This window comes from Zhihengliuella halotolerans (assembly GCF_004217565.1).
In the GTDB taxonomy this organism is placed as follows: domain Bacteria; phylum Actinomycetota; class Actinomycetes; order Actinomycetales; family Micrococcaceae; genus Zhihengliuella; species Zhihengliuella halotolerans.
In genome coordinates this window covers 2,683,869-2,794,465 of record NZ_SHLA01000001.1, presented here as the reverse complement: position 1 = coordinate 2,794,465, position 110,597 = coordinate 2,683,869, and the positions used below count along the sequence as shown (strand labels likewise).

Here is a 110,597-nt window from a genome sequence, read left to right as displayed (position 1 = left end):
CGGCTTCTCGGCGTCGAGTGTCTTCTCGATCAGCTCGATGGTGCGTTTGTCTGTCAGGTGGGTGTCCTGCGTGTCGTTGAACTGGACGATCCGCAGCCGGCCGTCGGCACCGAACTTCACCGGCATCGCGGCGTTTGGCTTGGCGCCGGGAGACGCGGCGGCCGGGGCGGCTGCTGCCGCGCCGACGAGGCCGGCGACGGTTGCGACGCCGGCGCCGGCGAGTACGCTGCGGCGTCCGACGCTGGGCGCGGAGGAGTGATTCTGGCGAGTTTCGTCATGTTCCATGCAGGCGACGCTAGGAGCCGAAGGTGAATGACGTGTGGCCTTCGAGGGACAAGCAGGCAACGCTCCGCTCGCTGTTCGCGGGCGAAGAGTTATCCGCGCGGGTTGTCCTTGACGAGGTACCGATTCCGCGTCGTGATGAGCTTCTCGAGGTAACGGGCGAGCACGAGCTTCTCCGCCAGGCGGCCCAGGGCGCCCAAGGGGGCAGCGAACTCGATCCGGTCCACCATGGTGGTGCCGGCGGGACTTTCGGTGAACTCGTGCACGTGCCGGAAGCTCCGGAACGGGCCCCTGACCTGCTCGTCCACGAATGAACGGGGTGCGTCCATGGCGGTGATGCGGCTGGTCATGCGGATCGGGACCCCGAAGTGCCAGGCGCGCCAGGTGACCTCCTCGCCGAGCCCGATGAGACCGGTGGTGGTGCCGGCGACGGCCTGTTCGCGCGATTCCGCCATCGAGTCGGTGTGGGCGTCGATGCTTCGGGAGAGGTCGAAAAGCTGCGCCGCAGGCATGCTCGTCTGCGTGGTGCATTCGAATCGGACCGTCATGCGCCCAGTATGGCAGTTTCGGCAAAATGTTCCGTCGTGACGACGCTCCTGACATTCTTGTCACATGACGACCACACTGGCCGAGCCTGAGCGCACCGTTCAGAGCCACAAACTGATCCCGGCGTCCCTCGTCGCTGCTTCTGCAGTGCTGATCTTCGCCGTCGGAAACGATCTCGTCGGCTACACCCTGCTTGTCGGCGGGGTGGTGGTCGCGGCCGCCGTCGATCGCGCTTTCTTCAGAGATCTGGTGTTGATCGCGGGTGGATTGTTCATCGTCAGTCTCGTCCCGCTGCATGCCGACCTGAGCCTGCAACACATGACGCTCATGGGAGGCGCACTCACGCTGGCCGTTCTGCTGCCGTGGCTCGTCTCGCGGTACGTCTATCGCGAGGACATCATCAAGTTTCCCGTGAACACAGGCCGCAAGTGGCCGCTGTCCGCGAAGCTCTACCTGATCGGCATCGTCGGCCTCGCCTATCTGGTCCTGCCGGTATATCTGCTCAGTACCGGGGTCTACCAGAACTGGCCTGACGCGTCCGATCCCGTAATCTTCTGGCGGCTGTTCCTCGGGGTCAACGCCGTCGGTATCTGGGATGAGCTGTTCTTCGTCTGCACCACCTTTGCCCTGCTACGGCGACACTTTCCCGACTGGACGGCCAACATCCTGCAGGCCGTGATCTTCTCGTCCTTCCTCTGGGAAATCGGCTACCAGGCGTGGGGCCCGCTCATGACGTTCCCGTTCGCTCTGCTGCAGGGATACACCTTCAAACTGACCAAGTCGCTGACCTACGTCGTCTCGGTGCATCTGATCTTCGACTTCGTCCTGTTCCTGGCGCTGGTGCACGCCCACAACCGGGAGTGGCTGCCGATCTTCCTGTACTGACCCGCTGCCTCGTGTTCGGAGCCTTTCCGATACCGTGAGTAAATGACCAACTCAACGGTGGTGGGGGACGCCGCGCCGAAGCGCCAGGGGTGGCGCCGCCTTTGCCCGACGAAGCGCGAGGTCTGGGGTGCGGTGCTGGTGGCCACTGCGCGGTTGGCCCACTGGTGGGCGGTTAGGGGCTGGGATGAGTATCTTGATCGGCGGACCGGCGGGAAAGACGTCCAGTTCTACTTTGCCGGTCTCTCTCAAGAGGTCGTCGGTGGATGGCTTCTCCTGCTCAGCGCGGCTTGTGCTTCTGCAGGGCTGACGTTCCTCGCTTGGTCGCTCATTGGGCGCATCACCAGGCGACCGTGGCGCTGGGTCGCCATCGGCGTCGCGAGCTTGGTCGGACTGGCCGTTGCGCTGTACATATTCCTTGCGGTGGCCGTTCCGGGACTCCTCTACGTCTCCGGGATCGGCGGCTGTACGCGATTCGAAGCGGAAGACGGCCGCTCCGTCCTCGTCACGGTCGCGGGGATGCGCGATCCCGGCGCGACGATCCACACGGAGTATGACGCCTTCCACTACGAGCGGACTCGGCAGGGCTCGGAACTCGGAAGTCCGCCGAATGTCGGGAGTGGAGAGTGTCAGCTGACGGGCGAGGGTGAGCTGCTGATCCTGACCTGTGGGTCGGACGTCGTCGAAATCGAACCACGTTGAATCCGGTCGCACGGCCTAGAGCGTGGCGGGAGATTGTGTCGGCGGCTGCGGTCCGGCCGGCCCGGGAGTAGGTTGGGAACATGATGAAACGAACTCTCGGACGCACTGGATTCGACGTCTCCGTGATCGGGCTCGGCACCTGGCAACTCGGCGCGGACTGGGGCGACGTGAAGGAAGAAGACGCGCTCGCCGTCCTCGACGCCGCGTACGACTCCGGCGTCACCTTCTTCGACACGGCCGACGTGTACGGCGACGGGCGCAGCGAAGCGCTGATCGGCCGCTGGCTGAAGGCCAACCCGGGCGCCTCCGTCACGGTGGCCACCAAGATGGGTCGCCGCGTCGAGCAGCTGCACGAGAACTACACCTTGGACGCCTTCCGCGCCTGGAACGACCGCTCGCGGTCGAACCTCGGCGTTGACACCCTCGACCTCGTTCAGCTGCACTGCCCGCCGACGTCGGTCTACTCCGACGACGCCGTCTACGACGCCCTGGACACGATGGTCGAGGAGGGGCGCATCGCGAACTACGGCGTATCCGTCGAGACCGCCGAGGAGGCGCTGACCGCAATCGCGCGCCCGAACGTCTCGACCGTGCAGATCATCGTGAACGCGTTCCGCCTCAAGCCGGTCGAGGAGGTGCTCCCGGCCGCGGCTGCCGCGGGCGTCGGCATCATCGCGCGCGTCCCCCTGGCCTCGGGCCTTCTGACCGGCCGCTACTCGCTCGACACCGAGTTCGCGGCCAACGACCACCGCAACTACAACCGCGACGGCTCCGCGTTCGACGTCGGAGAGACGTTCTCCGGCGTCGACTACGCCACCGGGGTGCGCGCGGCAGCGCAGTTCACGGAGCTGGCCCGCGGGGCCGCACCGAAGGCGACGGCCGCGCAGGCCGCCCTGGCCTGGCTCGCGTCGCGCCCGGAGATCTCCTCGATCATCCCCGGTGCGCGCAACGCCGAACAGGCGCGCGCCAACGCGGCGGCAGGGGCGCTGGAGCTGCCGGACTCGTTCGACGCCGCCGTGCGCGAGCTTTACGACCGCGAGCTGCGCGCCTCCATCCACCCGCGCTGGTAGAGGCGGCCGGCCCCGCGTCCCGTGGACGTGACAGTTCAATTGGGAAGAACGACATCAGGGGTGTCACCTACGTCACATTTTTCTGATGGTCCCCTCGTATTAAATAGGGCCTTCTCGAAACGGCTCCAACGGCAGGTGCTGAGTACGTGCCGATAGGTTGTATTCGGTAGGCTGTCGGCATGACTCGTGCCTATCCGTGTTGCCCCCTGCGTGGACTGCTTGGAGCCCGCTCAGCTGCGAAGCAACTGACGTGATGCCGGGCATTCCTCTGACGCTCCTGATCCTGTTCGTCGCCGTCGCCGCTACACCCGTACTCACGCGTGTGTTCGGCCGTGCGGCCGGGTGGCCGCTGGCGCTCGCCTACCTTGGCGCGGCGGCCGCTTTCACGCCGACGGCTGTGGCGGTCATGAACGGTGAACGTCCCACGTGGTCGGTCGACTGGGTCCCGAGCTGGGGAGTCGAATTCGGCTTCGCGGCCGACGGCCTGGGCGTCGTCTTCGCCTTCATCGCGTTGATCATCGGTGCCGCGGTCTTCGCCTACTCCACCCGGTACCTCGCCAAAGGCCCGAACCTCAGCTTCTACTGGGTCATGGCCTTCTTCACGCTGGCCATGCTGGGGCTCGTGCTCGCCGACGATTTGCTGCTGCTCTTCGTCTGCTGGGAATTCACGTCCCTGGCCTCCTTCCTGCTGATCGCCCGCTCCGGGCATGGCGGGCAACCGGCGTCGATGCGCACCCTGCTGATGACGTTCATCGGCGGCCTGTTCCTGCTCGCCGCCGTCGCCGCCATCGTCTGGCGCACCGGGACCTTCTCCGTCTCCGAAGCCCTCGGCCACGAGGTCTGGGCCAACGACGCCGGCTTCACCTCGCTGGTGGCGGTCCTCGTCCTGCTGGCGGCCTTCTCCAAGAGCGCGCAGTTCCCGTTCCACGTCTGGCTGCCCGACGCGATGGCCGCGGCGACGCCCGTGTCCGCCTATCTGCACGCCGCCGCCGTCGTCAAGGCCGGTATCTTCCTGCTGATGCGCTTCAGCCCCGCATTCCACGAGACCCCGGTCTGGAACGCGACACTGATCATCGCCGGCCTGTTCACGGCGGCGCTCGGCGGCTGGTTCGCCCTGAAGCAGGACGACCTCAAGAAGCTCATGGCGTACTCGACCGTCAGCCAGCTCGGCTTTATCGTCGCCACCATCGGCGTCGGCACCGAAGCCGCGCTCACGGCCGCCATCCTGCACACGATTGCTCACGCCCTGTTCAAGTCCGGGCTCTTCATGATGGTCGGCGTCGTCGACCACGCCGTGCACACGCGCGACCTGCGCCGCATTCCTCAGCTCTACCGGGCCATGCCCGTTTCTTTCGCCGTCATGGTCCTCGGCTGCGCATCGATGGCGGGCATCCCGCCGATGCTCGGCTTCGTTTCGAAGGAGGGCATCTTCGCGGCCCTGCTCGAGGCCCCGGGCGGAACCACCCTCGGCTATCTCGCGCTCATCGCCGGCGCGGGGGCCGCGGTCCTGACCTTCGCCTACTGCGTCAAGATCACCTTCGGCGGGTTCGTCGACGGCACCAGCGACCGGGAGATCGAGCGCACCGACCCCTGGCTGCTGGGAACCGCGGCGCTGCCGATCCTCGCGTCGATCCCGCTGATCTTCACGCTCTCCAGCTTCGATAATCCGCTGACGATCGCCACCAAGGCGGCGTTGCCGAACAGCGACCCGCACCCGCACATTTCGCTGTGGCACGGGGTGACGCCTGAACTCATCGCGACCGGCGTCGTGTTGGCGATCGGCGTCGTCGTCATTCTGCGCCGGGCCGCACTCGGGCGCTGGATCGGTGCCCGCCCCCACGGCCTCTCCGGAGCCGAGGTGCTCGAGGGCCTCAACCAGGCGGTCGCCAGGGTCGGTCACGCCCTCGCCAGCGTCTTCGTGGTAGCTGACGGCATCAAGCGCCACACCGCGTTCATGCTCGGCCTGTTCGCACTCGTCGTCTTGGCCGGCGTGGGTGCGCTCGTCGGGCGCGGCGAGCTGACGCCCATGGTCAGCGACCTCAGCCGCCCGGTGGACGCGGTCCTGTTGGTGCTGATCACGCTGGCCGTCGTGTTCGTGTGCCGCGCGAAGTCGAGGCTCGGCGCGACGGTCTCGCTCTCCGCCGTCGGCATCCTCGCCACGGTGCAGATCATGGCCCTCGGCGCGCCCGACGTCGGTCTGACCCAGTTGCTGGTCGAAACGCTGACGATCATCGTCATCATGCTCGTCCTGCAGAAGCTACCGCTGAGCTTCGGCCGGCAGTCGGGCCCCCGCCGCACCGGCGCGCTGCTGCTCGCCGGCGTCGTGGGCCTCGCGGCCTTCGCCGCGACCTGGGCGCTCACGGGGCGCCGCGAACGCAGCGCGGTCGCGGACTACTACCTCGAGAACGCGTACGACGTCACCGGCGGCTACAACATCGTCAACGTCATCCTCGTCGAATTCCGTGCCCTCGATACCCTAGGTGAGCTCGCCGTGCTCGGCATGGCCGGCGTCGCCATCATCGCCGTGCTCTCCACCGTCCGCCAGCGCTTCCTCGACCCCGAGACCAAGCGCCGCCAGGAGGACGAGGAAGAGCTGAGCCCCGCGCTCAAGGCCGAAGGCACGACGGCGCACCGCGCGATCACCAACGCGTGGGGCAACGTCGCTCCGCTGCAGCTCATGCTCCGGGTCATCAACCCCGTGCTCGCGATCGTCTCGGCGCTGTTGTTCTGGCGCGGCCACAACGAGCCCGGTGGCGGCTTCATCGCCGCGCTCGTCGGCTCGGCGATCGTCGGTTTCATCTATCTGTCGGCGTCCCGCGACCGGCAGGTGGGCCCGCCCCGGCTGCCCGTGTTCCTGATTGGCGGCGGCGTCTCCGTCGCCGTCGGAACGGGCCTCTTCGGAGTCGTGAAGTACGGTTCGTTCCTGCAGCCGTCGCACTTCGACATCGGCAGTCTGCACATGTCCAGCTCGCTGGTCTTCGACGTCGGCGTGTACATGGCTGTCCTCGGACTCGTCATGGTCGCGTTCAACCTGCTCGGTGTCAGCCCGGAGGACATCCAGCGCCCAGGCGCTGAGCAGCTCCGCGAGCGCACCGACGAAACGGTGGAGGGTGAACTGCCCGGACCGTTGAACACGGTTCGCGGCGAGCGTCCGGAACGGATCGCCGCACGCACCCAGTTCATTTCATCCGGCGAACCGCCACGGGAGGGGGGACGATGATTCTCGCGATGACCGTAGGAGTGCTCGCCGCCGGCGGCACCTACCTGCTCTTGCAGCGGGAGATGGTGCGCATGGTCTTCGGCGTGGGCCTGCTGAGCCACGCCGCCAACTTCCTGCTGCTGGCCTCCGGCGTGCCGGCCTGGCGCGACGAGCCGCTCGTGAACCGCATGGACATGGCCCAGGCCGCTGATCCGCTGCCCCAGGCCTTCGTGCTCACGGCCATTGTCATCACCCTGGCCGTGACGATCTTCATGCTGGCGCTGGCAGTGCTTGGCCACAACGACGACACCCGGCGTCCGCCGGAAACAGGGGAGACGCACGAGAAATGACGTTCAGCTCCCTCCTTCCTCTCTTCGCCGCGATTCCGCTGCTCGCGGCCGGCCTGTCCGTGGTGGTCCGCCGCGCGTGGCTCGATCGTGCGCTGCTCCTGCTGGTGCCCGTGGGAACGCTCATCGGCGCAGTCGCACTGCTGATCCACCACCAGAGCAACGCCGTCGTCGCGCACTCGGTTGGCTCCTTCTCGGGCGTCGTGGCGATCCCCTTCGTGAGTGACACCTTCACGGCCATCATGCTGGCGGTGACCGGCTTCGCGACCCTGTGTGCGAGCGTGTTCCTGCTCAAGACGGGCGAGGACCGGTTCCGTTTCGCGACGGCGCTGATCCTGCTGCTGTCCGGCGGCGTCAACGGCGCCCTGCTGACGGGTGACCTCTTCAACCTCTTCGTGTTCGTCGAAGTCATGCTGCTGCCGTCGTACGCGCTCATCGCGATCACCGGCACGTGGCGCCGGCTCGGCATCGGGCGGTCGTTCGTGATCGTCAACCTGGTCACCTCGACCGTCCTGCTCATCGGCGTCGGGCTTGTCTACGGCGCGGCCGGGACGGTCAACCTCGCGGCGCTGGCCGGCGCGGCGTCGGAAGACCCGATGATCGGGCTCGCCGTGACCGTGGTGCTCGTGGCCTTGGCGATCAAGGGCGGCATGGTTCCGGTGCACGGCTGGCTGCCGAGCACCTACCCCATGACATCCGCCGGGATCATGGCGCTCTTCTCGGCCCTGCACACCAAGGTGGCCCTGTACGCGATCTTCCGGATCTACTCCATCACGTTCGAGGGCGCGGCGCCGTGGATGCCGGTCCTGCTGGTGCTCGTCCTGGCCACAATGCTCGTCGGCTCGTTCAGCACGATGGCGTCCAAAACCCTCCGTGGCGCGCTGGCATTCCAGATGGTCGCCGGCGTCGGGCACATCCTGGTGGCCGTCGTCGTCATGACCGAGGCGTCGCTGGCCGCCGGCATGTTCTACATGGTCCACCACATCATCACGATGGGCGGGCTGATCCTGGCCTCCGGGGCGCTCGAGCACACCTACGGCAACGCCAAACTGGGCGGACTGAGCGGAATGCTGGGACGGGAGAAGCTCCTGGCGGTGCTCTTCGCCCTGGGACTCGGCTCCCTCGTGGGACTTCCGCCCACCTCGGGACTGTGGGGCAAGGCGGGGCTCGTGGTCTCCGCGGCGGCGGCTGAGGACGCGGCCGGGGTGTCCGGAGCGTGGATCGCGGGGCTGACCATCGGCGGCATCATCGTCGCGAGCATCATCTCGCTCATCGCCCTGCAGCGCGTCTGGTCCACGTTGTTCTTCGGGCACGTGCAAGAGACGTACCGGCCGGACGACACCCGCACCGGCCGGGGCGACCCCAAGCCGCTGACCGCCGACGTCAAGTGCAGCGCCCGCCTGCTGGCACCGGCGACCGTGCTGATCGCGGCCAGCCTGGCGCTGTTCTTCTTTGCCGGGCTCGTCCTGCCGCTCTTCGAAACCGCGGCCCACGGGCTCATGGATCCCTCCTCCTACATTAAGGCGGTGCTGGGCTGATGCTGCATCCGTGGAACACCGTGCGCTACGGCGCGTTCCTCGTCCGCGAGATCCTCGCCGGAACGGGGCGCACCGCCCGCTACGCGCTGTCCGGGCGCGCACGCGGCAAACTCGCGATCGTCGAGTACGAGATGCGCTGCGCGACCGACCTCGAGATCACGTGGTTCGCCTCGTCGATCACCATCACGCCCGGCACCCTCGTCGTCGGGATGGCCCCGGGCACGTCCGCTGCGCCGGCGACGCTCTTCGTGCATTCCATGTTCGACAATGACCGCACCTCGGTCGTCGAGGGGCTGCGCGACATGGAGAACCGACTCTTGCGCATGACGCGCGGCTCGGCGGAGAACGCGGCGCCGGGAACCGGAGGTGCAGCATGATCATCGCTCTGTGGACCGCTCTCGGCCTGCTGGCCGTGAGCGTCATCGTCGGTCTCGTGGCGATCGCCCGAGCCGTCGACGGCGCCTCGCGCGCGGTCGTCGGCGACCTGGTGTTCTTCTGCTGCGTCGGATTCCTCGTCCTGATCGGGCTCTTCACGCACTCGGCGGTCTCGATGGACGCCGCGCTGCTGGCCTCGCTCCTGGGCATTCTGGCGACGATCGCTCTGGCCCGCATCCTGACGAGAGGACGGCGCTGACATGGAACTTGTCTTGTCGATTCTAGTGAGCGTGTTCGCGGTGAGCGGCGCGCTGTGCGTGCTGATCAGCGCGGTCTCCATGTTGCACGCGACCGACGCGCTGACCCGCATCAACGCCCTCAGCCCGGCGACGGGTCTCGGCCTGCCGCTCATCGTCACCGCGGCCTACCTGCACCAGATCTACGCCGACGGGTTCGACTGGGTGCATCTCATCCAGTACGCGATCACCGTGATGGCGTTGGTCATCGTCTCGTCCGTCGGCTCCAACGCCCTCGCCCGGGCCGCGTACCTCTCCGGCGCCGAGGCAGATCCAGCCACTGATCCCCAGGACCTGGCCCGCTGATCCCTCGCCCGCCTGCTACGTGGAGGCCAGGACGGCGACGACCAGCAGTGCGCTGAACGCCACGAACGGCAGGCAGAGCACGGCGTGCAGCCACTTATGCTCGACGAGGATCGCGACGAATTCGCGCAGGAAGGCGCTCGGTGCGTAGTACCGGGCGGTCGGCGCGCCGACGACCTCGGCGTCGAGTTTTTGCCGGCGAGCCAGCAGGGCCGCCCGCAACACGTGATAGTTGTTGGTGACGGCGACGAGGGCGCCCTCACGGCCGACGTCGTGCTGGATCCGCTGGGAGAACCGCAGGTTCTCCTCGGTGGTGCGCGCGGCGTTCTCCGGGACGACGTCGGCCGCGTCGGCCCCCGCGGATCGCAGGTAATCGGCCATGCCCTCGCCCTCGGGCCGGGACTCGTCGGGCCCCTGCCCGCCGGACGGGATCAGCAGGGGGTGCGGTGTGGTGGCGTTGTACAGCGCGAGTGCCTTGTCGAGGCGGCTGCGCAGCAGGGGCGGCGGGCTGCCGTCGATGAGGCGGGAGCCGAGAACGACAATCGCCGCGGGCGGCGCGTCGGGCTCCATCCGCCCGTACGCGAACGCGTAGGCGAGTACCACCACGAAGACAACACCCAGGTAGCTGCAGAGGAAGAAGAGCAGTGCGGCGGTGCCGACGGCGAACGCGTTCTCCGTCATGACCAGGAGCACGGCGAAGGGCGGCAGGAGCACGATCGCGCAGCCGAGCGCCAGGGAGAGCAGGTTCGCGAGGCGGCGGCCCTCCCGCCGGAGCATCGTGATCCCGTTTGCGATCAGGAATCCGGCAAGCACGACGACGGCGACCGGGACCAGCAGCAGGACGGCCAGCGAGACGAACCCGAACCCCGGCAACCATTGGGAGAGGATCTCCATGGCGCCGTTGAGGGCGAACCAGGCGGCAGCGACGAGCACGACGCCGTTGCGCAGCATGCGCCGGTCACGGGCGCGCCAGTGCGCGTAGAGGGCGAAGAGTGCGGCGGAGACGATCAAGGAGGACACCGCTTCAGCCTAGTTGAACGGCGTCGCCATCGGGCCGCGCCCACCCCCGACGCAGGGGGACGGGGCGGGGTTCTTAAGCCATACTGACTTCTATCGACTGCACATTCCGAGGAAAGGGTTGGTCCGATGGCAGAGCGCACGGGAGATTACTGGTTCAACGTCAACACCCACGAGGTCGAGGTGGGGCCGCAGTCAGACTGGTCGCAGCTGCTCGGCCCGTACGCGACCCGCGCCGAGGCTGAGGCGGCCCTCGAGAAGGTCCAGAAGCGCAACGAGGCCTGGGACAAGGACGACGAGGACTAGGCCGCCGCCAACTGGAGCGGCCGCCGTCGTACCCGTTTCTCGGTACGACGACGGCCGCTCGACGTGCGCTGGGAGCCTACTTCAGGTGGTCCACCAGGGCCGGGGCGATGCCGTGGTAACTGCCCGGGGTCAGGGCCAGCAGGCGGGCCTCGGCGTCGGCGGAGAGGCCGAGTGAGGAGACGAACTCCTTCATGCGCTCGGCGTCCACGCGGTGGCCGCGGGTGAGGTCCTTGAGGCGCTCGTACGGGTTTTCCATGCCGTCGACGCCGGCGATAGCCTCGGCGCGCATGACCATCTGGATGGCCTCGCCGAGTACCTCCCAGTTGGTGTCGAGGTCGGCGGCGAGCACGTCCTCCGCGACGTCGAGCCGGTCCAGGCCCTTCGCGACGTTGGAGATCGCCAGGAGCGAGTGGCCGAACGCCGTACCGATGTTGCGCTGGCTCGACGAGTCGGTGAGGTCGCGCTGCCAGCGCGACGTCACGAGCGTGGCCGCCAGGGTGTCGAGCAGGCCGTTGGAGATCTCCAGGTTGGCCTCGGCGTTTTCGAAGCGGATCGGGTTGACCTTGTGCGGCATGGTCGAGGAGCCGGTGGCGCCGGCGACCGGGATCTGCGCGAAGTAGCCGATCGAGATGTAGCTCCAGATGTCCGTGCAGACGTTGTGCAGGATCCGGTTGAAGCGCGCGACGTCGGCGTACAGCTCGGCCTGCCAGTCGTGCGATTCGATCTGGGTGGTCAGCGGGTTCCAGGTCAGGCCGAGGCCTTCGACGAAGCCCTTCGCGACCTGCTGCCAGTCCGCACCGGGGACGGAGGCGTAGTGGGCGGCGTAGGTGCCGGTCGCGCCGTTGATCTTGCCGAGGAACTCAGTGCGCCCGATCCGGTCCAGCTGGCGGGCCAGGCGCCACGCGATGACGGCGAGCTCCTTGCCGAGGGTGGTCGGCGTGGCCGGCTGGCCGTGTGTGCGCGAGAGCATCGGGACCTCGCGGGTCTCCTCCGCCATCTTGGTGATCTGTTCGACGAGGGCTCGGGCCGCGGGCAGCCAGACGTCCTCGACGGCGCCCTTGATGCCGACCGCGTAGGAGAGGTTGTTGATGTCCTCCGACGTACAGCCGAAGTGCACGAGCGGCTTGAGCTCCCCGATGCCGATGGCCTCGAGGCGGCGGCCGATGTAATACTCGACGGCCTTGACGTCGTGCACGGTCACGGCCTCGATCTCGGCGAGCTCGGACACGGATTCGCCGTCGAAATCAGTCACGATCTTCCGCAGCGCGGCAACCTGCTCGTCCTCCAGCGGTGCGGTGCCCGGCAGCACGGAGTTGGCGGTCAGGTGGATCAGCCACTCGACCTCGACGTGCACGCGGTCGCGGTTCAGGGCCGCTTCGGAGAGGTAGTCGACCAGGGGCGCGACGGCGGAGCGGTACCGTCCGTCGAGCGCACCGAGTGCCAGAGGTTCGGATGCCAGTGAGAAGCGCGCAGATTCAGCCATGGCTCCTATTCTTCCATGCACGGGCGGCCGTCCCGCCATCCACAGTCCGCGAAACCGGCCACGTTACCCACATGGCACGACGACGACGCCAGCCGCCGTCGTCGCGCTCCTAGCGTGGTGTCTCAGGGCGCGGCCGCCGGCCGCGACGGGCACAAGAAAAGGGGTGGGCGGGGTGTGGGATTCGACGCGGACGTGGGCGGAACTGGCCGATCACACCGCGCTGGCCGCCGAGCGCGTGTACGCGGCGCGCGACGCCTACACCCGACTGCTCACCCAGACCAGCTGGGATTCGCCCGCCGGGGAACGGTTCGCGCAGCGCGTCGAGTCGATGCGACGCACATCGGAGATGCTGGCGCAGCGGATCGACGCGGCGCATTCCGCGGCGGTCGCGGCGTCCGCGCGGGCCGACGCCGAGCGGTCGCAGTGGGCCGGACCGGGCGCGGCCTACGGTTCGAGGGCGGGATGGGGATGAGCGGGTTCATCAGCAGCGGCGGCGCGGGGCAGGCGAGCATCGACTGCCGCAGCGACGATCTCGAAGCGGCCGCCCGACGGCTGGAGGAGGTGTCCGGCATCTTCGCCGAGGCCGCCAGCGCCCTGCGCGTGGCGGAGGGCGCGCAGGGCAGTTTTCCGCCTCGGGAGAGGGGCTTCTTCGCTGATGCGGCGACTGTGGAGGCGGCGCGGGCGCTCGCTGAGGAGATGGACCGCGAATCGGCGACCCTCGCGTTCCGCGTGCGCAACGCGCGGCTGACGTACGAGGCCTGCGAGGCCGAGGTGCTGCGCAGCGCAGAGCAGCTCCGCGGGCGCACCCGGTCGATACTGCTCAACTACGCGCTCGAGTCCCCGGGCTGGTACCCCTCGACGCGGCTGGTCGAGGATCTCATCAATCAATCACCGGCGCTCGCCGGTGAACTTCTGGTGGGATTCCTACTGGGCGGCAGCGGGGTCGGCAGGGCCGCGGGAAGGACGGTGTTCGGCGGGTGGCGTGACCGCGAGCGCGGCGGGCTCGTGGAGCAGTCTGTTTTTGAGCGGGCGGCGCCCGTCCTCGCGGAACTGGTGCGCACCGCCGGTGTCGGCAGGCTGGGGCCGATCGCCGTGGAGGAAGTCGCGGAAGTGCCCGGTGCCCGGCCGGTGACCGGGACGCTCGAGGGGATACTCGAGTTTCAGGCGGGGTTCGCTCGGGACGACGTGCCGGAGGCGAACATCCTGATCAGTTCCACCGAGACGGCCGCGGGCACGGTGCACGTCGTCGCGTTTCCAGGAACCCAGATCGGCGGTGTTGACGACGGAAGGAACTTCGCTGACGCCGGCGGTGCAGTGGAGGCGGCGGGCGCGGAGAGTGAATACGTGATCGAGGCGACCCTGGAAGCTCTCGAGCGGGTGGGTGTCGACGAAGGGGACCGGCTCGTCTTCAGCGGGCACAGCCAGGGCGGAATGCACGCGGCCAACGCGGCGGCCAGCAAGCAGGTCCGGGGCCTGTACCGCGTCGAGTACGTCGTGACCGCAGGATCGCCTGTGGGGGAGACGGCCATCCCGCAGGATGTGCCGTCACTACACCTCGAGCACGTGCATGATCCGGTGCCCGGCCTCGACGGGAGGCCGAACGAGGCTTCCGAATCTCGCGTCACGGTCTATGGTGCGGGTTACGCGCCGGGCGTCGACCCCACGGAACCGGGCGGGGTGTTCGGGCCGGCCCACGCGTTGGAAAACTACCGGTACCTCGCCGCAGGGGCGACGGCCGCGGACGACCCGGCGGTGCGGGAGGCCGAGGCCGGGCTGACGGCGCTGCTGGCGCCGACTGGAGCCACGACGCTGCATCGGGCGCGGCTGCGCCGGCGCGGATCAACGCTACGGCCGGCCGAGACCGTGAATCAGTTCGTCGACAGGCTGGAGAAGAACCGCGGCGACGCGCACCGGCCCCGGCACCTGGCACCGGCTAGTCGCGGCGCTTATCGGGGACGAGCCAGCTGAGCAGCGCGGAGACGACGGCGACGATGATCGCGCCGAGGACGGCGTCCCAGAAGAAGGCGTCGATCGTGAAGGAGACCGGTGTGTACTGCGTGATCCACGCGGTCAGCGCGAGCATCCCAGCGTTGATGACGATCGTGAAAAGGCCCAGCGTGAGGCAGGTGATCGGCAGCGAGAGGAAGCCGATGATGGGTTTGACGATCGCGTTGACGAGGCCGAAGATCAGGCCGATGAACAGGTAGGCAAGGGCGACGCCGGCCGAGTCGCTGCCCGCCGCGGAGGTTGTGGCCTCGGCACCGACGGTGATGCCGGGCAGCAGCCACGCGGCAGCGGCCAGGGCAAGGGCGTTGACAACGACGCGAACGATAAAAGCCATCATGGCCCCAAGTCTGGCATGCGCCCGGGGCGCGGCTGGGCGGAAATGCCGGATTCACAGGGGATTCATTCCAAGTCGTGGTCTACCGTTGCTGCATGAACGAGCGACGCAAAGTGTGGACGGTCATCGCCATCGGCCTGGCCGTGTTTGCCGTGTCAGTCGCCATCATGATGTCCGGCGTTCTCGCGTACTGGCTCGACTCCGGGTAATCACGCCCTGACGAGGCCCTCCGCGTCGCCGCTCGCAGCCGGGGCGGTGGCGAGGATCGCCTCGATCTTGTCGCGGCAGCCACCGCAGCCAGTGCCCGCACGGCACGCGGAGCCGATCGATTCGACGCTCGCGTTGCCGGCGTCCCGTGCCTCGACGACCTGGCCGTGGGTGGCGCCCGAACAGCGGCACAGCACGTCGTCGGGTGACGGCTCGGCCTCGACCGACATCGCCGCGTCGTCCAGCCGGAAGAGCGTGGTGCGGTCCGCGGGCAGTTCCCGGCCGCGCTCGTAGAGCATGACGAGCTCGGCGGCGGTGCGCGGCATACCGATCGCCACGAACCCCGAGAGCACACCGTCCTCGGTGACCATCTTGACGTACTTGCCCTGCCGTGGGTCCGCCCAGACGGAGACCCGCTGCGGCCCCTCGTCCCACAGGCTCACGTCGACCAGGCCGCCGGCGGCCATGTCGATTCCGCGGGCCTTGAGCAGGATGACGCCGGGCAGCTCCTGGGGCACGCCTGCGGAGTACGGGTCTTCGGCCGCACGTCGGGCCTCAGCAACCTCGTCGATGGGGCCGTCGAGGAAGGGGTTGCGGACGCGGTGCGTGGCGAAGTATCCGGCGAGCCAGCTCGCCTGCGACCAGCCCGGCCCGATCAGGCCCGACGGGCGGGCGCCGTCGACGGCGGCGCAGTCACCGATCGCGAAGACCCGGTCCTCGGTGTCGGCGCAGAGGCCCTGGTCCACGTGGATGCCGCCGCCCGTGGTCAGTCCGCACCCGGCCGCAATCTCATCGCGCGGGCGCACGCCGATCGACAGGACCAGCAGGTCGCCGTCGATCACCGTGCCGTCGTCGAGCTCGAGCCCGGAGAAGGAATCCCGCTCCTCGCGCACGCCGACGGCCGTGGCCGACGGGACGAGCTGCACGCCCGCCGCGCACAGCCGCGCGGAGAGCAGCCGGCCGGCGTCGGCGTCGACGGCGCGGGCCATCGGGAAGTCGCCGTTGTGCACGAGCACGGCCTGGCCGCCCTGCTCCTGGACCAGGAGGGCGGCCTCGACGCCGAGCACGCCGCCGCCGAGCACGACGACGCGACCGCGAGCCTCGATCACGCTCCGCAGGGCGGCCGCGTCCTCCAGATCGCGCAGCGCCGCGACGCCGGCGGGCAGCTCGGGTTCGACGTGGGGCGCGAAGTTCAGTCCGCGCAGGGTCGGCAGCACCGGGCGGGCGCCGGTCGCGAACACGACCCGGTCGTAGGCCAGCGCCTCGCCCGTCTCGAGCACGACGTGCCGGCGGGAGCGGTCGACCCGTTTCACGATCGCGCCGACGCGCACGTCGACGCCCTGTCCGCGCAGCTCGTCGACGTCGGCCATCGTGATGGCCTCGACGTCGGCGCGGCCGCCGCCGACCTCGCCGACCATGACGCGGTTGTACGCCGCGTGTGGCTCCGCGCCCAGGACGGTCAGCTCGATCTCGCCGGCGGCCAGCGTGGGCAGCAGGTCTTCGACGAGCCGGGCCGACACCGGACCGAACCCGATCACCACGATGCGTTCCGCGCTCATACCGCTGCTCCTGTTCTCGCGTCGTCCGGGTGTGATTCCCGCTCGGGGGCGGGGACCGCCCGTGCTGTCACCTTGGCGTTCTTGAACGCCGGCATCGAGCTGATGGGGTCCAGAGCGGAGGTCACCAGCCGGTTCACGCTGCCGAGCCCCGGGTAGTGGAAGGGCACGAACACCGCGTCCGTGCGGATCGCCGCGCTGTACTGGCAGCGCACGACGACGACGCCCTGGCTGTTGCGCAGTTCGATCCAGCCGCCGTCCTCGAGCCCGAGCTGGGCCGCGGCGGCCGGATGGATCTCGGCCCGTGCCTCGGGTGCCGCGGCGGCGAGCGCCTCGGTGCGACGGGTCTGCGCGCCGGACTGGTAGTGCTCGAGCAGCCGGCCCGTGATGACCGTCAGCGCGAGCGCCGACGGGTCGCCGTCCGGGCGAGAGCCGCCGTTACCGACTCGGCGCAGCCCGGCGGCGTCTCCCGGCGGGGTCGGCGCGGGGCGGACGGGGACCAGTTTCGCGCGCCCGTCCGGGTGGGCGAAACGGTCGAGGAAGAGCCGCGGGGTGCCGAGCATCGCCCCGGCCGGTGCGGCGCCGCCGTCGTCGTGCTCGCTGGCCCGGAAGGGCCAGTAGACCGCGCGGCCCGCGTCGAGATCGGCGTAGTCGATGCCCGAGTAGTCGGCGAGGCCGCCGGCGGAGGCGGCGCGCAGCTCGTCGAAGACCTCGCGGGCGTCACGCGAGTACGTGCCCGGTGCGCCGAGGCGGCGGGCGAGTTCGGCCATGATCCAGAGCTCGTCGCGTGCGCCGGGCGGCGGTGTGAGCCCGCGGCGGCGGCGCAGGATCCGGCCTTCAAGGTTGGTCATGGTGCCCTCCTCCTCGGCCCACTGCAACACGGGCAGGACGAGGTCGGCCTCGGCGGCCGTCTCGGAGAGGAAGAAGTCGGCAACCACCAGGAAGTCGAGGCGGCGCAGGCCCTCGATGACGCGGTTGGCGTCGGGGGCGGAGACCGCCACGTTGGAGCCGTGCACCATGAGCACGCGGGGCCCCGGTGTGCCGTCGGGCAGGGTGCCGCCGTGGGAGCCGCCGAGGCTGTAGAGCAGCTGCGCGGCGGGGATGCCGGGGCCAGGAATGAGGGATTCGGGCACACTCCAGGCGGCGGCGACGTGCGCGCGGGCAACCGGGTCGTCGATCTTGCGGTAGCCGGGCAGCTGGTCGGACTTCTGCCCGTGTTCGCGCCCGCCCTGGCCGTTGCCCTGCCCGGTGAGCGTGCCGAAGCCGCCGCCGGGCGTGCCGGGCAGCCCCAGCAGGAGCGCGAGGTTGATCGCCGCCGTCGTCGTGTCGGTGCCGTTCGCGTGCTGCTCGATCCCGCGGCCCGTGAGGACGAAGACCTTGGCCGGGGTTTCGCCGCGCACGACGGCGTCGCGCGCCTGCCGCGCCGCGTTGCCGAGGTGGTGGGCGGCCCGGCGGATCTGTGCAGCCGGGACGCCCGTGACCTGCTCGGTGCGCTCGGGCCACCACGGCGCGAGCGTGCGGCGGAGGGCCGCCAGGCCGGAGGTGCGGGCGGCGAGGTACTCGAGGTCGGCGAGGCCTTCGTTGAGGATCACGTGGGCGAGGCCGAGCAGCAGCTCGAGGTCCGTGCCGGGCGCGGACTGCAGGTGCAGGCCGCCGGCGTCGTCCGTGAGGGCGGCGGTCGCCGACTTGCGGGGGTCCACCACGATCAGGCCGCCGGCCGCGCGGGCCCCTTCGAGGTGCTGGACGAAGGGCGGCATGGTGTCGGCGACGTTGGAGCCGAGCAGCAGAATCGTGGAGGCCTGCTGCAGGTCGGTTAGCGGGAACGGCAGGCCGCGGTCGAGGCCGAAGGACCGGTTGCCGGCCGCGGCGGCCGAGGACATGCAGAAGCGGCCGTTGTAGTCGATGAGGCGGGTGCCGAGCGCTAGCCGGGCGAACTTGCCGAGCTGGTAGGCCTTCTCGTTGGTGAGCCCGCCGGCACCGAATACGGCGATCGAGTCGGGCCCGTGGGCTGCCCGCATTGCGCTGATCTTCTCGGCGAGGAGATCCAGAACCTCGTCCCACCCGGCCTCGCGGAACTCGCCGTCGTCGCCGCGCAGCAGCGGGGCGGTGATGCGCTGGCGGGAGGCCAGCAGCTCGGGGGCAGAGAAGCCCTTCCGGCACAGGCGCCCGTTGTTCGTGGGGAAGTCGCGGCCCTCGACCGCCGCCCCCGCGCCCGTTTCGGAGGACGGCGCGGGGGTGAGGGTCATCGCGCACTGCAGGGCGCAGTACGGGCAATGCGTGGCGGTGGTCGACATAGTGGGGGATAGCCTCTTTAGACGCCCTGGCGGGCGAACACGGTGCCCGGGCGAAGGTAGAAGAACCAGGTCACGGCCATCATGACCACGTAGGCGATGACGAACCCGATGAACGCCGCGTTGTAGGCGCCGGTCGTCGAGGCCGAGAAGCCGAGCGCCTGCGGGATCATGAAGCCGCCGTACGCGCCGATGGCGGAGATGAGGCCGAGGGCGGCTGAGGCCTTGCGCTCGGCCGAGACGCCGTCGTTGCGGTCCACGGACTGCAGCGAGAACACGGTGGGGATCATCTTGTAGGTCGAGCCGTTGGCGATGCCGCTGGCCGTGAAGAGCAGCAGGAACAGGCCCAGGAAGACCCAGAAGTTACCGAGCGGGAGCGTGAGGACCACGCCCACGGTGATGAGCGCCATGACGGCGAAGGACACGATCGTGATGCGGGCGCCGCCGATGCGGTCGGCGAGCTTGCCGCCGTAGGGGCGGGACAGGGAGCCGACCAGCGGGCCGAGGAAGGACAGCGACAGGGACGCGGAGACGATCGAGAACGTCGAGAACTCGGGGAACGTGTCGGCGATGAGCTTCGGGAAGACGGCGGAGAAGCCGATGAACGAGCCGAACGTGCCGATGTAGAGGAAGGAGATGACCCACAGGTGCTTCTCCTTCAGGGCGGCCACCGCGCCGGTGATGTCGCCCTTCGCGTGGGAGAGGTTGTGCATGTACTTGCGGGCGCCGAAGGCCGCCAGCAGGATGAACGGGACCCAGATCCAGCCGGCCATGGGCAGGTTCAGGGCGGTGGCGGCGAAAACGGTCACGGCGATCGGGACGATCAGCTGCACGACGGCGGCTCCGAGGTTGCCGCCGGCGGCGTTCAGCCCCAGCGCCCAGCCCTTCTCGCGGTCCGGGTAGAAGTAGGTGATGTTGGCCATCGAGGAGGCGAAGTTGCCGCCGCCGAAGCCGGCGGTGCCGGCGAGGAACAGCAGGACGGCGAACGGCGTCGCCGGGTTGGACACGGCCAGCGCGAGGCCCACGGCCGGGATGAGCAGCAGCAGGGCGGAGGCGATGGTCCAGTTGCGGCCGCCGAAGCGCGCGATCATGAACGTGTAGGGGATGCGCAGGGTGGCGCCGACCAGTGCCGGGATCGAGATCAGCCAGAACACCTGGCTGGTGCTCAGGTCGAATCCGGCCTGCGGCAGGAACACGGCCGTGACGGACCAGAGCTGCCAGACGACGAAGCCGAGGAACTCGGCGAAGATCGACCACTTGAGGTTCGTCTTCGCGGTGCGTCGTCCGATCGACTCCCAGAAGTGCAGGTTTTCGGAGTCCCAATTGTCGACCCAGCGTCCGGGTCGCATGTCCAGCGTGGCAGGTTGACGTTCTGGGGCGACGGGCGGGGTCGTCGCCGTGCGATCAGTGGTGCTCATGGTGGTTGTCCTCCGCGTGAGTTGGCGGTGCTTGGTCGATGGTTCCAAGCCTGCCCGGCGAAGATTTCACGACGCGTTTCATCGTGTTGCGCTTACTTCAATCTACTCTCACGCCCCCGGACGCGTCGTGTGAGAAGTTGCGTACCCCCAGCTGAGGTGGGGTTTCTCTGGTCACGGTTCGTCATCTCGTCCCGACCGTGACGCCCGTCACGCTCGCGGTCCGCGTTAGAGGGCGAGGGTCAGGATCAACGTCGTCGCCGACAGCGCGAGCATGCCGAGGCAATTGATCCAGAACTCGGACTTCAGGAATCTGGCTTTGACGTGCGCGACGCTGGCTGCGACGAAGTAGGCGATGACACCGACGTTGGCAGCGATGCCGACCCCGGGGAACCAGAACCCTGCGATGAGTCCGGCCGTGGCGACCAGCTTGATGTAGACGAGCGTCCACCATCACTCACGGGGGAAGTTGACACCCGAGAGGCACTGGGCGATGAATGTGGGCGGCCTGATCGAGAGGAGGGCGTCGCCCAGAACGACGGCGGCCAGGATGGCTGTGTGCCACCAGGGAGCGGATGCAATGACCCTTGTTTTCCTCCGGGGTGCGTGGGCGGGTGATCGCTAACCTAGTACAGCGACTGCGGCCCGTGGTGGCCATCACAGGCAGCATCCGGTGGGCGATATCCTGTCTGTATGACGCAATACAGCAGTGCGGCTCGCGACGAAGCGGGCGCGCAGAACCTAGAGACAGCAACGGAACCGCAGACCACCCCCCTGCAGGCGAACGCGGTCCAGCCGCGACCCGTGCTGGACCGTCTCCCGAAGTACGCGGCCGGAAAACCGCCGGCGCCGATCGAGGGGCTGACCTCCTACAAGCTCTCCTCCAACGAGAACCCGCTGCCGCCGATCCCGGCCGTTCTCGACGCCATCCGCGAGCACGTCGGCACCTTCCGCTACCCGGACCCGCTCTCGACTGCGCTGCGCGGCGCATTGTCCGAATACTTGGACGTGCCGGCCGAGGACATCGTCACCGGGGCCGGCTCCCTAGGCGCCCTGACCCAGATCCTGAACACCTTCGCCGGGCAGAACGAGGACGGCGTCCAGGACGAGGTCGTCTACGCGTGGCGTTCGTTCGAGGCGTACCCGATCGTCGTCGGCACCGCGGGCGCCCGCGCGGTCGAGGTCCCCGTTCTCGACGACGGGCGCCACGACCTCGAGGCCATGGCCGCAGCCGTGAACGAGCGGACCACCGTCGTCGTGCTGTGCACCCCTAACAACCCGACCGGCCCGATCCTGCGCACGGACGAGGTCGAGCGGTTCATCGCGGCCGTCCCGCGGAACGTGCTCGTCGTGATCGACGAGGCCTACACCGAGTTCGTGCGCGACGACGACGCCGTGAACGGCATCGAGATGTACCGCAAATACCCGAACGTGGCTGTGCTGCGGACCTTCTCCAAGGCCCATGGCCTGGCGAATCTGCGCGTCGGTTACTCGATCACCCGGCCGGAGATCACCGCCCACCTGCGGGTGATCGCGACCCCGTTCGCGGTCTCGACGCTCGCCGAGCGGGCCGCGATCGCCTCCCTCGAGAACGCCGACGCCGTTGCCGAGCGCGTCGAGTCCCTCGTGCAGGAGCGACGACGCGTGGTCGCCGGGCTGGCGGAACTCGGTTGGGAGATCCCCGAGGCGCAGGGGAACTTCGTCTGGCTCAAGCTCGGCGAGGCCGCCGCCGATTTCGCTGCGTACGCCGCCACGCACGCGCTGTCGGTGCGCGCGTTCGCCGGCGAGGGCGTGCGCGTGAGCATCGGCGAACCCGAGGCGAACTCGCGATTCCTTGAAATTTGTAGGAACTATCCAACGAAGCCCCGGCTTTCAAAGTAGGTCTAATTCGCCGCAAGTCCGCTTCCGACCAGTAGGCTGGTACAGGACTTCCGTAAATATGCCGCTCGCGGAATGCATTCCGCAAGCGGCATATTTCGTTGGAACACCACGTCAGAATTGAACGTTGAGACGATCAACACCCCCGATGCGAAGGGACACCCGCATGGCGACGACCTCTCAGGCCTCTCCGGCGAGCGACGGGCTCATGACGCCAGACGCCGCCGCCGCCGACGGGCCGCTGATTCAGCTGCTCGACGAGCGCGGCGAGTTGCACGCCGACGAGCGGTTCTCCGCCTACGTGGCGGACGTCGACGCCGACGAGCTGCGCAGCATCTACCGCGACATGGCCCTGACGCGCCGGTTCGACGTCGAGGCGACCGCGCTGCAGCGCCAGGGGCAGCTTGCGCTCTGGGTCCCTTGCCGAGGTCAGGAGGCCGCGCAGATCGGGTCTGGCCGCGCCACGCGCCCCGGCGACTACATCTTCCCGACCTACCGCGAGCACGGCGTCGCGTGGACCCGCCAGGTCGACTTCGCCGAGATGCTGCGCATCTTCCGGGGCGTCTCCAACGGCGGCTGGGACCCGCGGGAGAACAACTTCCACATGTACACGATGGTGCTCGCCGCCCAGGTGCCGCACGCGACCGGGTACGCGATGGGCATCAACCACGACCAGTCCGACTGGGATACCGAGCGCCGCGCTGCTGAGGGCGACGCCGTCGTCGCGTACTTCGGGGACGGTTCCTCGTCCGAAGGCGACGTGCACGAATCGATGGTCTTCGCCGCGAGTTTCGACGCACCGATCGTCTTCTTCTGCCAGAACAACCAGTGGGCGATCTCGGTGCCGTTCGAGGTCCAGTCCAAGGTTCCGCTGGCCTCCCGCGCCGCCGGCTACGGCTTCGAGGGGCTCCGCGTCGACGGCAACGACGTCCTCGCGTGCCTCGCCGTGACGCGCTACGCCCTCGAGCACGCGCGCCGCGGCGACGGCCCAGTCTTCATCGAGGCGGTCACGTACCGCATGAGCGCGCACACGACTGCCGACGACCCGACCAAGTACCGGGCCTCAGAGGAGGAACTGTCGTGGGAGCCGAAGGACCCGCTGCTGCGGCTCGAGGCCTACCTGCGCTCCTCCGGCGCCGGCGACGACGCGTTCTTCGAACAGGTCGCCGCCGACGCGGACGAGATGGCCGCGGGCGTGCGTGCCAAGGCGTTCACGTTCCCAGACCCGGTCCTCGCGGACTCGTTCAAGAACGTCTACGCGGAGGCGCACCCGCTCATCCGCGAGGAATCCGAGTGGTTCCGCCAGTACGAAGCCGGCTTCGCCGACAACCACCCGGGAGGCGCCCGATGACCACGATGACCATTGCGAAGGCCATCAACTCCGGGCTGCGCCGCAGCCTCGAGTCGGATGAGAAGTCCCTGCTCATCGGCGAGGACATCGGACGCCTCGGCGGCGTCTACCGCATCACGGACGGGCTCCTGGCGGACTTCGGCACGCGCCGCGTGATCGACTCGCCGCTCGCCGAATCCGGGATCATCGGGACGTGCATCGGGATGGCGCTGCGCGGCTACCGCCCCGTCGCCGAGATCCAGTTCGACGGGTTCGTCTTCCCCGGCTTCAACCAGATCACGACGCAGCTGGCCAAGATGCGCGCCCGCTCCGAGGGCCGGCTCACGGTCCCCGTCGTCATCCGCATCCCCTACGGCGGCGGAATCGGCTCAGTCGAGCACCACTCCGAGTCGCCCGAGGCGCTCTTCGCCCACACGGCCGGGCTGCGCATCATCACCCCCTCGAACGCTCAGGACGCCTACTGGATGATCCAGCAGGCGATCGAGTGCGAGGACCCGGTCATCGTCTTCGAGCCCAAGCGCCGCTACTGGCTCAAGGGCGAGGTCGACACCGAGCGCCCCGCGCTGGACGCGTTCAAGGCCCAAGTCGTGCGCGAGGGCCACCACGCCACGATCGTGGCGTACGGCCCGCTCGTGCCGGTCGCCCTCGCCGCCGCCGACGCGGCTGAGGAGGACGGATACAGCGTCGAGGTTGTGGACCTGCGTTCGATCAGCCCGATCGACTTCGACACCGTGGTCGCCTCCGTCGAGAAGACCGGCCGGCTCATCGTCGCCCACGAGGCCCCGACTTTCGGCGGCATCGGCGGCGAGATCGCCTCCCGCGTCTCCGAGCGCGCGTTCCTCTCCCTCGAGGCCCCGGTACTGCGCGTCGGCGGCTTCCACATGCCGTACCCGGTGGCAAAGGTCGAGGAAGACTACCTGCCGGACATCGACAAGCTGCTCGAAGCCCTCGACCGCCTCTTCACGTACTAAGGGATCACGCACATGAACACCTTCAACCTGCCCGATGTGGGCGAGGGCCTGACGGAGGCGGAGATCGTCTCCTGGAAGGTCGCCGCCGGCGATGCCGTGACCGTCAACCAGGTCTTCGTGGAAATCGAGACGGCCAAGTCGCTCGTCGAGCTGCCGTGCCCGTTCGCCGGCACGGTCGCCGAGCTGCACGCCGCTGAGGGCGAGACCCTCGAGGTCGGCAAGCCGCTCATCACGATCGACGAGGCCGCTTCCCCCGCCGAACCGGAGGCCCCGGACGCCGGCCGGCCGCTGCCCGAGGACCCGGCCGCGCAGTCGATCCTCGGTGAGGTCACCGAGCGCTCGCTCGACGACGAGGGGGAGGAGTACGACGGCGAGGCCACGCCCGCCGCCGACCGCACCCGCGCCACCGAGCCGGAGCAGACGGCCGGGCCGCTTGTCGGCTCCGGGCCCAAGGCCGACCCGGCGCGCCGCCGTCGTCGGCTGAATCGGCCGATCCCGTCGGCCGCCGTGCGCGAGGGGCTCAAGGGGGCCCGCGAGCGGTTCACCCCGCGGGCCGCGCCGACAGCGGCGGCGACGGCCGGCGTCGTGCAGGCCCGTGTGGCCGCCTCCGGTGCGGCCGTGAGCGGCCTGCTCGGGCGCGTGCTCGCGAAGCCGCCGGTGCGCAAGTTCGCCAAGGAGCTCGGGATCGACCTGGCCAAGGTGCCCGCGACGGGCGGCCAGGGCGAGATCACGCGCGAGGACCTGCTCTCCTACCAGGCGCAGCGCGAGGCCGAGCAGGCCGCCGCGCCGACGTTCTGGGACACCGGAAAGCGTGAGGAACAGCGAATCGAGCGGCAGCCCGTCAAGGGTGTGCGCAAGGCGACCGCGAAGGCCATGGTGCAGTCGGCGTTCAGCGCCCCGCACGTCTCGATCTTCGTCGACGTCGACGCGACGCGGACCATGGAGTTCGTGCAGCGGCTGAAGAAGTCCAAGGACTTCGAGGGCGTCCGCGTCTCGCCGCTGCTGATCCTGGCGAAAGCCGTGATCTGGGCGGCCGCGCGCAACCCGAACGTCAACGCTTCGTGGGTCGAGACCGAGACCGGCGCCGAGATCCAGGTCAAGCACTTCATGAACCTGGGCATCGCGGCGGCGACGCCGCGCGGTCTGCTGGTGCCGAACATCAAGGACGCGCAGGACTTGAGCCTGAAGGAGCTGGCGGTGGCGCTCAACGAGCTCGCGTCGACGGCACGCGCGGGCCGGACGTCCCCGGCGGATATGAAGGACGGGACGATGACGGTGACGAACATCGGCGCGCTGGGCATCGACACCGGGACCCCGATCATCAACCCGGGTGAGGTGGCGATCGTCGCGTTCGGCACGATCAAGGAGAAGCCGTGGGTCGTCTCCGGCGAGGTCGTCCCGCGCTGGATCACGACCCTCGGCGGGTCCTTCGATCACCGGGTCGTGGATGGAGACCTCTCCGCACGGTTCATGGCGGACGTCGCCGCGATCATGGAGGAGCCGGCACTCCTGCTCGACTGAAGGGTGGACGCGCGGCGCAGGCGGCCATGATGGGAACGCTTTGCAACGATTCCGAACCGGATCTGGCGGACCCGAGACGCCGCTGCGAGACTGGCCCCTCAACCGGCCGACGGGGCCCGCCCGTCCGCGAGCGCCGGAGTGGAGGTCGCGTCATGTCCTGCAGTGCAGCCGAAGAGAAGAGCTCGGGTCCGGGGCGCCGGAGGCTGGTCCGGCGTGCGCGGGCGGCCTCGGCGGTCGTCGCGACGGCGGTCCTGATCGCCGGGTGCGCCACGGATGCGGGCCGTTCGGACGACCTGCCCGATGTCTCTGACTGGCAGGTGTACAGCAACGACTTCCTGACCTTCTCCTATCCGGAGGGGTGGACGGTCGAGGAGCACGGCGACCTCGGCGACGGCGCGAGCGCCGGCGTGCAGGACGAGAACGGGAGCTGGGTCGCCGTCTTCTCTCCGCGTCCCGTTGCACAGGGACCGGAGAGGGATCCCCAGATCCAAACCGTCGAGGTGCTCGATCGTCGGCCGGTCACGACGGGTGCGAGCGCAGAGCAGGTGCTTCTGACGACGTTCACTGAACCGATCGAGACTCCTCAGTGGGCGGTCGCGTGGGTGAATCGGCTCCAGGTCCAGTTGCTGGCACCCGAGCAGGCTGAGAACTATCTCGACCTCCAGATGTATTCACCCGGCTATAGGCAGGACGACGACGGCTGGGGCGTCTTCCGCGTGATCGTGGACCTCGTCGACGCTGATGGCGAGCGGAACGACGACCCCACCTTGGAGCAGGCGCAGGACTTCCTGGAGACGGAGCGCTACCGGCAGATCCTGGCCATGATGGACAGCGTGAGCGGCTGACCTTGCAGTCGTCCGGTCCCCGGGCGCGGCGGCAGCTCGCCGCAGGATGTCCAGCAAACTCCAACAAGCACCTGAGAGACTGCTGTCAACGGCGACGAGGACGTTCGCCGACCGGGTCCACGAGGCAATCGGAGGAAGGCATGACACGCGGCGAGGCAACTCAACACCCCCGGAGTGCGCGGCCCGGACGCGCCCGGACGCGGGGCGCGAGTGCCGTCGTCGTGCTGGCGGCGACCGGCGCGCTGCTCGCGGGCTGCACCGGAGGACAGGCGGAGCCGACACCGACAGACACGGGCGAACCCGTGCAGTCGCCGAGCGCGGCACCTTCCCCGACGTCCGAATCGCCCGACCCGTCGAGCTCCCCCGAGACCGAACAGCCGGAGATCCCAGAGATCACCGAAGACGATCTGCTCGAGACCTATGACTGGCAGGAGTTCGACAACGGCTTCGTCGAGTTCGAGTACCCGCCTGAGTGGGACGTCGTCACCTCGGCGGGTCCGGCGGCGTCCTGGCTCATGGACGTTGTCGACGAGGAAGGGGGCGTCGTCGCGCAGTTCACGCCGGAGCCCTTCGAGGGTGACGCCGACGGGCCCATCCTCGTCAGCGCGGTCGACGAGCTGGGCCGGATCGCCGTCGACACGGACGCCGACGCCGACCAGATCCTGCTGACCGTGGCGACCGAGCCCTCCGAGGACGCGACCGAGAACGTGCGGAAGTTCCAGGTCGGCATCCTTGATCCGGAGCAGGCGGAGGCGTGGCTGACGGAGCTGCGCTCCCCGCTGGGATTCATGCAGACCGACGACGACTGGGCGTACTTCGTCTCCACTGCCGAGTTCCTGCAGCTTGACGGCGAAACCGTGGAGGATCCCGATGACGCGCAGATCGCCGAGTTCATGGGGACGGAGCGGTACCTGCAGCTGCTGACGCTCATGGAGAGTGTGGACTGAGACCTCGCACGCGTCGTCGGCGTTGCCGGTCAAACGCGGGAGAGTTGCTCCTGGCTGGTCTCGTGGAGTTCAGCCTGCTTGGACCGGCGCTGCAAGACCCATGCCCAGGTGGCGAATCCGACGGCGCCGAGACCGAGTGCGGCTGAACCGGCGAGAGGCGACAGATAGCCCATCCCTGCGCTGATCAGCAGGGCGCCGACCGTCGGGCCGATCGTATTGCCGATGTTGAAGGCGGCCACGTTGAAGCCGGCGACCAGTACCTGCGAGTCGCTGGCGATCTGGAAGACGCGTCCGTTGAGGGCTCCCGCAATCGAGAACGACGCGATGCCGAACAGGACGAACGCGCCCAGGAAGCCGGGCGCCCACCCGGAGAATAGCCACATCAGGGCGAGTGAGACGAGCATGCCGGCCAGGCTCAGGAAGATGTTGCCGAGCATGTTCACGTGCGCGTAGCGGCCGCCGATCATCACCCCGATGAGAGTGCCGACACCGAACATGAGCATCGCAACGCTCACAAGGTGCTCGGGGAGCCCTGCGACCTGGGTGAGCATGGGAGTGATGTACGACAGGGTGGTGAAGACGGCTGATTGGAACAGCACGGTGGTCCCCAGTGCGACGAGCAGGGGCAGCCGCTTGAAGATGACGATCTCGCGGCGGAGGATCCGGCCCAGGGGCTCCGTGGAGGGCGTGTGCTCCCCGTCGACGAAGAGTGCCGTGAGGACCAGACCGATGGCCGAGAAGATGCCGACGGTCACGAAGACCGCCTGCCACCCCCAGAGGTGTCCGACAAAGGAGCCCAGCGGAATGCCGAGGACGTTCGCCAGGGTGATGCCGCCGACGAGGGTGGCGATCGCCCGACCCGAGTAGGCGGCCGGCACCATGCGCACGGCTACGACGGTGCCGATGGCCCAGAACGCCGCGCACGCGATTGCCGAGACGAGGCGAAGAGCCAGAATGACGCGGTAGTCCTCGGTGAGGGCCGTCGCGAAGTGGGCGGCCGTGAAGACGCTCATGGCGGTCAGGAGGGTGGACTTCGGTGGAAGGGTGATGGTCAGCGCGGAAACGATCGGGGCGCTAACGAACATCCCGATCGCGAAGACGGTGATCGACAGGCCCGCGTCCGGGATCGAGATCCCGAGTTCGCCGGCGAACATCTCCAGAATGCCGGCCATCATGAATTCACTGGTCCCAAGCGAGAAGATGCCGAGCGTCAGGATGAGGATGCCGAGGGGCATGCGCCCGTCAGTTCGTGACGTGCTCATGATTGTCCTCCATGGTTTTGTACGTATCTGTTCAGTATGTGGGGGCCTGCCGCGGTCACAGCAGCGCCATGAGCGTGGCGTGGATGCGGCGCGAGTCGGCGTCGTCGAGCGCCGTTCGACCGAGGGTTTGCAGTCCGGCTACGGTGGCGTCGACGAGCGCGGCGAGGTCGCGCGCGGGTGCGCAGTTGGTGATGCTGCCGTCGCGTTGGCCGCGGCGGACGAGCTCCTCGAGCATGGTGCGGGAGTCGCGCAGCGAGCGCCGCAGGAGGTGGCCGACGGCCTCGTGCTTCATTCCGAGTTCGCCGGCGAGGCGGAGGATGAAGCATGATTCCCGCTCTGCCGTGGCGAACTGCAGGGTGATCAGGTCGGCGATGAGGCCGTCGATGATCTCGCGACCGGTCCCGTCGCAGTCCAGTGTCTGGCGGTAGTCGTCCTGCCGGAGCAGCGCGTATCGCTCGAGCGTTCGCATGAGCAGGATCTCCTTGCTCTCGAACGCGTTGTAGAAACTCGAACGGCTCAGGTCCGTGGCGTCGCACAGCTGTTGGGTGCTCGTTGCGGTGAAGCCCTGGTGACTGAAGACCTCGAGGGCCTTGTCCAGGACGTCGTCGGGTTCGAATGCGCGGGGGCGTGCCATGTCTCGATGCTAGGCCGTTCTGAACACTATTGTCCATAACTTAGGATGTGAGGCGGGTCACCCGTGGTGTCCGAGGTCGTCTATGCCGAGAATGTTGGCTCCGGCCGTCACACTTTCGCATCCCCCATCGACAGATTGGTGACGCCGGAAATCGCCCGGCGTCAGACGACGACGATGGAGCGAAGATGACACGAATGAATATGTTCTCCGCCAACCGGGCTGGCTATGCGGCTGCGCGCGGTCTCGAGGAGCACGTGCGGAGCGCCGTCCCTGAAGATCTCTACGAGATCGTGAAGCTGCGGGCGTCGATTCTCAATGGGTGTTCCTTCTGCACGGACATGCACTCTCGCGACGGGCTCGAGCGCGGTACGCCGGCGGCCAAGCTCTTCGGTGTGGCGGCGTGGCACGAATCGCCGCACTTCGACGACCGCGAGCGGGCCGTCCTGCGGCTTACGGACGCGGTGACGCGGCTCGCACCCGAGGGAGTGCCCGACGACGTGTGGGACGAAGCGATGCTGCATTTCCCGGAGGGCGAGGTGGGGGAGCTGGTGCTGGCGATCGCTACGATCAACGTGTGGAACCGGATAGCCATAACGACGCGGCTCGAACCGATGGCGTGACGTCATACGCCCCGCCCGCCCCCGGAGTGCGGGCATGGGCCGACGAACGTCCGCGATTGCTCGGGCTGGCGTACCAGATGCTGGGCGGCTTGGCTGATGCGGAGGACGTTTTGGCCGAGGTGGGCGAGCAAGTGGCGCGCATGAGCAGGCCCGACCAAGACGTCGTCCGCTCGTGGCCGGCCTTCTTGACGACGCTCGTGACGCGCCGGTCGATCGATGCGCTGCGGGCGGCCACTCGGCGCCGCGAGGACTACATCGGGCCGTGGCTGCCGGAACCCGTGGACACGGCCCGGCTGCCCGACGCTGAGGTAATGGATCGCGAGATGCTCTCTCTGGGCATGCTCCACCTCATGGAGCAGCTCTCCCCGGAGGGTCGCGCGGCCTACGTACTGAAGAACGGGTTCGGGATGAGCTCGCCGCAGATCGCCGAGATTCTCGACTCGACTCCGGCGGCTGTGCGCCAAGTACTCTCCCGTGCGGCCCGGCGCCTCGAACCCGACAGGGAACCCGCGCATGAGCCGGCAGCTGTCCGGATGCTGCTGGCTGAACTCCTGGACGCGGTATCCGCGGGTGACGTCGACCGCACCGTCTCACTGCTGACGGACGACGTCACGTGGTGGTCCGACGGCGGCGGGCGCGTCAAGGCGGCCATCAACCCGATCTTCGGCCCGGACCGTGTGGCCCGGTTCCTGGTCGGAGTCTTCGCGGACCGGGGCGGCGTCGCCGTCGAGTGGCGCAACGTCAACGGCGCCCCGGCCCTCGTGCTGGTCTACGACGGCCGCAGCCACGTCCTGCACGTCGAGGCCGCAGCCGGCCGGGTCCGGGCGATCCGGTTCGTCGCCAACCCCGACAAGCTCGCGCGACTCGACGGCTGAAGCTGGCTTAGCCGAGGAGTTCCGGAAGTTCCTGCGGCCCCTTCTCCAAGACGCGCTCGGCGAGGAAGCCGAGGTTCACCTGGTACCAGATCTTCGCGTGCTGCGGGGTGAGGATCCAGTGATTCTCGTCCGGGAAGTACAGGAACCGGTGCGCGGTGGTGCCGTCCGCCTCCTGCGGCAGCCCCGATTTGGATAGCAGCTCGTACCAGAGGCGCAGGCCCTCGCCGATCGGTACGCGGTAGTCCTTGTCGCCGTGGATCACGAGCATCGGGGTCCGGATCTCGCTGACGTAGCGGTGCGGAGAGTGGGCCTCCTGCATCTCTTCGCTCATCTCGCGGGCCCAGAAGAAGGAGGCGTCCGTCGTGGGGCCGAATCCGTCGAGCGCCCACAGGCTCGCGTGCGTGACGATCGCTTTGAATCGATCCGTGTGGCCGGCGACCCAGTTGGCCATGTAGCCGCCGAAGGAGCCGCCCATCGCGGCGGTGCGGGTTTCGTCGATGTCATCGCGTACCTCGGCGGCGTCGGTGATCGCCATCAGGTCGGTGTAGGGCGCATCGCCCCACGCGCCCCAGCCGCGGTCGATGAACGACTGCCCGTAGCCCGTCGAGAGCGCCGGGTCCGGCAGCAGCACTGCGTAACCGGCAGCCACCAAGATCCACGGCGTCCAGCGCCAGCTCCATGCGTTCCATGAGGCGACCGGCCCGCCGTGGATCCACAGCAACAGCGGCGCCGGGCTCTGGTCGGAGGCGCCCTCCGGCAGCGCCAGCCACGCGCGAACGCGCGTGCCGTCGTCGGCCATCGTCTCGATTTCGGTCAGCGTGCCCGGCAGCTGCGGGCGCTCGGCGGGCCCGCGCAGTGCGGTCAGCGGCGCGACGCCCTCGGCCAGCTGCGTCAGATCGAGCCGCACGGGCTCGGCTGGGAATTCGTAGCTCGAGCGCAGGGCGTAGGCGGCGGTTCCGTCGCGGGCGATCGTGACGTCGGTGAACGCACCTTCCTCCGTCAGGCGTGTGACCGCATCGGTCGCCAGGTCCAGGTGGAAGACGGGTGAACGGCCGTCCTCGTCGGCGGTGATTAGCAGGCCGCTTGCGTCCGGCAGCCACTTCACGGACGTCGGGTACCTGTCCCAGACAGCCGCGATCTGCTGGTCCTCACCGGATTCCAGGTCCAGCACACGCAGCTCCTGGCGCGAGGGGAGCTCCGGAGTCGAGCGGACCCAGCGGGTGAAGACAACGTGCGATCCGGCAGGGCTGATCGCCTGGACCGAGTACTCGTGCTCGTCGTCGGCTGCCCGGAGCACGGTTGTCGCTCCGGTCGCGACATCGATCCGGACCAGATCGGTCCGAATGCTGCCGCGGCCCTCGGGTGTGTGCCAATCGGTGACGAGGAACGTGCCGTCGTGGGCGACGTCGTATCCCGTCTCGGTCAGGCGCCCGTGGGTGTCGGTACCGACTTCGCGGAGCGGCTCGCCGGCAGCACCGTCAGAATTCAGCGCGAGTGCATAGTAGCGAGGTGTGGCCGGGCCCAGATCGTGGTCCCAGAAGCGCACGGGGTAGCCGTCGTGCAGGATCGCGGCGACCTTCTTGTCTTTGCGGCCCTTCTGCACCTCGGCCTCCGCGGCCAGGTCACCCGCGCGGCGGGTCGCGTCAGCTTTCAGAACGACGACGTCCGTCCCCGTCGTGCGCGCCGCCGCGATGCCGCCGGGGTGCTCGGCGAGCAGGCGGGCCTCGCCGCCGCCGGCCGGCAGGGACCAGAGGGCAGGCTTGTCCTCGTTCTCCGTACCCGGACGGGCGGCGGTGAAGAGCAGGTCGCCGGCGGCGGTGAACGCCGGGGCCGACTCGCCCTTCGCACCCTTGCCTGCGTCGGCGCCGCGGGACACCTGGCGTGCAGGGCGCTCTCCCGTGGGATCGATTTCCCACAGTGCGCTGACGTAGGCGGTCCGCTCCTCGTTCAGCGTGCTGAGGCTGGAAACGAGGCGCGTGCCGTCGTCGTTCAGGGCGAGCCCGCTCAGGCGCGGCAACGCGATGAACGCGTCGAGGTCGTGGAACGGGGAATTCTGAAAGGAATGCTTGGTATGTGTCACGTGACACATACTGCCACTGCCGCGCGGAACAATCCAGACCGTGCGGAACTATTTCCGGCACCCGCGCCACGAGAGCCTGACGTGTTGACCAAGGGGGCGCCGGGATGGTGCGGCTCAAGTCAACAGGTCAGGCTCTTTCGGTGGGGATCGCGGAGTGCGTCAGGCGGTCAGGACGGCCTGTTCGAGTCGGGCGTAGCTGGTCTCCATGCCGTCGGTCATGCCGGTCGCCAGGATCATGTCGCGGGTCTCCGCGTCGGGATAGGTGATCAGCATGCTGACGAGCGTCCCGCCGTCCACCGGCGTGAGCGTCATCTCGTTGCGGGTCGCCGTCCCCTCGTTGCCGATCATGGCCTCCGTCGTGACCATCCGGTGCGGGGCCTCAGCCCCGAGTAGCTCGCCGGTGAAGCCAAAGCGCTGCTGGTCTGCGTCGTTCTCCCACTCGTAGCGGTATGTCTCGCCGACGGAGGAGGCCACCTCGCAGACCGGCATGCTCCAGCCCTCGGGGCCGAGCATCCAGCGCTTGAGCAGGTCCGGTTCGTTGTGCGCGCGCCAGACCTGCTCGACGTCGCCGCGCACCACGCGCGAGATGCGCACCTGCGTGTCGGAGAGGATCTGCGCGTCGGTCCCGCGGCCGGCGGCGAAGGCCTCCAGGTCGGCGATGACCGCGTCGATCTGCCCCATCGCTTCTTTCATGCCCTCCATCATGCCCATCGCGACGAGCTCTTCGAGGTTCTCGCGAGAGGCGAAGTGGCTCGTTGTGGTCATCCGGGAACCGGCGTCGGTGGCCTCGAACGCGAACGTCATGCGGATCCGTGGCATGTCCAGATTCGGTTCGCCGTCGTCGGTGAGGAATCCGTCGAGCACTTCGAAGGAGTTCGGGGCGTCGATCGCGAGCCACTCCCAGTAGCCGCCGTGCGTATCGCCCTCGGGGCCGGTCATGTAATAGGTGGTCAGCCCGCCGGGGTAGGCATCGTGGCGGGTGAAGGTCGCGGGGTAGCTGGGCGGGCCCCAGAACTTCTCGAGCTGGCGGGGGTCCTGATAGGCGTCCCACAAGCGCCGCACGGGCGCCGGGAAGTCGGCGACGACGGTGAGCGTGAGGGCGTCCACGTCTTTATCGATGGTGGTGATGGGCATGGTCTTGCCTTTCTCCTACGGTGTTGGATCCTCGGCTAGAAGTGCATCGAGGCGACCGACGCGTGAGCGCCAGAGCTCCTCGAAGTGCGACAGCAGCTGCTGTACCTGCCGAAGGTTCTCGGGTTTTCCGCGGACCATGCGCTCCCGGCCGCGCGGGTATTTGGTGACGAGGCCGGCGGCCTCGAGGGTGGCGACGTGCTTCTGGACCGCCGCGAACGACATGTCGTAGTCGCCGGCGAGCTCCGAGACGGAGGCCTCGCCGGTGAGCGTCCGCCGCACGATGTCTCTCCGCGTGGCGTCCGCCAGGGCCCGGAAAATCCGGTCCACTTCTGCATTCGATAACTGATGTACAACCATTTGGTTGTAGGTTACGCCCGCGCAGGTTCGAAGCGCAAGGGGTCACCGGGAATTAAATGCCGGCGGGCCGCCGTCGTGGGGAAAGGGGGTACGACGGCGGCCCGCGGGTTCCGCGCGACCGGGTAGGGCGGGGCCCGCCCGGGGCTACGTGGTAGTGAAGAGCGAGGTCTCGGCCGTCGCGTCCGTGTCCGCATCGGTATCCGACTCGGCGTTCTGCTCGGGTGCGGGCCCGCCGGCGTCGTCGCAGCCCGCGCCGGAACCGTCGCGCTCGCCGCGATCGGGCTGGGCGCCGGTTCCGTCCTCCGGGGCCGTCGACTCCGCTCCGGCCTCGGCGCCCTGGTCCGGCGCCTCCGCGGAGACCGACGAATCGGCGGGGTCCCCGGTCTCGGCGGCGTTCGCCGACATCACGCCCAGCCCGAGCAGCCCGGCGACGGCGACGGCAGTGGACGCGCCGAGGATCTTCGCGCGCGAGCGGCGGGGTTCGGTGCTGTTCCCGGTGGTGTTGGTGTCCATGACATGGTCCTTCCTGTTGAGGGTTCGAAGGCGGGAAGGCCTTCGCTCTCAAGTCTGGGGACGGGGTCTATGGGGTGACTGTGGAGGCCTTGTCGGCGTGCTGTGACTTGCCCCGGACGCGGCCTGCGGCGCTTTACGCGTCGCGGTATTCGCGCGCGGCCGGGTCGGGGTGCGCCGCCAGGTGGTCCGCGAACGTCGTCGTGCCGCGTGGGGCGTCGTCGCCGACGAGGTTCGCCCCGTCCGCGAGCGCGCGCACGGCCCCTTGCTGCAGGAAGCGGGGCACCCGCAGCGGCACGACGCGGCGGCGCAGGCCTGAGGTGGCCACGAATTCCCGCGCCATGTCGACCGAGCAGTCGATGCGCGGTCCGCCGAAGTCGGCAACCCGGCCCTGGGGCCCGCGGCAGGCGACGTCGGCCAGCCGGGCGGCCACATCGGCGACGTCGACCGACTGGAAGTTCATGTCCGGCACCAACAGGATCGGCAGCCGCGCCAGTCGGGCAAACAGGGAGCGGACGAGGTCGTGGAACTGCGTGGCGCGCTGAATCGTGGCCGGCACGCCGGACGCCGCGACGAGTCGCTCGACCTCGAGCTTGCCCCGGTAGTAGGACAAAGGGATGCGGTCGATTCCGACGATCGAGACGAGCACGAAGTGCCGCACTCCGGCGGCCGCGCACGCCGCGATCATCTGCTGCGCCACCGTCACGTCTCGCGGCCCGTTGAGCGTGGTGGCGCAGTGAATGACCGTCTCCGAGCCGGAGACGGCACGTCCGATGTCGGCGCTCTCGCCCTCCAGCAGGTCCGCTGTGGCCCACTCGCGGCCGGCGGGCAGGGCCCCGGGCGCGGGGGAGCGGCTGAGCACGCGGACGCGACGCCCGCGGCGCTCGAGCTCGGAGACGACGGCGCGGCCCAGGGTTCCTGTCCCGCCGGTCACGACGATCGGTGCTGGTCCCATGTCTCGAACGTTACGCCCGCTGGCTGGGATTCGCCCGGGTTTCAGCCGGGTGCCGCGGCAGAGTCCGACGGCGGGCGCATAGCGGGAGCGCGCGTAACCGTATCGCCGTCGGATCGTGGCCGAATCGAATCCGGGCGCCCCTGTTGCCCCCGGTCGCGCGGTGGTTTCCTTGAACCATGAGAACTACGAGAGCGCGCGCGGGAGCCGCCGCCGTGGCGGCGGTGTGCATCGGGCTGCTCAGTGCGTGCAGCCCGGGCGACCCGAGTGTCCCGACCGGCACCGGTTCGGCCCCTGCGGAGACCACGACGCCAGGTTCGCCGTCCGCCACGGCGACCCCTCAGCCGAGCGTGACGCCGACGGACGCGCCGTCCGCATCGCTCCCCGCGGAGGAGGCGGCGTCCGTCGTCTATCCCGCCCCGGGCGAGAGCGACTTCGTCGATCCCGAATCGGCGGTGGGCGGCTTCACCGCCGACTACGCGGAGTTCGCCGCCCCGGAGATTTCCGACTACATGCAGGGCGACAGCAGGTCGGGCGAGTTCGAGGTTTCGGCCGGCGGCAATCGAGTCACCACGGTCCTCGTCCGGCAGATGTCCGACGACGCCTGGTACGTCATCGGGTCCACGACCCCTGACATCCAGGTCGCCGAGCCGGTCTCGGGCGCGGCAATCTCCTCGCCGGTGACAGTCGGTGGTGAGGCGGTCGCCTTCGAGGGCAACGTGGTGGTGCAGGTCCGCGGGGTCGACGGCGACGTGCTCGGGCAGGAGCCGGTCACGGGCAGCGGCGGACCCGACCTCGGGCCGTTCTCCGGAGACATCGCCTTTACTGATCCCGGTTCGGGGCAGGGCGCCGTCCTGTTCCTGACCTACAGCGCCATGGACGGCAGTCTGGAGCAGGTCGTCGCGGTTCCGGTCGGTTTCGGCGGCTAGGGCTAACGCCCGGCTCAGGCGGGCCGTACGACGACGGCCGCGAGTTGCGCGAGCGAGGACGCGAGACCTTCAGCGTGGGCGGCGGGCTCGATGGCCTCCGGGACGTCGGAGGCTTCGACGCTCACGAGCGTGCCGGCGTCGTCCGGGGTGAGGGACCAGACCATGGTCATGGTTCCGGAGGCGGCGGGGTCATCGGAGGGGAAATCGACGAGCCAGACGATCCCCCGCGGGCCGAGCTCGGCGATGCGGGCTTCGGCGGTGTCGGTGTCCGCGCCCGACTTGCCGCCACCGTCCGGCGGGTCGTCGTAGGTGAGCACCATGCGGAAGCCGCCGCCGATGCGCGGGTCGAAGCGCTCGAGCCGCCCGCTCATGCCGGCCGGCGGCAGCCAGGCGAGAAACGCCGCTGGCTCGGTGAACGCCGACAGGACGGCGTCGGCGCCGGCGGCGATGTGTCGTGAGGCCCGGTCGATCCGCATGCCGCCCATGTTAGGGGTCCCGGATCTGTCCGGCTAGAGCAGGGCCGGGGTGGCAGCATGCGCCACCCCGGCCCTGCGTCGTCGTTCTGGGCGGATGAAACGCGATCCGACCGCTCAGAACGACGACGCTGCGGCGCCGCCCGCCGCTGGTCGACTCAGTTGGCGACGGTGAAGCGGCGGTTCTCGTTCTTCGGGGACTCCAGCTCGTCGAGCACGGCGACGGCGAAGTCCTGCGTCGAGACCGAGTCGCCGACCGGCGAGTTCACGCCGACCTTGTACTCGCCCGTGCGCTCGCCGGGGGCGATCATCGGGGCCGGGGCCAGCATCGTCCAGTTCACGCCTGAGGAGTCCTGGTAGTAGTTCAGAATCTCGGCGAAGCTGTCGGCCTCGGGCTTGTAGGCCTCGGGGAAGCCGTCGGTGTTGCGCAGCTGCACGCCGTCGACCTCGAGCGCACCAGCGCCGCCGACCACGAACACGCGGGCCGGGATGAGAGTCTCGGCGATCGCCTCGTGCGCCTCGCGGATCGGAGCGTGGTCGCTGCCGTCGCGCGGGGTCGGCACGGACAGCACGACGACGTCGTGGCTGGCGCCCAGCTCGCGGTACGCGGCGAGGTCGCCGAGCTCCGCCGTGAACGACGCGGCGCCCGGCACCTCGGCCCCGCTGCGGGAGACGGCCGTGACCTCGTGGCCGCGGTTCTTCGCCTCGGCGACGATCTGGCTTCCGACCATGCCGGTGGCTCCGTAGACTGCGATCTTCATGAACAGCTCCTCATTGGTTGTAGGTTCAAGCTCTGCGCCTCGTTCAACGCACTCGACCGCGCTAGCATTCCAGCAGGAGGCCACATGACGAAAGATTTCCCGGAGCCGACCCGGGTCGACGGCGACGCCGCGAGCGCCGTCGTCGTACGTGACGGGCCCGCAGGGCTCGAGGTGCTCATGCTGCGCAGGCTGGACCGCGGCTCGTTCGCGGGAGCCTGGGTGTTCCCGGGCGGCTACGTCGACCCCGAGGACACCTCGGAGGAGTACCGGCACGACGCCGCCGCCTCCTGGGGTGCGGACGTGCCCGTCCGCGAGGTGCCGGCCGGGTTGCGCGCGGCTGCCCGTGCCGCGGCCGTGCGCGAGACGGAGGAGGAGACCGGGCTGCTGCTGGACTCCGGCAACCTCGTCCCGTTGACCTGCTGGGTTCCGCCCGTGGGCGCACCGAAGCGCATGCGCGCCTGGTACTTCCTCGCTCCGCTCACGGCGGGTGCGGACGCTCCCGTCCGGCTCAGTCCCGGAGAGCATGCTGAGGCCGAGTGGCTGACGCCGGCCGACGCACTCGCGCGCCATGGGGCCGGAGAGATGCTGCTGGTCCCGCCGACGTGGGTGACGTTGCACGAACTCGCAACGCTTGCCGGTTCGGCGACGGTCGCCGACGCGGTGGCCGCCGCCGAGGCGCGCGCCAGCGGGGGATCGGGAGTGGAGTTCGAGGCCTTCCGCAGTCAACAGTTCGCCGAAGGCGGCCGGAAGTACGTGCTCTGGCACGGGGATGCGGGCTGGGAGGACGAGCTCGCCGCCGCCGGCCACGGCCCGCACCTGCCCGGGGCGCCCCCGACCGCCGGGACCCACCGCCTGGACGTCACCGACCTGCCGTGGACCTACGAGCGCGAGCTCTGAATGCCAGGGCGAAGCGGCGCGTTCCCGACCGAATCCGGAAAGAGTGAACAGACGATGATTCAGCCGATGAGGAAAGTCGACGAGCGAGACTACCGGGAGTCGGGGAGCCACGAGGAGCAGAGCCGTTGGACGTCGTTCGTCTGGGCTGTCGTTGCACTCGCCGTCGCGGTGCCGGCGCTGGTCATCTTCGATTTCGGCTGGCCGATCGTGTTCGGCGTGACGCTTCTCGTCGCCGCGGTCCAACTACTCCTGTGGGCGCGGAAGCGCGGTTAGTCGAACTCGAGCCGGTGCCGGTCGTGGTCCATGCGGGACGCCGCAACGTCGTCCATGTTCTCCTCGGCCCACTCCTTCATTTCGGTGACGACGCGCAGAAGCGAGTGCCCGAGGTCGGTGAGCTCGTAGTCCGTGCGCACGGGAACGGAAGCCGTCACGTGTCGCGCGATCAGCCCGTCGCGTTCCAGCGAGCGCAGGGTTGACGTCAGCATCTTCTGGCTGGCTCCGGGAATCCGCCGTCGGAGGTCGCTGTGCCGCTGCTGCCCGTCGACCAGCGCGAGCAGGATCAGCGCGACCCACTTGCTGCTGATCGTCTCCAGGAGTTGGCGCGCCGGACAGTGCTCCAGCGACGCGTTGTAGCGCTCCTTGGCCGCCTGGCGCTTCTGTTCGGCTGTGAGGGTCATGTCCCGGTGCCCTTCTGATCCGATCGATCCATTCGAGTGGTGGGACCAGCCTACGTGGGGAGGGAGGCACCTCGAGGTGCCTCGGGCACCGAAAAGTGCGTTCTTCCCAGGTCAGCGCGACTGCGTCAGGATCGACAGCGGGCACACCGGGTGCCGGTCAACGATCTTCGGAAGGACACCAATGCCAGCCATTCTGCATGTCAACGCCTCTCCCCGCTTCGCCAGCAGCGAGTCCCTGCGCCTGGCGCGGCTCTTCATCGATTCCGTCCGCGCCGAGGGGCAGGACGGAATCGAGGTGGAGACTCTGGATCTGTTCGACGACGGCGCGCTGCCAGCGTTCGGCCGGACCGCGGCGGCCGCCAAGATGGCGGTCTTCTCCGGTCAGGAGCAGACGCCGGAGCAGATCACGGCCTGGGAATCTGCTCGCGCGGTGTTCGACCAGTTCGCCTCGGCGGACGCCTACGTCTTCAACATTCCCATGTGGAACGCCGGCGTCCCCTACGTGCTGAAGCAGTGGATCGACATCATCACCCAGCCCGGGTGGAGCTTCGGTTTCGATCCCGAACGCGGCTATCGCGGCCTCATGGAGGGCAAGCAGGCCATGGCCGTCCACACCAGCGGTGTGTACGCCCCTGGCGTTCCCGCGGCCTTCGGCAACGATTTCAGCAGCACGTTCTTCGCCGACTGGTTGAACTTCGTGGGCATCGAGGATGCCATGCACGTCCGGTTTGCCCCGACCGTGCTCAACGGGGACGTGGACGGCACCCGCCGGATCGCCGAAGCCGAGCTCGCCGCCGCGGCCCCCGAATTCGCCGGCAAGCTCAGCTCCGTGGGGGCCTTCGAGCTGGCCGGCAAGTGATGCGCTCGCCGCGCGCCCCGGCGGTTCCGCCGCCGAACAAACATCAGCTGGCCCTGATGATCTGGGTGGCGGTCTTCCCTACCCTCACCATCATCAACCTCGTCTTCGGGGCCTGGCTCGAGGCACTGCACCCCGTGCTCCGCACCCTCGTTCTGGTGACGGTTGCGGTCCCGATTGTGATCTACGCGCTCATGCCCGGCCTGCACCGGGTGCGGGCCCGGCTCCTCACACGCGCCGCCTGAACCCGGCTCCGCCCTCACTGGCCGGGTCAAGCGCGCCGGATCAGGCGTCCAGCTGGAGCAGGGCGTTCTCGATCAGCTCCGGCAGTGACGGGTGGATCCAGTACTGCCCGCGCGCCAGGTTCTTCACCGGCTGGCCGAAGCTCATCGCCTGGATGAGCGGCTGGAGCAGGCTCGAGGCCTGCGGCCCGATGATGTGCGCGCCGACCAGCATCCCGGTGTTCTTGTCCGCGAGGAGCTTCGCGAACCCGGTGGTGTCCTCCATCGCCCAGCCGTAGGCGATGCCGCCGTAGTCCTGCCGCGCGACCGAGATCTCGAGCCCCCGCGCGCGGGCCTGCTCCTCCGTCAGTCCCACGGACGCGACCTGCGGCGAGCTGAAGACCGCGTGCGGGACGAACCGGTGGTCGGACGCCACCAGCGCATCCGGGGTGACGAGGTTGTGCTGGACCACGCGCTGTTCGTGGTTGGCCACGTGCTTGAGCTGGTACGGCGAGCAGATGTCGCCGAGCGCCCACACGCCCGGCACGACGGCGCCGCCCGCCACCGCGCCGTTCTCGCCGCGGGTGCCGCCGACCACTGCGCGCTGGAATTCGTCGACTTTCAGCAGCCCCGCCTCGTCGGTTTCGAGGCCGCCGGCGGCCACGTCGAGTTGGTCGGTGTTCGGAGTCCGGCCGGTCGCGACGAGGAGGACCTCGGACTCGATGACGCCCGGCCCATCAGGGGATTCGACGTGCAGACGGATGCCGCCGTCGTACTGCTCCACCTTCCGGGTGGCAGTGTTGAGCCGGACGTCCCAGCTGCCGCGCGCGATCTCGGTGAAGCGCTCGGAGACCTCCGCGTCCTGTGCGCGCAGCAGTGCGCCGGAGCGGGCGACGAGCGTGACAGCGACGCCGAGCGCGGCGAACACGTGCGCGAACTCGGCGGCGATGAAGCCGCTGCCGAGGATCGTCATGGATGCGGGCAGGCGCTCGAGGCGCATGACGGTGTCGCTCGTGTGGAAGTCGACGTCGGCCAGGCCTTCGATGTCCGGTACGGAGGGCCGGCCGCCGGCGGCGAGCACGATCTCGTCGCCCGTGATGGTCGTCGCCGTGCCGCCGTCGTTCGGGGCGACGGTGAGCTGCTTCGGGCCCGTGAAGCGGGCGTCGCCTTCGAAGACGGTGACGTTGGCGTTGTCCTCGTGGTTCAGACGGTAGTCGCGTCCGCCGGCGGCTATCTGGTCGATCCGGTCGGCGAAGATGCGGTCGCGGATGTCGGACCAGCGCACGTTGTCGAGGGTCTCGTCGACGCCGAGCCGGCTGGAGCGGGAGGGCGTGGCCGCGACGTCGGCCGTGTAGACGAGCATCTTGGTGGGGATGCAGCCGACGTTCAGGCACGTTCCGCCGAACTTGTCGCGCTCGATGAGGGCGACCTTCCTGCCGCGGAAGCGCTCGTCGAGGATCGAGTTGCCGGATCCGGTACCGATGATGATCAGGTCGAAATGCTGCATGGGGATCCTCTGAACTGGTGTGGCGGGAGTCTGGTGCCAGCCTATCGGGCGGGCCTGCGCGCGAGGATCGCGGCGTGCGGGCGGTGCTCGGCGGAGGTGCGACGGTGCGTGGCGCCGACGGCGAAGCCGGCCTCGCGCAACAGGGCGGAGAGTTCCTCGAGAGACCAGTAATAGGCGGGTGCCACGGCGTGGTGAAACTGCTGACGGCTGGGACCTTCGAAGAATCCGAGCAGCGCCGTTCCTCCGGGCGTGAGGCGCGTGTGGAAGCCGACCAAGATGTCGAGTACGTCCTCCGGTGGTGTGTGGATGAGCGAGTACCAGGCGAGGATTCCGCCGGCCGGCTCGCCGGTCGCGACGTCGGCCAGGGAGGAGCGCTCGAAGCGGACCTGGGGGAACCGTTCCCGCGCGACGGCGACGAACTCGGGCACCAAGTCGATCCCGACGACGTCTTGTCCGCGCCCGTGCAGCCATCCGGCCCAGTGCCCGGGGCCGCAGCCGGCATCGACGATCAGCCCCGGCGCCGTGTCTGCCCACGCGGCGATCAACTCGCGGTCTTGCGCGTGGGTGTCCTCGATCGATCCGAGCAGTCTCGTGTATTCGTCGGCGCGCGCAGAGTAGGCGGCCGTTGTGGATTCTTCGCTCACGCGTGCAGTCTAGGCCCGCCCGCCCGAATCCGGTGAGTCGAAATCTGTTCGGCGTCGCGGGGTCTGTATTGTCTCTTGCTGGGTCTGCGCGATGGTCGAAGCAGGCGATGGGGGACGATGAATAATCGAAACGGGCTGGTCACAGGCTCGCTGCTGGTGCTGTTCATGCTGTTGGGGTCCGCGTTGACGGTCTACAGCGTGAAGCAGGAGGCCATCACTCTCGAGGGCAACAAGCTCTATTCGACCGAGAGCATCCAGGTGAGCGGTGATGCCGAGCGGATCGCGGCCAATGCGCACGAACTCGCTCCGGAGGCACGTGTTTACGTGCATCTCCCCGGCAACGCCCGAGTGCGGAACCTGCTGATCGAAGACGCATCCGGACTTTCGCTGCCGCTGTACGAGGGCCGAGTTTTCGCCTCAGGCGAGCACGACAAAGCGATCGTCGGGTCGGAGATTCCCGTGGTCGAACGCGGCGGTGTTGAATACTTCGAGTACGACGGCGAGTCCTACGAGGTGACCGGCCGACTCGGCACCAACGAGGAAAGTCTGCTTTCAGCCGACGTCTTGATCAGCGACCCCGACCGCACGAGCGGCGGCCTCGGCGACGTCGTCGTGGATCTGCCGGATGCGCACGCGCGATACGTTGACGCCTTCGGAGCGGACGGAGTCGCGTCAATAGACGGTTCCACAAACAAGCGAACGAATATCGACTATGTCTCACCGATCCTGCTCGGCCTCGGGTTCACGATCGTGACGATCGGAGCGGCCATGACGGGCTTGCTTGCGGCAACCCTTCTGCGACGGCGCCACGAAGTTCTCCACCTGCTGGGACACCGGCGAGCCAGGACGGCGGCCTGGTCAGCGGGCCAGGTCGTGGGTGTCGCTGTCGGGGCAGGGCTGCCTGCTGCCCTCATCGTGGCCTTTGCACGTGATCCGCTGGTCTCGGTCGGCAACGTCCTCCGAATCGAAGCAGCACTGGCGGCGATCGTCGTTGTCGTATTCGTGCTGGCCGTCGTTCCGCGCAAGGGGGTGCGCTCATGGAGCTGATCTTCGATCTGCGCCGCAACTGGGCGATTCTGGGTGGCAAGGCGGCGGTCTGGGCCTTGCTGGTGTTGACCGTCTTCAACGTGTCGTCTTTCACGTCGTCGAGCAATGCGGCCGTTGACCAGAGTTTCTCCCAGGACGCGGACGTGAACATGTACGGGATCGTCGACATGCTGGCCGAGCCGGATGCCTTCGACGAGTTCCGGCATTCCCGGGAGAATCTCGAACAGCTCGGCGATTTCTACAACGAACTCAACGCGAACAAGGAGTTCGACCTGCTGTCAGCGTTCGCCAGCGCTCTGCCTCTCCGGGACTTTCCGGGTGACACCGCTTTCCAGCACGGGTACGGCGACGAGATGACTGTTAATGGCCCGTTTGAGGGTCCGGATGGAAACACTGTCCTCGACGTGAAGTCGATGAGTATCAATCGAGCGGCTTTCGACTTCTACCGGTTGGAGGTCGCTGAAGGCCGGGTCTTCGACTGGGACGCGGTCGACTACTCCAGCGGAACTGTCCCGGTCCTACTCGGAAGCAGCTACTCCGACCTCTATGAGGTGGGTGATCTGATCGACGGATACCTCTGGTTCGAGCCGAGACAGTTTGAGATTGCTGGCATCCTCGATGAGCGTGCGTCTATGTACTATCAGGGCGAGCTGAACCAGTACTTGGACCACTACGTGCTGATTCCCTACCCGTCCGTACTAGGCGACTTCGCCGCCGACGAGCAGTCTCTGGCCGGGATGCTCTACTTCGAAATGATCAACGCCAATGTGGCTGCTCCGAAAGAGCTGAGTGCTGATCAAGTACTCCGCGAAATCGCCGCCGCGTCGGAAGCGAGCGGCTTCGACCAGTACTCGCTGCTGAATTTGCCGACGTACCTGGTGCAGTTCTCGCTGGTGAAGTCGGTCATCCAGGGCAATGCTGCGCTTGTTCAGGCCATCGGCGCCATGCTCTTCCTGGGCGTCGTGGTGGCTAGCGGGTTCGCGAACTGGCAGCTCATGCGGCGACGCCGCAATAAGACGCTGGTGTTCTTGCGGCTCGGTCGCAGCCAGCATGCGATCAGCCGGATGTTCGTGCGCAGTTCGATGATCGGCTACGGGCTGACGTTTCTCGCCACTGCGGTCGCCGTGCGCATGGTGCCGGCGAGCAGTTCTGGAGCACTGTTCACGGCGCTGTGGGTTTTTGTCCTCCTGGTGGTTCTCGACTCGGCCCACCAGCACTATCTCCTCAGGCGTTGCCTCGACGTCGACTCCGGAAAGGCGGCCAGTCTCTGATGCTGCAGCTCGAATCCATCACCAAGTCCATCCGCGAGCCCAACGGGCAGCGTCGGCTCCTCTTCGACGGGCTGGACCTGTCCATGTTCGAGAGCGATCGTTCCATTGCGATTCTGGGGCGCAGCGGATCCGGCAAGAGCACTCTGCTGCGCGTCCTTGCCGGGCTCGATGTCGCCTACGAGGGCCGGTACTACCACGGTCAGGACCTGGTGCCGCAGAATTCTCAGGCGTCGGCGGACTTCCGGATGAAGCACATCGGATTCGTGACTCAGAGCTACGACCTGCTCGACGACCGCAACGTTGCGCAGAACGTCCGCCTGGGCATCGCGGGGCGCGGCGACAAGTCGGCGCTGATCTCCCAATGCCTCGCCGAAGTGCAGCTGAGCGGTTTCGAACAGAAGCGCGTCCAGCACCTCTCCGGAGGCGAGGCACAGCGCGTGGCGATCGCCCGGGCGCTGGCGAAGCGACCGAACGTCGTGCTGGCGGACGAGCCGACGGGCGCGCTCGACGAGACCACCGAGCGTGGCATTCTGGACCTCTTCGCCGATCTGCAGGACCGCGGCAGCAAGTTCATCATCGCCACGCACAGTGAGACCGTTGCCCAGGCGTGCGACTACCGCCTGGTGCTGGCGGGCGGGAAGCTCGTCGAACGCGATTGAGGCTTGCTCGCTCACGCGTGCAGTCTAGTGCGGCTCCGGCGGGGTGAGCAGGCGTTCGAGAAGGGGGACGTCGGCGCGCACGTCCGGGACCCCGAGTGCAGCCTGCGCGGCCACACCCTCCAAGTAGGCGAGCAGCCCGCGGGCGGTGGTGTGCGGGACGGGGTGCCCCAGCGTTTCGCACAGCGCGGCGGCCGCGTCCGGCGAGAAGAACGCGCGGGTCAAATGTTCGCGCACCACCGGATCGTCAACCTCCGGCGCCAGCGCGAACCGCGCCCGCACCTCGCCCACGCGCCGCGTCACGAGCCGGTCCGTGTACCCGGCGATCACCTCGGCGGCCTGCTGCGGGGCCGGCGCCGGGGGCATGGTTGAGGTCAGGGCGATGAACTGCGCCCGCGACCGCTCGATCAGCCGGTCAGCAGCAGCGGCGATGAGGTGTGTCCGGGTCCGGAAGTAGTACGACGACGAGCCGCGCGGCAGGCCCAGATGCGTGTCGATCGCGCCGTGGCTGAGCGCGCGGGCCCCTCCGTGGGAGACGAGCTCGAGCACCGCTTCGGCGATCGCCTCGCGCCGGTCCGTTCCCGCCATGGCTCCGGTTCCCTTCCTCGGTAGATGTAGAGTAGTCTACATACTCTAGAGAAGTAGAGGGTGAAATCGGCGGAGGGAGTCGGAATGCAGTGGCCCGGGCGGCGCCCAAACCTGTGGCCCGGCGTCGACACCGAGGAACTGGCGGCTGGACTCGAGGTCGGCGGCCGAACGCTCGACCCCGGCCAGCGCTCCGCCGTCATGCAACTCACCGCCGCCCACGATCGCGGCGTGTACCTGTTCGGCGGGGTCGGTCGCGGCAAGACCTGGATGGCCGACGCCTGCTTCGCCGCAGCCCCGGGGCCCAAGCGCCGCGTGCACATGCACTCCTTCCTCGCCGAGATCAACGCGGCCGTCGCCGCCCGCGCCGAACCGGCGGCGGACGCGATCGCCCGCCTCATCGGCGAGGCGCGTCTCCTCTTCATCGACGAATTCCACGTGCACGACGTCGGAGACGCCATACTGATCCGCCGGCTGCTGGACGTCCTTCTCCGGGCGCGGATCGGCCTGGTCGTCACCTCGAACTACGCGCCGGAGGACCTGCTGCCCAACCCGCTCTTCCATCACCACATGCTCCCGGCGATCGAGCAGATCCGTGCGCACCTCGCCGTTGTCGAGGTGGTGCCCGGCACGGACTATCGCGTCGCCGGCTCCGCGGACGGGGGCTTCGCTGCGGGTGCCTGGACGGCCGGCCGGTGTGACGACGGCTGGGGCGGCGACGTCGTCGTGTTGGGGAGCCGGACGGTGCCGGTGCGTGCCGCGGATGCGGGGCGCGGCGTGCTGTCGGGGACGTTCGCGCAGCTGTGCGAGGCGCCGTTGTCGGCGGCGGACTACGTGGCGCTGGCGTCCCGGTACACGCGCTGGGAACTGACGGACGTGCCGGCGCCGGGGGAGATCGACGAGCAGGGATTCCAGCGGTTCGCGTACCTGGTGGATGTGCTCGTCGACGCGCAGCACCGGCTCGACGTCACGGCCGACCTGCCGTTCGAGGAGTGGACGACGCGGGGTGGCATGCCGCGGGATGCGGAACGGTTCCTCAGCCGGCTGAGCTTGCTGAGGACATGACGGCCGCGACCCGTTGATTCTCGCGTCGCGGCCGCCCGTCAGTGGTCGTGGTCCATGCTGATCCGCAGCGGTGCGGCCTCGCCCTTCTCGAGGACCACGAACTGACCCATCATGCCTTCGTCCTCGTGCAGCAGCAGGTGGCAGTGGTACATGTACGGCACGGAAGACGACGTGTAGTCTCCGAACCGCAGGATGATCCGGTACACGCGGCGCGGTTCCAGATAGATCGTGTCCTTCCAACCGCCGAGCTCCGGCGGCGGCTCCTCGCCGTCGATCGCAAGCACCTGAAACTGGACGTCGTGCACATGGAAGTTGTGCGGGTACGGGTTCGTGTTCCGCACCTCCCAGACCTCCGTGGTGCCGACGCGCACGATCTCATCGACGCGCCCCATGTCCATGTCCTTGGAGTTGATCTTCCGGTCGGCGAGGCGGAACTCCCGCAGTCCGACGGCGTCGTCCTCCCGCAGCCGTTCGATCGAGGCCAGCGTCTCCGGTACGGACGACGACGGCGCCAGCTCGCCCGCCGCGCGCAGCTCGAGCACGTCGAACTCGTCGTCCCCGCCGAATGCCGCCGGTACCGCGACGGCGCCCAACTCGACCCCGGCCGAGCGGAGCATGACCCGCTCGCCCGGCTCGATATCGACCACAATCTCCGCCCGCTCGGCCGGCGACAGGCGGATCGAGGTGAGCGGCACGGGGGCGGTGAGCAGGCCGCCGTCGGACGCGATGAGCGCGAACTCGCGGCTGTCCGCGAAGGTGAAGTTGAAGGTCCGGGCGGGTGCGGCGTTGAGCAGGCGCAAGCGGATCCGCCGGGACGCGACCTCGAGTTGGGCGTTGCGGACACCGTTGACGAGGAGCGTCTTGCCGAGGGTGCCGACCTCGTTGCCGGAGCTGTCCAGCAGGAAGTCGCCCTCGTCCCCGACCATCTTGTCCTGCACGATCACCGGCACGTCGTCGACGCCGTAATCGGACGGCAGCCCCTCAGGAGCGTCCGCATCGTCGACGATGAACATTCCGGCCAGGCCCAGGTTCACATGCCGCTGCGTCTCGCCGTGCGGGTGCGGGTGGTACCAGAGGGTCGCGGCCGGCTGATCGATGAGCCATTCGGGCTCCCACGTGGACCCGGCGGCGACCGGCTGGTGCGGTCCGCCATCCATCTCCGGCGGCAGGTGCATTCCGTGCCAGTGCACGGAGGTGACCTCATCCAGGCTGTTGGTTATCTTCACGCGCACGTGCTCGCCGCGCTCGGCCCGCAGCGTGGGGCCGAGGTAAGGGCCATTGAAGCCGGCGCTCGTCGTGGGGAACCCGGGCACCAGATCAAGCGTCCCGGTCCGGGCCTCGAGTTCGAAGACCCGTATGCCGTCCTCGACGCGCGAGTCGGCGACCGGAGGGATCGGCAGGGAGGTCGCGGGGGCCGCGGCCAGCTGGATCTCGTTCTGCCGGCCGCAGGCGGCCAACGTTCCCGTCAGGGCCAGCAGGCCCAGCGACGTGAACCCGCCTACGACGGCGCGGCGGGAGGGGCGGCGGAAATCGGACACGGTCTCCATGTTAGGCCCGCCCGTCCACCGCCCGGACGTAGCGCCAGCATCTGCGGGGGTTGGAATTCTCTCTGGCCAAGAAAGTCGAGGGACTCTGTGGACGTTTTCTTGGGGACCGGACACGTACTAGGTGACAGGACGAATCGACGGAAGGCTGGGGCCCGAACAAGCCGAGGTGCTGGCCGAAAGCGACGCTTCCGCGCCCGCGCTGACGGGGGAGCGGTTCGCCATGCTGCGCGAGCGCGGAGTCAACGTCTGATCAGCCGTCGGCCTCCTCCGCGTCGTGCGCGGCCGCCGCGCGGGACTCGAGCCACGCATGCACGTCCTGGGTGCGGATGCGGCGGTGCGTGCCCCGGTAGTGCACGGGGATGGCGCCGGCGTCGGTGAGGTTCCGCATGTAGGTGTTGGATACCCCTGCCAGCTGCGCGGCCTGCGACGTGTTCAGCCACGCCTCCGCCGTGCTCACCGTGACGGCCTCGCCCGCGCCCATGCGCGTGAGCACGTCCAGCACGACGGCGGTCGCGTCCGCCGGAAGTCGAAGCGCCGTCCCGTCGACGAAGACGGTCACGTCCTCGGATTCCTCGAGGGCGCGGGCCAGCTTGGCAGCATCCTCCGCCGGCAGTGCCGGGTGGTTGGTCGCCTTAGTCAGCGCGGTGGTGTTCGATCCGGTGGTTCTGGACATCGTGTCCGCCTGTCGTCCGAGGTGTGGCCCGTTCCGCCCCGCCTCACGGATGTGTTTGCCGCGAGCGAGCGTCCTCCTCCCCATTATGACCTTAAGCACTACCCCTGATGGAAGAGGTCACAAATCTCTTGTGCTATCGGCGTATACGCGCCATAAGGGCTTCGATAGGGTGTCAGAGGCGAAGGAGCAAGGGGGTCGGGTTCCTTCTCCGTTTCAGTACGAGAACGAGACAGACAAGCACTTACGTGAGGCGATAAGCGCGATGACAACTGAATCAACTGCAACTGACGCACCGCCCGGGAGGGCGAAGATCAAAGTCAACAAACCCGTCCTGATCGGTTCCGCGGCGGGAGTTCTGGCAATTTCCCTCTGGGCGATGATTGCGCCGGACAACGCACGGGATGCCATTTTCGCGGCCGTGACGTGGGTCGGTGGCACTTTCGGCTGGTACTACTCGCTGCTGGTAGTCGTCGTCCTAGGGTTCGTCATTTTCGTTGCCGCCAGCAAGGTCGGCAAGACCCGACTCGGGCCGGATCACTCCCGGCCACACTTCAACCTCTTCACCTGGACGGCCATGCTGTTTGCGGCCGGCATCGGTGTGGATCTCATGTTCTTCTCCGTTTCTGAGCCGATCACTCAGTACATCCAACCGCCGACTGGCGAAGGTGAGACGGTCGAAGCCGCACGTCAAGCCATGGTGTGGACGCTCTTCCACTACGGGATCCTCGGCTGGGGACTCTACGCCCTGATGGGTCTTGCCCTCGCGTACTTCGCCTACCGGCACAACCTGCCGTTGAGCATTCGTTCTGCCCTGTACCCAATCATCGGCAAACGAATTCACGGTGCCGCTGGCGACGCCGTCGACATCGCGGCCATGTTTGGAACGATCTTCGGCATTGCGACCTCGCTCGGTATCGGCGTCGCGCAGCTCAATTACGGGCTGTCTTTCATGTTCGGTTTGCCGGAGAACACTGCTATGCAGGTCGCACTGATCGCGGTGGCCGTCATCATGGCGACGGCGTCTGTGGTGTCCGGTGTCGACAAAGGCATCCGCCGGCTCGCTGAGCTCAACGTGCTGCTGGCCATCGCCCTGATGGTCTATGTGTTCATCGCAGGCAAGACCACGTACCTTGCCGACGGGATCGTGAACAACGTCGGCGATCTCATTTCCCGCTTCCCGGGGATGGCCCTAGATACCTTCGCTTATGATCGTCCGGACGACTGGCTGAACGCTTGGACCCTCTTCTTCTGGGCGTGGTGGATTGCGTGGGCACCTTTTGTTGGACTCTTCCTCGCCCGCATTTCCCGCGGGCGTACTATTCGTCAGTTCGTGACCGGTGTCCTCGTCGTGCCGTTCGCCTTTATTGCTCTGTGGATCTCCATCTTCGGCAACAGTGCTCTGGACGTTGTCCGGAGCGGAAACGGTGCATTCGCCGAGATCGCAATCAACCAACCGGAACAAGCGTTCTATGGACTGCTCGAGCAATATCCGGGGGTCATCATCAGCGCGGCGATCGCCACGTTCACCGGCATGCTGTTCTACGTCACCAGTGCCGACTCCGGTGCTCTGGTCATGAGCAACTTCACCTCCCGGCTGACTGACCCGGAAGCGGACGGTCCACCGTGGCTCCGTATCTTCTGGGCCGTGGTGACTGGACTGCTGACCCTCGCGATGTTGATCGTCGACGGCGTCGGGACGTTGCAAGCGGCCACCGTCATCATGGGGTTGCCGTTCTCGATCGTGCTGATATTTATCATGGCGGGTCTGTACAAGGCATTGCGTGTCGAGTCGGCTCTCGCCGATTCCTACCGGCACGGACTGCCGGGAGTGCTCTCGTCGCGGGCCAACGCGGCTGGCGAGCAGCGTCGCGGTTGGCGTCAGCGCCTCTCGCGTGCCCTGAGCTACCCGGGCAGCCGGACCACCCAGCGTTTCATGACCGAGGTCGTTTGCCCGGCCTTGTTGGAGGTCAGAACCGAGCTCGAACGCCAGGGAGTCGCTGCCAAGCTGAACATTCAGCGCCTAGACGCCTTCGGCATTGACACCGTCGATTTGTTCATCGACTACGACGGCGAACGGGACTTCAAGTACCAGGTGTACCCGGTTCAACATGAGATCCCGTCCTACGCACGGGCGACCAGTGCCAGCGACCGCTACTACCGGCTCGAGGCTTTCTCTCTGGAGGGAAGCTACGGGTACGACTTGTACGGTCTGAGCCAGGAGCAAGTCATCGCTGACGTGCTGGATCACTACGAGATTCATCTTGAGTTCCTGCACCAGACCACGGGAGCGCTGCCAACCAGCACCGTTACTGAACCGCATAACGTCACCACCGGGTGGGGTGGCGACTACGAGACAGCCGAAGAACCGGCTGAGAACCCGGCTGGCGGCGACGCCGAGCCCGCAAAGGAAGGATAGGGTCATGGCAAAAACTTCAACCCTCTACATCAACGGCCAGTGGGCCGCCGCTGAATCCGGCGCCACCCGCACGATCGTCTGCCCCGCCGACGGGACGGAGTACGCCGTGGTCTCCGAGGCTACGCGCGCGGATTCGGAGCGCGCCATCGCGGCCGCCCGCGAGGCGTTCGACTCCGGCGTGTGGTCCTCAGTGCCCGCGCCCGAGCGCGGGGCGTTCCTGCTCAAGGTCGCTGCGCGGCTCCGCGAGCGCAAAGACGAGTTCGCGAAGGCCGAGACCGGCGACACCGGCAAGCGGTTCGTCGAGTCGCAGATCGACATGGACGACATCGCCGCCTGCTACGAGTTCTTCGGCCGCCTGGCGGGCCAGAACGCCGGCCGGATTGTCGACGCCAACGACAACGCGGTCCTCAGCCGGATCGTCTACGAGCCCGTGGGCGTGTGCGGCATGATCGCGCCGTGGAACTACCCGCTGCTGCAGGCCGCGTGGAAGATGGCCCCGGCGATCGCTGCCGGCTGCTCGTTCGTGCTCAAGCCCTCCGAACTCACCCCGTCGACGTCGATCCTGATGATGGACGTCTTCGACGAGCTGGGCCTGCCCGCCGGCGTCGCGAACCTGGTCACGGGCACGGGCCCAGAGGCCGGCGCCCCGCTCTCCGAGCACCCGGACGTCGACCTCGTTTCCTTCACGGGCGGGCTCGCCACCGGCAAGGTCATCGCGGCGGCCGCGGCCGGCACGGTTAAGAAGGTCGCCCTCGAGCTCGGTGGCAAGAACCCGAACGTGATCTTCGCCGACGCGGACTTCGACGCCGCCGTCGACAACGCCCTCAACGCAGCGTTCGTGCACTCCGGCCAGGTCTGCTCGGCCGGCGCGCGCCTGATCGTGCACGAGGACATCGCCGAGCGCTTCGTGGACAAGCTGGTCGAGCGCGCCCAGCAGATCCGCATCGGCGGACCGTACGACGACGACGCCGAGACCGGCCCGCTCATCTCCGAGGCGCACCTGGCGAAGGTGCACGCGTACGTCGAGGCCGGTATCGCCGAGGGCGCGCGCGTGCGCTGCGGTGGTCGCCGGGCCACGGACGACGACGGCGCGGGCCTGTCCGCGGGCGTCTACTACCTGCCCACCGTGATCGACAACGTCAAGCGCGGCATGTCGGTTGTCACCGACGAGGCGTTCGGTCCCACCGTCACCGTGGAGACCTTCTCCGACGAGGACGAGGCGGTCGCCATCGCCAACGACACCGTTTACGGGCTCGCGGGCGCGGTGTGGACCCAGGACGCCGGCCTCGCACAGCGGGTCGCTGGGCGCCTGCGCCACGGCACCATCTGGATCAACGACTACCACCCGTACCTGCCGCAGGCGGAGTGGGGCGGCTTCGGTCAGTCCGGCGTCGGCCGCGAGCTGGGCCCGATGGGCCTGTCGGAGTACCAGGAAGCCAAGCACATCTACCAGAACACGGCACCGGCGGTCACCGGCTGGTTCGCCGACCGATCCGCCAACTAAGAGGAGCGACGTTGACCGAGAACAACCAGACCGAATTCGATTACATCGTCATCGGCGGCGGGTCCGCTGGTGCGGCCGTCGCGGCGCGCTTGAGCGAGGACCCGGCCGTGCAGGTCGCTCTCGTCGAGGCCGGCCCGGACGACCGGGACCTGCCCGAGATCCTGCAGCTGGACCGGTGGATGGAACTGCTCGAGTCCGGCTACGACTGGGACTACCCGATCGAGCCGCAGGAAAACGGCAACTCCTTCATGCGCCACGCCCGCGCCCGGGTCATGGGCGGGTGCTCGAGTCACAACTCCTGCATCGCGTTCTGGGCCCCGCGCGAGGACCTGGACGAATGGGAAGCGAAGTTCGGGGCGACCGGCTGGAACGCGGAGAACCTCTACCCGGTGCTCAAGCGCCTCGAAACCAACGAGGACGCCGGTGACGACGCCCCGCACCACGGCGACTCCGGGCCCGTGCACCTGATGAACGTTCCCGCGAACGACCCCTCCGGTGTCGCGCTGCTCGACGCCGCCGAGCAGGCAGGCATCCCGCGGGCGAAGTTCAACAACAACGAGACCGTGATCAACGGCGCGAACTTCTTCCAGATCAACCGGCGCGCTGATGGGACCCGCTCCTCATCCTCCGTCTCCTACATCCACCCGATCATGGATCGGGAGAACTTCCACCTGCTCACGGGCCTGCGCGGCAAGGAGCTGCTCTTCGACGGGGACACGTGCACCGGCGTCGCCGTCGTCGACAACGCGTTCGCCCGCACCCACGAGCTCACCGCCCGTAAAGAGGTCATCCTCTCGGCCGGGGCGATCGACTCGCCGAAGCTGCTCATGCTCTCCGGTATCGGCCCGGCCGCGCACCTGGCCGAGCACGGCATCGAGGTCCGCGTGGACTCGCCCGGCGTGGGGGAGAACCTGCAGGACCACCCCGAGGGTGTGATCCAGTGGGAGGCGAAGCAGCCCATGGTCGAGGAATCGACCCAGTGGTGGGAGATCGGCGTGTTCACGCCCACGCAGGAGGGTCTGGACCGGCCGGACCTGATGATGCACTACGGTTCGGTGCCGTTCGATATGCACACCCTGCGCCAGGGCTACCCGACTACGGAGAACGGGTTCTGCCTGACCCCGAACGTCACGCACGCGAAGTCCCGCGGCACGGTGCGTTTGCGCTCGCGCGACTTCCGCGACAAGCCGATGGTCGATCCGCGCTACTTCACCGACCCGGAGGGCCACGACATGCGCGTCATGGTCGCGGGCATCCGCAAGGCCCGCGAGATCGTCTCCCAGCCGGCGATGGCCGAGTGGGCGGGCCGGGAGCTCTACCCGGGGCAGGACGCGCAGACCGATGAGGAGATCCAGGACTACATCAAGAAGACCCACAACACGGTCTACCACCCGGCCGGCACGGTGCGCATGGGTGCGGCCGACGACGTGGACGCGCCGCTGGATCCGGAGTTGCGAGTCAAGGGCGTGAAGGGCCTGCGCGTGGCCGACGCCTCGGTCATGCCCGAACTCGTGACGGTGAATCCGAACATCACGACGATGATGATCGGGGAACGCTGCGCGGACCTGATCCGCGGCTAGAACCGGACACCCGGAACGACGACGCCGGCGCCCACACCCTGAATTCAAGGGTGCGGGCGCCGGCGTCGTCCTGTCTGATCCGCGGTGGCGCGAACAACGAGGGATCGATGCCTCAGAGGCCTTTGGCCTCCAACCACTCATCGGCGATCCTGCCGATGTCGTCTCCTTCGGAGATCTGGCGGTTCATCGCCATGAGGTCGTCTGTCGTCAGTTCGGCGGCGATGCCGTTGAGCACGTCCTTCACTTCATCCGTCGCGCTGGCCTCGCGGATGACGGGGACGATATTGGCCGGGAGGAAGAGCCCCTTGTCGTCCTCGAGGCCCACAAGCCCGTTCTCCTCGATGGCGGGGTCAGAGCTGAACATGTCCCCGACCTGAGCCTGACCGTTCTGCAGTGCGGAAAGGGTCAGCGTGCCGCCGGCGTCGAGCACTTTGAACTCCTTGAACTCCAGGCCGTAGACCTCCTCCAGGCCGGGCAATCCGACGAAGCGCGTCTTCCACTCGGCAGGGCCGGCCAGGACGAGCTCGCCGGCGATGGGCTGCAGGTCGGAAATGGTGACGAGGTCGTGGTCGGCGGCGACATCGGGAGTCACGACGAGCACGTCGGTGTTTTCCGCCTCCGCCTCATCAAGGACGACGATCCCCTCCGGTGCGAGCAGCGTTTCGAGCTGCGTGCGGATCGTGTCCCGGTTGTCCGCCTCCGCATCGGCATCCAGTTCGCCGAGAAGGTAGCCGTTGTACTCCGGGAGAAGGTCGATGGAGCCGTCGCGCAGGGCTTCCATGTAGACCTCGCGGCTTCCGATGTTCAGCTTCTCGTCGACGGCGATGCCGGCGTTCTGCAGGGCATGGGAGTAGATCGTCGCCAACAGCTGGCTTTCGGAGAAGTCGGCCGACCCGACGATGACGGCGTCCGAGTCGCGAGATGTGTCGCCGTCCGATGCCAGCGGGTCGCCTCCGCCGCACGCCGTGAGAGCGAGTGCCGCCGTTGCCGCGAGGGCTGTGAACAGAGTTTTAGTGCGCATGATGGTTCCTTTCCAAGGGGTGAATGACGTCGATCATGCCGTTGCTCGAGGTCGAGGGGCGGTTGCTTTCGGAGCCGGATGCGCGGGCATTCGGCGGGTCAAGCCGCGCGATATCGCCACCCGCCCGAGACCAGCGAACGCTGCCTCGAGCAGGATGGCGAGGAGGGCCAGGACGATCGCACCGCCTGCCATCTGCGCGTAGTCGTTTCCGGCTCGGCCGTCGATGATGAAGCGTCCCAGCCCGTCGAGGGATACGTAGGCCGCTACAGTCGCCGTCGAAACGACTTGAAGCGTGGCGCCTCGGACGCCCGAGAGCGTCAGTGGGAGTGCGCACGGGAGCTCGATGCGCCAGATGATCTGGGCAGTCGAGAACCCCATTCCCCGAGCAGCGTCGATGACCGAGCGATCAATGGCACGGATGCCGCTCGCCACGCCGCTGAGGATCGGTGGGACCGCGAGAAGTACGAGCACCACAAGCGAGGGAACAACGAACGCGAGGCTGTTGCTGATGGTGGGAGCGATGAGCAGAACGAGGAGGATGAGCAGGCCCAGCGTGGGCAGGGCCCTCATAGCGTTGACGGACCCCATGATGAGGCTCTCACCGCGCCCAGTGTGTCCGACGAAGACGCCGAGCGGGACAGCGATGACGGTCGCAACTGCCAAGACCACGATCGAGTAGATCAGATGGATGAGAACTTGGTGGGGGATTGACCCAACACCGTCCCAGTTGGACGGGTCGGTCAACCAGGCGAGGATGTCCATTAGAGTGCTCCCTTCCGGCTCCACGGCGTCATCACTTTTCCGAGCAGGACTAGGAGCCGGTCCAGGGCGAGCGCCAGCAGCAGGCAGATGACGAGGCCGGCGAGAATCGGTACGAAGAGGCGGCGGGTGAAGCCCATGGTGAACAGCGTGCCGAGCTGCGTGATTCCGATGACCGCTGCCATTGTGACGATGGAGATGTTCGAGACGACCACCACGCGCAGGCCTGAGAGGATCGTGGGCACGGCGATCGGCAGCTGGATTTTGAAGAGAATCTGCATTCGAGTGAAGCCGACGCCGCGAGCGGCGTCGACTACTTCGGGCGGGACGGAGGCGAGCCCGTCCGCCACGACCCGAACGAGCAGCGCCACCGTATAGAACACCAGCGCGACGACGACGTTCAGCGGGTCGAGGACCTTGGTGCCCAGAATCTTGGGCAGAAGAATGAAAAGGGCGAGCGACGGAATCGTGTAGAAGAGGCTGGTTCCGCCAACGATCAACGGATAGAACCGGCGGAGCGTGAAGGCCAGGTAGCCCAATGGAATCGAGACGAGCAGGCCGATCACCGTGGGAAGGAGCGTCAGCCAGAGGTGCATCCCGGTGAGCTCGACGAGGTAGTCGAGGTTGTTCGCGATCCAGTCGAACCTCATGAGGAGCGCTCGCCTTCGAGCACCCGAGTCGCCTGCTGGACAACGGCGTCGGTCCCAAGGGTTCCCACGTAGGAGCCGGCGCCGTCCGTGAGGATCGCCCGCCCACAGGGGCCGGACAATGCGGCGTCGAGGAGCTCGCGGTAGTTGCCTCTGGGAAGGGAGACCGGTGTTGCGTAGGTGACGTCGTCGTGCTCCACGGTTTTCTCGACTCTATTCGCGCGCACCCAGCCGAGGGGACGGTCGTCTGCCGCGCACGCGACCAGCCAGGGGTCGGAGCTCGGCCCGAGCTGATCTCCGATGTGCACACGAGGTGTAGCGACCGTGCCTTGTTCGGCGAGCGGTTCGAAGTTCAGTGCGTGGTATCCCCGGGACTCGCCGAGAAAATCGGCCACGAATCGGTCGGCCGGATTGGCGAGGAGCTCGGCAGGGGAACCGATCTGCGCGAGAACGCCTCCCTCTTTGAGCACGACGATCTGATCGCCTAGTTTGAGAGCTTCATCGATGTCGTGGGTGACCATGACGATGGTTTTGGCCAGGTCGGCCTGAATGCGGAGGAACTCGGCCTGCAGTTGCTTGCGAACGATGGGGTCGACTGCGCTGAAGGGTTCATCCATCAGCATGTACGGCGGGTCAGCCGCCAGAGCGCGGGCAACTCCGACTCGTTGCTGCTGGCCTCCGGAGAGCTGCCAGGGGTAGCGGGACGCGTAGGCGCGGTCCAGCCCGACGAGCTCAAGCAGACCCAACGCGCGCTCACGACTGGCGCGCTTGTCGTTCCTGTTGAGGAAAGGGACCGCGCAGACGTTGTCGAGGACCGTCTGGTGCGGGAAGAGGCCGGCGTTCTGGATGACGTATCCGATCTTCCGACGCATCTGGATGGTGTCTACATCCGTGTTGTCCTCGCCGCCGAGCACGATCGATCCCGAACTCTGCTCGATCAGCCGGTTGACCATGCGCAGCGTCGTGGTCTTGCCGCAGCCGGAGGGGCCGACGAGGACGGTGATCTTGCCGGTCGGCGCTACAAACGACAGATTGTCGACGGCGGTGACGCCGTTGTCGTAGGTCTTGACGACGTTTTTGAACTCGATCATGACAAGGGCCCCCTTTCTGGCGAGGCCGTGCCGTGGGCTGAGAGGGGGCTGGCCGAGGAATGGGGGGACATCTTTTTCTCCTTAGCGTCGCGGCGATTCGAGCGGCGGGATGGTCCGAGTATGTGAAACGACCGCCAACAACCGACTAGACTTTTCATCTGATGAAACTAGACTTGTTCATACTGTAGTAAGCCGTCATGGGTCGCGCAAGACCCGATCGAAGAAAACAGCGGGGTAACGACGATGTACACACTCCCGAAAGTGCTGACCGTTCACGAGATCGCCGACATTGCTGCCGGGGCCGATGTCCGAGTGTCTGCCGCCGCGCGGGCGGGTATCGAGCAGCACTACGAGCTGGCCAACAAGATCGCCGAACGCACGCCCGTGTACGGGCGTTCCACAGGCGTCGGAGCGAATCGGGAGTCGGCTGCCAGGGCCGATTCCGAAGCCCACGGTATGAACCTGCTGCGCAGTCACGCGGTTGATGCGGGTCCTGCGCTCGGCGCGGACGTGACTCGCGCCGTGCTCGCGGTGCGCCTCAATCAGCTCCTGCATCCGGGTTCGGGCATTGACCCCGTGCTGATTGACGGTCTTGAACGGATGCTCGCCGGCAACAGCCTGCCCGAACTCCGCCAGTACGGCGGTATCGGCACCGCAGATCTGCCGGCACTCGCCGGTGTGGCCCTCGCGCTGGCTGGAGAGCGTCCAACCAGCGGGGAGTCATTCACGCCGATCGGTCCTATCCGTGCAGACAGCGCGTTGCCGTTCATGAGTTCAAGCGCGCCGACCTTGGGTGGCGCGGCCCTAGCTGTCTCTCGACTCGAACAGCTCATCGATGCCTCGCTGGCGGCCTTCGGCCTGTCCGCGTTCGCCTCGTCAGCGAACCCCGCAGCCTTCTCTCCGCAAGCGGCAGTGGCTGTGGCGATGCCAACCGCTTCAGCGAATGCGGAGCGCCTCGCCGGGCTCCTCGGCGATGCCTCCTGGGAGTCCGCCCGGATTCAGGATCCATTCGCGTTTCGGGCCTTCCTGCCCGCGATCAGTGTTCTCTCCTGTGCGACAACGCGTTTGCGCGAGGCAGTGGAGACTCTCGTCAGTCGGTCGCGAGAGAACCCCGGGTTCGACCTCGAGCGTGAGGTTGCGGTCCACCACGGGGCCTTCTTCGAGTCGTGGCTGGCTCATGAACTGGACGCCACGGGCATCGCGCTGGCCCAGACGGCACCGCTCATGCTGGCCCGTCTGCGCTTCATGAATGATGATTCCTTCTCCGGGCAGCCACGATTCCTTGCTCCCCATGGCGGGGGTGCCTCCGGCACGATGGTGGTCGAGTATCTCGCCGCCAGTGCCATGGGTGAGGTGCACGCCGCCGCAGCACCAGCATCGACGCACAGCGCCGTGTTGTCCTGCGGCGTCGAGGAAGACGCTACGTTCGCTCCGACGGCGCTCGGTCAACTCCTTCGCGCGCTGGATGCATACGGCGTCATGCTGTCTGCAGAGATCCTCGTCGCCGTCAGAGCACTGAGGTTGTCTGGAAAAGCGGCCGGACGGCTCTCGCCCGGAGTGGCTGAGTTGTTCGACGTGGCGCAGCGGCTCCCAGCCGCGTTCGAGGATCGCGATCTGCGCGGCGACGTGGAGATCGCGCAGCAGTTGATCCCTGAATTCGCCCGCGTACTGCGGGGAGCTCAACGGGAAACCGTCGGTCAGGGACTTGGCTAGACTTCGACAAGGTAGGCGTTCGAGACGGGAGAATCGCTATGGGTGACAAGCTGGGGGCGGCGCAAGGCAACGAGGTGGATGCCTCCTTGGGCCCGCAGGCCGTTCATCGGGCGCTCGAGGTGCTGACCCATGTGGTCGAGCAGGGCCCCGTCGCACTGAGTGACATCGCCCGCGCCAGCAAGCTGCCGACGAGCACAACCATGCGCATGCTGCGCGCTCTGGAGCACTGGGGTTATGTTTCCCGGGCATCGGACGCGCTGTACTCGTTGGGTCAGCGCTTCGTTCAGTCCCGCGTCTCGTCGGAAAGCGCACGGGTGGAGGACTTGATCGACGCGTCCGGACCCGTCATGGACAGGCTGACCAGAGCGACGCTGGAGTCGAGTTATCTGGCCGTCAAGGGACCAGCCAACACCTGTACCTTCCTGCGTGAGGTGCAGAGCCCCTTGCCGATTAGGCATGTCGGATTCGACAACTGGGCTGGGCGAACCGTTCCAATGGGTGGATCAGTCGCTGGTGAAATCCTGGAGGGCCGTATCCCGGAGATTGGCTACGTCGTCATGGTCGCCGTCGTCGATTCAGACGCGACGGTCATCGGAGCACCCGTGTTGGCACCCGACGGGCAGGTCGTGGCGGCCCTCAGCATCGCCGGCCCGAGCTTTCGAATGGACGAGACGGTGGTCACTCGGCACGGCGACGCCGTGCGCGCAGCCGCGACCGAGCTGGCAGAACTGCTGGCTTCGGGGGCCACGACGTGATCGTCGGCGCGTCGACGCGCGGATAGGCGTCCGACGTCGGTGGGCGCGACCTACGTGGTCTCGGCCCGATGAATTCAGTGCCGAGTAGGGCGCTTATCGTCATGGTTCCGAAGACGGCCAACTGGCCCAGACAGCACCCAAGAGGGCTGGCTTCGGAGACCTCGTCATGTGTTCTCCGTGGTGAGTCAGAAACCGGCCTTCGCGATCCGGCGTTTCCCGAGCCGAGTGCTCGTTGCCCGAGGCTAGTGTGCACGTCCCGTGGAGATTCGCGCGGATCCCGCGTACCGTGGAAGTGCACGGTCTAAAGAAAGTACTGACCACTGCGACACTGACGTCGCCGACGACCTCGCGACTCAGCGCAGCGTATTGCCATGGTGCACGCCCGCCGCATGCCATCCGGGTGTGCCGTCGATCAGCCTTTCTTCCCTGTTGTTCTCAAGGAGCACCCCGTGTCTGTTTCCACCGCGTCAACGACGACGCCCATCACTCGCGACGAGATCTTCGCAGCCCACGAGGGCGGCAAACTCACCGTCGAGTCCACGATGCCGCTCGATACCAAACGTGCCCTCTCGATCGCCTATACGCCCGGGGTCGCGCAGGTCTCCCGCGAGATCGCCGAAGATCCCTCCAAACACGCCACCCACACGTGGGCCTCGCGCCTCGTCGTGGTCGTCTCCGACGGTACGGCGGTCCTGGGCCTCGGTGACATCGGGGCCGCCGCGTCCCTGCCCGTCATGGAGGGCAAGTCCGCGCTCTTCCGCGAGTTCGGCGGGCTGAACTCGATCCCGCTGGTCCTCGACACGACGGACGTCGACGAGATCGTCGAGACTCTCGTCCGGCTGCGCCCGAGCTTCGGCGCCGTGAACCTCGAGGACATCGCCGCCCCGCGGTGCTTCGAGCTTGAGGAAAAGGTCATCGAAGCACTCGATTGCCCGGTCATGCACGACGACCAGCACGGCACCGCCGTCGTCGTCCTCGCCGCTCTGACCAACGCCGCCAAGCTGACCGGCCGGCGCTTCGAGGACATGCGGGTCGTCATCGCGGGTGCCGGCTCGGCCGGTATCGCGATCGCCGAGATCCTCACCGCGCGCGGCATCGGCGATGTCATCATCACCGACTCCAAGGGCGTCATCCACCGTGATCGCGACGACTTGAACCACGTCAAGGCGCGCTACGCCGCCAAGACGAACCGCAACCACGTGCTCGGCGGGATCGCCGACGCGCTCGAGGGCGCGGACGCGTTCATCGGCGTCTCCTCGTCCAAGGTCGCCGAAGAGGACCTGGCGCGCATGAACGACGACGCCATCATCTTCGCGCTGTCGAATCCCGATCCGGAGGTCATGCCCGACGTCGCGGCCCGGCATGCGGCCGTCGTCGCCACCGGGCGTTCGGACTTCCCGAACCAGATCAACAACGTGCTCGCGTTCCCGGGGATCTTCCGCGGGGCCCTCGACGCCGGCGCGCGGCGCATCACCTCCGAGATGAAGCTCGCCGCGGCCGAGGCGATCGCTGAGCTCGCCGACGACAAGCTCAGCTCGGACTACATCGTGCCCTCGCCGCTGGACCCGCGGGTCGGGCCTGCCGTCGCCGCGGCCGTGGCCGCTGCGTCAGGCCAGTAGGCACGGCGGCTCCGAGGCGCGCACGGCGGGCGGTGACCGGGAGACGGTCGCCGCCCGCCGGCGTCGTGATGCGTGCGCCGCGCTTAATAATCGGAGCGGGCCACACGACGAATATGTGCGCAAATGGAGCGGCCGCCATGCGGCCCGATAGGCTGGGTGCATGTCCCTTCGCAATCGTCGCGCGGCAGCGTTGCCCGCCAAACTGTCCCGTTCCTGGCTGCTCGTGAACGCCGCGAAGCCCGAGCTCTTCGCGCCCGCCCTCGCGTCCGAGGCCGACTCCGTGATCTTCGACATGGAGGCGGCGGTGCCCGACGACGGCAAGGAAGCCGCCCGCGAGAATGTCGTCTCCGCGCTGAACTCCGGCATGACGGCCTGGGTGCGCGTCAACGGCATCGATACCGACTTCTGGGGCGACGACCTCATGCAGCTCTCCAAGACCAAGGGGTTGCGCGGCGTCATGCTCGCCATGGCCGAGAAGCCGGAGCAGGTCGCGCACACCGCGATGCGCCTGCAGGCCGGCACTCCGGTGCTCGCGCTCATCGAGACGGCTCTCGGGCTCGAGAATGCGACCGCCGTCGCCTCGGCCCCGGGCACGTTCCGGCTCGCCTTCGGGACCAACGACTTCCGCAAGGACACCGGTATCTCCGAGGACCCGATGGCCCTGGCGTACGCCCGCAGCCGCCTCGTCATCGCGTCCCGCGTCGGCAAGCTGCCCGGCCCGATTGACGGCCCCTCGCTGGGGACCGCGCCGCGCGAGCAGGTCATCGCGGACGCCGACGTGACGGCGTCGATGGGCATGACGGGAAAGCTCTCCCTGTCCGTCGACCAGGTCGAAGACGTGAACCAGGCACTGGCCCCGAGTGTCGACGAATTGCTGTGGGCCAAGGAACTGCTCGAGGCGCACGCAGCCGGCGGGTCCATCGGCGACGGCTCCTACCTGCCGCGCCTGGCCCGCGCCCAGAAGATCGCGGACCTCGCGGAGTCCTACGGCCTCTGGAACGCATAGGACAACGCCCGGAACGGCAACGGCGAGGAGACGGCGGCAATGAGCGGTTCGGAGACTATCGGCAGCTATCTGAACCGGCTTGCGGCGGGCCGTCCCACGCCCGGGGGCGGAGCGACCGGTGCGCTTCAGGCCGCCCAAGGAGCCGCGCTGCTCGGCATGGCTGCACGGTTCACGACGGGCGAGGGGTATGAGGACCAGGCGGACCGGATGGAGCGGATCGCGTCGCGGTCCGAGGAGATCATTCGTAGGGCCCTGAAGGTCTCCGACGACGATCAGGAGGCCTTTGCCGCCGTCGCCGAGTCGTACAAGCTGCCCGGCGAGACCGCGGACGAGGAGGCCGACCGTTCGGAGGCCATCCAGCGGGCACTACTCGGCGCCGTCGAACCTCCGCGAGAACTGACCCGGATCGCGGCGGAAGTCATTGAGATGTGCGCTGAAATCGTCGGAGTCGTGAACCCCAACGTCCTCAGTGACGTCGCCGCTGCGGCCGAGTCGGCGCGCGCGGCCGCCTCAACGGCGATCGTGACATTGGAGATTAACATCCGCGCAGTCGACGACGAAGGCACCCGCGACGAGCTGCGCCGCGACGTCGAACGCGGCGAGGTGGCCGTGGCAACAGCTGCCACCGTCACGCGGCGCGTCCGCGACGACTTGGCCCGATAGAGGAGCGCACCAGTGCAGGATCTGAACTTCACCGCCGTCGACGTCGAGACCGCCAACAGCAACTACGCGTCGATCTGCCAGGTCGCGGCCGTGCAGGTCCGCGGCGGTCAAATCGTCGATCAGCGCGCCTGGTACGTGCGCCCGCACGTCAGCGTCGGCGAGTTCACGGCGCGCAACACGGCCATCCACGGCATCTCGGCCGGCATGGTCGCGGGTGCGCCGGACTGGCGGGAGTCGATGGACCTGCTGTACGGCGCGGCGGGCGAGCACCCGCTGGTGGCGTTCAATACCGCGTTCGACAAGAGCGCCATCCGCCAGGCCTGCGATCTCTCCGGCCTGCCGGCCCCGGCCAACGACTTCCACTGCGCGCTCGTGCTCGCGCGCCGGGTACTCCGGTTGCCGCGGCACCGGCTGCCCGACGTCGCGCAGCACCTGGGCCTCGGCGCGTTCCAGCATCACGACGCCGGCGAGGACGCGCGCGTCGCCGCCGAGATCGTACTGGAGCTGGCCCGCCGCGAGCGCGCCGCGCACGTCTCGGAGCTCTGGCCGGCGCGCCCGGCGCCGGCCGCCGGCGGCTCCGCGGCCTCGAAGTTCTACGGCCGCGCCTACACGGCCTCCAGCAAGGAACTCCCCGCCCCCAGCACGACGGCGGATCCGGCCCACCCGTTCCATGGGCGGCACGTGGTGCTCACCGGGGATCTGGAATCCATGGGCCGGTGGGAGGCGATGGAGGCCATCGCCGCGCACGGCGGCACCAACGGCAAGGGCGTGACGAAGAAGACCGCGGTTCTGGTGGTGGGCGACGGGCGCAGCCGTGTGGCACCGGCCGACCTCGCCGCCGGCAGCAGCAAGGAGCGCAAGGCCCACGCCTACATGGCGGCGGGCCAGGAGATCCTGGTGCTGACGGAGCCTGACTTCCTGCTCCTGACCCGCGGCTGACTCGGACAAGTGGGGCCTTCCAACGCGCCTCCGGCTGAAACATCGAGTACAAAGGACTCATGCGCAGAATGAGTCGATGGTTCGACGATTCCAACTGGCCACACGACCCCGCCCTGGACGACTTCCGCGATGCGGTCTGGGAGCTGAGCCTGAACGGGGAGAGCCGGGGGTGCCTCACGACCTCCGTCACGCCGATGCGCAGTTTTCCGTTGTTCGGAGTCAAGCGCGAGCAGATATGGACGCAGGTCCACTGGCTGGGAGGGGAGCACGAGTACTGCGAGGAGGACTATGGTCCCGAGTGGCCCGTCGTGGCGGAACTGCGTGCCGGTTCGTATGGAGCGCTCGATCCGCGGACGGATTCCGACGTAGAGTTCGAGGTCAGAGCGGTCGCGGGGCCGGAGCGCGAACGGCTCTGGGCGGAACTGCGCCACGGCGTCGAACCCCACGACCGTCGGTAGTGCGCATGCGCACCAGAGCGGGACGACCAGCCGGACCAGGTCTCTTAGCGGCACTGCTCGGCGCCATCGCCGTCGGCCCGCTGCTCCTCTACGGGCTGAGCGCCACGAGCGACCTGATCATCCGCGACCTCGGCATCAACGCCGCCCAGTTCGGGCTCCTTGCGACGGCCTGCTTCGCGTGCGCGACGGTCGGCAACGCCGCGCTCGGCCGGGTCGCGGATCGCCGGTCGGACCGGACGCTCATGATCGCCGTCTTCGCCCTCGCAGCGGTGGCCCTCGGGGTGGCCGCCCTCGCTGACGCGTTCGTCGTCCTCCTCGTCGCCGCCGGCCTCTCGGGGCTGGCCCAGTCCTTCCCGAACGGGGTCACCAACCGGATCCTGCTCCAGCGTGTGCCCGCGCAGCAGCGCATCGGATGGACCGGAATCAAGCAGTCGGGTGTCCAAGTCAGCCAGCTCGTCGCCTCACTCGCGTTCCCGGCCCTGGCCGTGTGGATCGGCTGGCGCGGGGCCTCGGCCCTCGGCGTGATTCTGGCCCTTGCCCTGATGGTTCTCGCGCTGCGCGCGCTCGCGTCGGTCCCGCCGCTGCAGGCCGTGGGCAGCGCTCTGCCCCACACTTCGGCCGCAACCGGCGGTGCAGCGGGCCAGTCCGACGGCGTTTCGGTTCGGCGGGCGACCCGGCGCACGGGGCAGCCGTTCGCGGTGTGGGCACTGACCGTGTTCGGGTGCCTCAATGGGCTCGGTGTGCAGGCGACCAACGTGTACCTCCCGCTGTTCGCGGTGCGCGAGCTCGAGTTCAGCCTCGTCGCCGGCGGTGCGACGGCGGCCGTCGCGGGTCTCGTCGGGGTGTCCGCACGCATCGGGTGGGGGAAGGTCATGGCCCGCGGCGCGTCGGCGCCCGCGCTGCTCCTGGTCTTGGCGCTTCTTGCGCTGGGCGCGGCGGGGTCCTTCTACGCGGCCGGTGCAACCGGCTGGTCGGCGCTGCTCTGGGTCGCGGTCGCGTTGCACGGGGCGTCGGCGCTTGGCGTCTCGGTGGTGCTCATGGCAGCCCTGCTACGCAGCATTCCGGCAGCGTCAATGGCGTCGGCGAGCGGCATCGTCACGGCGGGCATGTTCGCCGGATTCACGTTCGGGCCCCTCGTGATGGGTTCGCTGATCAGTGCCGCGGGCGGGTTCGAGACCGGCTGGATTGCCGTCGGCGGTGTCTATGCGGTGTGCGTCGGTGTGGCCGCCTACCTGCTGCGGCGCCAGCGACGGGCCGCCGCTGAAGGCGACGGCCCGCACGTGGGCTCAGCGGATTAGGCGGTGCCCGCCATGACGTCGTGGATCGACGTCGAGCCGTCGCGGAAGTTAATGGTCCGCCCGATGCTGCCTTCGTTCTCGAGCGCCTCGACGATGCTCAGGGCCACGTTCCCGCGGGACGTGTCGGTGTTCTCACCCGGCTCGTCGAGGACCTCGATGGCTCCCGTCGATTCCTCGAGCGTCAGGCGGCCCGGGCCCAGGACCGTCCAGTCCAGGCCGGTTCCGCGCAGGTGCGCGTCGGCGGCGATTTTCGCCGCCATGTACGGGTAGAACGAGTCGTCCTGGTTGACCAGGTACTTCTCGTCCGCTGTCGCGAAGGACACCATGATGTAGCGCTTGACGCCGGCCTGCTCCGCGGCCCGCATGGACCGGACGGCGGCGTCGCGGTCCACCGCGTAGGTGCGATCCGCGGAACCGCCACCCGCCCCGGCGGACCACACCACGGCGTCGTGCCCGGCGAACGCCTCCGCGAGGTCTTCCTGGGTCGCCGACTCGATGTCCAGCACGACGGCGGTCGCGCCCGTGGCGTTCACGTCGCCGGTGTGGTCGGGGTTGCGGTAGAAGGACGTGACCTGGTGGCCGCGGTTGACGAGCTCCGGCGTCGCCAGGAGGGCGACCTTGCCGTGTCCGCCGATGAGTGCGATCTTCATGTGCTGCTCCTTCGATTGTGTGCAGGCTTCTACTGGGCCAACGCGGGGCGGGCCGCCGTTGTTCCTGCACCGCGTGGCAGCGGCCGATCCGGCGCGCGCTTTCTGGGCGTCAACCCGCGGCCGGCGCGGCGTCCAGGCTGCCGAGCACGGTGCGCACACACGTGTCGATATCGTGCTCGACGGTGAAGACCTGCCGATCCTGGCCCAGGATAAGCGTCGCACCGAAGAGGGCCGAGGCCGTCACATCGACGACGCCCGCCGGTACGGACTCCGGGGCCACGCCGCGCTCGAGGAACGAGCGCCGCACCGCGTCGCGGACCACGCCGAGCACCTGACCGCGCAGCTCGATGAGTTCCTCGCGCCAGTCGCTCGGCGAATGCCACATTTCGCTGATCCACAGTTGCGCGAACGCGGGGTAGTCGTCGATGAACAGCAGGGCTCCGCGCACCATGCCGGCCAGCTCCTCCCGCGCCGTGGCCGCCCCGGAGGGCTCGCGCAGGCGCTCGAGCAGGATGTCGGTGCCGAAGCGCAGCAGCTGCCCGATGAGCTCCGACTTGGAGCCGAAGTTGTAGTAGACGCTGCCCTTCGAGATCCCGGCCGCCGCCGCGATCTCGTCCACCGTCACCGCGTGGTGCCCGCGCTCGCCGATCAGCGTGAGGGACGCGGAGAAGATCTTCAGCCGGGTCGCGTTCGTCCGCGCGGGGCGCCGCTTGACGTCGCGCCCGGCGGAGGCAGCGTCGTCGTGCTGCTTCGCGGCGCTCATGCCGAAAGCTCCGGCTGGAACGTCTTGAGCGTCCAGAACTTGTGGCGGCGGACCGCCAGCGTGCTCAGCAGCAGGCCGAGCGCGGTGTAGGCGGCCAGGGCAAGCACAACCGGGCCCATCACCGAGAGATCCGCGCCGTAGACCAGGTGTCGCATGCCGGTGACGATGAAGCCCATGGGCAGCACCTGGTGCGCCGCGTGCAGCGGTTCCGGTGTGGTCTCCCAGGGGAACGTGCCGCCGGCGGAGACGAGCTGCAGCACAAGCAGGATCAGCACGACCATCTTGCCCGGGGTGCCCATGAAAGCGACGATGCCCTGGATCAGCGCGGTGAAGGCGAACGCCGAACCGAGCAGCAGCGCCCACGTCATCCACGGGTGTGCCGACTCCAGGCCCAGACCGAACACGACGACGGCGTAGAGCACCGTGGCCTGCAGCAGGGAGATCACGAGGAACGGCAGCCAGCCGCCGACGGCGATCTTCCAGTTCGCGGCGTTGGAGGCCAGGGCGCGGCGGGTGATGGGGCGCATGAGCTGGACCAGCATGAACGCGCCGATCCACACGGCCAGGGTGAGGAAGAACGGGGCCAACTGGTGGCCGTAGTTCGGTGCGGAGGTCTGACTGTCGGTCGTGATCGAGACGGGGTCTCCGATGACCGTGGAGACGCGCTTCTTCTCCGCGTCGTCGGGGTTCGGGACCTCGCCGGCGCCCTCGCCAAGCTTGGACGCGAGCTCACTCGCTCCGTCGTCGACCTGGCCGGCGCCGTCAGTGAGTTCGGTCGCGCCGTCGGCGAGTTCGCCGGTGCCCGCGGCGAGAGTGCCCGCGCCGTCGGCGAGGTCCCCGGCGCCGGTATCGAGCTCCTGGGAACCCGCGAGTGCGGACTTCTGCCCGTCCACAAGGGCCGAGGCACCCGTCGACAGCTCAGCCGCGCCGTCCGCGAGCTGGGAACCCCCATCCGCGGCGTCGGCGATGCCCTGCGTCAGCTCGGGCATCGCGTTGGCGAGCTCGCGGTTCCCATCGGCAACCTGCCGGGACCCTTCGGCCAGTTTGGCGATGTTCTCCTGCGCGGCCCGGAGGTCGGCGCGGGTCTGCTCGATCGTCTGCGCGGCGGTGGAGTCCTGCGCGCGCTCGTCGATGGCCGCGGCCAACTGCTCGCGCTGCTCCTCGGTGAGCACACCCGAGTCCACGAGCTCCTGGGCCGCGGCGTCGACCCGGTCCTCGGTCTCTTGGCCGATCTGCTCGACCGCGTCGGCCGCCGACTGGACCTTCTCGTTGAGCTGCTCGTTGCCGTCCGCGACCTGTTCGGCTCCGTCTGCCAGCTGGGAGGTCTTGGACGGGAGGTCGGAGGTCTTGTCCTTGAGCGTGCCGAGCCCGGAAGAGAGCTCCGACGCGCCGGATGAGAGTTCGGAAGCACCCGAGGAGAGCTGGGTCGCGCCGTCGACCAGCTTCCGCTGTCCGTCGACGAGGTCGCTGGTGCCGCCGTGCAGTGTGCGCGCGCCGGTTGCGAGTTCTCCGGCGCCGTCGTTGAGCTTCACGGCGCCGTCGAGCAGGTCGTCGGTGCCGCCGGCCAGCGTCGTCGTGCCGTCATGGAGCTCGGAGGCGCCCTCGGCGGCGGTGGTCAGCTGGGAGTGAATGCGCCCGAACCCGGTCAGGAACTGGTTGGCGGTCTCCTCGCCGACTTCGGCGGCGACGGAGTTGTGGACCTCTCCGGCCAGCTTGTCAGCGATCGTGCCGATCATCGCATTGTTCGCGTCGTTGGTGGTCAGCTCAAGGATCGCCTGCTGGGCGGCATCGAAGTTCTCGGGTGACGTGAGCGAGGCCGAGAAATCCTCTGGGATCGTCAGGGCGAAGGCGTAGTCGCCGGCCGCGACCCCGGCGTCTGCAGCCGCACGGGAGTCTACGGTCTCCCAGCCGAAAGTTCCGTCGTCGATGAGCGACTCGGCGACCTCGTCGCCGACGTGCATCTCCTCGTCCCCGGCGGTGGCCCCCTCGTCGAGGTTGACAATGGCGGCCTTGACGTTGCCGAGGTGGCTGTACGGGTCCCAGTTGGCGTAGAGGTAGAGCGCGCCGTAGAGCAGCGGCACCAGGGTCAGGGCGACGATCGCGATCTTCGCGAGCCGCCCGTTGGTCATGCGCTTGAGTTCGGAGCGCGCCAGTTGGAAAGTCGTCATGCGTCGGTCTCCCGATCAGTCGTGTCCAGGGCCGTCGTGTCAGCGTCGGGCTCCGAGGCGTTCTCTGCCGCGGCGGCCGTCTCGAGTGCAGGGTGGGGGAGGTTGTCCTGCTCGGCGACCGCCGTACGGCCGTCCCACTCCTCCGGGATGCGCTGGACGACGGCGACGACGGCGGGCTGCCGGCGGCCGGCGGCGACGCTCTGCAGGATCCGGACCCAGTCGGAATCGGCCAGATCGTGACGGTCCGGCGAGTCGAAGACGAGCAGTTTGACGTTGGAATCCTGCAGGCTCAGCGACGCGAGCAGGTGCAGTCGATCCTCGGCGTCGATTGCGTCGACCCACTCGTTCGCGAGGTGGTCGAGCCGGTGGGACGCGAGCCAGCGCGCGGGGGAGACTGTGCCCCAGAAAGGGCCGGGCAGCAGTGCCAGATCCTCGGCTACGAGGTCCTTGACGCGCAAGTGCTGTTCCGGCTCGTTGATCTCGGGGGAGTCGACGAGTGCGGAGACATGGCGCACCGCGCTGATGTCCGCATCGGCCTCCCACGCGACGGAGCCGCCGTCGGGCTTCATGCGCGCGCTCAGGCCCAGGGACAGCGCGGTGCGACTCTCCTGGGTCGGGGCGGAGACGATGGTGAGTTCGGAGGCGGGCGCCACTAGGGAGGTGGGGCGCAGTAGCGGGGCGTGGTGGCCGTCGATGGACAGCGAGTCTGCGAGGAGCACACGGCCATCGTATTCGAACTGACCGGTCAGTACAAATAGCGAGCGCGTTCTGTGATGCGTTCCTCAGCCGGAGCGATCCGGTGCCGGCCGGACCCTGCTGTTCGCGAGTCGGGAAGTCCGGGGGCGGAACTCGGGGCACCGCGGAAGCGTGTTAATTCCGGTGGAGACGAATCTGTCACCGACCGCGGCCACGAGAATAGGAACACGTAGATGAAGAAGCGAACCAAGATCATCCTCGGCTCGACTGTTGCCGGCGTCGTCGTGCTCGGCGCCGTGGCGGCAACTGCCGGTCCGGCGTTGTACCGGGACCTCGTCGCCGGCGAAGCTGCCGCCGTGCCCACTGTCTCCGCGGTGCCAGAGGCGCCGTCGTCCTCGCTGGAGGACGGTGCAGTACAGGACCTGACCGGCACATGGTCCGTCGCCGACGAATCTGAGGCGGGCTATCGCGTGGACGAGGTTCTCAACGGGACAGACGTGACGGTCACGGGGCGAACCGACCGCGTGACGGGGACGTTCACGGTGGACGGGAACGCACTCACGGACGCGGAGATCGAGGTCGACGTGGCCTCGATCGCCACCGACGCCGCGAATCGAGACGAGTACTTCCGTTCGACGGCGCTGCGAACGGACGAGTTCCCGACGGCGACGTTCACGCTGACAGAACCCGTGGTCGGGGTCGGTGACGGCGACGCGTTCGAGGCGACGGGCGACCTCACGATCGCCGGGGTCGTCAACACGGTCTCCTTCCCACTGCAGGCGGTGGCTGCCGGCGACGAGGTCGAGGTCGCCGGCAGCATCCCGATCACGTTCGAGGACTACGGTGTCGAAGCGCCGGACCTCGGCTTCGTCTCAGTGGAGCCGGAAGGTGCCGTGGAGTTCCAGCTGACGCTCGAACAGGGCTGAGCGCGACGTCCCGCGCCCGACGGCGGGGCGGCACCGGGAGCCTCAGGCCTTGCCGATCAGGGGCTCCGCAGCCTCGGGATCCGGGAAGAGCATCTTGTAGGTGAAACCGGCGATCGCCGCGCCGATGAGCGGGGCGAGGACGAACGCCCAGACCTGGATGAGCGCGTCGGGTCCGGCGAACCAGGCGACGCCGAGCGAGCGGGCGGGGTTGACCGAGGTGTTGCTGATCGGGATCGACACGAGGTGGATGAGCGTCAGGGCCAAACCGATGGCTACCGGGGCGAAACCCACCGGGGCGCGCCGATCGGTTGCGCCGAGGATGACGTACAGGAAGATCGCGGTGAGGACGATTTCGGCGATCAGTACCGCTGCGAGCGAGTAGCCGTCCGGCGAGCGCTCCGCATATCCGTTGGTCGCGAAGCCGGAGGCCACCGGGTCGAACCCGTCCTTGCCCGTCGCGATGGCCAGCAGGATGGCGCCGGCCACGGTGGCACCGATGATCTGCGAGACCCAGTACGGGATGACGTCCTTCCACTCGGCACGGCCGGCGATCACGGCGCCGAGCGTGACGGCCGGGTTGAAGTGGCCGCCGGAGATGTGGCCGACGGCGTAGGCCATGACCAGGACGGTGAGGCCGAAGGCGAGGGCGACGCCGAGGAAGCCGATGCCCATATTGATGGAGTCGTCGGTGAGAACCGACGCGGCGAAGACCGCGGAGCCGCATCCGCCGAAGACGAGGACGAACGTGCCGAGGAACTCGGCGAGGAGTCGGGTGGGGAGTGATGGGGTCTGCATGGGAGACATCCTTCGATATTCGTGATGACGCGAGTGGTCGAACGCTCAACCGAACAGCCCGGCCCGAATGGCGGACCCGGATGGTCATAACTTATCCCTTAAAGCCGGCCCGGTCTAGGGCCTCTTTGGCGAAACTTTGGAGCTGACTGGTGGTTTAAGGTCCAACCTCATGCCGGGGCCATGCCGCGGACCGCCGGTCGAGGCGGCCCGCAGCAGAGCTAGCGCGTCCTGCTGGTCAGCGCGGCGACGACTCCGTCGACGACGACGAAGGCGGCCAGACTCAAACCGAGCAGCGGCAGGAAGAGACCGATGCCCGCGGCGACCCCGAGGACGAGCAGAAGTCCCCACCAGGGCGCTCGCACGAGTCCGAGGGCCCGCGGCGCCCGCCCCGGACCGCGCTTGAACCACATCGAATAGCCGAGCACCACCAGCGTGGCGACGGCGAGCCCCAGAACCGCCAACGCGACCTGGTTGGCCATTCCGAACAGGGCGCCCATATGGAGGTCGACGCCCCAGCGCGCGAGCTTCGCCGGGACCGAATAGTCGGCGAAGTCCGCCCGGTCCACGGCCTGCAGGGTGGCAGGGTCGATGGCGATCGCGTCGACCTTGGTGGGGAAGCTGCGCTGGATCTCGGTGACCGTCCATGCGCTCGAGGCGTCCCCGCCGGGCTTGATCTCCACGAGGTCCGTGTCGATGTTCTCCGACTTCGCGGAGGCCCAGACGGCGTCGAGTCTCTCGCCGGTCGTCTCCTTCGGTATCGGGCCTCCGGGCGGGCGGGCCGGCGAGGTGGTGCCGGAGTCCTCCAGACTCGTCGAGACCGTGGGGGTGGTCCAGCCCAGAGTCGAGCGGAGGTCGGACACGTTGGCGCCCGCGTACGCCGACCACGTCAGGCCCGTCGCCGAGAGGAACAGTGCGCCGAGCAGAACCCAGACGCCGACCGTCCCGTGCAGTCGCGAGAGCTTGCCGTGCCCGGACTTCGTCTTGGCCGGGGAGCTGCGGCGCCGCCCCAGCAGCCAGAGGGCGAGGCCGCCGAGAGCGACAAGCCAGAGCCAGCTGGCCGCCATCTCGCTGTAGAGCCGGCCGACGTCGCCGAGCCCCAAGTGCCGGTGGAACTGCGAGACGGCGGTCCGCAGCGGCAGCGCCCCGCTGGTCCCGTAGACGGTCTCGGCGCCCCGGACTTCGAGCGACGTCGGGTCGACGAAGACCGCGTGCGTCTCGCTCTCCCTCAGGTCCGGGTGCGTGTACATGATGCGCGTCGTCGACCCGGGTTCCGGGGCCGGGCGCACAGCGGACAGCTCGTAGCCCGCACTGGTGAGCGAGTCATCGGCGGCATCGAGCTGTTCGGCCAGCGGCCGGGCGTCCGCCACGCGATCGTACGCGGGCGCCGTCAGCTCGTGTTCGTAGACGGCGTTCTCGATCGTGGGCGTGACCGCGTAGACGACCCCCGAGAGCGCCGCGACCAAGATGAACGGGCCGATGAAGAGCCCCGCGTAGAAGTGCAGGCGCCTGACGAGCGGACCGAACCAGGGCCTCATCCCTTCGACCCGCGCTGCTGGCGCCGCAGCGCGACCGTGGCGAGCGCGATGCCCAGGACGCCGACGATCAGGCCGCCGGTGCCGATCGCGCGGGCCTGTTCGTCCGCGCTGCTGGTGGTATCGGCGCCGAGCTCGGCGTTGTGGACGGCGTGCTCGTCGTCCTCCGGCTCGGCCGCAGCCGCACCCCCGCCGTGGCCGGCGTGCTCGCCCGCGCCGGCGTCGTCCGCGGCGGCGGTCAGTGTCAGCTGGGGTGCCGGCATCTCCGGCTCGGCTCCGTCCTCGGCGCCCTGATCCCAGAGGAGCTCGCCGTCGGTGCAGACCTGCGTGACGGGGAACGTCAGGACATCGCCGGCCTCGCCGTCGAGCGGCAGCAGGGCCGCGATCTCGATCGTGTCGCGCAGCTCGTCCGGCAGGGGCTCCTCCGCCGTGTAGGTCACCGAGTGCGTCCCGCCGTCGTCGCTGACGGTCGCGTCCCAGCCGGGCTTGGCGGTTGCCTTGACGCTGCCGATCTCGGCCGGGAAGTCGACCGTCACGGACTCGGTCGGCGAGCCCTCGCAGCCGTGCCCGATCGCGAACGTCAGCGTCGCGTACCCGCCGGCCGCCGTCGTCGTCGAGTCGACGTCCACGTGGGCGCTCGCGGTTGCCGGGAAGGCGAGTGCGGCGGCAGAGGCCAGCACGACGCCGGCCGTCGCCCGGGCGCCCGCGCGTCCTCTGGTGCGGGGTCCGGAGGTGGCGCGGGCAGGGGTCATCGAAGTGTTCTTGCGCATGGTTTTTCTCCTCGTGTGCGGGCGCCACGGCGCGCCGCGAAGTGTGGTCGGCCGCGCTTCAGGCGGCCAGGTCGTACCGGGGTGAGGAGGGTGCCGGCGGTCCGCGCAGTACCAGCGTCGCGGCGAGGAATCGCGAACGCAGTTGGGTGGGCGTCGACCCGGCGGCGACGAGGCGCGCCCACCGCGTTCCGGCGGTGGCGCCGGTTCCGGCGAGCAGCAGGGCGCAGGCCAAGAGACCGCCCTCTGCACATGAAGTGACGGCGCTCGACAGGGCCGCGGCCGCGCGTGCAACCGCCCGGGCCGCACTGCGTCCGGCTGCGAGGGAGCCTGTTGTCGCGAGGAGCAGGGCGGCCGCGATCCGGCGCAGGGCCTCGGTGCCTGCCCGCAGCGCGACGAGGGTGGCGACGCCGGCCAGCACGTGAGTGCCGATCATGTGCGTGCCGGGCGCAGAAGCTCGTCCCGCGTGCTCGGCGGCGGCTTGGGCCAGGGCGCCGGAGGGCAGGTGGTGCGCGTGGGGGCCTGACGCCGTCGTGCTCAGTGTTTCCGAGAGTGCCGCGGAGCCAACCTGCGGCGCGATCAACGTGAACGCCCCATGCAGCAGGACTTGCGCGGCGGCGACGGAGGCGGCGAGCGTTGCTAGGGTGACCCGCCGGCCGCCGGCGACGAGGCACAGCGGAACCGCGACGGCGAAGACCAGCGCGAGGACCGCGGGATGCGGGAAGTGGCCGCCGCCGAGGTCGTGGGCGCAGGCGGTGGCGAAGGTGCTGACGAGCGCGGAGACGACGGCGCGCAGGACGCGTTCGTGCCGCTCTTGCATGTCGCCTCCGGTCGCTGAGTTGGGACGATCCCGACCCAGCGTGATTCTACGCGGGGTAGAACGATTGCGTCGAGACGAAACGACGCAGGGGCCGTCGCCGACCCGCACGGGTGAGACTCCACGCGGAGGGGTGACAATGGGAGCGTGGAAAGAGAGGTAGCTGTGAGCGGACGTGACATCACGACGCCGAAGGAGGCGGCCGACGACGAGACGATTGTGCTTTTCGGCAGGTTCCTCGGTTCGGCGGGCCGCTTCGGTCATGGGCTCGGCGCGGCGCTGGAGAGGGAATTCGGGATCAGTCATCTCTTCTTCGAGGTGCTGCTCATCATCGGACGCGCGGGTGGGGAGGGGGTCTCCATGCGCCACATCAGCCGTGAGCAGGTGCTGACCACCGGTGGTGCGACGCGAGTCGTTGACCGGATGGAGACTGCTGGCCTGGTGGAGCGGACAGTCGACCCCCGGGATGCGCGTGCTCGCCTCGTCAGGTTGACCCCGATGGGCGAGCGGACAACGGTCCAGGTGTCGCGGTGGCACCGAGACAACGTCGAGAAGATCTTCGTCCAGGCGCTGTCGGCGGATCGCAGGAAGGCCTTCGCTGAAGATCTGCGCACTCTCAGTCGCGCCGCGGCGAACGTCACGCCTCTCCTGCCCTGAGCCGGGGATGTTCGGCGTCACGATTTTTCTGTGATGCAGACCTAGGAAATATCTGACGCGTCAGATATGTTGTTGAAAGTGGGTATGCCACAAGGGGTGCCGGAATCACTCATTTGCGAGGCTTTTCATGCATCTCATCTACGTCTTCGACGCCTACTGCGGCTGGTCCTACGGATTCACCGACACTCTCGGGGCGATCGCTCGCCGTCATCCCGAGCTGGAAGTCACTGTCGTATCCGGTGGACTCTTCACAGGTAACGGTGTTCGACCGATTCGCGAATTCGGATCGGTGCGCGACATCAACGCCAGGATTTCGGACAGCACCGGTGTTGAATTCGGCAGCGCCTACGAGGACCTGGTGACGGAAGGTTCCTTTGCCATGGATTCCGCCGATGCGGCCCGCGGTGTGGCCGCGCTTCGGGCCTTGTCCGCGCCGTCGGGCATGCCGAGCATGATCCGTACCCTCCACGAGGCCTTCTTCATCCACGGGCTCAGCCTGTCCGACCCGCAGACGATCGGGGGGGGGGGGGGGGGGGTCGCGGCGCGGAAAGGGCTCGATCCTGACGAAGCTCGACGCGGATACCTCTCGCCCGCGTCGGAAACGGCAGCCCGCGAGGATCTGGCCATGGCGGCACAACTCGGCGTTTCCGGTTTCCCCACCCTTCTGGTCGCTGATGGGCAGCGCTCCGTGGTGCTCGGCGCCGGGGCAGCGAGCAGCGATGACATCGAGCGGCGCCTCGAGCACGCCCGTGCGGCGCTGACGGCAGCCTCGTCTTCCCACGCGGCGGATGACGGCGTCCCCGCGTCCGGACGCTACTGACGCGACCTCCCACCCCAACCTCAACAGAAAGAAGAAAAGCGATATGAGTGCTCTGAACTACACCATCATCGATCTCGATTTTCCCCTGGGAAGCAAGAACAAGACGGCGACCCTGGTCACGGGCGATTCCGAGGCCCTCCTTGTCGATGCCGCCTTCACTCGAGCGGACGGGCACCGGCTCGCGGCCGCCATTCTGGACTCGGGAAAGGAGCTGCGCACTGTCTTCATCAGCCACAGCGATCCTGACTTCTACTTCGGTGCGGAAGTCATCGCTGATGCCTTCCCGGAGGCGCGCTTCGTCGCCACCGCCTCGACAATCGAGCACATTCGCGCCTCGTATGAGGGCAAACTGGCGGCCTGGAGCACACTCGGTGCCAATCTGCCGACCAGGCTGGTAGACGTCGAGCAGCTCGACGAGCCCCAGGTGCTCGAGGGCTACGTCTTCGAAATGCGAGGATCAGAGGAGCGCGCGTACCTGTGGCAGGCCGAAGATCGTTCGGTCCTTGGCGGGGTTCTCCTGTTCCAGGGTGAACATGTCTGGGTCGCTGACACCCCCACCGCGGAAGAACGAGCCGAGTGGCTGACGTTGCTGGACCAGATGGCGGCCCTTGATCCGGAGCTCGTCGTCCCGGGCCACCGGCTCCCGGGGACGGCTGCCGACGCGTCAGCGATTGCGGCCACCCGCGAGTACCTTGTGACCTTCGATGAGTTGTTGGCCGGTGCCGACGATGGTGCCGCGCTCACGACAGCGCTGCTCGAGCGCTACCCCGATCACGGGCTGCAGATCGCCGCCCAGATCGGCGCGAAGGTCGCCACGGGCGAGATGACCTGGGGGTGACATCATGACGGAGAACACCACGGCCCTTTCGCACGCCCCCGCTGACGTCGTCCGCCGGCAGTATCTCGCGTCGGCAACCGGAGACCTCTCCGCGTTGAGGGCAACCCTGGCCCCGGACGTCGAATGGACGGAGATGGCGGGTTTCCCGCTTGCGGGAACGTATCGCAGCCCGGGCGTCGTCACCGCAAGTGTCATGGAAAAGCTGGCAGCAGAGTGGGACAACTGGACCGCGCACGACGACACCTACGTCGTCGATGGCGAGAACGTCGCCGTGCTGGCCCGATACACGGCGATCAATCAAGCCACGGGGAAGCACCTGAATGTCCGCGTGGTCCATCACTTCATCGTGCGGGGCGGGCTGATCGTTCGGTTCGAGCAGTTCGTGGACACCGCGAAAGTGCTGGAAGCGATGAGCCCTTGAGCACAGCGCCGGCGTGAGCTCGCCTGAGGGGTGGCAGCTGGCCGTGCGAGGGCGCTTATTCTTAGAAGGTGCCTCTACTCACCGCCGCTGACCAGGCCGCACGCGAACTTTCGCCGGCGCGCGTGCTCGTTGCCGGGGCCTCCGGGGCTGGCAAGACGTCGGCGGCCCGACGCATCGCAGAGACCCTGTGCATCCCGCGCCATGAACTCGACGCGCTGCACCACGGGCCCGGTTGGGTCAAGCGCAGCGAGTTCGAGTCTGATGTCGCTGCTTTTAGCGTCGAACCGGCGTGGGTGTGTGAATGGCAGTACAGGTCGGTACGGTCCCTGCTGCTGGAGCGCGCTGAGACGCTCGTCTGGATCGACGTCCCGACCCGAACACAGATGCGGCAATTGGTGATGCGAACCCTGCGCCGCCGATTTCTGCGACAGGTGCTGTGGAACGGAAACCGAGAAGGCCCGTTGTGGGGCGTCTTCACCGAGCGAGACCACATCATTCGGTGGGGCTGGCGCACGCGCAATACGACGGCGGAGCGCATGCCTCTTGTGGTCGAGCGGTATCCGGCGCTGCCGGTCATCCGGGTGAAATCCCGCCATGACCTCGACCGCTGGCTCGCGGCGGTCCGGCCCGGAGGAACTATGCGTGCGGCGGAGGTCCCGTCGTCGAGCGAATGATCAGTTCCGGCTCCACGAGTTCGGGGACGTGATCCGTTTCCGGGTCGCTGATATGACGCAGCAGGTGGCGAACAGCCCGACACCCGGTTTCCTCGAAAGACTGGCGCACGGTCGTGAGCGGCGGCGAAGCGTAGGCTGCCAGCGCGATGTCATCGAAGCCGACGACCGAGACGTCGTCCGGAACGCGCCGCCCCAGCTCCGTAAAGGCCCGTAGCAGGCCGAAGGCCATTTCGTCGCTGGCGACCAGAATGGCCGTGACATCGGGCATGCGCCCAAGGATCAACCCGTTGCGGTATCCAGATTCCGGTGTCCAGTCGCCGTGAAGCTCCGGAGGCACGGAGGCTCCCGCTGCGCGGAGCGTCTGCTGCCACCCCTCGATGCGTGCGTCTGAGTCGGACCACTCCACCGGGCCGGCGACGTGCCAGACAGTCTGGTGCCCCAGATCCAGCAGGTGTTGCGTTGCGACTCGGGCCGCGGAGACCTGGTCTACCGCAACGATGTCCGCAGCCGACGTGCGCAAACCGTCCACGGTCACGGTGGGGAGGCGGCGCGTCAGGCGCTCAAGCGGGGCGTCCACGTCGCGCAAGGGAACGGCGATGATTAGGCCATCTACTCCTTGGTCGACCAGTCGCGAGATAGCACCCGCTATGGCCCGGGAGCCCAGCGACTCGGTCGTCGTGGCGTTCACGATGTACCCGTTGGCGCGTGCTTCGTTCTCGATGCCCATGGCCAGTGAGGAGCGGGAATAGAAGTTCGTGGCCAGTGTGATCAAACCGAGAGTCTTGCTCTGGCCCGTCACCAGGGCGCGCGCTGTCTTGTTGCGGCGGTATCCCAGTTCTTCCACGGCGGCGAGAACTCGGGACTTCGTTTCCGGCTGGACATGCGTGCTGTCGCTGAGGACGCGGGAGACCGTTTGCGCCGAAACGCCGGCGGCTAGCGCGACGTCGCGCATGGACGGCGTTCGGTTGGTGATGGACGTCACGAATGGCTCCTTTTGCTCTCCTCAGAGTTTCGCACATCACGGTCCTGACTGGGGCCCTGAGTGGCCTCGGCGTGTTTTCCATATCAAAGTTATTGCCTCACACCCCTTGTAATGTGCCTCACATTGCGGAACTATCGCTCATGTTATCCATAGCATCGCGGACCTGACCCGGCCGCGTCCGCATTCTGGCTGCGCTGCCATATGGATGCCACGTGCCTGCGGGCACCAACATGAGGAGAGAGAATGAGAAGTTCACCGCACCCCTTCAGGAGAAATCTGGGGTTGGCTACGATCGGGGTCCTTGCGGCCTCAGTCGTCGCCCCCGCCATGGCGTCGACAGCCGTCGCCGCCCCCCTGGAAGCGGCCACGGAAGTCATCGCATCTGAGCAACTTTCCGTGACGGTTTCCACCGCGTTCCCCCAAGTTGTTAGCTATCAGGACGTGGCGTCATCGGCAGTTCTCGACGGCAAAGCCAAACCGTTGACGGAAATGCTCGTGAACGGCGAAACGCACGACGTCGAGGTGACCGCGACAACGCAGGGTTCCGCTGTCGACTACCAGATCGCCTTCCCCGGCATCCCGGGGGCCCTCATCGATGCGCGTTTGAGCGTCGCGGGGAACATCGTGACCTTCGAGGTGACGGCGATCAAAGACGGAACGGAGACGCAGATCCGGTCCCTGCAAATTCCCGGACACGATCTGGTGTCCGTCGCATCCGACGACGCGGGAGCAGAAGTCTCCACGGCGAAGCTCTCGGTAGACCGCAACGCCACGGGTGACACGTTCGAACCGATCACCGAGCAAACACAGCTCGATGCCGCCCCCAAGAGCTCGGCCTTCGCCCTGGCGAATACGGACCAGCTGGCGGCAGCGCTCGAATCGAATGCACTGTACGACACCTCGTCCGGGCCCGGCTATCGAGATCAAGGCCGCTTCTGGCGGCAGGCGGTTGCAGACGGGGACCAGGTGCGCATGGGCCTCTCCAGTGGCCAGTGGCTCTACCGGGCCGATGAGTCGACAGAGACGGAGGAGCTCCCGTGGACCAAGGTCGCGATCACCGCAGACGCCAACGCTGATGGCGAGGTGGACTGGCAGGATGGCGCGGTGGCCTTCCGCGACATCGCGGTCATGCCGAACAAGGGTGACGACGTCAAAGAGAAGGTTGTCCAGCGCATCCCCTTCAACTTCGCCTCGCAGGCCACGCACCCGTTCCTGCGAACCCTCGATGACACCAAACGCATCGCCCTCGGGACTGATGGGCTGGGGCAGAGCGTCCTCCTCAAGGGCTTCGGCAATGAAGGCCACGACTCTGCGAATACCGACTTCGCGGACAACTACAACACGCGAGCCGGTGGGCTCGAGGACCTAAACAAGCTGCTCGAGGCGGGTGAAGAGTGGAACGCGTCCTTCGGCGTGCACATCAACCAGACTGAGGCGTACCCGGAGTCGCTTTTCTTCGATACGGAGCAGTGGAGTCCCGCGTCCAAGGGTTGGAACTGGCTCGACCAGTCCTACATCATCGACCAGCGTTCGGACATCCTCAGCGGGACGCTTGCGGAACGCGTCGCCACGTTCCGCGAGCAGACGCACCCCAACCTGGACATGGTCTACGTCGACGTGTACTACCAGTTCGGATGGTTGGCGGACCGCCTGCAGAAGGAGCTGATCGCCAACGACTTCCGGGTTGCTTCGGAGTGGTCCTACTCGCTGGCACGCCACAACACATGGTCGCACTGGGCTACTGATGAGACCTACGGAGGTGCCACCAACAAGGGCATCAACTCCGACATCATGCGGTTCGCTCTGAACTCGCAGAAGGACACGTGGAACCCCCACCCGTTGCTGGGCAACGCGAACATCGCTGAATGGGAAGGATGGCGGGGCGAGAACAGCTACGACGAGTTCTACCGCAACATTTGGACCCGGAACCTGCCCACCAAGTTCATCCAGCACCACGAGATCCTCGAGTGGGACGATGAGCGCATCGCCCTGACAGACGACGTCGTCGTGACCGGCACGTCTACTGAGGACCGCGTGATCAGCGTGGGAGGGGTGGATGTCCTCACGGGCGGCACCTATCTCCTGCCCTGGGCGAACGAGGGTGAGGCGGCGAAGCTTTACCACTACAACCCCGAGGGTGGCACAACCACGTGGACCCTGCCGGAAAGCTTTGACCCTGAGGGCACGTACACGGTCAGCAAGCTGACCGACCAAGGGCGGACTGACGCCGTCGACGTTGTCGCCAGCGCAGGCGAGATTTCCCTGGATGCCCAGGCGCACCAGCCCTACGTCCTCACTTCCGTGGCGGACGTTCCGGCTGACGAAGGCGACCAGACGGACAAGAAGAACAAGGGCAAGGGCAAGGGCAACGGTCAAGACCGGGCCAAGTCCACCGGCCTGGCGTTCAGCCAGGGTCTGAAAAACGGTCAGGGGCAGGGGCTCGAACGTGCCCTGTCCCGGATGGAGGTTCGAGGCAAGGGTGCTGAAGGGGGCGGTTCGGAGTCTGAGCCCGCCGTCGTGTCCTCGGTGCTGCCGGAGAACGCTGACTTCGGCGAAGGGACGCCCGTCGAGGATCCGGGATTCAACAGCGGCAGCCTGGACCCCTGGGCACCCGAAGGCGAGGTGACGATCGAGCGCAACGATCTGGGCCATACCTTCGCGCAATTCGGCGAGGGGCCCGGCAGCTTGACCCAGTCGCTGGGCATGTTGGAGGAAGGTACTCATTCTGTGAGCGCTTGGGTAGAAGTCGAGCCCGGCCGGGAGCGCGACCTCACGCTCTCCGTCAGTGGCGCTGGTGACCAGCCAGTGGCCAACACTGTCAGCAGTTCGGGAGCGGCAAACTATGTCGCGGCCGACGAGAAGAACGGCATGCACTTCCAGCGCGTCCGTGTTCTGGTTGACTCGGATGGCTCAACGCAGCCGGTCCTGACGCTCGCGGTGGGCGAGGGGGATGCCCCCGTGCGTGTGGATGATATCCGTGTGGTCGCAACAGAGCGCGTGGCCAGCGAAGGGGTCCTGTCAGAGGACTTCGAGAATGTCGACCAGGGCTGGGGCCCTTTCATCAAGGGGAACGCGGGTGGAAGCACCGATCCGCGCACGCACCTGTCTGAACTGAACGCGCCCTACACGCAGGCAGGCTGGAACGGCAAGCTGGTCGATGACGTCATCGACGGCGACTGGTCGCTCAAGGCCCACGAGGAGAACCGTGCTCCTGGCGGCGGCCCCGGGTTGGTGTATCGCACCAGCAACTACACGCTGCCGATGACCCCTGGTCACGAGTACAGGATCAGCTTCGACTACCAGAACTCACACGACGATCAGTACCGGTGGGTCGGAGGCTACGATTCCGCGAGCGGACCCGTGCAGACGGACTCCAAGGAGTTGCCGCAAGCCCGTTCCACGGAGCGATTCGAACAGACCCTGGTCGCCGGTAGTTGCGGCGAAGCCTGGGTTGGACTCGAGCGCAGCGGTCGGAGTGGCGGTGCGGATTTCATTCTCGACAACCTTCTGGTCGAGGATCTGGGAGCTTCGGATGAGGTGCCCGCGTGTGCGCAGTTCGATGTAACCACCTCGCTCGACTCCCTGGTGCAGGGGGAGGAGAACCAGTTCACCACGACGTTCACGTCCGACGAGCCCGAGACCATCAGCGATCTCGCCGTCGAGCTCACTCTGCCGGAGGGGTGGACTGCCACAGCAGAGACGCCCGCTACGGCGGCTGCCTTGGCGCCGGGGGAAACGCTGACCACGACGTGGCAGGTGGTCCCGCCACTTGAGGCCGACGGCGACTACACGGTGGGAGCGTCAGCTTCGTACCAGAGTGCTACGGACCCGGCTGGGCTGCGAACGATCGATTCGGAACTGGGGATCTATACGCTGCCCAAGCCTCCTGTCGCTCCGGTCTACGCGAGCGATCACCAGTGGGTGAGCGCGGAGAACGGGTGGGGCCCGGTCGAGCGGGACATGGCCAACGGCGGTCGCGACGCGGCTGACGGTCCTGTGCTGACCCTCGGCGGTGTGACGTACGAGAAGGGGCTTGGTGCCCACGCGTCGAGCAACATCGAGTACTACACCGGCGGCAACTGCAGCCGCTTCACCGCGATGGTCGGTGTCGACGATTCGCAGGGTTCGGCGGGCACGGTGGTCTTCAGCGTGCTCGCCGATGGCGAGGAGCTGATCAAGACCCCGCTGTTGGGCAACTCGGACGACCCGGTGGCCATCGATGTCGACATCAGTGGGGCACAGAACGTGAACCTGCTGGTGGGGGCCGGGCCCGACGGAAACGGCAACGACCACGCGGACTGGGCTGATGCACGGTTCGACTGCGCTCCGGACGGTGCCACCGAGCCGCCGAGCGACCCCGTGGCACCGGCCGGCACGGCCTTCGCAAGCGACCTCGAGTTTCTCAGCGAAAGCAATGGTTGGGGGCCCGTGGAGCGGGACCAGTCCAACGGTGAAAAGGAGCGAAACGACGGCGGCGAGTTGAGCATCCGGGGCGAGACCTTCGCCAAGGGGCTGGGCACGCATGCCGATTCCTCGGTCGAGTTCTTCACCGGCGGTCAGTGTGCGCGTTTCACTGCGTCCGTGGGGATTGATGATTCGCGGGTGGCCAAGAAGAACGGCTCCGTGATCTTCACGGTCGTGGGGGACGGTCAGACGCTGGCCGAGACGCCGTTGTTGACCTGGGAGTCTGCCGTTCATGACCTCACGGTGGACATCGCTGGCGTGGAACAGGTGACGCTGGCGGCGGACGTCAATGGCGACGACGGCGGTGACGATCACGCGAACTGGGGTGATGCCACCTTCGAGTGCGAGGAATGATTCGCCAGTAGCCAGAGCCTGCCGCGCTGAGTGATCGGCGCGGCAGGGAGCCGGGGGTGTCCCTGGTGAACAGCCTCTGTGCCCGGGCCCCGCTGACCGCGGAGCCCGGGCCCAGAGGCTTCGCTCGTGCCCGTTGCCCGTTGCCCGTTGCCGTGGCCGTGGCCGTATGCCTTCGGGACACCCCTTGATGGCATGGATAACATCAAGGAACCATGTTCGCGGCGGTCAAGCTCTTGACGTGACTTGAATCATAGGGGAGGATCTCTTATGTGATCCATAACATAGGGAGTGGATCCCAGATCACGAACATCGGATGATGGAGGAATCATGGCGAATTCGCAGCAGAAGAGGGCAGGTGCCGCCGTCGTGCTGGCGACGGCTCTGGCACTGACCGCATGTGGCGGCGAAACGGAAGCAGGGGGCGATCCTCAGGATCCCGAGTCGTTCTCCGGGCAGACGTTGACCTACTGGTCCTTCTACCAGGAGCAGGAGCCGCAGGCCCAGGCGATCGCGGGCGCAATCGACGAATTCGAAGCAGCAACTGGTGCAACCGTCGACGTCGAATGGCAGGGCCGGCAGATGACGCAGAAGCTTGCCCCAGCGCTTCGCTCCAACGCACCCGACGTGGTTGAAGCCCCCCTGGACAATCTGGCACCACTTCTCGGAGACGGCCAGGCTGAGGACTTGGCCGGCGTCTTCGAGATGGCCAGCATCAACGAAGAAGCTCCGCTGACGGATGCCGGTCTCGATAAGTACATGGACCTGGTCAAAACCGGTGACGGCACCACGTTCATGGTTCCCTACTCGGTGCTCGGATTCGGTCTCTGGTACGACGCCAAGACGCATCCCGATCTAGCTGACAACGCGCCGCAGAACCTCGACGACCTGGCTGCCCTGGTCGCTGACGCCGGAGATGGGGCGTTGGCGCTGGATGCGGATGTCGGCTTCTACACGATGCTCTGGGTCGAGAGCGTCCTCATGCGCGAGCTGGGTCCCGAACGGCTCCGTGAAGTCATCGAGGACGAGACCGGCGAGGCCTGGGACGATGACGATGTCCTGGCTGCCACGGAGCGAGTCGGCGAAGTCTTCCCCACGGAGGCGTTCGCTGAAGGAACCTTCGGCAGCAAGTTCCCCGCTGTGCAAGAGGGGTGGGCCACGGGCGGAGCGGACTTCCTGCTCAACGGATCGTGGATTCCGCAGGAGACGCAGAATACCGCCGGTGAGGACTTCGAATTCGCCTCCCTCGAGATCCCGGAAGGGGCCTTTGGCGAGGCGAATGCGCAGATCGGCCTGACCGGTTACTCCGTTCCCAAGAGCGCTGACAACAAGGAACTCGCGAAGGCGTTCATTCGATTCGTGCTGGAACAGCCCCACCAGGAGGCATACGCGACCGAGGGACGCGCCATGTCCACGCGCACCGACGTCACGGTTCCCGACGAGCTGGCCGGCATCGAAGCATCCATCGCTGCGGCGGAACCCGTGCTGCTCCTGGACGGCGTAAATGTGGACTACTCCGGCATTGTCGACGAGGTCATGGCCGCACCGATGCGCGACCTGCTCTCGGGCAAGGTCGACGCTGAGGGATTCGCAGCTGCGATCGGAGCTGCACAAGCGAACTATTGGAAAGCACAAGGCTAAATGAGTTCTTTGGCTACTCGAACCGCTGGGCGGGTTGCGCCACCCGCCCAGCGGGTGTCGCGGAAAAACGTCTCACCCGTCGAGGCACGGCGACGTAAGATCTTTTGGCCCTTCCTGGCTCCGGCCCTGTTGGTCTACGCCGTGCTGTTCCTCGGGCCCGCAATCGCCTCGGTCGTCATTTCGTTCACACGCTGGGATGGCATCGGCACCGCCGAGCCGGTCGGAATCGACAATTATCTGACCCTCATGGGTGACACCGTCTTCCATACCGCGTTCAAGAACACGATGGTCGTTCTGCTGGGCGGAGGCATCGCGGTCTTCGTTCTGGCCTTTGGCTTGACGATGGTGCTGCGGGAAATGCGGGGACGGAAATTCGTCCGCAGCGTCGTGTTCTTCCCGACCATCATCTCCCCGGTGGTCCTGGCCATCCTGTGGGGGTTCATCTTCCAGGCCAACGGACTGATGGACACCGGACTGGACCAGATCGGCATCGCGAACAGCCCGAACTGGTTGGGGGACCACCTTTTCCTGATCATCGTGATCGGACTGGTCTGGACGCACCTCGGTCTCTACGTCACGATCCTGATGGCTGCGGTCGACCAGATCCCGCGCTACCTCTATGAGGAGTGTGCGCTGGCCGGGGCCACCGCGTGGCAGCGATTCCGCTACGTCACACTGCCACTGACCTGGGATGTCGTCTCGGCTGCTGCGGTCCTCTGGACCATCGGCTCGTTGAAGATCTTCGAGTTTATCTACGCCTTCGGCGGGACGACCGCGGACATGCCGCCGACATCAGTCTGGAATAGCGCTTTGTTCATCTACGGGAACACCTTCGGCGGACGGACTCCTTCCTTCAGCTTCGGCTATGCCTCTGCTGCCGCTGTTGTGACCGTTATCGCCGTCATGGCCTTCGTGGTTCTCCTACGCCGCGCCACCCGACGCGATCCGATCGAATTCTGAGGTAGATCATGGTTACTACTGCCCTTCCGGGAAAGCCTCCGGCTAAACCCGAACGAACCCGTGGCACCAAAGCCCAGATCGGCGCGACGGGACCCGTCCGCGGGATCGGCATTGTTGCCGTGTGGGTGCTGGTCGTCTTCAACCTCGGCGTTTTCGCATGGGTCCTGCTGACCTCCCTCCGGGAACACCGCGATATATTCGCCACCCCGTGGGGACTCCCCGTCATCCCGGCGTGGGAAAACTTCCGTACCGCGCTGCTGGAAGGCGAGTTCGGCATCGCCGCGCTCAATACCGCCGTCATGACGATCGGCGGATCGGTGACCCTCGTCGTGCTCTGCGCCCCGGCCGCTTTCGTTCTCGCCCGAAGCACACGGAAGATCTCCGGGACGATGATGGCCACCTTTGCCGTGGGTATCGGGCTGCCTGTTCAGGTCATCATCATCCCGCTCTTCGTTCTGCTCGAGAAGTTTGCACTGGTGGATACGCTGTTCGGTCTTTACCTGGCCCTGGTCGGGGCAGGTATTCCTTTCACCGTTATTCTGCTGGCCGGATTCATGCGCAGTCTGCCCGTCGAACTGGAAGAAGCTGCAGCGCTCGACGGCTGCTCGGCCTTGCGCAGCTTCTGGCAGATCATGCTGCCGCTGGCCCGTTCAGGAATCATCACCGTGTTGATTCTCAACGCCATCAGTATCTGGAACGAGACTTTCCTGGCTCTTGTCCTGATTCAGGACACCGAGAAGCAGGTCCTGCCGGTGGCGCTGCTGAACTTCATCGCACGCCAGCAGTTCAACGGCTCCGATTACGGCGGTCTCTTCGCGGGTGTGGTGGTTCTGGTTCTCCCGATGGTGCTTCTCTACCTCTGGCTCGGCAGCCGAATCATCGAAGGCATGACCCTGGGCGCTAGCAAATAACTGACAAAGAAACCGTCCGGCGCGGGACGCTCTGGCTCCCTGCGCCCGTCTCCGAGGAGTCAAATGACTATCCACGACGCTGGTCTTCGGCCAGGTCCCGCCGACGAAACAACACCACCGGGCCCTGCGTTGACGTTCCAGGCCGGCGCGTTCCTTCGCAACGGCCAGCCGCACCGGATCATTGCCGGTTCGATCCACTACTTCCGTGTTCACCCCACGCAATGGGCGGACCGGCTCGCTCGGCTCGTCGCCCTCGGGGTGAACACGGTCGACACGTACGTGGCCTGGAATTTCCACGAGCGCACAAGGGGCCAGCGCGACTTCTCTGCGTGGCGGGATCTCGGACAGTTCATCGACCTCGCCCAGGAGGCGGGACTCGATGTGATCGTGCGACCAGGCCCCTACATCTGCGCTGAGTGGGACAACGGCGGTCTACCCAGCTGGGTGACCCGAGGGCGGCCGTCGGCGGCGCGCTGCGCTCATCCTGACTTCCTGAGCGCTGTCGCAGACTGGTTCGACGCGCTCTTGCCGTTGATCGTCGAACGCCAGGCGTCCCACGGGGGCCCGGTGGTGGCGGTCCAGATCGAGAACGAATACGGAAGTTTCGGGGACGACCGTCAGTACATGGAGTGGATCCGCCAGGCCCTTCGGGAGCGTGGTGTCACGGAATTCATGTACACGGCGGACGGGCCGACACCGCTGATGCTCGACGGAGGGATGTTGGAGGGCACCTTCGCAGCGGCGACCTTCGGATCACGCGCGGCCACAGCGAGTCGGCTTTTCCGCGAGCGACGCCCTGACGAGCCCTTCTTCTGTGCGGAGTTCTGGAACGGCTGGTTCGATCATTGGGGGGAGGGGCACCATACGCGGGACGCTGCTGATGCAGCAGCCAGCGTGGGTGAGATCCTCGATCTCGGCGGCTCCGTCAGCTTGTACATGGCGCACGGCGGGACGAACTTCGGCCTGACTTCCGGCGCCAACCATGACGGAACGCATTTTCAGCCGACGGTCACGAGCTACGACTCCGATGCCCCCATTTCCGAATCCGGCGGCCTGACGCAGAAGTTCTGGCAGCTGCGGGATCAGTTCCAACGTTTCACGGGCACGTGTGAGATCGAATCCCTCACCACCCAGCCACGCACTGTGGAGCCGCTGACTGCGACGCTGACCCGCACGCGGGGACTGCTGGAAACGCTGCGCAACTGTGGCGAGCCGGTCCGCTCGCCGACGCCGCTCACCTTCGAGGACGTGGAATTGGATGCGGGACTGCTGCTGTACCGGGCGCGCCCCGTTCTGCCGTCTGGGGAGGTCCCGGTGACTCTCGTGGGGCTGAGGGATCGCGCCCACGTCTTCGTCGATGGCGTCCTGCGGGGCATCGTCTCGCGGAACGACGACGCCCAGTCGGTGACGCTCACTGGCGCCGGGGAAGAAGTCCTCTTGGAGATCGTCGTCGAGAACCAGGGGCGCATCAACTACGGGCACCTGCTGGGGGAAGGCAAAGGACTGGACGCTGTCCTGGTGGAGCGTCGGCTGGTCTTCCAATGGGACCACATCGCGGTGCCGCTGGACCGCTTCACTCCGGCTGATCTCGGCTTGGCCGGGTGGGATGCAAACGAACCTGACCACAGTGAGGGGGCGGTGGCCGCTGCGACTTTCGAGGTGGCTGAACCCCTCGACGCGTTCCTGGCCCTGCCTGACTCCGGCAAGGGGTTCGTGTGGGTCAATGACTTCCTGCTCGGGCGCTACTGGGAGCGTGGACCGCAGGAGACGTTGTACATCCCCGCCGCTTTGTTCAGGGCGGGGGAGAATACCGTAACGATTCTCGATCTGGAGCGGCTGGGTGACCGCGTCGAGCTGCGCGCCGAGCCACGACTCGGACCGCCGCAGGAGCACATCGAAACTTTCGATCAGCAGTAGGTCCGGGCCCGTGACGGTCGCCGAGAGCACTGAGGGCGGGTGTCCATTGCCGCGCGTCGCGGAACACCCGCCCTCAGTGTCGTTTAGTGGCCGAGTTCGGCGCCGAGCTCCCTGACCGAGGGGTAGGAGAGGTCAGGGCGGAAGGGGAATGCCGCGACCTCGTCCTCGCTCGTGATGCCCGTGTGCACCAGCACGGTGAGTAGTCCGGCTTCCATCCCCGCGACGATGTCCGTGTCCATGCGGTCGCCGATCATCGCCGTCGTCTCCGAGTGGGCGTCGATCCGGTTCAGGGCCGAGCGGAACATCATCGGGTTCGGTTTGCCGACGATGTACGGGTCCCGCTTCGTCGCCGCCGTGATGAGCGCTGCCACCGCCCCGGTGGCGGGCAGGAGGCCCTCCTTTGAGGGGCCGGTCGCGTCCGGGTTGGTGCAGATGAAGCTCGCCCCGTCCTCGATGAGCCGGATCGCGCGCGTGATCGCCTCGAAGGAGTAGGTCCGGGTCTCGCCGAGCACCACGTAGTCGGGTTCGCGGTCGGTCATGATGAAGCCGGCGTCGTGCAGTGCCGTCGTCAGGCCGGCCTCACCGATCACGTAAGCGCGACCGCCCGGGCGCTGGCGGCGCAGGAACTCGGCGGTTGCGAGTGCGGACGTCCAGATGCTCTCCTCCGGGACGTCCAGTCCGGACGCCAGCAGGCGGGCGCGCAGGTCCCGTGGCGTGTAGATCGAGTTGTTGGTGAGCACCAGAAACCGCTGTCCGTTGCTGCGCCAGCCGTCGATGAGTTCGGCGGCGCCGGGGATGGCCTGGTTCTCATGCACCAGGACCCCGTCCATGTCGGTCAGCCAGGTTTCGATGTCGGCGACGGTGCGCTCGGTCCAACTGGGGGTCTTCGCGGTCATGTGGGTTCCTCTCACTAGCGAAGGGTGGGGCTGGGGGTCTCGGGGCGGGTCAGGCGAAGACCGTGCGTTGGGTGCCGAGGCCTTCGATCTCGGTCTCGAGCACGTCGCCGGGTTGCAGCCACGGGCGCCGTCCCGTCTTCGGGTCCTTGCGGCCCAGTGCGACGCCGGCCGGCGTGCCCGTGAGGATCAGGTCGCCCGGGCACAGGGTCACCATGGTCGAACAGTAGGCGACGAGGGCCTGGGGGGTGAAGATCAGATCACCCGTCGAGTCCTGCTGGACCACGTCGCCGTTCACGCGGGTCTCGATCCGCGCTCCAGGGACGAACTCGTCGGCGGTCACGAGGTAGGGGCCCACAGGGGTCGAGGCCTCCCAGCACTTGCCTTGCGTCCATTCGGAGGTGCGGCCCTGCCAGCCGCGCATCGAGACGTCGTTGGCGACCGCGTAGCCGGCGATGGCGGCCGGCGCCTCGGCTTCGGTGATGCGCCGGCCGCCCGCGCCGACGATGACGGCGAGCTCGCCTTCCCAGTCGATCCGGTGTTCCTCGGGCGGAATCTCGACCGTGTCGTTCGCGCCGCAGAGCGAGTCGGCGAACTTGGTGAAGATCGTCGGGTGAGTCGGAAGCTCGATCCCGGTCTCGGCCGCGTGGTTGCGGTAGTTCAGTCCGATGCAGAAGATCTTGGACGGGCGCGGGATCAGGGGAGCGAAGTCGACGTCGGCGACGGGCACACCCGATGCGCCGCCGGCTACCGTCAGGGCCTCGGCGCGGTCCGATGCGGGCGCGGCGAGGAAGGCGCCGACGTCGTCGTAGCCGGCGAGCTCGAGGGCGCGGTCGTCCTCGACCAGGGCGGCATACGTGCGGCCCGGCTGGCCGTTTCGGCGCAGAGTGGCAAGTCTCATGGCACCATCACAGCACAGTCCGGGCCGCGCCGTCGTGTTCGCGGCGGCGCAGCAGGAGGCCTAGCGCTGCTCACCGCCCGGCTGGATGTCCGGATCGCGCGGCGCGTCGGCGTCGGCCGCCTCGGCAGGCGCAGCGGTGGGTTCCGCGGCCTGAGGTGGGGCGGGAGCGGCTTCGGCTTGAGGCGCCTCGGGGGCCGGGGCGGGTGCTGCGGCCGGTGCCGCGTCGGCCGCTGGCGTAGCGGGAGCCGTCGGCGGTGCCTGCGGTGCCGGCTGCTGCGGAGCCTGCTGGTACGGGTTGCCCGGCACCGGGTTCGTCGGCGCGGCGTCGGCGTCGTACTGGGCGCCCTCCGGCTTGGACTCGAGGGCCGCCAGCACCAGCAGAGCGATCTGGCCGAGGAGCGGCACGAGGCCTACGAGGGCGAGGAAGCCGGAGAAGCCCGCGTCGTGCAGGCGGCGGACGATGACCGCCACGGAGGGGACGATGGTCGCGAGGGCGACAAGCGTCGACAGGACCGTCCCGAGCACCGGGATCCAGTTCAGCACGATGTGCACCGCAGTCAGCGCGAGGGCCACCCACCAGAATTCGGAGCGGCTGGCGCGGCCGGTGAAGACAACGTAGTTCTGCACGAAGCGGTCCAGCGCTTGCATGAAGGTGGCGCCGTAGAGCGGCTTGTCCATGGGCGGTTCGGCGGCGGGATTCTGGACGAGGCGAAGATTTTCAAACATGTCGTGCCTTTCCGTGAGCTTGGCCAGCGGAATCCTGTCCCGCCGGCCGCGGTGCGGGATGTTACCGCTGGGGGTCCGGCGGGTTGTCGAAGAAGTTGACGGGGGCATCACCCGGTTCGCCGATGTCGTGTTTGGCGCCCGACGCGCGGGACGGCAACAGGGCGAGAACCAGCACGGCCGCCGTGCCGAATCCGGGGACGACGTTGAGCATCAGCAGCCAGGCGGACAGGCCCGCGTCGTGCAGGCGGCGGGCGCCGAGCGCAACGGTCGGGATGATCAGGGCCAGCGCGTACAGCGTCGAGATCAGGCCGCCGACGCCGGGCACCCAGGAGAGGACCGTGCCCACGAGGAAGACGATGAGGGCGACCCACCAGAATTCGGAGCGGCTGGCGCGGCCGGTGAAGACGAAGAAGTTCTGCAGAAAGCGGTCGAGGGCCTGCGGGATCGTGGCGTCATGGAGCGGCCGGTTCAGCGGCGGCTCAGTCGAGGGGTCCTGGACCAGGCGGAAGTTCTCGAACATGACGGGCTCCCTATCTCTCGCGTGGGGGACTCTGGGTGGGGCCTGCGGGCGGGGTCGACGGCGGTGCGGTCCAGCCGCCGGCGTAGCCGCCTTGGTAGCCGGCGGCGGCCGGGTAGGCGGGGACCAGGAAGGGGGAGTTGGGCGCGGGCGGGTAACCGTAGGGCGGGTCGTCGAACCGGGCCCCCTCGGCGACGGAGGGCAGGATCGTGAAGACCAGGACGACGATGCTTCCGCCGGGCACGAAGTTGATCAGGTACCACCAGCCGGAGAAGCCGGCGTCGTGCAGGCGGCGCACGGTGACGGCGATGTTCGGGACGAGGATCGCGAGGCCGAAGGCGGCCAGGATCGCGTAGAAGACGGCCGCGATGCCGAAGAGTCCCATCCCGGCGGTTTCCATGACGGCCGGATCGTCGAGCGCGCCGAAGTCCGTGGAGGCCGCGACGGCGCCGATGGCAATGAACATCAGGACGGCCACGGCCGTCGACACGATGGTCATCGCGAGGTAGACCCACCAGAATTCGCTGCGGCTCGCGCGCCCGGTGAAGACCGCGTACTTCGTGAAGAAGCGCTTGACGGCCTGCAACATCGTCGCGCCGTACAGCGGTTGCTCACGCGGCGGCTCGACGGCCGAAGGGTACGAGACGTATCCGCTCATGTCCATCCCCCAGGATCGTCGAGAATCTTCCTTGTCCTCAATGATACGCCGGGCTCCCTAGCGCGGCCATGGGGGAAACCCCACGTTCAACCCTGATTTGACGCCTCTGTGTCCAGGGTCACCGAAGTTTGCACTTGTGCAAATTTGCATGAGTGCATAAATTATTAGTTATGCAAGGCAATCAATCCGAACTTTCGCAGCGCGAGCGCAATCGCGTGGAGACCTGGAACGCGGTCCACGAGGCGGCGTCCTCCATCGCGCTCGACGACGGTCTCGCCGCCGCAACGATCGACGCCATCGCCGCGCGGGCCGGCGTTTCCCGGCGCACGTTCTTCAACTACTTCCCGACCAAGGAGGACGCGGTCCTCGGGACGCAGCCACCCGTCGTCGGGGAGGGGGACATCGAGCGGTTCCGCGCCTCGGGCGAGGACCTCCTGACCCGCACAGTCGAACTGCTGGCCGCGGTCCTGACTACGAGCTTCGTCAGCGGCAGCATGGCCCGGCGCCGCGTCGTCGTCGCGGCCCGCCCCGAGCTGCGCGAGCGCGTCATGCAGCACGTCTCCGACGCCGAGCGGCTCGTGACCGAGGTGCTGCACGAGCGGATCGCCGAGGGTGTTCCGAGTGCGGAGATCGACGCCCTGCCCGACGCCGAACGGTCCCCGCGTGCCCTGATCATGCTGGCCGGCGTCATCACCAAGTTCGCCTTCACCGCCTACCAGGACGCGGGTCGCGGCGACCTCGAACCGCACCTGGCCGACTCCATCTCCACGTTCCGAAAGGTCGTCGACGCAACCCGATGAGCACTCCACCCGATAACAAGACGGCGGCGCCAGCGCCGCGCGAACCCCGGCAGCACCTCGGGATGATCTTCGGTGCGCTCATCGTCTCGATGCTGCTCGCCTCCCTGAACCAGACAGTCCTCTCGACGGCGCTGCCCACGATGGTCGGCGAGCTCAACGGCGTCGAGCACATGGCCTGGGTCATCACCGCGTACATTCTGGCCTCCACCGTGATGATGCCCGTCTACGGCAAGCTCGGCGACATGTTCGGGCGCAAGTTCCTGCTCGTCGGGGCGATATCCGTGTTCGTGGCCGGCTCCATCGTCGGCGCGCTCGCGGCCGACATGGACCTGCTCATCGCCGCCCGTGCGATCCAGGGCATCGGTGGCGGCGGCCTCATCATCCTCTCGCAGGCGATCATCGCCGACGTCGTCCCCGCCCGCGAGCGCGGCAAGTACATGGGCGTGATGGGCGGAGTCTTCGCCGTCTCCTCCGTCGCGGGCCCGCTGCTCGGCGGCTGGCTGACCGAGGGGCCGGGGTGGCGCTGGGCGTTCTGGATGAACGTCCCGCTCGGCGCGCTGGCCATCGTCGCCGCTGCGCTGCTGATCCACCTGCCCAAGCCGTCGAGTGAGGGCCGCGGCCGCATCGACTACCTCGGCATGGGGCTGCTGGCCGCGACGACGAGCGCGATCGTGCTCGTCGCGACGTGGGGTGGCAACACCTTCCCGTGGGACGGCCCGGTGATCCTCACCCTCGGGGCGGCGGCCGTCGTCGGCGCGGTGCTGTTCGTGTGGGTCGAATCCCGCGCGGCCGAGCCCGTCCTGCCGCTGAAGCTGTTCAAGAACCGCAACTTCAACCTCACCACGGTGGCCGGCCTCGCCGTCGGCGTCATGATGTTCGGCGCCCTGGGCTACATGCCCACCTACCTGCAGATGGTTACCGGATTCGGGCCGACCGAGGCCGGCCTGCTGATGATCCCCATGATGGGCTGCATGCTCGCGACGTCGATCACCATGGGCCGCCGGGTCACCGCGACGGGACGCTACAAGCGCATCATGCTCGCCGGCACGCTCATCCTCGGCGCCGGCCTCGCCGGCCTGTCGACGATCCACGCCGACACGGCCGTCTACCTGATCTGCGTGTACCTGGGCGTCATGGGCGTCGGCCTCGGCGCGACGATGCAGAACCTGACCCTGGTCGCGCAGAACTCCTTCCCGCTGCGCTTCGTGGGCACCGCGACGGCGTCGTCGAACTACTTCCGTCAGGTCGGCGCGACGCTCGGCGCGGCGGTTGTCGGCTCCCTCTTCGCCAGCCGCCTGACGAGCGAGCTGACCAGCACGCTCCCGGCCGACGCGGCCGCGGCCGGCGCCTCGGGGAACTCGCTGACGCCCGCGCTCGTCGCGAGCCTGCCGGAGCCGCTGCACACGCTCATCATCGAGGCCTACAACCACGCGCTCATCCCGCTGTACCTGTGGATCGCGCCGCTGGCGATCGTGGCGTTCGTGCTGCTGTGCTTCGTCGAGGAGAAGGAGCTCGCCACCAAGCTCGAGCGGTAGGATCGACCCGACACCGCGAGGGGAGGCCTTCATGCCGCACGTCCGGCGCCGCCGGCGCCTGCTGACGCTGGCCTGCCTCCTGGCCGCGGTGCTCGTCGCGTGTTTCTCGCACGCGCTCTCCGCAGGTGGTGCTCCGTCAGAGGCCCCGCGCGCCCTCGCCGTCTCGCAGCACGACGGCGCCGCCCACCCGCCGCTCGCCGCCCCGGCGACCGCGGGGGAGGCCGGGTGCGGGCACGGGTGCTCCTCGGAGGCCTCGGCCGGCGCCCTGATGTGCGCGATGGCGGCTACGGCCGCGATCGGCGCGATCGCCCTGGCCCGGCCGTCGCGATCCCTGTTGCCAAGGCTGCGCGTCCAGGCACCGCCGCGCACGTGGTGGCCGACGCCAGCCGTACCGCGGCCGCCGTCGTTGGCCGTCCTCTGCATCAGCCGGACGTAGACCGGAAGCCCGCCGCCCGCGACGCGGGCGGTAGAGCACTCCCACACCGGATCTACGACAAGGAACACCTGTGAAAACCCCATTCTCCGCTGCCCGCGCTCTGGCGCCGGCCGCACTGCTCGCCGTCCTGCTGTCCGCCTGCTCGCCCACGGGGGACCCGATCCCGCCGGTCAGCGAATCTGCGCCAAAGGCCAGCGCGCCGGCCGGAACGGGCGACGTTGACTCCGACGATGCCGACGAGCGCGGCCCGGCCGATTTCGGGCACATCCACGGCCTGCACGCCGACGGAGACGACCTGCTCATCGCGAGCCATCACGGACTCTTCGTCTCCGGGATCGACGGGGTCGGCGCCGACGGGCTCATGCCCGACGGCAACGGCCCCGAGCCCAGGGGCCCGCTCATCGACCTGATGGGCTTTGCTGCCGGGGGCGACGCGCTTTACGCGTCCGGCCACCCGGGTGCGGGCACGGACCTGCCGGACCCGGTCGGCCTGCTGCGCTCGGACGACGACGGCGCCACGTGGGAGCCGCTCTCGCGCACCGGACAGTCCGACTTCCACGCCCTGACCGCGGCCGCCGACGCGGTGGTGGGCTTCGACGGCGCGCTCGTACGCAGCGAGGACGGGCAGGAGTGGGAGGAAATCGCGGGCCCGGACGCGTTCGCGCTCGCCGGCCACCCCGACGGCGACACTGTTCTGGCCACCACTCAGGAGGGCCTGTGGCGCTCCGCGGACGCCGGGAAGACGTGGGCCGAACCGTCCGGCGGCCCACTGTTGCAGTACATCGCGTTCGGCGACGCGGACACGGCCGTCGGGATCGCCCCGGACGGCGTCATCCACGTCAGCGAGGACGCCGGGATGAGCTGGAAGGCCGCCGGAAACGCCGGGGAGGAACCCGGCGCGATCGCCGCCGCGGTGCGCGAGGGCGACCTGCACGTGTGGGCGGCGGTGGGCACCGCCGTCGTGCACTCGAACGACGGCGGCGCCACCTTCAACGGCTGAGGTTCCGTCTCAGCGCGGCCTGCCGTGCTCCGCGACGATCCGTTGCGCGAGCCGGCGGGCCGCGTCCAGCTGCTCGCCGGAGAGCGACGGCGGCGGTGGTTGCTGCCGGGCCGCCGTCGTCTCCGGGTGGTTCGGGACCGCCGGCATGGCACGGGCGTCCCTGCGACTCTCCTGCCAGGGTTGGTCCGGATGGCTCATCAAAAGTCCGGCGTGATCGGTTCGCCGACTTGACGGGAGAGAATCGCGCGGCAGGCCCGGGCGTCTTCGCCGATCTCGACGTTCACGGACCCGGGGTAGGTGAAGTGCACGGCCGGTACGTCGGCCGGCGCTTCGGGGTCCGAGCTTCCCCAGAGTGGGTCCCAACCAAGTGCTTTCATGCACTCTGCGAACTGCTCCACGTACTGGGGCTTGGTAATGAACTCGGCCGTCACTTGGTCGGCTTCCCGGTCGAAGCCGGTGGCCACCGAAACCCCGCCCAGGGACAGAGCGGCCACCGCGGCCGCTGACAGGGAGGCGCGCTTGAGGTTCCTGCGGCGGCTGATGCGGCGGAGCAGGGTCGTCCGGACGGGGCGGAGCTCTTCGTCGATCTGCGGATTCGCGGGTGGGCCGTAATTGATGGGCATGGCGAACTCCTTACAGGTTGGCGGTCTTGGCGGCGCGCAGCTTGCCGCGCGCTCGTTGGATGCGTTTGCGGGCGGCCGACGGGCTGATGCCCAGCGCGGACGCGGCCTCGTCGTAGCTCAGCCCCTCGATCAGGCAGAGGTCGCACAGCCTGCGTTCGGTATCCGGCAGGGCGGCGATCTCCTCGCGGACCCAGGCGAGCTCCTCGACCGCCTGTTCCTGCTCGACGCGGCGGTGCCAGGCGTGCGTCCCCGGTTTCGGTTCGGTCAGCTCCCCGGCGGGTGAGCGTCGTCGTGCCCGGTTGTGGTTGTAGGCGGTATTCCGGCAGCAGACGAGCAGCCAGGGGAGTACCGAGTGTCCGGCCAGACGGATCTCCTTGCGCCGGCGCCAGAGCACCAGGAAGGTCTCCTGGACGATGTCCGCCACCTCGTCGCGCGATTCGGCGAGCCCCCAGGAGTACCGGTAGACGGCGCCCGAGTGCCGGTCGAAGAGCTCGGCGAACGCCGCCTCGCTCCCTCGGACCATTCGCCTGAAGGCCTCCTCGTCGGAAGTCATGGCCGCTTCCTTTTCTCGTGTCGTCACTGAACACCTCCACCTGCTTAGTGTCCCGAGTGCAGGAGTTGTGACAGAGCCGCCCGAGATTTCCTCGAAGCGGCCTCTTCTCGCCGCCCGAAGATTGCGGCCGATCGGCCGCGCCCGAGCTCAGCCGAGGCGGGCGTTGGCCAGCACCGGGATGGCGGCGCGGGCCGCTTCGACCTGTGCGGCGTCGACGTCCACGATGAGCAGGCCCTCGGCGCCGTCGAGCCGCTCGATGACCTCGCCTTTGGGGTCGATCGCCGCGGAGCGGCCGATGCCCAGGGGCGTCGCGTCCGAGACGACGATGCCGCGCGACGCCGGATCCGCCTGCCCGCAGGCCAGCACGTAGGAGGTGCTGTCGAGCGCGCGGGCCGTGGTCAGCAGGTCCCACTGGCGGGCCTTGCCGGGACCGTCGCCCCACGAAGCGCACACGATCTGCACCTGCGCCCCGGCGCGCGCGTTGGCGCTGAAGAGCGCGGGGAAACGCACGTCGTAGCACGTGGCGAGGCCGAACGTCAGGCCGCCGTACGCGAACGTCGTGGGCGTCTCGCCGGGGGCGACGGCGTCGGATTCCCTGAAGCCGAACGCGTCGAAAAGGTGGATCTTGTCGTAGGACGCTTCGAGGCCGTTGCCGGTGGCGAGGAGCGTGTTCCGGATCCGCTGCCCGTCGCCGGGAGTGAACATACCGACGACGACGGCGATGCCGACCTCGCGGGCGATCTCGCGCACGCGCTCGGCCCAGGGGCCGTCGAGGGGTTCGGCGACCGCGTTCAGGTTGTTGTCGAAGGCCGTCATCACAGCTTCGGGGAAGATCACGAGCTCTGCGCCGGCGGCTTGGGCCTCGCGGGCGCGTTCGGCGACGATCTCGAGGTTCTCGGTCGGGCTGGACGAGCTGAGGATCTGGGCGAGGGCGATTTTCATGGTGTTCCTCCTGATGGGGCAGGGTCCGGCAGCGTCGTTCGTGAGATGTCCACGACGGCGGCCAGCGCGGCGCTACGGTCTCCGCGCCGCCAGATCATCCGCACCTCGACCGGATCCGGCTCCGGTGCGAGGGGGCGGAACACGACGCCGGGCGCCGGCGTGTGCTCGCGGACGCTCGAGAGCGTGAGCGAGACACCCATCCGGGCGCCGACGAGGACCATGATGGTCCACGAGTCGGGTGCGGTCTGCAGGTTCTTCGGCGCGAACCCGGAGTTGAGCGCGAGCGTGTGCATCCGGTTGGTCAGGGTCCCGCGAGCCCCGCCGGGTAGGACGACCCACGATTCGTCGGCGAGGTCCTCGGCCCGGACGGCCGGCTCGGCGGCGAGCCGGTGGCCCTCCGGCAGGGCGACGAGCAGCCGCTCCGTCGCGACGAGCCGAGAGTCGATCGCCGGTGGCAGGTGGTCCCAGCGGCCCAGCACGACGTCGAGCTCGCCGGCCAGCACCCGTTCGAGCCCGACGTGGGAGAACTGGGCGCTGTGCAGTTCGAGGTCGATCCCCGGCCTCCGGGCGCGCACGTCGCGGGCGAGGTCGCCGACCAGGTCGTTCACGGAACCGCCCGCGAACCCGAGCGTGACCCGGCCTGTGGTCCCGTCGAGGCTCTCGCGCACGACGGCGGCCATCGATTCCGAGAGCCGGACGAGTTCGCGCGCGGGCTCGACGAGGGCCGCGCCCTGCGCGGTCAGGGCGACGTGGCGGGTGCTGCGCTCGAAAAGCTCAGCACCCAGGTCGGTCTCCAAGCGGCGGATCAGCCGGCTCAACGGGGGCTGCGCCATGTGCAGTGCCGCGGCGGCGTGGCCGAAGTGCAGGTGCTCGGCGACCGCGAGGAAGGCCCGCGCCTGATGGACCTCCACGGGCGCTACCCCCGGGCCGGTCGGAACGCGTTGTGCCCGGTCAGGTGCTGGCCGAGGATGAGCGTGTGCACCTCGTCGGTGCCCTCGTACGTGCGCACCGATTCGAGGTTGTTCGCGTGCCGCAGCGGCGAGTAGTCGAGCGTGACGCCGTTGCCGCCGAGGATTGTCCGGGCCTCGCGGCACACCTCGATGGCGGTGCGGCAGTTGTTGAGCTTGCCCGCGGAGATCAGCGGCTTCGGCAGCGTCCCGGCGTCCTTGAGCCGTCCGATATTGATCGCGAGCAGCTGGGCCTTGTGCACCTCGAGGGCCAGGTCCACGAGTTTGCGCTGGGTGAGCTGGTAGGAGGCGAGCGGCTGGCCGAACGGCGTGCGCTCCTGCGCGTAGCCGGCGGCCTGCGTCAGTGCGTCGCGTGCGGCGCCGACGACGCCCCAGACGATGCCGTACCGGGCCTCGTCGAGGCACGCGAGCGGGCCGGCGAGTCCGGCGTTCTCCGGCAGGATCGCGTCGTACGGCAGGCGCACGCCCTGCAGCTCGACGTCGCACTGGATCGACGCGCGCATCGACAGCTTCGGCTCGATCGGGCGGGCGGAGAAGCCGGGGGTGTCCGTCGGGATGATGAACCCGCGCACCCGCTCCCGCCCGCCGTCGACGGCAGCCTTGGCCCAGACGATCGCGACGTCGGCGATCGTCGCCAGACCGATCCACCGCTTGGAACCGTTGAGGACCCACTCGCCGCCGGACTCGACGGCCGTCGTCGTCATCGCCCCGGGGTCCGAGCCGGCCTCCGGCTCGGTGAGCGCGAAGCAGCCGATCGTCTCGCCGCGCGCCATGGACGGGAGCCAGCGCACCTTCTGCTCCTCGGAACCGTGGCGGTGGATCGCCGTCATCGCGAGCGACCCCTGGACGGAGACGAACGTGCGCAGCCCCGAGTCCCCGGCCTCCAGCTCCTGGGCGGCGATTCCGTACTCGACGGCGGTGCGGCCGGCGCAGCCGTAGCCGTCCAAGTGCATGCCGAGCAGCCCGAGCTCTCCGAATTCCTGCACGAGCTCGACCGGGAATCGGGCCGACTCGTACCAGTCGGCGATGTTCGGGCGGACCCGGTGATCGACGAACTCGCGCACCGCATCTCGCAGTCCGAGCTCGTCGGCGCTGAACAGTGATGGGCACTCGAGCATCTCGGCCAGGGGCGACCCGGCGAGGGCGGTCTCGGTCATGGGGGTCCTTCCTCGGAACTGAACGGTGCTGCTGGCAAGCATCTCCCACGCCGGTGCCCGGCGGAACCGCGACGCCTATATATGTCTCATAGGTATCAATCGGCCTTCGATTCGGTATTTCAGCTTAACGGATCTTTCGGTCACGATGGAGATCCACCCGCAATCCAAGGAGCGACGATGCCGCGCAGCACCGACGAATCACCGGTCCCCGGCCGGCCGCGCACGGGACCGCTCGCCGGCGTCGTCGTCGCGGACCTGAGCCGCGTCCTCGCCGGACCCTACGCGACGATGCTGCTCGCGGACATGGGCGCCACCGTAATCAAGGTGGAGAGCCGCGGCGGCGACGACACCCGCGCGTGGTCCCCGCCCGAGCGCGACGGCGAGAGCACGTACTTCCTGGCCGCGAACCGCAACAAGCACTCGATCGCACTGGATTTCGACGACGACGCGGACCGCCGCGTGCTCGACGCGGTCATCTCCCGGGCCGACATCCTCATCGAGAACTTCCGGCCCGGCTCGCTGGCCAAGCGCGGGCTCGACTTCGAGACCCTCGCGGCCCGGCACCCGGCGCTCGTCTACACGTCGATCACGGGATTCGGCACCGGGGCGGGAGCCGGGCTGCCCGGCTACGACCTGCTCGCCCAGGCCGCCTCGGGGTTCATGTCGGTCACGGGCGAGGCGGACGGGGAGCCGATGCGCGGCGGCGTCGCCCTGTTCGACGTCATCACGGGCCTGCACGCCGCGGTCGGGACCCTCGCCGCGTATACGGAGGCGCAGGCCTCCGGGCATGGCCAGCACGTGGAGTTCGATCTGCTGACGTCCGCGCTCTCCGGGCTCGTCAACCAGGCATCCGCCTATGTCGCCGGCGGCGTCGTGCCGTGCCGGATGGGCAACGACCACCCGAGCCTGTTTCCGTACGGGCCGTTCCCGGCCCGCGACGGGCAGATCGTGATCGCGGTCGGCAACGACGCCCAGTTCGCCCGGCTCTGCGCCGTGCTCGGCATCGACGCCGCCGCGGACGGGCGCTTCGCGACCTCGCACGCCCGCAGCGTGAACCGCGAGGAGCTGCGCCCGCTGCTGAACGAGGCGCTTGCCCGCCGCGTCGCGGCGGAGTGGTTCGAGCTGCTGCGGGCCGCGGGCGTCCCGTGCGCACCGATCCTCTCGATCGCCGGTGGCGTCGAGTTCGCCGAGTCCCTGGGGCTGGCCCCGGTGGTCGAGACCGGCCACAGCGGCCGGACCGTGCCCACGGTGCGGAACCCGGCCACGTTCTCCCGCACGCCCGTCGAATACGACGGCGCCCCGCCCCGGCTCGACGGCGACCGCGAGGCGGTCCTCGCCTGGCTCGCCGAGACCCCGGCTACGACCGTGCCCGCCCGCGCTTGATCGCTCCCGCCGGCTGGGCTCGTGCGGCCGTGTCATTTCTGGTTTCGTGTGACGCTCGCCCTCGCGGGACTAGAGCACGCCGGTGAGCACTCCACCGTCGGCTCGGACGGCAGCGCCATTGGTCGCGGAGGACCGTGGGCTCGCGAGGTACGTGACGAGGTGGGCGATCTCAGAAGGGTCGATGAAGCGCTCGAGAAGCGTGGTTGTCCTCCCGCTGATGATCGCAGACTTGATCTCCTCGACGGGCAGGGACCGGGCGTCTGCCAATGTTTCGACCGCTTCAGCGACACCGTTGGAGTACGTTGGTCCTCCGAGCACGGTGTTGACGGTGACCTCCGTGCCTCGCGTGAGCTTGGCGAGCCCATTGCCGAGGGCGATCATCGCTGATTTCGTCACTCCGTAGTGCACCATGTCGGCAGGGACGTTGACGCCCGATTCGCTGCTGATGAACACGATGCGACCCCAGCCCCGCTCGAGCATCGCAGGAAGCGCGTGGCGCGACAAGCGGACGCCGCTCATCAAGTTGATGTCGAGGTAGCGGGCCCACTCGTCATCCGAAATGGCAGGGAAGTCGGCCACTCCGAAGATCCCGACATTGTTGATGAGAATGTCGACGTCTCCCAGTACTGCCAGGAGTCGTGCGACCTCCTCGGGCCGGGCGAAGTCCGCCGCAATTCCATCATGGTCTATGCCGGCATGGTCGGAGCGGAGCCGGGATACGGCGTGCTCGACGGAGGAGGTGCTGCGTCCGTTGACAATGACCCGAGCACCCTCGTCTGCCAGTGCCGAAGCGATCGCGAAGCCGATGCCTTGCGTTGAGCCGCTCACGAATGCCGTCTTGCCGTGCAGTTGCTTCTTCATGGTGACCACTTCCCTCGTGGCGCTGGGCGCCATTTACTTGCCTAGGCAAGTAAATGTAGGCGGAATAACTTTCCTGCGCAAGTAACTTGTTATAGGTTCAGCGCATGAATCCACCCACGTCCGCGTCGGGCCTCGACACCGAACAGCTGGAGATTTGGGCCGCCGTCGCTACGCTGCTCGAACGGCTGCCGGCGGCGCTGGATGCCCAACTGCAGCGCGACAGCGACCTGACCCACTTCGAGCACGGGCTCCTATTCGCCTTGGGCGCCGCCCCGGACAGGGCCTTGCGGATGAGCCAGCTCGCTGGCTATGCGAACTGCACGCTCTCGCGCCTGTCCCGTGCTGTCACACGCTTGGAGAAGAAGGGGCTGGTGCGGCGAGCGGTCGACGAGCTCGATGGTCGCGTCTCGAAGGCAGTGCTCACCGACGACGGAGAGGAAATGCTCTGGCAGGCGACGCCGGCGCACCATGCCCTCGTGAAGCGACTGGTCTTCGACCCCCTCACTGAGGCGCAGACGCGCAAGCTCGGTGCCATCAGTCGCGAGATCAACACAGCGATCGACCCGGCGGAGGTCTGGAAGGCGCCGACGGAACGTGGGGGCGTGGGCTGACCGAGCGGCTCTCGGCTGGCTTTCTCGGTATCCGGTTGGGGACCCGCTCCCACCCGGCTACGTGACGACGCGGAGCGGAGCGCCTGCCGTCCACGCCCGCACGTCCTCGAGGGCGTCCCGGTAGAAGACGCGGTACTGCTCGCGCGTGACGTAGCCGAGGTGCGGGGTCAGCAGGGTGCGCGGGGCCTCGAGTAGCGGGTGTCCTAGCGGGAGGGGCTCGACATCGAACACGTCGAGCGCAGCCCCGCCGAGGCCGCCGTCGTGCAGCGCCTCCAGCAGGGCGTCGGTGTCGACGATCCCGGCGCGGGAAGTGTTGACCAGGAGCCCGTCGGGGCCGAGGGCCTCGAGCTCGGCCCGTCCGACGATCCCGCGCGTGCGCTCGGAGAGTCGGGTCGTGATGGCGACGACGTCGGACTCCGCGAAGAGCTCCTGCTTCCCCACGCGGCGTGCGCCGGCGGCCGCGGCCCGCTCGGCGGTGAGGTTCTCGCTCCAGGCGATCACGTCCATGCCGAACGCGCGGCCGTACCCGGCGACGCGCGTGCCGATCTTCCCGAGCCCGAGGAGGCCGAGCGTCCGCCCCGCCAGCTCGCCGCCGACGCCGGTCTGCCAGCGGCCCGCCCTCAGCGCGGCCTGCTGCCCGGGGATGTCCCGCACGGCCGCCATCAGCAGCGCCCACGTCAGCTCGGGGGCGGCGGCTGGGGAGGAATCCGTCCCGCAGACGGTGACGCCCAGATCGGTCGCGGCGGCGATGTCGATCGAGGCGTTCCGCGCGCCCGTCGTGACGAGCAGTTCGAGGTCGGGCAGGCGCTCGAGCACCTCCCGGTCGAAGGCCGTGCGCTCGCGCATGGCGACGGCGGCGGTGAACCCGGTGAGCGCGGCCGTCAGCTCGCGCCCGCGCAAGTGGCGGCGGAAGGAGTGCACCTCCCAGCCGTCCAGGTCGTCCCAGGCGGCGACGTCGCGCGCGACGTCCTGATAGTCGTCCAGCAGTGCGAGTTTCCGCGTCATGGCCCGATCCTACGTGTCGGTGTCAGTCATCGGGAGAGGCGGCGGTACTCGGTGGGACTGGATCCGACCTGCCGCTTAAACGCGGTGCTGAAGGCGAAAGCGTTGTCGTAGCCGACGCTGCGTGCCACGTCGGCGACACTGGTGCCACGGGTGTGCAGCAGATCGCCAGCGAGCGTGAGCCGCCACCGGGTCAGGTAGCTAATGGGCGGTTCCCCGACACCCGCCCGGAACCGTGCCGCCAATGAGGCACGCGAGACGTTGACTCGGCGGGCCAGTAATTCCACCGTCCACGGCGCTGCCGGCTCAGCGTGTAGAAGCTCTAGTGCGTCTAAGACCATCGGGTCGTCACACGTCAACCAGGTGGCATTTGCCGGGCGTTCGGGGCTTTCAAGCCACGCGCGGATGGTGCTGACCACCAAGACGTCGAGCAGCCGGTCGAGAACTATCTGTGCGGCGGGGTCTTGATGGGACATTTCGTGTTCGATGAGCTTGACGAGGGCGCGGTTAGTCAGTGTGTGTGGGACAACTACCAGCCGGGGAAGCGCGCGAGTGACCAGGCCGCCGGCTGCTTCAGAGCGTTCGTACGTGCCGACCAAGAGGGACGTTTCGCCGTCAGCCGTGTTGCCCCAATGGCGGATCCCGTGCCGGAGTTCCTCGCGGAGGTCCCGGCCATCGAGGGTGCTGCAGCGCTGACCCGGGGTGATCTCGATGGTTGGCGGACTCCCCGCGGTATCGCTCACGTAGTACGGCTGGGGGCCGCGAACAAGCGCAACGTCACCTTCGTCCAGGCGCCTGCCGTCCACTAGTGCCGTACCACGCGTGACGGTCAGGACCGTGAGTGCCGCGTGGTCGCGCACCGTCAGGCCCCACGGCGCACTCATGTTCATCGACAGGGCAAAAGCGCGCGCAGCCCGCGGACCGTCGAGGAAGTGTGTGATTGGATCCATGCTGAACATTTTGGACGCTGGCAAAGCTTTAGGCGAGTTCAAGGCATTCAAAGTCTTCGTTGAGTGGGATGAGATGGTGTTATGACAACCTTGATCATCGGCGGCCCCGGACGAACCGGCACCCGCATATTTGACCGTCTCACCGCAGCTGGCCGGCCCGTACGTTATGCCTCACGCCGCACCGGATTCGATTGGGACTCAGCCACCTCCTGGCCCGCTCCACTGGCGGGCGTCACCGCGGCGTACGTCTGTTTCGCTCCCGATCTGGCTTTTCCCGGCGTCCCGGAGAAGATGCGCGAGCTGGGCCGAATGGCCGCCGCGGAAGGAGTGGAACGGCTGGTGTTGCTCTCTGGTAGAGGAGAAGAAGGCGCCCGCGCCAGTGAAGCGGCCTTGCGCGAAGCCGGTGTGCCGACAACGGTCCTGCGCTGTTCGTGGTTTCAACAGAACTTCTCTGAGCACTTCTTGGCCGGCCCTGTCCGACGTGGTCGGTTGCGGCTCCCGGCGCCGGATGTCCCGGAGGCTTTTCTGGATCTGGAAGATGTCGCTGATGCTGCGGTAGTTGCCCTGACCTCGACGGATCCCGAGGACAGGACGTATGAACTGTCAGGCCCGGAGCTGCTGACGTTCGCTGACGCCGCCCAGGTCCTGTCCGTGGCGGGCGGACGCTCCGTTACCTTCGAAGCCGTCGACGTTCCTACCTTTCTTGCGGACCTGGCCGCTGACGGTGTGCCGGCGCAAGAAGCTGAACCGTTGGCGGGTTTGTTCACGGACATCCTGGACGGGCGGAATGCCTCCTTGGCTGGTGGCATCCAGGAGCTCCTGGGGCGCCCCGCCTCACCGCTGCGCGAGTATGCGCGCAGGGCGGCCGCCGCCGGGGCGTGGGCATGATCCTAACCGTTGCGGTGGTCGGCGCCGGTGTGGTTGGCGGGGTCTACGCCGGATTCGCCACGTTGGTTATCCCAGCGCTGAAACGGCTCGAGGCGCCGGCCGCTACCGCAGCGATGGTGACTATTAACCGGGTGGCCGAACGTGGTCCGTTCGTGGCGGTTTTTGGTGCCGTGGCGCTCGCCGCAGTTGCGCTGGCGGCCAGCACGAACGCGCGTGAGGCTCCGGAGCAGTGGTGGGTCGCGGCGGCTTCGCTGTCAAGCACCGTGGTGACGGTGGCTGTCAACGTTCCACTCAACCGGCGCCTCGAACGGGAAGGTGCTGTGTTCTGGGACCGCTATGCACGCCGCTGGGGTGCTGCCAATACGGTGCGTGCAGTGCTGGCCAGCGCCGCCGTCGTACTCGCAGGCACCGCGTGGCGCTAACGTAAAAACGCCTGCGTGCTTTTGCCTCAAATGGCTACGCCATCGTGAGCCCGCCGCTGACCGAGAGGGTCTGGCCGGTGACGTAGCCGGCGGCCGGGGAGGCGAAGAACGCGACCGCGGCCGCGAGGTCCTCCGGCTGGGCGAGACGGCGCAGCGGGATCGCCTTGATGAGCGCCTCGCGCAGCTTTGGGCTGTCGGCGCTGATCGAGTCGAACAGGGGCGTGTCGGCCGGGCCCGGACACACGCAGTTCACGGTGACCTGGTGCCGGGCGATCTCGCGGGCCAGCGTCTTGGTGAACGCGATGACCCCGCCCTTCGCGGCCGAGTACACGGCCTCACCGGTAGAGCCAACGCGCCCGGCGTCGGAGGCGATGTTGACGATCCGCCCGCTGAAGGAATCGTCCGCCGCCCGCTGCTCCGCCATGACCGGGGCTACCGCGTGGCACAGGTTCAGCGTCCCGTAGAGGCTGATCCCGATGATCTTCTCCCACAGGGCCGGATCGGTGTCGACGAACGGGCCGACTTTGTCCCAGCCCGCGTTGTTCACGAGCACGTCGATTCGCCCGTGTTCCTCGCGCGCGGTGGCGACCGCGGCGTCCACCGACGCCCGGTCCGTCACGTCCGTGGCGAGCGCCGAGTGCCGGGCGCCGCCGACGCGCGGCAGGTGCGCGGCGGCGTCGTGCCCGGCTTCGTCGTTGATGTCCAGCACGACGACGGAGGCGCCCCGCGCCGCGAGTTCGTGCGCGATGCCCCGGCCGATGCCGGAGGCGGCGCCCGTGACCAGTGCGGTCCGTCCGGTCAGTTCGGGGGTCGGTTCGTGACTCATATGGCTCCTTCTTCCGTGGTTCCTTGTCTACGGGGCGAACTCGCGGCCCACTTTGTGCCGGGCAATGACCATCTTCATGATCTGGGCGGTGCCGTCGCCGATTTGCAGGCCGAGGACGTCGCGCAGCCGCTGCTCGAACGGGAGCTTGCGCGTGTAGCCGAGCTGGCCGTGCAGCAGCAGGCACTGGTTGATGACGTCGTACGCGGTCTTCGGTGCGAGCCACTTGCACATGGCCGCATCCGCGGTGTGCGGCAGGCCCTGGTCCTTGAGCCAGAGGGTCCGGTGGCAGAGCAGGCGGGCCGCAGCGATGAGCGTCTCCGCCTCGGCGAGCGGGAACGCGACGCCCTGGAAGCTGGAGAGCGGGTGGTCGAACGCCTGGCGGTTGCGGGTGTACTCCCACGTCTCGTCGACCGAGGCGGCGGCCGGGCCCAGGCACTGCAGGCCGATCAGCGCGCGCGAGAAATCGAAGCCCTGCATGACGGAGATGAAGCCCTGCCCCTCGGCGCCGAGCATCGCGGCCTCCGGGATCCACGCGTCGGCCAGGTGTACGAGCCCGCGGGCCACGGCGCGCGTGCCCATGTCGTCGATCGCCTCCCGGGTCAGCGTGCCGGCCTCCTCGAGCGCCGTCACGTCCAGGAGGAACGCGGTGATCCCGTGCCCGCGCGAGGCGTCGGGGTCGGTCTTGGCGAACACGACGGCGGCCTCGGCGGCCATGGCGAACGACATCGACTTGGTGCCCGTGAGCACCCAGCCGCCAGCCTCGCGGCGCGCGCAGAGCGAGGGGTTTCCGGCGTCGGATCCGGCGGCCGGCTCCGAGAGGCCGA

General features: G+C 68.0%; 113 protein-coding genes (2 of these 113 cut by a window edge). 60 read left to right on the top strand and 53 right to left on the bottom strand.

Annotation, left to right across the window (positions count from 1 at the left end):
* Both EV380_RS12770 and EV380_RS12765 read right to left on the bottom strand, forming a co-directional pair.
* Nucleotides 1-285: the start of a metallophosphoesterase family protein gene (locus EV380_RS12770; RefSeq protein WP_130451471.1), read on the bottom strand. The gene continues 921 nt to the left of window position 1, outside the view; the window shows 285 of its 1,206 coding nt (coding positions 1-285); the start codon lies at nt 283-285; its stop codon lies beyond the left edge, outside the window.
* Between the two features lie 89 nt (nt 286-374).
* Nucleotides 375-830, bottom strand: a complete 456-nt coding sequence (locus EV380_RS12765; protein WP_102159743.1) for an SRPBCC family protein — start codon at nt 828-830, stop codon at nt 375-377.
* 64 nt (nt 831-894) lie between these two features.
* Here EV380_RS12765 and EV380_RS12760 point away from each other — a divergent pair, with 64 nt between their 5' ends.
* The 9 genes from EV380_RS12760 to EV380_RS12720 all read left to right on the top strand — a co-directional run bounded on the left by EV380_RS12760 (nt 895) and on the right by EV380_RS12720 (nt 9,543).
* Entirely contained in the window at nt 895-1,713 is an 819-nt protein-coding gene (locus tag EV380_RS12760) for a CPBP family intramembrane glutamic endopeptidase (RefSeq protein WP_130451470.1), read from the top strand.
* A 42-nt stretch (nt 1,714-1,755) separates the two neighbouring features.
* Nucleotides 1,756-2,412 (top strand): G protein-coupled receptor family protein, encoded by a 657-nt coding sequence (locus tag EV380_RS12755; protein WP_130451469.1) that lies wholly within the window; start codon nt 1,756-1,758, stop codon nt 2,410-2,412.
* An 80-nt stretch (nt 2,413-2,492) separates the two neighbouring features.
* Nucleotides 2,493-3,482, top strand: a complete 990-nt coding sequence (locus tag EV380_RS12750) for an aldo/keto reductase (protein ID WP_130451468.1) — start codon at nt 2,493-2,495, stop codon at nt 3,480-3,482.
* A 253-nt stretch (nt 3,483-3,735) separates the two neighbouring features.
* Entirely contained in the window at nt 3,736-6,702 is a 2,967-nt protein-coding gene (locus EV380_RS12745) for a DUF4040 family protein (RefSeq protein WP_130451467.1), read from the top strand.
* On the top strand, nt 6,699-7,031 hold the full coding sequence (locus EV380_RS12740; protein ID WP_102159734.1) for a sodium:proton antiporter: 333 nt from the start codon (nt 6,699-6,701) through the stop codon (nt 7,029-7,031). Before EV380_RS12745 ends, EV380_RS12740 begins: the two co-directional genes overlap by 4 nt.
* Complete coding sequence (locus tag EV380_RS12735) at nt 7,028-8,566, top strand: monovalent cation/H+ antiporter subunit D family protein (RefSeq protein WP_102159732.1); 1,539 nt, start codon at nt 7,028-7,030, stop codon at nt 8,564-8,566. The genes EV380_RS12740 and EV380_RS12735 overlap by 4 nt, the downstream gene beginning before the upstream one ends.
* Complete coding sequence (locus EV380_RS12730; protein WP_130451466.1) at nt 8,566-8,943, top strand: Na+/H+ antiporter subunit E; 378 nt, start codon at nt 8,566-8,568, stop codon at nt 8,941-8,943. Before EV380_RS12735 ends, EV380_RS12730 begins: the two co-directional genes overlap by 1 nt.
* On the top strand, nt 8,940-9,200 hold the full coding sequence (locus tag EV380_RS12725; protein WP_102159728.1) for a monovalent cation/H+ antiporter complex subunit F: 261 nt from the start codon (nt 8,940-8,942) through the stop codon (nt 9,198-9,200). The genes EV380_RS12730 and EV380_RS12725 overlap by 4 nt, the downstream gene beginning before the upstream one ends.
* A gap of 1 nt (nt 9,201) precedes the next feature.
* Nucleotides 9,202-9,543 (top strand): cation:proton antiporter, encoded by a 342-nt coding sequence (locus EV380_RS12720; RefSeq protein WP_130451465.1) that lies wholly within the window; start codon nt 9,202-9,204, stop codon nt 9,541-9,543.
* Between the two features lie 15 nt (nt 9,544-9,558).
* Here EV380_RS12720 and EV380_RS12715 read toward each other — a convergent pair whose 3' ends face one another.
* Complete coding sequence (locus EV380_RS12715) at nt 9,559-10,560, bottom strand: YdcF family protein (protein WP_242607612.1); 1,002 nt, start codon at nt 10,558-10,560, stop codon at nt 9,559-9,561.
* Between the two features lie 126 nt (nt 10,561-10,686).
* Here EV380_RS12715 and EV380_RS12710 point away from each other — a divergent pair, with 126 nt between their 5' ends.
* A complete protein-coding gene (locus EV380_RS12710) occupies nt 10,687-10,863 on the top strand; it encodes an SPOR domain-containing protein (RefSeq protein WP_130451464.1) in 177 nt (58 codons plus the stop codon).
* A 76-nt stretch (nt 10,864-10,939) separates the two neighbouring features.
* Here EV380_RS12710 and purB read toward each other — a convergent pair whose 3' ends face one another.
* On the bottom strand, nt 10,940-12,346 hold the full coding sequence (purB, locus tag EV380_RS12705; protein ID WP_130451463.1) for an adenylosuccinate lyase: 1,407 nt from the start codon (nt 12,344-12,346) through the stop codon (nt 10,940-10,942).
* A gap of 163 nt (nt 12,347-12,509) precedes the next feature.
* Here purB and EV380_RS12700 point away from each other — a divergent pair, with 163 nt between their 5' ends.
* Entirely contained in the window at nt 12,510-12,818 is a 309-nt protein-coding gene (locus EV380_RS12700; RefSeq protein WP_130451462.1) for a hypothetical protein, read from the top strand.
* Nucleotides 12,815-14,314, top strand: a complete 1,500-nt coding sequence (locus EV380_RS12695; protein ID WP_130451461.1) for a hypothetical protein — start codon at nt 12,815-12,817, stop codon at nt 14,312-14,314. Before EV380_RS12700 ends, EV380_RS12695 begins: the two co-directional genes overlap by 4 nt.
* Here EV380_RS12695 and EV380_RS12690 read toward each other — a convergent pair.
* From EV380_RS12690 to EV380_RS17055, 5 genes are all read right to left on the bottom strand, one after another.
* Nucleotides 14,280-14,690 (bottom strand): phage holin family protein, encoded by a 411-nt coding sequence (locus tag EV380_RS12690; RefSeq protein WP_130451460.1) that lies wholly within the window; start codon nt 14,688-14,690, stop codon nt 14,280-14,282. The genes EV380_RS12695 and EV380_RS12690 overlap by 35 nt on opposite strands.
* Before the next feature lie 206 nt (nt 14,691-14,896).
* Nucleotides 14,897-16,453 carry an FAD-dependent oxidoreductase gene (locus tag EV380_RS12685; protein WP_130451459.1) on the bottom strand — a complete coding sequence of 519 codons (1,557 nt, stop codon included), beginning with the start codon at nt 16,451-16,453 and terminating at the stop codon, nt 14,897-14,899.
* Entirely contained in the window at nt 16,450-18,744 is a 2,295-nt protein-coding gene (locus EV380_RS12680; RefSeq protein ID WP_130451458.1) for a molybdopterin oxidoreductase family protein, read from the bottom strand. Before EV380_RS12680 ends, EV380_RS12685 begins: the two co-directional genes overlap by 4 nt.
* A gap of 17 nt (nt 18,745-18,761) precedes the next feature.
* A complete protein-coding gene (locus tag EV380_RS12675) occupies nt 18,762-20,159 on the bottom strand; it encodes an MFS transporter (protein WP_130451457.1) in 1,398 nt (465 codons plus the stop codon).
* 225 nt (nt 20,160-20,384) lie between these two features.
* Nucleotides 20,385-20,585, bottom strand: a complete 201-nt coding sequence (locus tag EV380_RS17055; RefSeq protein WP_423219048.1) for a hypothetical protein — start codon at nt 20,583-20,585, stop codon at nt 20,385-20,387.
* Nucleotides 20,586-20,849: 264 nt separating this feature from the next.
* Between EV380_RS17055 and EV380_RS12665 the strand changes: the two genes are divergently transcribed.
* The 6 genes from EV380_RS12665 to EV380_RS12640 all read left to right on the top strand — a co-directional run bounded on the left by EV380_RS12665 (nt 20,850) and on the right by EV380_RS12640 (nt 27,669).
* The gene (locus EV380_RS12665) at nt 20,850-22,037 is read left to right on the top strand and encodes a histidinol-phosphate transaminase (RefSeq protein ID WP_130451456.1); all 1,188 of its coding nucleotides are present in this window, start codon (nt 20,850-20,852) and stop codon (nt 22,035-22,037) included.
* Between the two features lie 163 nt (nt 22,038-22,200).
* Nucleotides 22,201-23,385 carry a pyruvate dehydrogenase (acetyl-transferring) E1 component subunit alpha gene (pdhA, locus tag EV380_RS12660; protein ID WP_130451455.1) on the top strand — a complete coding sequence of 395 codons (1,185 nt, stop codon included), beginning with the start codon at nt 22,201-22,203 and terminating at the stop codon, nt 23,383-23,385.
* A complete protein-coding gene (locus EV380_RS12655) occupies nt 23,382-24,356 on the top strand; it encodes an alpha-ketoacid dehydrogenase subunit beta (protein WP_102159708.1) in 975 nt (324 codons plus the stop codon). Before pdhA ends, EV380_RS12655 begins: the two co-directional genes overlap by 4 nt.
* Before the next feature lie 12 nt (nt 24,357-24,368).
* Nucleotides 24,369-25,877, top strand: coding sequence for a dihydrolipoamide acetyltransferase family protein (locus EV380_RS12650; RefSeq protein WP_130451454.1), 1,509 nt, complete (start codon nt 24,369-24,371; stop codon nt 25,875-25,877).
* A 152-nt stretch (nt 25,878-26,029) separates the two neighbouring features.
* The gene (locus tag EV380_RS12645) at nt 26,030-26,722 is read left to right on the top strand and encodes a hypothetical protein (protein ID WP_130451453.1); all 693 of its coding nucleotides are present in this window, start codon (nt 26,030-26,032) and stop codon (nt 26,720-26,722) included.
* A 140-nt stretch (nt 26,723-26,862) separates the two neighbouring features.
* Nucleotides 26,863-27,669 carry a hypothetical protein gene (locus tag EV380_RS12640; RefSeq protein ID WP_130451452.1) on the top strand — a complete coding sequence of 269 codons (807 nt, stop codon included), beginning with the start codon at nt 26,863-26,865 and terminating at the stop codon, nt 27,667-27,669.
* A 29-nt stretch (nt 27,670-27,698) separates the two neighbouring features.
* On the opposite strand, the gene EV380_RS12635 is transcribed toward EV380_RS12640, so the two are convergent.
* A complete protein-coding gene (locus tag EV380_RS12635) occupies nt 27,699-28,931 on the bottom strand; it encodes an MFS transporter (protein WP_130451451.1) in 1,233 nt (410 codons plus the stop codon).
* Between the two features lie 55 nt (nt 28,932-28,986).
* Nucleotides 28,987-29,565, bottom strand: coding sequence for a TetR/AcrR family transcriptional regulator (locus tag EV380_RS12630; protein WP_102158889.1), 579 nt, complete (start codon nt 29,563-29,565; stop codon nt 28,987-28,989).
* 185 nt (nt 29,566-29,750) lie between these two features.
* On the opposite strand from EV380_RS12630, the gene EV380_RS12625 reads away from it, so the two are divergent.
* Complete coding sequence (locus EV380_RS12625) at nt 29,751-30,185, top strand: carboxymuconolactone decarboxylase family protein (protein WP_130451450.1); 435 nt, start codon at nt 29,751-29,753, stop codon at nt 30,183-30,185.
* Complete coding sequence (locus tag EV380_RS12620; RefSeq protein ID WP_242607611.1) at nt 30,182-31,060, top strand: sigma factor-like helix-turn-helix DNA-binding protein; 879 nt, start codon at nt 30,182-30,184, stop codon at nt 31,058-31,060. Before EV380_RS12625 ends, EV380_RS12620 begins: the two co-directional genes overlap by 4 nt.
* A 7-nt stretch (nt 31,061-31,067) precedes the next feature.
* On the opposite strand, the gene EV380_RS12615 is transcribed toward EV380_RS12620, so the two are convergent.
* The 5 genes from EV380_RS12615 to EV380_RS12595 form a co-directional block, all read right to left on the bottom strand.
* Nucleotides 31,068-33,149, bottom strand: coding sequence for an alpha/beta fold hydrolase (locus EV380_RS12615; RefSeq protein ID WP_130451449.1), 2,082 nt, complete (start codon nt 33,147-33,149; stop codon nt 31,068-31,070).
* Nucleotides 33,150-33,299: 150 nt separating this feature from the next.
* Entirely contained in the window at nt 33,300-34,274 is a 975-nt protein-coding gene (locus EV380_RS12610) for an SRPBCC family protein (RefSeq protein ID WP_130451448.1), read from the bottom strand.
* A 15-nt stretch (nt 34,275-34,289) separates the two neighbouring features.
* Entirely contained in the window at nt 34,290-34,631 is a 342-nt protein-coding gene (locus EV380_RS12605; RefSeq protein ID WP_130451447.1) for an ArsR/SmtB family transcription factor, read from the bottom strand.
* A gap of 144 nt (nt 34,632-34,775) precedes the next feature.
* Nucleotides 34,776-35,144 carry a hypothetical protein gene (locus EV380_RS12600; protein ID WP_130451446.1) on the bottom strand — a complete coding sequence of 123 codons (369 nt, stop codon included), beginning with the start codon at nt 35,142-35,144 and terminating at the stop codon, nt 34,776-34,778.
* A 133-nt stretch (nt 35,145-35,277) separates the two neighbouring features.
* Nucleotides 35,278-36,096: an SDR family oxidoreductase gene (locus tag EV380_RS12595; protein WP_130451445.1), complete on the bottom strand. Its 819-nt coding sequence runs from the start codon at nt 36,094-36,096 to the stop codon at nt 35,278-35,280.
* Nucleotides 36,097-36,272: 176 nt separating this feature from the next.
* Here EV380_RS12595 and EV380_RS12590 point away from each other — a divergent pair, with 176 nt between their 5' ends.
* Entirely contained in the window at nt 36,273-37,022 is a 750-nt protein-coding gene (locus EV380_RS12590) for a Gmad2 immunoglobulin-like domain-containing protein (RefSeq protein WP_130451444.1), read from the top strand.
* A 14-nt stretch (nt 37,023-37,036) separates the two neighbouring features.
* Here the strand turns inward: EV380_RS12590 and EV380_RS12585 are convergent, their stop codons facing one another.
* Both EV380_RS12585 and EV380_RS12580 read right to left on the bottom strand, forming a co-directional pair.
* The gene (locus tag EV380_RS12585) at nt 37,037-37,498 is read right to left on the bottom strand and encodes an SRPBCC domain-containing protein (protein ID WP_130451443.1); all 462 of its coding nucleotides are present in this window, start codon (nt 37,496-37,498) and stop codon (nt 37,037-37,039) included.
* A 155-nt stretch (nt 37,499-37,653) separates the two neighbouring features.
* Entirely contained in the window at nt 37,654-38,256 is a 603-nt protein-coding gene (locus tag EV380_RS12580; RefSeq protein ID WP_130451442.1) for an NAD(P)-dependent oxidoreductase, read from the bottom strand.
* Between the two features lie 84 nt (nt 38,257-38,340).
* On the opposite strand from EV380_RS12580, the gene EV380_RS12575 reads away from it, so the two are divergent.
* Together EV380_RS12575 and EV380_RS12570 are read left to right on the top strand one after the other, a co-directional pair.
* Complete coding sequence (locus EV380_RS12575) at nt 38,341-39,153, top strand: NUDIX hydrolase (protein ID WP_130451441.1); 813 nt, start codon at nt 38,341-38,343, stop codon at nt 39,151-39,153.
* Nucleotides 39,154-39,219: 66 nt separating this feature from the next.
* Nucleotides 39,220-39,426, top strand: coding sequence for a hypothetical protein (locus EV380_RS12570; RefSeq protein ID WP_130451440.1), 207 nt, complete (start codon nt 39,220-39,222; stop codon nt 39,424-39,426).
* Here EV380_RS12570 and EV380_RS12565 read toward each other — a convergent pair.
* The gene (locus tag EV380_RS12565; protein ID WP_130451439.1) at nt 39,423-39,830 is read right to left on the bottom strand and encodes a winged helix-turn-helix transcriptional regulator; all 408 of its coding nucleotides are present in this window, start codon (nt 39,828-39,830) and stop codon (nt 39,423-39,425) included. The genes EV380_RS12570 and EV380_RS12565 overlap by 4 nt on opposite strands.
* 181 nt (nt 39,831-40,011) lie before the next feature.
* Here EV380_RS12565 and EV380_RS12560 point away from each other — a divergent pair, with 181 nt between their 5' ends.
* A complete protein-coding gene (locus EV380_RS12560; RefSeq protein ID WP_130451438.1) occupies nt 40,012-40,689 on the top strand; it encodes an FMN-dependent NADH-azoreductase in 678 nt (225 codons plus the stop codon).
* A gap of 56 nt (nt 40,690-40,745) precedes the next feature.
* Nucleotides 40,746-40,931, top strand: a complete 186-nt coding sequence (locus EV380_RS12555; RefSeq protein WP_207219419.1) for a putative antibiotic biosynthesis monooxygenase — start codon at nt 40,746-40,748, stop codon at nt 40,929-40,931.
* 40 nt (nt 40,932-40,971) lie between these two features.
* On the opposite strand, the gene EV380_RS12550 is transcribed toward EV380_RS12555, so the two are convergent.
* Both EV380_RS12550 and EV380_RS12545 read right to left on the bottom strand, forming a co-directional pair.
* Entirely contained in the window at nt 40,972-42,414 is a 1,443-nt protein-coding gene (locus EV380_RS12550; RefSeq protein WP_130451436.1) for a mycothione reductase, read from the bottom strand.
* A 41-nt stretch (nt 42,415-42,455) separates the two neighbouring features.
* The gene (locus EV380_RS12545; RefSeq protein ID WP_130451435.1) at nt 42,456-43,058 is read right to left on the bottom strand and encodes a class I SAM-dependent methyltransferase; all 603 of its coding nucleotides are present in this window, start codon (nt 43,056-43,058) and stop codon (nt 42,456-42,458) included.
* A gap of 75 nt (nt 43,059-43,133) precedes the next feature.
* On the opposite strand from EV380_RS12545, the gene EV380_RS12540 reads away from it, so the two are divergent.
* Genes EV380_RS12540 through EV380_RS12530 form a run of 3 tightly spaced genes read left to right on the top strand, consistent with a single transcriptional unit; the run spans nt 43,134 to nt 46,035 of the window.
* Complete coding sequence (locus tag EV380_RS12540) at nt 43,134-44,105, top strand: hypothetical protein (protein ID WP_130451434.1); 972 nt, start codon at nt 43,134-43,136, stop codon at nt 44,103-44,105.
* The gene (locus EV380_RS12535; protein ID WP_130451433.1) at nt 44,096-45,376 is read left to right on the top strand and encodes an ABC transporter permease; all 1,281 of its coding nucleotides are present in this window, start codon (nt 44,096-44,098) and stop codon (nt 45,374-45,376) included. The genes EV380_RS12540 and EV380_RS12535 overlap by 10 nt, the downstream gene beginning before the upstream one ends.
* The gene (locus EV380_RS12530) at nt 45,376-46,035 is read left to right on the top strand and encodes an ABC transporter ATP-binding protein (RefSeq protein WP_130451432.1); all 660 of its coding nucleotides are present in this window, start codon (nt 45,376-45,378) and stop codon (nt 46,033-46,035) included. Before EV380_RS12535 ends, EV380_RS12530 begins: the two co-directional genes overlap by 1 nt.
* A 24-nt stretch (nt 46,036-46,059) precedes the next feature.
* Here EV380_RS12530 and EV380_RS12525 read toward each other — a convergent pair whose 3' ends face one another.
* Nucleotides 46,060-46,620, bottom strand: coding sequence for a TetR/AcrR family transcriptional regulator (locus EV380_RS12525; RefSeq protein WP_130451431.1), 561 nt, complete (start codon nt 46,618-46,620; stop codon nt 46,060-46,062).
* An 84-nt stretch (nt 46,621-46,704) separates the two neighbouring features.
* Here EV380_RS12525 and zapE point away from each other — a divergent pair, with 84 nt between their 5' ends.
* Nucleotides 46,705-47,682 (top strand): cell division protein ZapE, encoded by a 978-nt coding sequence (gene zapE / locus EV380_RS12520; protein WP_130451430.1) that lies wholly within the window; start codon nt 46,705-46,707, stop codon nt 47,680-47,682.
* 38 nt (nt 47,683-47,720) lie between these two features.
* On the opposite strand, the gene EV380_RS12515 is transcribed toward zapE, so the two are convergent.
* Nucleotides 47,721-49,220 carry a multicopper oxidase family protein gene (locus EV380_RS12515; protein WP_242607610.1) on the bottom strand — a complete coding sequence of 500 codons (1,500 nt, stop codon included), beginning with the start codon at nt 49,218-49,220 and terminating at the stop codon, nt 47,721-47,723.
* 130 nt (nt 49,221-49,350) lie between these two features.
* On the opposite strand from EV380_RS12515, the gene EV380_RS16965 reads away from it, so the two are divergent.
* Complete coding sequence (locus EV380_RS16965) at nt 49,351-49,479, top strand: hypothetical protein (RefSeq protein WP_278030559.1); 129 nt, start codon at nt 49,351-49,353, stop codon at nt 49,477-49,479.
* Here EV380_RS16965 and EV380_RS12510 read toward each other — a convergent pair whose 3' ends face one another.
* Nucleotides 49,480-49,902: a helix-turn-helix domain-containing protein gene (locus tag EV380_RS12510; RefSeq protein ID WP_102158861.1), complete on the bottom strand. Its 423-nt coding sequence runs from the start codon at nt 49,900-49,902 to the stop codon at nt 49,480-49,482.
* A gap of 262 nt (nt 49,903-50,164) precedes the next feature.
* Here EV380_RS12510 and betT point away from each other — a divergent pair, with 262 nt between their 5' ends.
* The 3 genes from betT to EV380_RS12495 are packed head-to-tail and all read left to right on the top strand — an operon-like array spanning nt 50,165 to nt 55,402.
* Complete coding sequence (gene betT / locus EV380_RS12505) at nt 50,165-52,318, top strand: choline BCCT transporter BetT (RefSeq protein ID WP_130451428.1); 2,154 nt, start codon at nt 50,165-50,167, stop codon at nt 52,316-52,318.
* Nucleotides 52,319-52,322: 4 nt separating this feature from the next.
* Nucleotides 52,323-53,822, top strand: coding sequence for an aldehyde dehydrogenase family protein (locus EV380_RS12500; RefSeq protein WP_130451427.1), 1,500 nt, complete (start codon nt 52,323-52,325; stop codon nt 53,820-53,822).
* 11 nt (nt 53,823-53,833) lie between these two features.
* Nucleotides 53,834-55,402 carry a GMC family oxidoreductase gene (locus tag EV380_RS12495; protein WP_130451426.1) on the top strand — a complete coding sequence of 523 codons (1,569 nt, stop codon included), beginning with the start codon at nt 53,834-53,836 and terminating at the stop codon, nt 55,400-55,402.
* 112 nt (nt 55,403-55,514) lie between these two features.
* Here EV380_RS12495 and EV380_RS12490 read toward each other — a convergent pair whose 3' ends face one another.
* The 4 genes from EV380_RS12490 to EV380_RS12475 are packed head-to-tail and all read right to left on the bottom strand — an operon-like array spanning nt 55,515 to nt 58,920.
* Nucleotides 55,515-56,423 carry an ABC transporter substrate-binding protein gene (locus EV380_RS12490; RefSeq protein ID WP_130451425.1) on the bottom strand — a complete coding sequence of 303 codons (909 nt, stop codon included), beginning with the start codon at nt 56,421-56,423 and terminating at the stop codon, nt 55,515-55,517.
* A gap of 33 nt (nt 56,424-56,456) precedes the next feature.
* A complete protein-coding gene (locus EV380_RS12485) occupies nt 56,457-57,185 on the bottom strand; it encodes an ABC transporter permease (protein WP_130451424.1) in 729 nt (242 codons plus the stop codon).
* Complete coding sequence (locus tag EV380_RS12480; protein ID WP_130451423.1) at nt 57,185-57,832, bottom strand: ABC transporter permease; 648 nt, start codon at nt 57,830-57,832, stop codon at nt 57,185-57,187. Before EV380_RS12480 ends, EV380_RS12485 begins: the two co-directional genes overlap by 1 nt.
* Nucleotides 57,829-58,920, bottom strand: a complete 1,092-nt coding sequence (locus EV380_RS12475; protein ID WP_130451422.1) for an ABC transporter ATP-binding protein — start codon at nt 58,918-58,920, stop codon at nt 57,829-57,831. Before EV380_RS12475 ends, EV380_RS12480 begins: the two co-directional genes overlap by 4 nt.
* Before the next feature lie 261 nt (nt 58,921-59,181).
* Between EV380_RS12475 and EV380_RS12470 the strand changes: the two genes are divergently transcribed.
* From EV380_RS12470 to EV380_RS12435, 8 genes are all read left to right on the top strand, one after another.
* The gene (locus EV380_RS12470; RefSeq protein WP_165391957.1) at nt 59,182-60,633 is read left to right on the top strand and encodes an aromatic amino acid lyase; all 1,452 of its coding nucleotides are present in this window, start codon (nt 59,182-59,184) and stop codon (nt 60,631-60,633) included.
* A gap of 38 nt (nt 60,634-60,671) precedes the next feature.
* On the top strand, nt 60,672-61,388 hold the full coding sequence (locus EV380_RS12465) for an IclR family transcriptional regulator (protein WP_130451420.1): 717 nt from the start codon (nt 60,672-60,674) through the stop codon (nt 61,386-61,388).
* Nucleotides 61,389-61,777: 389 nt separating this feature from the next.
* Nucleotides 61,778-63,007 (top strand): NAD(P)-dependent malic enzyme, encoded by a 1,230-nt coding sequence (locus tag EV380_RS12460; protein WP_130452226.1) that lies wholly within the window; start codon nt 61,778-61,780, stop codon nt 63,005-63,007.
* 160 nt (nt 63,008-63,167) lie between these two features.
* Entirely contained in the window at nt 63,168-64,013 is an 846-nt protein-coding gene (locus tag EV380_RS12455) for an HpcH/HpaI aldolase/citrate lyase family protein (protein ID WP_102158851.1), read from the top strand.
* Between the two features lie 39 nt (nt 64,014-64,052).
* Nucleotides 64,053-64,676, top strand: coding sequence for a cyclodeaminase/cyclohydrolase family protein (locus tag EV380_RS12450; RefSeq protein WP_130451419.1), 624 nt, complete (start codon nt 64,053-64,055; stop codon nt 64,674-64,676).
* 12 nt (nt 64,677-64,688) lie between these two features.
* Nucleotides 64,689-65,615 carry an exonuclease domain-containing protein gene (locus EV380_RS12445; protein WP_130451418.1) on the top strand — a complete coding sequence of 309 codons (927 nt, stop codon included), beginning with the start codon at nt 64,689-64,691 and terminating at the stop codon, nt 65,613-65,615.
* Between the two features lie 68 nt (nt 65,616-65,683).
* A complete protein-coding gene (locus tag EV380_RS12440; protein WP_130451417.1) occupies nt 65,684-66,073 on the top strand; it encodes a hypothetical protein in 390 nt (129 codons plus the stop codon).
* Between the two features lie 5 nt (nt 66,074-66,078).
* Nucleotides 66,079-67,371, top strand: coding sequence for an MFS transporter (locus EV380_RS12435; RefSeq protein WP_130451416.1), 1,293 nt, complete (start codon nt 66,079-66,081; stop codon nt 67,369-67,371).
* Here the strand turns inward: EV380_RS12435 and EV380_RS12430 are convergent.
* The 4 genes from EV380_RS12430 to EV380_RS12415 all read right to left on the bottom strand — a co-directional run bounded on the left by EV380_RS12430 (nt 67,368) and on the right by EV380_RS12415 (nt 71,671).
* Nucleotides 67,368-68,021 (bottom strand): SDR family oxidoreductase, encoded by a 654-nt coding sequence (locus EV380_RS12430; protein ID WP_130451415.1) that lies wholly within the window; start codon nt 68,019-68,021, stop codon nt 67,368-67,370. The two genes, EV380_RS12435 and EV380_RS12430, sit on opposite strands and share 4 nt — an antisense overlap.
* A 109-nt stretch (nt 68,022-68,130) precedes the next feature.
* Nucleotides 68,131-68,784 (bottom strand): TetR/AcrR family transcriptional regulator, encoded by a 654-nt coding sequence (locus tag EV380_RS12425; RefSeq protein ID WP_130451414.1) that lies wholly within the window; start codon nt 68,782-68,784, stop codon nt 68,131-68,133.
* Nucleotides 68,781-70,952: a YhgE/Pip domain-containing protein gene (locus tag EV380_RS12420; protein WP_130451413.1), complete on the bottom strand. Its 2,172-nt coding sequence runs from the start codon at nt 70,950-70,952 to the stop codon at nt 68,781-68,783. Before EV380_RS12420 ends, EV380_RS12425 begins: the two co-directional genes overlap by 4 nt.
* A complete protein-coding gene (locus EV380_RS12415; RefSeq protein WP_130451412.1) occupies nt 70,949-71,671 on the bottom strand; it encodes an ABC transporter ATP-binding protein in 723 nt (240 codons plus the stop codon). The genes EV380_RS12420 and EV380_RS12415 overlap by 4 nt, the downstream gene beginning before the upstream one ends.
* Nucleotides 71,672-71,881: 210 nt before the next feature.
* Between EV380_RS12415 and EV380_RS12410 the strand changes: the two genes are divergently transcribed.
* Nucleotides 71,882-72,574, top strand: coding sequence for a YceI family protein (locus EV380_RS12410; RefSeq protein ID WP_130451411.1), 693 nt, complete (start codon nt 71,882-71,884; stop codon nt 72,572-72,574).
* Nucleotides 72,575-72,616: 42 nt separating this feature from the next.
* On the opposite strand, the gene aqpZ is transcribed toward EV380_RS12410, so the two are convergent.
* The 4 genes from aqpZ to EV380_RS12390 form a co-directional block, all read right to left on the bottom strand.
* Nucleotides 72,617-73,378: an aquaporin Z gene (aqpZ, locus tag EV380_RS12405; protein WP_165391956.1), complete on the bottom strand. Its 762-nt coding sequence runs from the start codon at nt 73,376-73,378 to the stop codon at nt 72,617-72,619.
* Between the two features lie 209 nt (nt 73,379-73,587).
* Complete coding sequence (locus EV380_RS12400) at nt 73,588-74,904, bottom strand: PepSY-associated TM helix domain-containing protein (RefSeq protein WP_130451409.1); 1,317 nt, start codon at nt 74,902-74,904, stop codon at nt 73,588-73,590.
* The gene (locus EV380_RS12395) at nt 74,901-75,671 is read right to left on the bottom strand and encodes a YcnI family protein (protein ID WP_130451408.1); all 771 of its coding nucleotides are present in this window, start codon (nt 75,669-75,671) and stop codon (nt 74,901-74,903) included. The genes EV380_RS12400 and EV380_RS12395 overlap by 4 nt, the downstream gene beginning before the upstream one ends.
* Nucleotides 75,672-75,729: 58 nt before the next feature.
* Nucleotides 75,730-76,488 carry a hypothetical protein gene (locus EV380_RS12390; protein WP_130451407.1) on the bottom strand — a complete coding sequence of 253 codons (759 nt, stop codon included), beginning with the start codon at nt 76,486-76,488 and terminating at the stop codon, nt 75,730-75,732.
* A gap of 162 nt (nt 76,489-76,650) precedes the next feature.
* Here EV380_RS12390 and EV380_RS12385 point away from each other — a divergent pair, with 162 nt between their 5' ends.
* From EV380_RS12385 to EV380_RS12365, 5 genes are all read left to right on the top strand, one after another.
* On the top strand, nt 76,651-77,142 hold the full coding sequence (locus tag EV380_RS12385; RefSeq protein WP_130451406.1) for a MarR family winged helix-turn-helix transcriptional regulator: 492 nt from the start codon (nt 76,651-76,653) through the stop codon (nt 77,140-77,142).
* Nucleotides 77,143-77,269: 127 nt separating this feature from the next.
* Entirely contained in the window at nt 77,270-77,962 is a 693-nt protein-coding gene (locus EV380_RS12380) for a DsbA family protein (protein WP_130451405.1), read from the top strand.
* 43 nt (nt 77,963-78,005) lie between these two features.
* Nucleotides 78,006-78,800, top strand: coding sequence for an MBL fold metallo-hydrolase (locus EV380_RS12375; protein WP_130451404.1), 795 nt, complete (start codon nt 78,006-78,008; stop codon nt 78,798-78,800).
* A gap of 4 nt (nt 78,801-78,804) precedes the next feature.
* Entirely contained in the window at nt 78,805-79,221 is a 417-nt protein-coding gene (locus tag EV380_RS12370; protein WP_130451403.1) for a nuclear transport factor 2 family protein, read from the top strand.
* Nucleotides 79,222-79,289: 68 nt separating this feature from the next.
* Nucleotides 79,290-79,895 carry a P-loop NTPase family protein gene (locus EV380_RS12365; protein ID WP_130451402.1) on the top strand — a complete coding sequence of 202 codons (606 nt, stop codon included), beginning with the start codon at nt 79,290-79,292 and terminating at the stop codon, nt 79,893-79,895.
* Here EV380_RS12365 and EV380_RS12360 read toward each other — a convergent pair.
* Nucleotides 79,858-80,877 carry a LacI family DNA-binding transcriptional regulator gene (locus tag EV380_RS12360; RefSeq protein ID WP_242607608.1) on the bottom strand — a complete coding sequence of 340 codons (1,020 nt, stop codon included), beginning with the start codon at nt 80,875-80,877 and terminating at the stop codon, nt 79,858-79,860. The genes EV380_RS12365 and EV380_RS12360 overlap by 38 nt on opposite strands.
* Nucleotides 80,878-81,120: 243 nt before the next feature.
* On the opposite strand from EV380_RS12360, the gene EV380_RS12355 reads away from it, so the two are divergent.
* The 5 genes from EV380_RS12355 to EV380_RS12335 all read left to right on the top strand — a co-directional run bounded on the left by EV380_RS12355 (nt 81,121) and on the right by EV380_RS12335 (nt 91,121).
* Nucleotides 81,121-85,695: an endo-alpha-N-acetylgalactosaminidase family protein gene (locus tag EV380_RS12355; RefSeq protein WP_130451401.1), complete on the top strand. Its 4,575-nt coding sequence runs from the start codon at nt 81,121-81,123 to the stop codon at nt 85,693-85,695.
* Nucleotides 85,696-86,022: 327 nt separating this feature from the next.
* A complete protein-coding gene (locus EV380_RS12350; protein WP_130451400.1) occupies nt 86,023-87,333 on the top strand; it encodes an ABC transporter substrate-binding protein in 1,311 nt (436 codons plus the stop codon).
* A gap of 129 nt (nt 87,334-87,462) precedes the next feature.
* Complete coding sequence (locus EV380_RS12345) at nt 87,463-88,293, top strand: carbohydrate ABC transporter permease (protein ID WP_165391954.1); 831 nt, start codon at nt 87,463-87,465, stop codon at nt 88,291-88,293.
* Between the two features lie 8 nt (nt 88,294-88,301).
* The gene (locus tag EV380_RS12340) at nt 88,302-89,204 is read left to right on the top strand and encodes a carbohydrate ABC transporter permease (protein WP_130451398.1); all 903 of its coding nucleotides are present in this window, start codon (nt 88,302-88,304) and stop codon (nt 89,202-89,204) included.
* Between the two features lie 63 nt (nt 89,205-89,267).
* Entirely contained in the window at nt 89,268-91,121 is a 1,854-nt protein-coding gene (locus EV380_RS12335; RefSeq protein WP_130451397.1) for a glycoside hydrolase family 35 protein, read from the top strand.
* 83 nt (nt 91,122-91,204) lie between these two features.
* Here EV380_RS12335 and EV380_RS12330 read toward each other — a convergent pair whose 3' ends face one another.
* The 5 genes from EV380_RS12330 to EV380_RS12310 form a co-directional block, all read right to left on the bottom strand.
* Entirely contained in the window at nt 91,205-92,017 is an 813-nt protein-coding gene (locus EV380_RS12330) for an HAD-IIA family hydrolase (protein ID WP_130451396.1), read from the bottom strand.
* Nucleotides 92,018-92,066: 49 nt separating this feature from the next.
* Complete coding sequence (locus tag EV380_RS12325) at nt 92,067-92,915, bottom strand: fumarylacetoacetate hydrolase family protein (protein ID WP_130451395.1); 849 nt, start codon at nt 92,913-92,915, stop codon at nt 92,067-92,069.
* A gap of 60 nt (nt 92,916-92,975) precedes the next feature.
* Nucleotides 92,976-93,641 carry a DUF805 domain-containing protein gene (locus EV380_RS12320; RefSeq protein WP_130451394.1) on the bottom strand — a complete coding sequence of 222 codons (666 nt, stop codon included), beginning with the start codon at nt 93,639-93,641 and terminating at the stop codon, nt 92,976-92,978.
* A 61-nt stretch (nt 93,642-93,702) separates the two neighbouring features.
* On the bottom strand, nt 93,703-94,161 hold the full coding sequence (locus tag EV380_RS12315; protein ID WP_130451393.1) for a DUF805 domain-containing protein: 459 nt from the start codon (nt 94,159-94,161) through the stop codon (nt 93,703-93,705).
* A gap of 10 nt (nt 94,162-94,171) precedes the next feature.
* Nucleotides 94,172-94,816, bottom strand: a complete 645-nt coding sequence (locus EV380_RS12310; RefSeq protein ID WP_242607607.1) for a DUF805 domain-containing protein — start codon at nt 94,814-94,816, stop codon at nt 94,172-94,174.
* 170 nt (nt 94,817-94,986) lie between these two features.
* On the opposite strand from EV380_RS12310, the gene EV380_RS12305 reads away from it, so the two are divergent.
* The 4 genes from EV380_RS12305 to EV380_RS12290 all read left to right on the top strand — a co-directional run bounded on the left by EV380_RS12305 (nt 94,987) and on the right by EV380_RS12290 (nt 98,587).
* The gene (locus tag EV380_RS12305; protein WP_130451391.1) at nt 94,987-95,616 is read left to right on the top strand and encodes a TetR family transcriptional regulator; all 630 of its coding nucleotides are present in this window, start codon (nt 94,987-94,989) and stop codon (nt 95,614-95,616) included.
* The gene (locus EV380_RS12300; protein WP_130451390.1) at nt 95,613-97,151 is read left to right on the top strand and encodes an MDR family MFS transporter; all 1,539 of its coding nucleotides are present in this window, start codon (nt 95,613-95,615) and stop codon (nt 97,149-97,151) included. Before EV380_RS12305 ends, EV380_RS12300 begins: the two co-directional genes overlap by 4 nt.
* Before the next feature lie 31 nt (nt 97,152-97,182).
* Nucleotides 97,183-97,587, top strand: coding sequence for a hypothetical protein (locus tag EV380_RS12295; protein WP_130451389.1), 405 nt, complete (start codon nt 97,183-97,185; stop codon nt 97,585-97,587).
* Between the two features lie 70 nt (nt 97,588-97,657).
* Nucleotides 97,658-98,587, top strand: a complete 930-nt coding sequence (locus tag EV380_RS12290; RefSeq protein WP_130451388.1) for a F510_1955 family glycosylhydrolase — start codon at nt 97,658-97,660, stop codon at nt 98,585-98,587.
* 9 nt (nt 98,588-98,596) lie between these two features.
* Here EV380_RS12290 and EV380_RS12285 read toward each other — a convergent pair whose 3' ends face one another.
* The 6 genes from EV380_RS12285 to EV380_RS12260 form a co-directional block, all read right to left on the bottom strand.
* Nucleotides 98,597-98,785 carry a hypothetical protein gene (locus EV380_RS12285; RefSeq protein ID WP_130451387.1) on the bottom strand — a complete coding sequence of 63 codons (189 nt, stop codon included), beginning with the start codon at nt 98,783-98,785 and terminating at the stop codon, nt 98,597-98,599.
* The gene (locus EV380_RS12280; protein WP_130451386.1) at nt 98,785-99,210 is read right to left on the bottom strand and encodes a hypothetical protein; all 426 of its coding nucleotides are present in this window, start codon (nt 99,208-99,210) and stop codon (nt 98,785-98,787) included. The genes EV380_RS12285 and EV380_RS12280 overlap by 1 nt, the downstream gene beginning before the upstream one ends.
* Nucleotides 99,211-99,220: 10 nt before the next feature.
* Complete coding sequence (locus EV380_RS12275) at nt 99,221-99,763, bottom strand: RNA polymerase sigma factor (RefSeq protein ID WP_130451385.1); 543 nt, start codon at nt 99,761-99,763, stop codon at nt 99,221-99,223.
* Between the two features lie 147 nt (nt 99,764-99,910).
* Nucleotides 99,911-100,705 (bottom strand): carbon-nitrogen hydrolase family protein, encoded by a 795-nt coding sequence (locus tag EV380_RS12270; protein WP_130451384.1) that lies wholly within the window; start codon nt 100,703-100,705, stop codon nt 99,911-99,913.
* Nucleotides 100,702-101,616 carry a LysR family transcriptional regulator gene (locus EV380_RS12265; RefSeq protein WP_130451383.1) on the bottom strand — a complete coding sequence of 305 codons (915 nt, stop codon included), beginning with the start codon at nt 101,614-101,616 and terminating at the stop codon, nt 100,702-100,704. Before EV380_RS12265 ends, EV380_RS12270 begins: the two co-directional genes overlap by 4 nt.
* A 5-nt stretch (nt 101,617-101,621) precedes the next feature.
* Nucleotides 101,622-102,830, bottom strand: a complete 1,209-nt coding sequence (locus EV380_RS12260; RefSeq protein ID WP_130451382.1) for an acyl-CoA dehydrogenase family protein — start codon at nt 102,828-102,830, stop codon at nt 101,622-101,624.
* 177 nt (nt 102,831-103,007) lie between these two features.
* On the opposite strand from EV380_RS12260, the gene EV380_RS12255 reads away from it, so the two are divergent.
* Complete coding sequence (locus EV380_RS12255) at nt 103,008-104,213, top strand: CaiB/BaiF CoA transferase family protein (protein ID WP_130451381.1); 1,206 nt, start codon at nt 103,008-103,010, stop codon at nt 104,211-104,213.
* 69 nt (nt 104,214-104,282) lie between these two features.
* Here EV380_RS12255 and EV380_RS12250 read toward each other — a convergent pair whose 3' ends face one another.
* Nucleotides 104,283-105,074: an SDR family NAD(P)-dependent oxidoreductase gene (locus EV380_RS12250; RefSeq protein ID WP_130451380.1), complete on the bottom strand. Its 792-nt coding sequence runs from the start codon at nt 105,072-105,074 to the stop codon at nt 104,283-104,285.
* A 104-nt stretch (nt 105,075-105,178) separates the two neighbouring features.
* Between EV380_RS12250 and EV380_RS12245 the strand changes: the two genes are divergently transcribed.
* Nucleotides 105,179-105,685, top strand: a complete 507-nt coding sequence (locus tag EV380_RS12245) for a MarR family winged helix-turn-helix transcriptional regulator (RefSeq protein WP_130451379.1) — start codon at nt 105,179-105,181, stop codon at nt 105,683-105,685.
* A 57-nt stretch (nt 105,686-105,742) separates the two neighbouring features.
* On the opposite strand, the gene EV380_RS12240 is transcribed toward EV380_RS12245, so the two are convergent.
* Together EV380_RS12240 and EV380_RS12235 are read right to left on the bottom strand one after the other, a co-directional pair.
* Nucleotides 105,743-106,690 carry a D-2-hydroxyacid dehydrogenase family protein gene (locus EV380_RS12240; protein ID WP_130451378.1) on the bottom strand — a complete coding sequence of 316 codons (948 nt, stop codon included), beginning with the start codon at nt 106,688-106,690 and terminating at the stop codon, nt 105,743-105,745.
* 26 nt (nt 106,691-106,716) lie between these two features.
* Nucleotides 106,717-107,637 (bottom strand): AraC family transcriptional regulator, encoded by a 921-nt coding sequence (locus EV380_RS12235; protein WP_130451377.1) that lies wholly within the window; start codon nt 107,635-107,637, stop codon nt 106,717-106,719.
* A gap of 90 nt (nt 107,638-107,727) precedes the next feature.
* Here EV380_RS12235 and EV380_RS12230 point away from each other — a divergent pair, with 90 nt between their 5' ends.
* Nucleotides 107,728-108,525 (top strand): Rossmann-fold NAD(P)-binding domain-containing protein, encoded by a 798-nt coding sequence (locus tag EV380_RS12230; RefSeq protein ID WP_242607606.1) that lies wholly within the window; start codon nt 107,728-107,730, stop codon nt 108,523-108,525.
* Nucleotides 108,522-108,947 (top strand): anthrone oxygenase family protein, encoded by a 426-nt coding sequence (locus tag EV380_RS12225; protein ID WP_130451375.1) that lies wholly within the window; start codon nt 108,522-108,524, stop codon nt 108,945-108,947. The genes EV380_RS12230 and EV380_RS12225 overlap by 4 nt, the downstream gene beginning before the upstream one ends.
* A 34-nt stretch (nt 108,948-108,981) precedes the next feature.
* On the opposite strand, the gene EV380_RS12220 is transcribed toward EV380_RS12225, so the two are convergent.
* A complete protein-coding gene (locus EV380_RS12220) occupies nt 108,982-109,773 on the bottom strand; it encodes an SDR family NAD(P)-dependent oxidoreductase (RefSeq protein ID WP_130451374.1) in 792 nt (263 codons plus the stop codon).
* A gap of 27 nt (nt 109,774-109,800) precedes the next feature.
* On the bottom strand, nt 109,801-110,597 hold the 3' portion of the coding sequence (locus EV380_RS12215) for an acyl-CoA dehydrogenase family protein (RefSeq protein WP_130451373.1). 361 nt of this gene lie beyond the right edge of the window; 797 of the gene's 1,158 nt are visible here — the last part of the coding sequence; its start codon lies beyond the right edge, outside the window; it ends in the stop codon at nt 109,801-109,803.

What these genes read in the sequence shown, in the direction of transcription:
- EV380_RS12475 (WP_130451422.1), bottom strand. Translation starts at nt 58,920, where the DNA reads ATGATCGAGTTCAAAAACGTCGTCAAGACCTACGACAACGGCGTCACC.
- EV380_RS12320 (WP_130451394.1), bottom strand. Translation starts at nt 93,641, where the DNA reads ATGTTTGAAAATCTTCGCCTCGTCCAGAATCCCGCCGCCGAACCGCCC.
- EV380_RS12655 (WP_102159708.1), top strand. Translation starts at nt 23,382, where the DNA reads ATGACCACGATGACCATTGCGAAGGCCATCAACTCCGGGCTGCGCCGC.
- EV380_RS12695 (WP_130451461.1), top strand. Translation starts at nt 12,815, where the DNA reads ATGAGCGGGTTCATCAGCAGCGGCGGCGCGGGGCAGGCGAGCATCGAC.
- EV380_RS12765 (WP_102159743.1), bottom strand. Translation starts at nt 830, where the DNA reads ATGACGGTCCGATTCGAATGCACCACGCAGACGAGCATGCCTGCGGCG.
- EV380_RS12430 (WP_130451415.1), bottom strand. Translation starts at nt 68,021, where the DNA reads ATGAAGATCGCACTCATCGGCGGACACGGCAAGGTCGCCCTCCTGGCG.
- EV380_RS12325 (WP_130451395.1), bottom strand. Translation starts at nt 92,915, where the DNA reads ATGAGACTTGCCACTCTGCGCCGAAACGGCCAGCCGGGCCGCACGTAT.
- EV380_RS12710 (WP_130451464.1), top strand. Translation starts at nt 10,687, where the DNA reads ATGGCAGAGCGCACGGGAGATTACTGGTTCAACGTCAACACCCACGAG.
- EV380_RS12600 (WP_130451446.1), bottom strand. Translation starts at nt 35,144, where the DNA reads ATGGACACCAACACCACCGGGAACAGCACCGAACCCCGCCGCTCGCGC.
- EV380_RS12240 (WP_130451378.1), bottom strand. Translation starts at nt 106,690, where the DNA reads ATGACGCGGAAACTCGCACTGCTGGACGACTATCAGGACGTCGCGCGC.
- EV380_RS12575 (WP_130451441.1), top strand. Translation starts at nt 38,341, where the DNA reads ATGACGAAAGATTTCCCGGAGCCGACCCGGGTCGACGGCGACGCCGCG.
- EV380_RS12490 (WP_130451425.1), bottom strand. Translation starts at nt 56,423, where the DNA reads ATGCGCACTAAAACTCTGTTCACAGCCCTCGCGGCAACGGCGGCACTC.
- EV380_RS12725 (WP_102159728.1), top strand. Translation starts at nt 8,940, where the DNA reads ATGATCATCGCTCTGTGGACCGCTCTCGGCCTGCTGGCCGTGAGCGTC.
- EV380_RS12465 (WP_130451420.1), top strand. Translation starts at nt 60,672, where the DNA reads ATGGGTGACAAGCTGGGGGCGGCGCAAGGCAACGAGGTGGATGCCTCC.
- EV380_RS12330 (WP_130451396.1), bottom strand. Translation starts at nt 92,017, where the DNA reads ATGACCGCGAAGACCCCCAGTTGGACCGAGCGCACCGTCGCCGACATC.
- EV380_RS12255 (WP_130451381.1), top strand. Translation starts at nt 103,008, where the DNA reads ATGCCGCGCAGCACCGACGAATCACCGGTCCCCGGCCGGCCGCGCACG.
- EV380_RS12580 (WP_130451442.1), bottom strand. Translation starts at nt 38,256, where the DNA reads ATGAAGATCGCAGTCTACGGAGCCACCGGCATGGTCGGAAGCCAGATC.
- EV380_RS12550 (WP_130451436.1), bottom strand. Translation starts at nt 42,414, where the DNA reads ATGCAGCATTTCGACCTGATCATCATCGGTACCGGATCCGGCAACTCG.
- EV380_RS12740 (WP_102159734.1), top strand. Translation starts at nt 6,699, where the DNA reads ATGATTCTCGCGATGACCGTAGGAGTGCTCGCCGCCGGCGGCACCTAC.
- EV380_RS12610 (WP_130451448.1), bottom strand. Translation starts at nt 34,274, where the DNA reads ATGCCCATCACCACCATCGATAAAGACGTGGACGCCCTCACGCTCACC.
- EV380_RS12755 (WP_130451469.1), top strand. Translation starts at nt 1,756, where the DNA reads ATGACCAACTCAACGGTGGTGGGGGACGCCGCGCCGAAGCGCCAGGGG.
- EV380_RS12510 (WP_102158861.1), bottom strand. Translation starts at nt 49,902, where the DNA reads ATGTCCAGAACCACCGGATCGAACACCACCGCGCTGACTAAGGCGACC.
- betT (WP_130451428.1), top strand. Translation starts at nt 50,165, where the DNA reads ATGACAACTGAATCAACTGCAACTGACGCACCGCCCGGGAGGGCGAAG.
- EV380_RS12350 (WP_130451400.1), top strand. Translation starts at nt 86,023, where the DNA reads ATGGCGAATTCGCAGCAGAAGAGGGCAGGTGCCGCCGTCGTGCTGGCG.
- EV380_RS12285 (WP_130451387.1), bottom strand. Translation starts at nt 98,785, where the DNA reads ATGAGCCATCCGGACCAACCCTGGCAGGAGAGTCGCAGGGACGCCCGT.
- EV380_RS12335 (WP_130451397.1), top strand. Translation starts at nt 89,268, where the DNA reads ATGACTATCCACGACGCTGGTCTTCGGCCAGGTCCCGCCGACGAAACA.
- EV380_RS12280 (WP_130451386.1), bottom strand. Translation starts at nt 99,210, where the DNA reads ATGCCCATCAATTACGGCCCACCCGCGAATCCGCAGATCGACGAAGAG.
- EV380_RS12500 (WP_130451427.1), top strand. Translation starts at nt 52,323, where the DNA reads ATGGCAAAAACTTCAACCCTCTACATCAACGGCCAGTGGGCCGCCGCT.
- EV380_RS12735 (WP_102159732.1), top strand. Translation starts at nt 7,028, where the DNA reads ATGACGTTCAGCTCCCTCCTTCCTCTCTTCGCCGCGATTCCGCTGCTC.
- EV380_RS12650 (WP_130451454.1), top strand. Translation starts at nt 24,369, where the DNA reads ATGAACACCTTCAACCTGCCCGATGTGGGCGAGGGCCTGACGGAGGCG.
- zapE (WP_130451430.1), top strand. Translation starts at nt 46,705, where the DNA reads ATGCAGTGGCCCGGGCGGCGCCCAAACCTGTGGCCCGGCGTCGACACC.
- EV380_RS12245 (WP_130451379.1), top strand. Translation starts at nt 105,179, where the DNA reads ATGAATCCACCCACGTCCGCGTCGGGCCTCGACACCGAACAGCTGGAG.
- EV380_RS12750 (WP_130451468.1), top strand. Translation starts at nt 2,493, where the DNA reads ATGATGAAACGAACTCTCGGACGCACTGGATTCGACGTCTCCGTGATC.
- EV380_RS12395 (WP_130451408.1), bottom strand. Translation starts at nt 75,671, where the DNA reads ATGCGCAAGAACACTTCGATGACCCCTGCCCGCGCCACCTCCGGACCC.
- EV380_RS12690 (WP_130451460.1), bottom strand. Translation starts at nt 14,690, where the DNA reads ATGATGGCTTTTATCGTTCGCGTCGTTGTCAACGCCCTTGCCCTGGCC.
- purB (WP_130451463.1), bottom strand. Translation starts at nt 12,346, where the DNA reads ATGGCTGAATCTGCGCGCTTCTCACTGGCATCCGAACCTCTGGCACTC.
- EV380_RS12630 (WP_102158889.1), bottom strand. Translation starts at nt 29,565, where the DNA reads ATGGCACGCCCCCGCGCATTCGAACCCGACGACGTCCTGGACAAGGCC.
- EV380_RS12480 (WP_130451423.1), bottom strand. Translation starts at nt 57,832, where the DNA reads ATGAGGTTCGACTGGATCGCGAACAACCTCGACTACCTCGTCGAGCTC.
- EV380_RS12300 (WP_130451390.1), top strand. Translation starts at nt 95,613, where the DNA reads ATGAGCACTCCACCCGATAACAAGACGGCGGCGCCAGCGCCGCGCGAA.
- EV380_RS12420 (WP_130451413.1), bottom strand. Translation starts at nt 70,952, where the DNA reads ATGACGACTTTCCAACTGGCGCGCTCCGAACTCAAGCGCATGACCAAC.
- EV380_RS12530 (WP_130451432.1), top strand. Translation starts at nt 45,376, where the DNA reads ATGCTGCAGCTCGAATCCATCACCAAGTCCATCCGCGAGCCCAACGGG.
- EV380_RS12760 (WP_130451470.1), top strand. Translation starts at nt 895, where the DNA reads ATGACGACCACACTGGCCGAGCCTGAGCGCACCGTTCAGAGCCACAAA.
- EV380_RS12525 (WP_130451431.1), bottom strand. Translation starts at nt 46,620, where the DNA reads ATGGCGGGAACGGACCGGCGCGAGGCGATCGCCGAAGCGGTGCTCGAG.
- EV380_RS12220 (WP_130451374.1), bottom strand. Translation starts at nt 109,773, where the DNA reads ATGAGTCACGAACCGACCCCCGAACTGACCGGACGGACCGCACTGGTC.
- EV380_RS12595 (WP_130451445.1), bottom strand. Translation starts at nt 36,096, where the DNA reads ATGGGACCAGCACCGATCGTCGTGACCGGCGGGACAGGAACCCTGGGC.
- EV380_RS12305 (WP_130451391.1), top strand. Translation starts at nt 94,987, where the DNA reads ATGCAAGGCAATCAATCCGAACTTTCGCAGCGCGAGCGCAATCGCGTG.
- EV380_RS12380 (WP_130451405.1), top strand. Translation starts at nt 77,270, where the DNA reads ATGCATCTCATCTACGTCTTCGACGCCTACTGCGGCTGGTCCTACGGA.
- EV380_RS12260 (WP_130451382.1), bottom strand. Translation starts at nt 102,830, where the DNA reads ATGACCGAGACCGCCCTCGCCGGGTCGCCCCTGGCCGAGATGCTCGAG.
- EV380_RS12605 (WP_130451447.1), bottom strand. Translation starts at nt 34,631, where the DNA reads ATGGTTGTACATCAGTTATCGAATGCAGAAGTGGACCGGATTTTCCGG.
- EV380_RS12410 (WP_130451411.1), top strand. Translation starts at nt 71,882, where the DNA reads ATGAAGAAGCGAACCAAGATCATCCTCGGCTCGACTGTTGCCGGCGTC.
- EV380_RS12315 (WP_130451393.1), bottom strand. Translation starts at nt 94,161, where the DNA reads ATGTTCGAGAACTTCCGCCTGGTCCAGGACCCCTCGACTGAGCCGCCG.
- EV380_RS12615 (WP_130451449.1), bottom strand. Translation starts at nt 33,149, where the DNA reads ATGTGTCACGTGACACATACCAAGCATTCCTTTCAGAATTCCCCGTTC.
- EV380_RS12340 (WP_130451398.1), top strand. Translation starts at nt 88,302, where the DNA reads ATGGTTACTACTGCCCTTCCGGGAAAGCCTCCGGCTAAACCCGAACGA.
- EV380_RS12400 (WP_130451409.1), bottom strand. Translation starts at nt 74,904, where the DNA reads ATGAGGCCCTGGTTCGGTCCGCTCGTCAGGCGCCTGCACTTCTACGCG.
- EV380_RS12295 (WP_130451389.1), top strand. Translation starts at nt 97,183, where the DNA reads ATGCCGCACGTCCGGCGCCGCCGGCGCCTGCTGACGCTGGCCTGCCTC.
- EV380_RS12625 (WP_130451450.1), top strand. Translation starts at nt 29,751, where the DNA reads ATGACACGAATGAATATGTTCTCCGCCAACCGGGCTGGCTATGCGGCT.
- EV380_RS12450 (WP_130451419.1), top strand. Translation starts at nt 64,053, where the DNA reads ATGAGCGGTTCGGAGACTATCGGCAGCTATCTGAACCGGCTTGCGGCG.
- EV380_RS12355 (WP_130451401.1), top strand. Translation starts at nt 81,121, where the DNA reads ATGAGAAGTTCACCGCACCCCTTCAGGAGAAATCTGGGGTTGGCTACG.
- EV380_RS12460 (WP_130452226.1), top strand. Translation starts at nt 61,778, where the DNA reads ATGCCATCCGGGTGTGCCGTCGATCAGCCTTTCTTCCCTGTTGTTCTC.
- EV380_RS12635 (WP_130451451.1), bottom strand. Translation starts at nt 28,931, where the DNA reads ATGAGCACGTCACGAACTGACGGGCGCATGCCCCTCGGCATCCTCATC.
- EV380_RS12590 (WP_130451444.1), top strand. Translation starts at nt 36,273, where the DNA reads ATGAGAACTACGAGAGCGCGCGCGGGAGCCGCCGCCGTGGCGGCGGTG.
- EV380_RS12730 (WP_130451466.1), top strand. Translation starts at nt 8,566, where the DNA reads ATGCTGCATCCGTGGAACACCGTGCGCTACGGCGCGTTCCTCGTCCGC.
- aqpZ (WP_165391956.1), bottom strand. Translation starts at nt 73,378, where the DNA reads ATGTCTCCCATGCAGACCCCATCACTCCCCACCCGACTCCTCGCCGAG.
- EV380_RS12720 (WP_130451465.1), top strand. Translation starts at nt 9,202, where the DNA reads ATGGAACTTGTCTTGTCGATTCTAGTGAGCGTGTTCGCGGTGAGCGGC.
- EV380_RS12270 (WP_130451384.1), bottom strand. Translation starts at nt 100,705, where the DNA reads ATGAAAATCGCCCTCGCCCAGATCCTCAGCTCGTCCAGCCCGACCGAG.
- EV380_RS12665 (WP_130451456.1), top strand. Translation starts at nt 20,850, where the DNA reads ATGACGCAATACAGCAGTGCGGCTCGCGACGAAGCGGGCGCGCAGAAC.
- EV380_RS12225 (WP_130451375.1), top strand. Translation starts at nt 108,522, where the DNA reads ATGATCCTAACCGTTGCGGTGGTCGGCGCCGGTGTGGTTGGCGGGGTC.
- EV380_RS12685 (WP_130451459.1), bottom strand. Translation starts at nt 16,453, where the DNA reads ATGAGCGCGGAACGCATCGTGGTGATCGGGTTCGGTCCGGTGTCGGCC.
- EV380_RS12370 (WP_130451403.1), top strand. Translation starts at nt 78,805, where the DNA reads ATGACGGAGAACACCACGGCCCTTTCGCACGCCCCCGCTGACGTCGTC.
- EV380_RS12390 (WP_130451407.1), bottom strand. Translation starts at nt 76,488, where the DNA reads ATGCAAGAGCGGCACGAACGCGTCCTGCGCGCCGTCGTCTCCGCGCTC.
- EV380_RS12570 (WP_130451440.1), top strand. Translation starts at nt 39,220, where the DNA reads ATGAGGAAAGTCGACGAGCGAGACTACCGGGAGTCGGGGAGCCACGAG.
- pdhA (WP_130451455.1), top strand. Translation starts at nt 22,201, where the DNA reads ATGGCGACGACCTCTCAGGCCTCTCCGGCGAGCGACGGGCTCATGACG.
- EV380_RS12425 (WP_130451414.1), bottom strand. Translation starts at nt 68,784, where the DNA reads ATGAGCGCCGCGAAGCAGCACGACGACGCTGCCTCCGCCGGGCGCGAC.
- EV380_RS12455 (WP_102158851.1), top strand. Translation starts at nt 63,168, where the DNA reads ATGTCCCTTCGCAATCGTCGCGCGGCAGCGTTGCCCGCCAAACTGTCC.
- EV380_RS12645 (WP_130451453.1), top strand. Translation starts at nt 26,030, where the DNA reads ATGTCCTGCAGTGCAGCCGAAGAGAAGAGCTCGGGTCCGGGGCGCCGG.
- EV380_RS12310 (WP_242607607.1), bottom strand. Translation starts at nt 94,816, where the DNA reads ATGAGCGGATACGTCTCGTACCCTTCGGCCGTCGAGCCGCCGCGTGAG.
- EV380_RS12560 (WP_130451438.1), top strand. Translation starts at nt 40,012, where the DNA reads ATGCCAGCCATTCTGCATGTCAACGCCTCTCCCCGCTTCGCCAGCAGC.
- EV380_RS12565 (WP_130451439.1), bottom strand. Translation starts at nt 39,830, where the DNA reads ATGACCCTCACAGCCGAACAGAAGCGCCAGGCGGCCAAGGAGCGCTAC.
- EV380_RS12375 (WP_130451404.1), top strand. Translation starts at nt 78,006, where the DNA reads ATGAGTGCTCTGAACTACACCATCATCGATCTCGATTTTCCCCTGGGA.
- EV380_RS12585 (WP_130451443.1), bottom strand. Translation starts at nt 37,498, where the DNA reads ATGCGGATCGACCGGGCCTCACGACACATCGCCGCCGGCGCCGACGCC.
- EV380_RS12745 (WP_130451467.1), top strand. Translation starts at nt 3,736, where the DNA reads ATGCCGGGCATTCCTCTGACGCTCCTGATCCTGTTCGTCGCCGTCGCC.
- EV380_RS12235 (WP_130451377.1), bottom strand. Translation starts at nt 107,637, where the DNA reads ATGGATCCAATCACACACTTCCTCGACGGTCCGCGGGCTGCGCGCGCT.
- EV380_RS12640 (WP_130451452.1), top strand. Translation starts at nt 26,863, where the DNA reads ATGACACGCGGCGAGGCAACTCAACACCCCCGGAGTGCGCGGCCCGGA.
- EV380_RS12440 (WP_130451417.1), top strand. Translation starts at nt 65,684, where the DNA reads ATGAGTCGATGGTTCGACGATTCCAACTGGCCACACGACCCCGCCCTG.
- EV380_RS12250 (WP_130451380.1), bottom strand. Translation starts at nt 105,074, where the DNA reads ATGAAGAAGCAACTGCACGGCAAGACGGCATTCGTGAGCGGCTCAACG.
- EV380_RS12485 (WP_130451424.1), bottom strand. Translation starts at nt 57,185, where the DNA reads ATGGACATCCTCGCCTGGTTGACCGACCCGTCCAACTGGGACGGTGTT.
- EV380_RS12675 (WP_130451457.1), bottom strand. Translation starts at nt 20,159, where the DNA reads ATGAGCACCACTGATCGCACGGCGACGACCCCGCCCGTCGCCCCAGAA.
- EV380_RS12680 (WP_130451458.1), bottom strand. Translation starts at nt 18,744, where the DNA reads ATGTCGACCACCGCCACGCATTGCCCGTACTGCGCCCTGCAGTGCGCG.
- EV380_RS12435 (WP_130451416.1), top strand. Translation starts at nt 66,079, where the DNA reads ATGCGCACCAGAGCGGGACGACCAGCCGGACCAGGTCTCTTAGCGGCA.
- EV380_RS12535 (WP_130451433.1), top strand. Translation starts at nt 44,096, where the DNA reads ATGGAGCTGATCTTCGATCTGCGCCGCAACTGGGCGATTCTGGGTGGC.
- EV380_RS12555 (WP_207219419.1), top strand. Translation starts at nt 40,746, where the DNA reads ATGATCTGGGTGGCGGTCTTCCCTACCCTCACCATCATCAACCTCGTC.
- EV380_RS12275 (WP_130451385.1), bottom strand. Translation starts at nt 99,763, where the DNA reads ATGACTTCCGACGAGGAGGCCTTCAGGCGAATGGTCCGAGGGAGCGAG.